The organism is Bradyrhizobium sp. Leaf396 (assembly GCF_001424605.1).
Taxonomy (GTDB): domain Bacteria; phylum Pseudomonadota; class Alphaproteobacteria; order Rhizobiales; family Xanthobacteraceae; genus Bradyrhizobium; species Bradyrhizobium japonicum_C.
This window is the reverse complement of the sequence record NZ_LMQJ01000023.1, coordinates 294801-408201: the sequence shown is the minus strand read 5'-3', so window position 1 is coordinate 408201 and position 113401 is coordinate 294801. Positions and strand designations below refer to the sequence as shown.

General features: G+C 63.9%; 107 protein-coding genes (2 of these 107 only partly in view). 55 read left to right on the top strand and 52 right to left on the bottom strand.

Features of this window, described 5'->3' with window-relative positions:
- A protein-coding gene (locus ASG57_RS22065; RefSeq protein ID WP_029673927.1) for a GNAT family N-acetyltransferase crosses the window boundary here: on the top strand, positions 1-419 show its 3' portion. 22 nt of this gene lie to the left of the window's left edge; 419 of the gene's 441 nt are visible here — the last part of the coding sequence; its start codon lies beyond the left edge, outside the window; its stop codon occupies positions 417-419.
- Positions 420-443: 24 nt separating this feature from the next.
- Here the strand turns inward: ASG57_RS22065 and ASG57_RS22060 are convergent, their stop codons facing one another.
- On the bottom strand, positions 444-2294 hold the full coding sequence (locus tag ASG57_RS22060; protein ID WP_024337553.1) for an ABC transporter ATP-binding protein/permease: 1851 nt from the start codon (positions 2292-2294) through the stop codon (positions 444-446).
- Positions 2295-2493: 199 nt separating this feature from the next.
- Here ASG57_RS22060 and rpmE point away from each other — a divergent pair, with 199 nt between their 5' ends.
- The gene (gene rpmE, locus ASG57_RS22055; RefSeq protein WP_024337552.1) at positions 2494-2721 is read left to right on the top strand and encodes a 50S ribosomal protein L31; all 228 of its coding nucleotides are present in this window, start codon (positions 2494-2496) and stop codon (positions 2719-2721) included.
- Between the two features lie 199 nt (positions 2722-2920).
- On the opposite strand, the gene rcdA is transcribed toward rpmE, so the two are convergent.
- Together rcdA and ASG57_RS22045 are read right to left on the bottom strand one after the other, a co-directional pair.
- Complete coding sequence (gene rcdA / locus ASG57_RS22050) at positions 2921-3430, bottom strand: protease adaptor protein RcdA (protein ID WP_024337551.1); 510 nt, start codon at positions 3428-3430, stop codon at positions 2921-2923.
- Between the two features lie 541 nt (positions 3431-3971).
- Positions 3972-4163, bottom strand: a complete 192-nt coding sequence (locus tag ASG57_RS22045; RefSeq protein WP_024337550.1) for a DUF1192 domain-containing protein — start codon at positions 4161-4163, stop codon at positions 3972-3974.
- A 113-nt stretch (positions 4164-4276) separates the two neighbouring features.
- On the opposite strand from ASG57_RS22045, the gene ASG57_RS22040 reads away from it, so the two are divergent.
- Both ASG57_RS22040 and ASG57_RS22035 read left to right on the top strand, forming a co-directional pair.
- Positions 4277-5275: an NAD(P)H-quinone oxidoreductase gene (locus tag ASG57_RS22040; RefSeq protein ID WP_057197441.1), complete on the top strand. Its 999-nt coding sequence runs from the start codon at positions 4277-4279 to the stop codon at positions 5273-5275.
- A 154-nt stretch (positions 5276-5429) separates the two neighbouring features.
- On the top strand, positions 5430-8306 hold the full coding sequence (locus ASG57_RS22035; RefSeq protein WP_024337548.1) for an EAL domain-containing protein: 2877 nt from the start codon (positions 5430-5432) through the stop codon (positions 8304-8306).
- Here the strand turns inward: ASG57_RS22035 and ASG57_RS22030 are convergent.
- Together ASG57_RS22030 and ASG57_RS22025 are read right to left on the bottom strand one after the other, a co-directional pair.
- The gene (locus ASG57_RS22030) at positions 8303-8551 is read right to left on the bottom strand and encodes a hypothetical protein (protein WP_057197439.1); all 249 of its coding nucleotides are present in this window, start codon (positions 8549-8551) and stop codon (positions 8303-8305) included. The genes ASG57_RS22035 and ASG57_RS22030 overlap by 4 nt on opposite strands.
- Positions 8552-8562: 11 nt before the next feature.
- Positions 8563-8823: a DUF7662 domain-containing protein gene (locus tag ASG57_RS22025; RefSeq protein WP_024337546.1), complete on the bottom strand. Its 261-nt coding sequence runs from the start codon at positions 8821-8823 to the stop codon at positions 8563-8565.
- Between the two features lie 132 nt (positions 8824-8955).
- Here ASG57_RS22025 and ASG57_RS22020 point away from each other — a divergent pair, with 132 nt between their 5' ends.
- The gene (locus tag ASG57_RS22020; RefSeq protein ID WP_024337545.1) at positions 8956-10452 is read left to right on the top strand and encodes a sensor domain-containing diguanylate cyclase; all 1497 of its coding nucleotides are present in this window, start codon (positions 8956-8958) and stop codon (positions 10450-10452) included.
- A gap of 121 nt (positions 10453-10573) precedes the next feature.
- Here the strand turns inward: ASG57_RS22020 and ASG57_RS22015 are convergent, their stop codons facing one another.
- The gene (locus ASG57_RS22015; RefSeq protein ID WP_024337544.1) at positions 10574-11449 is read right to left on the bottom strand and encodes a UTP--glucose-1-phosphate uridylyltransferase; all 876 of its coding nucleotides are present in this window, start codon (positions 11447-11449) and stop codon (positions 10574-10576) included.
- 203 nt (positions 11450-11652) lie between these two features.
- Here ASG57_RS22015 and ASG57_RS22010 point away from each other — a divergent pair, with 203 nt between their 5' ends.
- Together ASG57_RS22010 and ASG57_RS22005 are read left to right on the top strand one after the other, a co-directional pair.
- A complete protein-coding gene (locus ASG57_RS22010) occupies positions 11653-13041 on the top strand; it encodes a lytic murein transglycosylase (RefSeq protein WP_200948577.1) in 1389 nt (462 codons plus the stop codon).
- A 171-nt stretch (positions 13042-13212) separates the two neighbouring features.
- Positions 13213-14940 carry an SGNH/GDSL hydrolase family protein gene (locus tag ASG57_RS22005; RefSeq protein ID WP_057197437.1) on the top strand — a complete coding sequence of 576 codons (1728 nt, stop codon included), beginning with the start codon at positions 13213-13215 and terminating at the stop codon, positions 14938-14940.
- 160 nt (positions 14941-15100) lie between these two features.
- On the opposite strand, the gene ASG57_RS22000 is transcribed toward ASG57_RS22005, so the two are convergent.
- Entirely contained in the window at positions 15101-15469 is a 369-nt protein-coding gene (locus tag ASG57_RS22000) for a CsbD family protein (protein ID WP_024337541.1), read from the bottom strand.
- Between the two features lie 150 nt (positions 15470-15619).
- Entirely contained in the window at positions 15620-16399 is a 780-nt protein-coding gene (locus ASG57_RS21995) for an SDR family NAD(P)-dependent oxidoreductase (protein ID WP_057197435.1), read from the bottom strand.
- A 96-nt stretch (positions 16400-16495) separates the two neighbouring features.
- On the opposite strand from ASG57_RS21995, the gene ASG57_RS21990 reads away from it, so the two are divergent.
- Positions 16496-17233, top strand: coding sequence for an SDR family NAD(P)-dependent oxidoreductase (locus ASG57_RS21990; protein WP_057197498.1), 738 nt, complete (start codon positions 16496-16498; stop codon positions 17231-17233).
- 57 nt (positions 17234-17290) lie between these two features.
- Here ASG57_RS21990 and ASG57_RS21985 read toward each other — a convergent pair whose 3' ends face one another.
- On the bottom strand, positions 17291-18088 hold the full coding sequence (locus ASG57_RS21985; protein ID WP_057197496.1) for a dienelactone hydrolase family protein: 798 nt from the start codon (positions 18086-18088) through the stop codon (positions 17291-17293).
- A gap of 215 nt (positions 18089-18303) precedes the next feature.
- Between ASG57_RS21985 and ASG57_RS21980 the strand changes: the two genes are divergently transcribed.
- Positions 18304-18528 carry a DUF2093 domain-containing protein gene (locus ASG57_RS21980; RefSeq protein WP_024337537.1) on the top strand — a complete coding sequence of 75 codons (225 nt, stop codon included), beginning with the start codon at positions 18304-18306 and terminating at the stop codon, positions 18526-18528.
- A 218-nt stretch (positions 18529-18746) separates the two neighbouring features.
- Here the strand turns inward: ASG57_RS21980 and lpxK are convergent, their stop codons facing one another.
- The 6 genes from lpxK to ASG57_RS21950 form a co-directional block, all read right to left on the bottom strand.
- A complete protein-coding gene (lpxK, locus tag ASG57_RS21975) occupies positions 18747-19763 on the bottom strand; it encodes a tetraacyldisaccharide 4'-kinase (RefSeq protein WP_024337536.1) in 1017 nt (338 codons plus the stop codon).
- On the bottom strand, positions 19756-21072 hold the full coding sequence (locus tag ASG57_RS21970) for a 3-deoxy-D-manno-octulosonic acid transferase (RefSeq protein ID WP_057197433.1): 1317 nt from the start codon (positions 21070-21072) through the stop codon (positions 19756-19758). Before ASG57_RS21970 ends, lpxK begins: the two co-directional genes overlap by 8 nt.
- The gene (locus ASG57_RS21965) at positions 21065-21784 is read right to left on the bottom strand and encodes a lysophospholipid acyltransferase family protein (RefSeq protein ID WP_057197431.1); all 720 of its coding nucleotides are present in this window, start codon (positions 21782-21784) and stop codon (positions 21065-21067) included. The genes ASG57_RS21970 and ASG57_RS21965 overlap by 8 nt, the downstream gene beginning before the upstream one ends.
- Positions 21781-22023: a DUF4170 domain-containing protein gene (locus ASG57_RS21960; RefSeq protein ID WP_024337533.1), complete on the bottom strand. Its 243-nt coding sequence runs from the start codon at positions 22021-22023 to the stop codon at positions 21781-21783. Before ASG57_RS21960 ends, ASG57_RS21965 begins: the two co-directional genes overlap by 4 nt.
- Before the next feature lie 61 nt (positions 22024-22084).
- Complete coding sequence (locus tag ASG57_RS21955; RefSeq protein WP_057197429.1) at positions 22085-22903, bottom strand: 3'(2'),5'-bisphosphate nucleotidase CysQ; 819 nt, start codon at positions 22901-22903, stop codon at positions 22085-22087.
- Positions 22890-24293 carry a TldD/PmbA family protein gene (locus ASG57_RS21950; protein ID WP_057197427.1) on the bottom strand — a complete coding sequence of 468 codons (1404 nt, stop codon included), beginning with the start codon at positions 24291-24293 and terminating at the stop codon, positions 22890-22892. The genes ASG57_RS21955 and ASG57_RS21950 overlap by 14 nt, the downstream gene beginning before the upstream one ends.
- Before the next feature lie 263 nt (positions 24294-24556).
- On the opposite strand from ASG57_RS21950, the gene ASG57_RS21945 reads away from it, so the two are divergent.
- Positions 24557-25075 carry a DUF6101 family protein gene (locus tag ASG57_RS21945; RefSeq protein ID WP_024337530.1) on the top strand — a complete coding sequence of 173 codons (519 nt, stop codon included), beginning with the start codon at positions 24557-24559 and terminating at the stop codon, positions 25073-25075.
- A 106-nt stretch (positions 25076-25181) separates the two neighbouring features.
- Here the strand turns inward: ASG57_RS21945 and ubiA are convergent, their stop codons facing one another.
- Both ubiA and ASG57_RS21935 read right to left on the bottom strand, forming a co-directional pair.
- Positions 25182-26114, bottom strand: coding sequence for a 4-hydroxybenzoate octaprenyltransferase (ubiA, locus tag ASG57_RS21940; protein WP_057197425.1), 933 nt, complete (start codon positions 26112-26114; stop codon positions 25182-25184).
- Positions 26111-26773, bottom strand: a complete 663-nt coding sequence (locus ASG57_RS21935; RefSeq protein WP_024337528.1) for a hypothetical protein — start codon at positions 26771-26773, stop codon at positions 26111-26113. The genes ubiA and ASG57_RS21935 overlap by 4 nt, the downstream gene beginning before the upstream one ends.
- A gap of 210 nt (positions 26774-26983) precedes the next feature.
- Between ASG57_RS21935 and ASG57_RS21930 the strand changes: the two genes are divergently transcribed.
- Positions 26984-27739, top strand: coding sequence for a 16S rRNA (uracil(1498)-N(3))-methyltransferase (locus ASG57_RS21930; protein WP_057197424.1), 756 nt, complete (start codon positions 26984-26986; stop codon positions 27737-27739).
- On the opposite strand, the gene ASG57_RS21925 is transcribed toward ASG57_RS21930, so the two are convergent.
- Positions 27736-28584 (bottom strand): helix-turn-helix domain-containing protein, encoded by an 849-nt coding sequence (locus tag ASG57_RS21925; RefSeq protein WP_230646526.1) that lies wholly within the window; start codon positions 28582-28584, stop codon positions 27736-27738. The genes ASG57_RS21930 and ASG57_RS21925 overlap by 4 nt on opposite strands.
- 172 nt (positions 28585-28756) lie before the next feature.
- On the bottom strand, positions 28757-29209 hold the full coding sequence (locus ASG57_RS21920) for a hypothetical protein (RefSeq protein WP_230646527.1): 453 nt from the start codon (positions 29207-29209) through the stop codon (positions 28757-28759).
- Positions 29210-29335: 126 nt separating this feature from the next.
- Here ASG57_RS21920 and ASG57_RS39290 point away from each other — a divergent pair, with 126 nt between their 5' ends.
- The 6 genes from ASG57_RS39290 to ASG57_RS21890 all read left to right on the top strand — a co-directional run bounded on the left by ASG57_RS39290 (position 29336) and on the right by ASG57_RS21890 (position 35054).
- Positions 29336-29767, top strand: a complete 432-nt coding sequence (locus tag ASG57_RS39290; RefSeq protein WP_230646528.1) for a hypothetical protein — start codon at positions 29336-29338, stop codon at positions 29765-29767.
- 247 nt (positions 29768-30014) lie between these two features.
- A complete protein-coding gene (locus ASG57_RS21910) occupies positions 30015-31163 on the top strand; it encodes an ATP phosphoribosyltransferase regulatory subunit (RefSeq protein WP_057197419.1) in 1149 nt (382 codons plus the stop codon).
- A gap of 3 nt (positions 31164-31166) precedes the next feature.
- Complete coding sequence (gene hisG, locus ASG57_RS21905; RefSeq protein WP_024337522.1) at positions 31167-32144, top strand: ATP phosphoribosyltransferase; 978 nt, start codon at positions 31167-31169, stop codon at positions 32142-32144.
- A gap of 83 nt (positions 32145-32227) precedes the next feature.
- Positions 32228-33289, top strand: a complete 1062-nt coding sequence (locus ASG57_RS21900) for a glycosyltransferase family 2 protein (RefSeq protein ID WP_024337521.1) — start codon at positions 32228-32230, stop codon at positions 33287-33289.
- Entirely contained in the window at positions 33286-34131 is an 846-nt protein-coding gene (locus tag ASG57_RS21895; RefSeq protein ID WP_024337520.1) for a ChbG/HpnK family deacetylase, read from the top strand. Before ASG57_RS21900 ends, ASG57_RS21895 begins: the two co-directional genes overlap by 4 nt.
- A gap of 113 nt (positions 34132-34244) precedes the next feature.
- Positions 34245-35054, top strand: a complete 810-nt coding sequence (locus ASG57_RS21890) for a DUF2076 domain-containing protein (protein WP_024337519.1) — start codon at positions 34245-34247, stop codon at positions 35052-35054.
- 72 nt (positions 35055-35126) lie between these two features.
- On the opposite strand, the gene ASG57_RS21885 is transcribed toward ASG57_RS21890, so the two are convergent.
- Positions 35127-35954 (bottom strand): L,D-transpeptidase, encoded by an 828-nt coding sequence (locus ASG57_RS21885; RefSeq protein WP_024337518.1) that lies wholly within the window; start codon positions 35952-35954, stop codon positions 35127-35129.
- A gap of 314 nt (positions 35955-36268) precedes the next feature.
- Here ASG57_RS21885 and ASG57_RS21880 point away from each other — a divergent pair, with 314 nt between their 5' ends.
- On the top strand, positions 36269-37054 hold the full coding sequence (locus ASG57_RS21880) for a protein phosphatase CheZ (RefSeq protein ID WP_024337517.1): 786 nt from the start codon (positions 36269-36271) through the stop codon (positions 37052-37054).
- 101 nt (positions 37055-37155) lie between these two features.
- On the opposite strand, the gene ASG57_RS21875 is transcribed toward ASG57_RS21880, so the two are convergent.
- Positions 37156-37677 (bottom strand): hypothetical protein, encoded by a 522-nt coding sequence (locus ASG57_RS21875; RefSeq protein WP_024337516.1) that lies wholly within the window; start codon positions 37675-37677, stop codon positions 37156-37158.
- 316 nt (positions 37678-37993) lie between these two features.
- Between ASG57_RS21875 and ASG57_RS21870 the strand changes: the two genes are divergently transcribed.
- The 3 genes from ASG57_RS21870 (at position 37994) to ASG57_RS21860 (ending at position 41455) form a co-directional block, all read left to right on the top strand.
- Entirely contained in the window at positions 37994-38290 is a 297-nt protein-coding gene (locus ASG57_RS21870) for a co-chaperone GroES (RefSeq protein ID WP_008544107.1), read from the top strand.
- Between the two features lie 177 nt (positions 38291-38467).
- On the top strand, positions 38468-40099 hold the full coding sequence (gene groL / locus ASG57_RS21865; RefSeq protein ID WP_057197417.1) for a chaperonin GroEL: 1632 nt from the start codon (positions 38468-38470) through the stop codon (positions 40097-40099).
- Between the two features lie 144 nt (positions 40100-40243).
- Complete coding sequence (locus ASG57_RS21860) at positions 40244-41455, top strand: hypothetical protein (RefSeq protein WP_024337514.1); 1212 nt, start codon at positions 40244-40246, stop codon at positions 41453-41455.
- Between the two features lie 54 nt (positions 41456-41509).
- On the opposite strand, the gene ASG57_RS21855 is transcribed toward ASG57_RS21860, so the two are convergent.
- Together ASG57_RS21855 and ASG57_RS21850 are read right to left on the bottom strand one after the other, a co-directional pair.
- Entirely contained in the window at positions 41510-41908 is a 399-nt protein-coding gene (locus ASG57_RS21855; protein WP_057197415.1) for an META domain-containing protein, read from the bottom strand.
- Positions 41909-42039: 131 nt separating this feature from the next.
- Entirely contained in the window at positions 42040-43704 is a 1665-nt protein-coding gene (locus ASG57_RS21850) for an L-lactate permease (protein ID WP_024337512.1), read from the bottom strand.
- A 313-nt stretch (positions 43705-44017) separates the two neighbouring features.
- On the opposite strand from ASG57_RS21850, the gene ASG57_RS21845 reads away from it, so the two are divergent.
- Positions 44018-45775 (top strand): ABC transporter ATP-binding protein/permease, encoded by a 1758-nt coding sequence (locus ASG57_RS21845; protein WP_057197413.1) that lies wholly within the window; start codon positions 44018-44020, stop codon positions 45773-45775.
- Between the two features lie 261 nt (positions 45776-46036).
- Here the strand turns inward: ASG57_RS21845 and ASG57_RS21840 are convergent, their stop codons facing one another.
- The 5 genes from ASG57_RS21840 to ASG57_RS21820 all read right to left on the bottom strand — a co-directional run bounded on the left by ASG57_RS21840 (position 46037) and on the right by ASG57_RS21820 (position 52010).
- Positions 46037-47053: a TorF family putative porin gene (locus ASG57_RS21840; RefSeq protein ID WP_057197493.1), complete on the bottom strand. Its 1017-nt coding sequence runs from the start codon at positions 47051-47053 to the stop codon at positions 46037-46039.
- Positions 47054-47444: 391 nt separating this feature from the next.
- Positions 47445-47849 carry a hypothetical protein gene (locus ASG57_RS21835; RefSeq protein ID WP_200948576.1) on the bottom strand — a complete coding sequence of 135 codons (405 nt, stop codon included), beginning with the start codon at positions 47847-47849 and terminating at the stop codon, positions 47445-47447.
- Positions 47850-47906: 57 nt separating this feature from the next.
- Entirely contained in the window at positions 47907-49229 is a 1323-nt protein-coding gene (glcF, locus tag ASG57_RS21830; RefSeq protein ID WP_057197411.1) for a glycolate oxidase subunit GlcF, read from the bottom strand.
- Positions 49226-50464 (bottom strand): FAD-binding protein, encoded by a 1239-nt coding sequence (locus ASG57_RS21825; RefSeq protein ID WP_057197409.1) that lies wholly within the window; start codon positions 50462-50464, stop codon positions 49226-49228. The genes glcF and ASG57_RS21825 overlap by 4 nt, the downstream gene beginning before the upstream one ends.
- 52 nt (positions 50465-50516) lie before the next feature.
- Positions 50517-52010, bottom strand: a complete 1494-nt coding sequence (locus tag ASG57_RS21820) for an FAD-linked oxidase C-terminal domain-containing protein (RefSeq protein WP_057197407.1) — start codon at positions 52008-52010, stop codon at positions 50517-50519.
- A 274-nt stretch (positions 52011-52284) separates the two neighbouring features.
- Here ASG57_RS21820 and cycA point away from each other — a divergent pair, with 274 nt between their 5' ends.
- Positions 52285-52680: a cytochrome c-550 CycA gene (cycA, locus tag ASG57_RS21815; protein ID WP_024337505.1), complete on the top strand. Its 396-nt coding sequence runs from the start codon at positions 52285-52287 to the stop codon at positions 52678-52680.
- Between the two features lie 40 nt (positions 52681-52720).
- Here the strand turns inward: cycA and ASG57_RS21810 are convergent, their stop codons facing one another.
- Positions 52721-53677 carry an alpha/beta fold hydrolase gene (locus ASG57_RS21810; RefSeq protein ID WP_024337504.1) on the bottom strand — a complete coding sequence of 319 codons (957 nt, stop codon included), beginning with the start codon at positions 53675-53677 and terminating at the stop codon, positions 52721-52723.
- Between the two features lie 325 nt (positions 53678-54002).
- Between ASG57_RS21810 and ASG57_RS21805 the strand changes: the two genes are divergently transcribed.
- Positions 54003-54185, top strand: coding sequence for a hypothetical protein (locus tag ASG57_RS21805; RefSeq protein WP_024337503.1), 183 nt, complete (start codon positions 54003-54005; stop codon positions 54183-54185).
- A 93-nt stretch (positions 54186-54278) separates the two neighbouring features.
- Here the strand turns inward: ASG57_RS21805 and ASG57_RS21800 are convergent, their stop codons facing one another.
- The 3 genes from ASG57_RS21800 to ykgO form a co-directional block, all read right to left on the bottom strand.
- The gene (locus tag ASG57_RS21800) at positions 54279-54539 is read right to left on the bottom strand and encodes a hypothetical protein (protein ID WP_024337502.1); all 261 of its coding nucleotides are present in this window, start codon (positions 54537-54539) and stop codon (positions 54279-54281) included.
- Positions 54540-54663: 124 nt separating this feature from the next.
- Positions 54664-55296 carry a tetratricopeptide repeat protein gene (locus tag ASG57_RS21795; RefSeq protein WP_057197405.1) on the bottom strand — a complete coding sequence of 211 codons (633 nt, stop codon included), beginning with the start codon at positions 55294-55296 and terminating at the stop codon, positions 54664-54666.
- Positions 55297-55419: 123 nt separating this feature from the next.
- Positions 55420-55545: a type B 50S ribosomal protein L36 gene (ykgO, locus tag ASG57_RS21790; protein WP_006611362.1), complete on the bottom strand. Its 126-nt coding sequence runs from the start codon at positions 55543-55545 to the stop codon at positions 55420-55422.
- A 310-nt stretch (positions 55546-55855) separates the two neighbouring features.
- Here ykgO and ASG57_RS21785 point away from each other — a divergent pair, with 310 nt between their 5' ends.
- The gene (locus ASG57_RS21785) at positions 55856-56740 is read left to right on the top strand and encodes an amidohydrolase family protein (protein WP_024337500.1); all 885 of its coding nucleotides are present in this window, start codon (positions 55856-55858) and stop codon (positions 56738-56740) included.
- A gap of 133 nt (positions 56741-56873) precedes the next feature.
- Here ASG57_RS21785 and ASG57_RS21780 read toward each other — a convergent pair whose 3' ends face one another.
- Positions 56874-57854, bottom strand: coding sequence for a sensor histidine kinase (locus ASG57_RS21780; RefSeq protein ID WP_156402768.1), 981 nt, complete (start codon positions 57852-57854; stop codon positions 56874-56876).
- Positions 57855-58492: 638 nt separating this feature from the next.
- Positions 58493-58705, bottom strand: coding sequence for a DUF2934 domain-containing protein (locus tag ASG57_RS36960; protein ID WP_082529022.1), 213 nt, complete (start codon positions 58703-58705; stop codon positions 58493-58495).
- A gap of 415 nt (positions 58706-59120) precedes the next feature.
- On the opposite strand from ASG57_RS36960, the gene ASG57_RS21775 reads away from it, so the two are divergent.
- On the top strand, positions 59121-59378 hold the full coding sequence (locus ASG57_RS21775) for a hypothetical protein (RefSeq protein WP_024337498.1): 258 nt from the start codon (positions 59121-59123) through the stop codon (positions 59376-59378).
- Positions 59379-59507: 129 nt separating this feature from the next.
- Here the strand turns inward: ASG57_RS21775 and ASG57_RS21770 are convergent, their stop codons facing one another.
- Positions 59508-60512 (bottom strand): alpha/beta fold hydrolase, encoded by a 1005-nt coding sequence (locus tag ASG57_RS21770; RefSeq protein WP_057197401.1) that lies wholly within the window; start codon positions 60510-60512, stop codon positions 59508-59510.
- Positions 60513-60783: 271 nt separating this feature from the next.
- On the opposite strand from ASG57_RS21770, the gene ASG57_RS21765 reads away from it, so the two are divergent.
- The 5 genes from ASG57_RS21765 to ASG57_RS21750 all read left to right on the top strand — a co-directional run bounded on the left by ASG57_RS21765 (position 60784) and on the right by ASG57_RS21750 (position 64244).
- Complete coding sequence (locus ASG57_RS21765; protein WP_057197399.1) at positions 60784-61647, top strand: transglutaminase family protein; 864 nt, start codon at positions 60784-60786, stop codon at positions 61645-61647.
- A 214-nt stretch (positions 61648-61861) separates the two neighbouring features.
- A complete protein-coding gene (locus ASG57_RS36260; RefSeq protein WP_063997013.1) occupies positions 61862-62131 on the top strand; it encodes a DUF1488 family protein in 270 nt (89 codons plus the stop codon).
- Positions 62132-62182: 51 nt separating this feature from the next.
- The gene (locus tag ASG57_RS21760) at positions 62183-62473 is read left to right on the top strand and encodes a hypothetical protein (protein ID WP_024337495.1); all 291 of its coding nucleotides are present in this window, start codon (positions 62183-62185) and stop codon (positions 62471-62473) included.
- 546 nt (positions 62474-63019) lie between these two features.
- Entirely contained in the window at positions 63020-63751 is a 732-nt protein-coding gene (locus ASG57_RS21755; RefSeq protein ID WP_024337494.1) for a haloacid dehalogenase type II, read from the top strand.
- 25 nt (positions 63752-63776) lie between these two features.
- On the top strand, positions 63777-64244 hold the full coding sequence (locus tag ASG57_RS21750; protein WP_024337493.1) for a YbaK/EbsC family protein: 468 nt from the start codon (positions 63777-63779) through the stop codon (positions 64242-64244).
- Between the two features lie 6 nt (positions 64245-64250).
- Here the strand turns inward: ASG57_RS21750 and ASG57_RS21745 are convergent, their stop codons facing one another.
- A complete protein-coding gene (locus ASG57_RS21745) occupies positions 64251-64595 on the bottom strand; it encodes a hypothetical protein (protein WP_057197491.1) in 345 nt (114 codons plus the stop codon).
- A 479-nt stretch (positions 64596-65074) separates the two neighbouring features.
- On the opposite strand from ASG57_RS21745, the gene ASG57_RS37995 reads away from it, so the two are divergent.
- The gene (locus tag ASG57_RS37995) at positions 65075-65224 is read left to right on the top strand and encodes a hypothetical protein (RefSeq protein ID WP_156402767.1); all 150 of its coding nucleotides are present in this window, start codon (positions 65075-65077) and stop codon (positions 65222-65224) included.
- 148 nt (positions 65225-65372) lie between these two features.
- On the top strand, positions 65373-65630 hold the full coding sequence (locus tag ASG57_RS21740; protein ID WP_024337491.1) for a hypothetical protein: 258 nt from the start codon (positions 65373-65375) through the stop codon (positions 65628-65630).
- A 40-nt stretch (positions 65631-65670) separates the two neighbouring features.
- Here the strand turns inward: ASG57_RS21740 and ASG57_RS21735 are convergent, their stop codons facing one another.
- Positions 65671-66606, bottom strand: coding sequence for a LysR family transcriptional regulator (locus tag ASG57_RS21735; protein ID WP_057197397.1), 936 nt, complete (start codon positions 66604-66606; stop codon positions 65671-65673).
- A gap of 132 nt (positions 66607-66738) precedes the next feature.
- Between ASG57_RS21735 and ASG57_RS21730 the strand changes: the two genes are divergently transcribed.
- Positions 66739-67437 (top strand): pirin family protein, encoded by a 699-nt coding sequence (locus ASG57_RS21730; RefSeq protein ID WP_024337489.1) that lies wholly within the window; start codon positions 66739-66741, stop codon positions 67435-67437.
- A gap of 154 nt (positions 67438-67591) precedes the next feature.
- Positions 67592-68191, top strand: a complete 600-nt coding sequence (wrbA, locus tag ASG57_RS21725; RefSeq protein ID WP_024337488.1) for an NAD(P)H:quinone oxidoreductase — start codon at positions 67592-67594, stop codon at positions 68189-68191.
- Between the two features lie 46 nt (positions 68192-68237).
- Here wrbA and ASG57_RS38405 read toward each other — a convergent pair whose 3' ends face one another.
- The 3 genes from ASG57_RS38405 to ASG57_RS21710 all read right to left on the bottom strand — a co-directional run bounded on the left by ASG57_RS38405 (position 68238) and on the right by ASG57_RS21710 (position 71947).
- The gene (locus ASG57_RS38405; protein ID WP_024337487.1) at positions 68238-69383 is read right to left on the bottom strand and encodes a GNAT family N-acetyltransferase; all 1146 of its coding nucleotides are present in this window, start codon (positions 69381-69383) and stop codon (positions 68238-68240) included.
- 104 nt (positions 69384-69487) lie between these two features.
- A complete protein-coding gene (locus ASG57_RS21715) occupies positions 69488-70840 on the bottom strand; it encodes an O-antigen ligase family protein (protein ID WP_057197395.1) in 1353 nt (450 codons plus the stop codon).
- Positions 70841-70843: 3 nt separating this feature from the next.
- Positions 70844-71947: a glycosyltransferase gene (locus ASG57_RS21710; RefSeq protein ID WP_024337485.1), complete on the bottom strand. Its 1104-nt coding sequence runs from the start codon at positions 71945-71947 to the stop codon at positions 70844-70846.
- A 242-nt stretch (positions 71948-72189) separates the two neighbouring features.
- Between ASG57_RS21710 and ASG57_RS21705 the strand changes: the two genes are divergently transcribed.
- Positions 72190-73176: a glycosyltransferase gene (locus tag ASG57_RS21705; RefSeq protein ID WP_057197393.1), complete on the top strand. Its 987-nt coding sequence runs from the start codon at positions 72190-72192 to the stop codon at positions 73174-73176.
- A gap of 12 nt (positions 73177-73188) precedes the next feature.
- Here ASG57_RS21705 and ASG57_RS21700 read toward each other — a convergent pair whose 3' ends face one another.
- Entirely contained in the window at positions 73189-74217 is a 1029-nt protein-coding gene (locus tag ASG57_RS21700; RefSeq protein WP_024337483.1) for a glycosyltransferase family 2 protein, read from the bottom strand.
- 382 nt (positions 74218-74599) lie between these two features.
- Here ASG57_RS21700 and ASG57_RS21695 point away from each other — a divergent pair, with 382 nt between their 5' ends.
- The 5 genes from ASG57_RS21695 (at position 74600) to ASG57_RS21675 (ending at position 80425) form a co-directional block, all read left to right on the top strand.
- Positions 74600-75400, top strand: a complete 801-nt coding sequence (locus ASG57_RS21695) for a class I SAM-dependent methyltransferase (RefSeq protein WP_057197391.1) — start codon at positions 74600-74602, stop codon at positions 75398-75400.
- A gap of 279 nt (positions 75401-75679) precedes the next feature.
- Entirely contained in the window at positions 75680-78052 is a 2373-nt protein-coding gene (locus ASG57_RS21690; RefSeq protein ID WP_057197389.1) for a Wzz/FepE/Etk N-terminal domain-containing protein, read from the top strand.
- Complete coding sequence (locus tag ASG57_RS21685) at positions 78045-78848, top strand: WecB/TagA/CpsF family glycosyltransferase (RefSeq protein ID WP_057197387.1); 804 nt, start codon at positions 78045-78047, stop codon at positions 78846-78848. The genes ASG57_RS21690 and ASG57_RS21685 overlap by 8 nt, the downstream gene beginning before the upstream one ends.
- A 19-nt stretch (positions 78849-78867) precedes the next feature.
- Positions 78868-79860, top strand: coding sequence for a UDP-glucose 4-epimerase GalE (gene galE / locus ASG57_RS21680; protein WP_057197385.1), 993 nt, complete (start codon positions 78868-78870; stop codon positions 79858-79860).
- 223 nt (positions 79861-80083) lie between these two features.
- Positions 80084-80425: a hypothetical protein gene (locus tag ASG57_RS21675; protein WP_057197383.1), complete on the top strand. Its 342-nt coding sequence runs from the start codon at positions 80084-80086 to the stop codon at positions 80423-80425.
- Here ASG57_RS21675 and ASG57_RS21670 read toward each other — a convergent pair.
- Positions 80399-84505: a bifunctional diguanylate cyclase/phosphodiesterase gene (locus ASG57_RS21670; protein WP_024337477.1), complete on the bottom strand. Its 4107-nt coding sequence runs from the start codon at positions 84503-84505 to the stop codon at positions 80399-80401. The two genes, ASG57_RS21675 and ASG57_RS21670, sit on opposite strands and share 27 nt — an antisense overlap.
- Positions 84506-84797: 292 nt before the next feature.
- Between ASG57_RS21670 and ASG57_RS21665 the strand changes: the two genes are divergently transcribed.
- Genes ASG57_RS21665 through ASG57_RS21655 form a run of 3 tightly spaced genes read left to right on the top strand, consistent with a single transcriptional unit; the run spans position 84798 to position 88040 of the window.
- Entirely contained in the window at positions 84798-85850 is a 1053-nt protein-coding gene (locus ASG57_RS21665) for an Ldh family oxidoreductase (RefSeq protein WP_057197382.1), read from the top strand.
- A gap of 21 nt (positions 85851-85871) precedes the next feature.
- A complete protein-coding gene (locus ASG57_RS21660; RefSeq protein ID WP_057197380.1) occupies positions 85872-87239 on the top strand; it encodes an LLM class flavin-dependent oxidoreductase in 1368 nt (455 codons plus the stop codon).
- Positions 87240-87254: 15 nt separating this feature from the next.
- Positions 87255-88040, top strand: a complete 786-nt coding sequence (locus tag ASG57_RS21655) for a fumarylacetoacetate hydrolase family protein (RefSeq protein ID WP_057197378.1) — start codon at positions 87255-87257, stop codon at positions 88038-88040.
- A 3-nt stretch (positions 88041-88043) separates the two neighbouring features.
- Here ASG57_RS21655 and ASG57_RS21650 read toward each other — a convergent pair whose 3' ends face one another.
- Entirely contained in the window at positions 88044-88991 is a 948-nt protein-coding gene (locus ASG57_RS21650) for a response regulator transcription factor (RefSeq protein ID WP_230646529.1), read from the bottom strand.
- Between the two features lie 137 nt (positions 88992-89128).
- Positions 89129-89590, bottom strand: coding sequence for a hypothetical protein (locus ASG57_RS21645; RefSeq protein ID WP_156402766.1), 462 nt, complete (start codon positions 89588-89590; stop codon positions 89129-89131).
- 201 nt (positions 89591-89791) lie between these two features.
- Here ASG57_RS21645 and ASG57_RS21640 point away from each other — a divergent pair, with 201 nt between their 5' ends.
- The 6 genes from ASG57_RS21640 (at position 89792) to ASG57_RS21615 (ending at position 98858) form a co-directional block, all read left to right on the top strand.
- Positions 89792-90361 (top strand): hypothetical protein, encoded by a 570-nt coding sequence (locus ASG57_RS21640; protein WP_024337471.1) that lies wholly within the window; start codon positions 89792-89794, stop codon positions 90359-90361.
- Positions 90362-90811: 450 nt separating this feature from the next.
- The gene (locus ASG57_RS21635; protein WP_024337470.1) at positions 90812-91594 is read left to right on the top strand and encodes a hypothetical protein; all 783 of its coding nucleotides are present in this window, start codon (positions 90812-90814) and stop codon (positions 91592-91594) included.
- A 137-nt stretch (positions 91595-91731) separates the two neighbouring features.
- Positions 91732-93669, top strand: a complete 1938-nt coding sequence (locus tag ASG57_RS21630; RefSeq protein WP_057197375.1) for a hypothetical protein — start codon at positions 91732-91734, stop codon at positions 93667-93669.
- 239 nt (positions 93670-93908) lie between these two features.
- Positions 93909-95879, top strand: a complete 1971-nt coding sequence (locus tag ASG57_RS21625; protein WP_082529025.1) for a type I secretion system permease/ATPase — start codon at positions 93909-93911, stop codon at positions 95877-95879.
- Positions 95880-95898: 19 nt separating this feature from the next.
- Positions 95899-97257, top strand: coding sequence for an HlyD family type I secretion periplasmic adaptor subunit (locus ASG57_RS21620; protein WP_063997012.1), 1359 nt, complete (start codon positions 95899-95901; stop codon positions 97255-97257).
- Between the two features lie 50 nt (positions 97258-97307).
- Positions 97308-98858, top strand: coding sequence for a GNAT family N-acetyltransferase (locus ASG57_RS21615; RefSeq protein WP_024337466.1), 1551 nt, complete (start codon positions 97308-97310; stop codon positions 98856-98858).
- Positions 98859-98877: 19 nt separating this feature from the next.
- On the opposite strand, the gene ASG57_RS21610 is transcribed toward ASG57_RS21615, so the two are convergent.
- Positions 98878-99333: an Lrp/AsnC family transcriptional regulator gene (locus ASG57_RS21610; RefSeq protein ID WP_024337465.1), complete on the bottom strand. Its 456-nt coding sequence runs from the start codon at positions 99331-99333 to the stop codon at positions 98878-98880.
- A 156-nt stretch (positions 99334-99489) separates the two neighbouring features.
- Here ASG57_RS21610 and ASG57_RS21605 point away from each other — a divergent pair, with 156 nt between their 5' ends.
- A complete protein-coding gene (locus ASG57_RS21605; RefSeq protein WP_057197370.1) occupies positions 99490-102939 on the top strand; it encodes an indolepyruvate ferredoxin oxidoreductase family protein in 3450 nt (1149 codons plus the stop codon).
- Positions 102940-103016: 77 nt separating this feature from the next.
- On the top strand, positions 103017-104441 hold the full coding sequence (gene iaaH / locus ASG57_RS21600; RefSeq protein ID WP_057197368.1) for an indoleacetamide hydrolase: 1425 nt from the start codon (positions 103017-103019) through the stop codon (positions 104439-104441).
- Here iaaH and ASG57_RS21595 read toward each other — a convergent pair.
- Complete coding sequence (locus ASG57_RS21595; RefSeq protein WP_024337462.1) at positions 104436-105347, bottom strand: LysR family transcriptional regulator; 912 nt, start codon at positions 105345-105347, stop codon at positions 104436-104438. The two genes, iaaH and ASG57_RS21595, sit on opposite strands and share 6 nt — an antisense overlap.
- 141 nt (positions 105348-105488) lie before the next feature.
- Here ASG57_RS21595 and ASG57_RS21590 point away from each other — a divergent pair, with 141 nt between their 5' ends.
- Genes ASG57_RS21590 through ASG57_RS21580 form a run of 3 tightly spaced genes read left to right on the top strand, consistent with a single transcriptional unit; the run spans position 105489 to position 108761 of the window.
- Positions 105489-106637 (top strand): HlyD family secretion protein, encoded by a 1149-nt coding sequence (locus tag ASG57_RS21590; RefSeq protein WP_057197366.1) that lies wholly within the window; start codon positions 105489-105491, stop codon positions 106635-106637.
- Between the two features lies 1 nt (position 106638).
- On the top strand, positions 106639-108249 hold the full coding sequence (locus tag ASG57_RS21585) for an MDR family MFS transporter (RefSeq protein ID WP_024337460.1): 1611 nt from the start codon (positions 106639-106641) through the stop codon (positions 108247-108249).
- Positions 108250-108275: 26 nt separating this feature from the next.
- A complete protein-coding gene (locus ASG57_RS21580) occupies positions 108276-108761 on the top strand; it encodes a carboxymuconolactone decarboxylase family protein (RefSeq protein WP_024337459.1) in 486 nt (161 codons plus the stop codon).
- A gap of 87 nt (positions 108762-108848) precedes the next feature.
- Here the strand turns inward: ASG57_RS21580 and ASG57_RS21575 are convergent, their stop codons facing one another.
- The 6 genes from ASG57_RS21575 to ASG57_RS21550 form a co-directional block, all read right to left on the bottom strand.
- Entirely contained in the window at positions 108849-109709 is an 861-nt protein-coding gene (locus tag ASG57_RS21575) for a D-amino-acid transaminase (RefSeq protein WP_024337458.1), read from the bottom strand.
- Positions 109710-109894: 185 nt separating this feature from the next.
- Positions 109895-110626, bottom strand: coding sequence for an amino acid ABC transporter ATP-binding protein (locus ASG57_RS21570; protein ID WP_024337457.1), 732 nt, complete (start codon positions 110624-110626; stop codon positions 109895-109897).
- 12 nt (positions 110627-110638) lie between these two features.
- Positions 110639-111331 carry an amino acid ABC transporter permease gene (locus ASG57_RS21565; RefSeq protein WP_024337456.1) on the bottom strand — a complete coding sequence of 231 codons (693 nt, stop codon included), beginning with the start codon at positions 111329-111331 and terminating at the stop codon, positions 110639-110641.
- A gap of 4 nt (positions 111332-111335) precedes the next feature.
- Positions 111336-112067 (bottom strand): amino acid ABC transporter permease, encoded by a 732-nt coding sequence (locus ASG57_RS21560; protein ID WP_024337455.1) that lies wholly within the window; start codon positions 112065-112067, stop codon positions 111336-111338.
- A gap of 113 nt (positions 112068-112180) precedes the next feature.
- Positions 112181-113092, bottom strand: coding sequence for an amino acid ABC transporter substrate-binding protein (locus ASG57_RS21555; protein ID WP_024337454.1), 912 nt, complete (start codon positions 113090-113092; stop codon positions 112181-112183).
- 87 nt (positions 113093-113179) lie between these two features.
- Positions 113180-113401, bottom strand: partial view of a M20 family metallopeptidase gene (locus ASG57_RS21550; RefSeq protein WP_057197364.1) — the 3' end only. 1188 nt of this gene lie beyond the right edge of the window; 222 of the gene's 1410 nt are visible here — the last part of the coding sequence; its start codon lies off the right edge, out of view — the gene reads right to left on this strand; its stop codon occupies positions 113180-113182.

The following is a 113401-nucleotide window of genomic DNA, read 5'->3' as shown; positions in this document are numbered from 1 at the left end:
GCTCTGAGGACGAGGCCGCCGCAATCGACCTTTGGCATCGCACCTGGCAGCAGGCCTACCCGCAGATCGACTTTGCGGCGCGGCTCGAATGGTGGCGCGGGCGCTGGCGCAAAGACCTGGTGCCGAAGGCCGCGATCGTGGTGGCAGAGCTTGACGGCGCGTTGATCGGTTTCGTCACCATCGATGGCGAAGGCTATCTCGACCAGCTCGTGGTTGATCCCGTCCATTGGGGAACAGACGCGGCAAGGCTGCTGGTGGACGAGGCCAAGCGGCTGTCAGCTTCAGGGGTCACGCTTCTCGTCAACAAGGACAATGCCCGCGCCATCCGCTTCTACGAGCGCAACGGCTTTGCCCATGCAGGCGACGATGTGAACCCGACCTCGGGCCGGCCGGTGCTGAAGATGGAATGGAAGCCGTAGGCTCCCTCTCCAACGCTGCCCGCCTCACGCCCCCTCGAACTGCAGCCTCGCCAGCCTCGCATAAAGCCCGTTCGCAGCGACGAGCTCGGCATGCGTGCCCTGCTCGACGATCTTGCCCTGGTCCATCACCAGGATGCGGTCGCAGGACAGCACGGTTGCAAGGCGATGCGCGATGACGAGCGTGGTACGGTGGCGCATCAGCTCTTCCAGAGCGGTCTGCACCAGCGTCTCGCTTTCGGCGTCCAGGGCGGAGGTGGCTTCATCAAGCAGCAGGAGCGGCGCATCGCGCAGGATGGCGCGGGCGATGGCGATGCGCTGACGCTGGCCGCCGGACAGCGTCACGCCGCGCTCGCCGAGCGCCGTCTCGAAACCTTCCGGCAGGCGGCGGATGAACTCGGCGGCGTGCGCGAGCTCGGCGGCGCGCTCGACCTCCGCATCGGTCGCATCGGGCCGGCCGAAGCGAATGTTCTCGCGGGCACTTGCCGCGAACACCACGGATTCCTGCGGCACCAGCGCGATGCGGGCGCGGAAATCGCGCGGATCGGCGGATTTGACCGGTACGCCGTCGAGCGAGATCGTTCCGCTGCGCGGATCGTAGAAGCGCAGCAAGAGATGAAAGATCGTGCTTTTGCCGGCGCCCGAGGGACCAACGATCGCGACCTTCTCGCCGGGGCGCACGGTGAACGACACGGCATCGAGCACCTTGACGTCGCGCCGCGCCGGATAGGCGAAGCTGACCTGCTCGAAACCGACCTCGCCGCGCGCCGGCACCGGCAGCGCAAGCGGCGCCGCGGGCGCGGTGATCTCGGGCTTCACGTGCAGGATCTCGAACAGGCGCTCGGCCGCGCCCGATGCCGCCGAGACCTCGCCCCAGACCTCGCTGAGCTGGCCGAGGCCGGCCGCGGCGAACACCGCGTAAAGCACGAACTGACCGAGCCGGCCCGGCGTGATCGCGCCGGAGAGCACGTCATGCGAGCCGATCCAGAGGATCGCGACCACGCTCGCGAACACGATGAAGATGATGATGGCCGTGAGCACGGCGCGGGCCTGGGTCGAGGTGCGCGCGGCCTCATAGGCCTGTTCCACCTCGCCACCGAAACGCTTCTGGGCAAATTGCTCGCTGGTATAGGCCTGCACGGTTCGGATCGCGCCGACCAGTTCGCCGGCATAGGCGGAGGCGTCGGCGAGGGTGTCCTGCGCATTGCGCGAGAGGCGGCGTACCCAGCGCCCGAAGGCGACCAGCGGCAGCACGATGAGAGGAATGGCCAGCAGCACGAAACCAGAAAGTTTCGGGCTCGTGATCACCATCATCGCGGCGGCGCCCAAAAACATCATGAGGTTGCGCAGCGCGATCGACACGGAGGCGCCGACCGCCGATTTGAGCTGGGTGGTGTCGGCAGTGAGCCGCGAGATCAGCTCGCCGCTGCGCGCCGAATCGAAGAAGGCGGGCGACAGCGACAGCAGATGGCCGAAGACGTCGCGCCTGAGGTCGGCGACGATGCGCTCGCCGATCGTCATCACGAGGTAGTAGCGCGCCGCGCTCGCGAGCGCGAGCACGGCGACCACCGCCAGCATCACCGAAAAATAGCTGTTGATCAGCTCGATGCCCTCGGGCGTCAGGCCGAAATCGATCATGCGGCGCACCGCGATCGGCACCAGCAGCGTGGTCAGCGCGGCAACCGTGAGCGCGACGAAGGCCAGCGCCGCCCGGCCGCGATAGCGGCTCACATAGGGCGCGAGCGCCAGCAACGGCCGGAGCTTTGCGCGTCCCTTCGCCGGCTGCTCGATCAGCTCATCCTCGATCGATGGCGTGTCCGCGACGTTCATTTCGGGCCGATCGACATATTGGTCATCAAGCCGTTCCACTGCGCTCATGAGATTCGACCCGTTGCATGCGTTCGCTCCCAATTAGGCCGGTGCGCGGGTAGTGGCAAATCCGGGATGTCCCTTAGGGGCAAACCCCGCTTCAACAGGCCGGCACAGCTTGTTTTGCCTGATTTCGTGAGGTATAGAGCCGCCCAAATCCGTCATTCGCTAGCCACCCAAGAAGGCGCCGGAGCGCCGAGGAATTGCCATGAAAGCCGAGATTCATCCAGATTATCATACGATTAAAGTCGTCATGACCGACGGAACCGAGTACCTGACCCGCTCGACCTGGGGCAAGGAAGGCGACACGCTGAACCTCGATATCGACCCGAAGTCGCACCCGGCCTGGACCGGCGGCTCCGCGCAGATCATGGACCGCGGCGGCCGCGTCTCGCGCTTCCAGAAGAAGTTTTCGGGCTTTCTCAAAAAGGACTGAGCCGGCCGCAAGGCTGGAGACGAAAAACGCCCCTGAGGAAATCAGGGGCGTTTTTGTTTTGGGGCCAGCGTCATCGCGAGGAGCTCGCGACAAACTAAATTGCGGAGCAATTTGCGCTGATGCGGCGAAGCAATCCACACTTCCTCCGCAGAGGGATTTCCGGATTGCTTCGCGCGCTCGCAATGGCGACGGACAGACGCTACCGCTCGAACGCGGCCTTCAGCGCGTTGAGTTGCGGCACCAGAGGGTTGCCGATCGCTGCATGCTCGGTCGGCGGGGTGTGGATCGTGCTGTCGAGGCGGCGCACGCGGGTCTGCAGGCTCATCGAGCGATGGATCAGGTCCTGGAGCTGGGAGGGCAGCTTCTCGATGGTGTCGGCGGGACCGGGATCGGCGGCGGTGAGCTTGACCTTGGTCTTCTCGCGGTTGGCCTGGCTCAGCGTCATCTCGCCCTCCTTCACGGCGCGATGCAGCAGCAGCCACGAGGCGAGTTGCATCAGACGCGTGGTGAGGCGCATGCTCTCTGTCGCGTAGGTCAGGCTGACGGCGCGATCGAGCGCCTTGGCTTCGATGCGGCCGGCGCCGTCGAGATAGGCAGCGGTTTCCTCGACGAGGTCCATGCCCTCACGGAACAGGTTGCCGAAGGCTGCAGAGTTGGTGAACCGCTCGCTGAGTTGAACGAGAGCGCCGTCGGCCTGCAAACGTTCCATGGTTAACGCCTCTTACGCAACTGTTTGACTGTCCGGCTTTGGCGCCGGCTTATGATAAACAAATCATTGCGCGAGCGGGACGCGGAGTCCAGTGACAAGCGCAGATATGGTTTCCGCGGGTCGCTCCCCGGGAATTCAACCGCAACGAGATGCAAAAACGCAAAAAAGAGCCGCCGGAAGACCGGCGGCTTTGAAAGTTGATAACAGGGAGGCGTCAAACAGAGTGGACAGGAGCCACTCGGTGTCCAAACGAGGACAGTTCCAGTCATAAACCCGAAAGCTTAATTCGAAGTAAACGAGCAAATTTTTTGAGACTTCGTTAGCCATGTCGGCCAGTGGCCGAGCCGAGGTCTTGCGCTCCAACGCAGTGCGGCACGAACGCTATCACTGTCATTCCGGGGCGCGACGACGTCGCGAGCCCGGAATCCATAATCACGAGTGGATGCAGCGGCCCGCCTTGTCAGGTGCCCGTTTCGATTTCCTGGGGTGATGGATTCCGGGCTCGGCGCCGACGCGCCGCCCCGGAATGACGGCGAAGAGATTACGACTTGAAAATACTGTTCGCCGCATCGCGTGAGGCGCGCTTCTTTGCGGCCGCTTCTTCCAGTCGTGCGATCTCGGTCTTGAGCAGCATGACGCGTTCGGTCAGTTCCTCGACTGACAACAGCGAGAGATCTTGACCGATTTCATGGCTGATCTTCTTGCGCGGGCGGTCGTCGTCTTCGATCGGCATCCTCGTTCCTCCTGCGTTCGCGCCGGACCATGACCGAGGCGGTTGCCAGCTTGGATGGCGCTGGCTAAGCAAGGGCCTCGCTTTCATCCCGCACCTTTGCCCAAGGACACATCATGGACAAGCTGCCCGCGCAAATGACCGTGGTCGCCATCTCCAAGCCCGGCGGACCGGAGGTGCTGGTGCCGGAACAACGGGCGCTGCCGCAGCCCGGTCCCGACGAAATCCTGGTCAAGGTCGAGGCTGCCGGCGTCAACCGGCCCGACGTGGCGCAGCGCTCCGGTGCCTATCCGCCGCCGCCCGGCGCCAGCGACTTGCCAGGCCTGGAGATTGCGGGCGAAGTGGTCGCGGTCGGCAGCAATGCCAAGCGGCACAAGATCGGCGACAAGGTGATGTCGCTGGTCGCCGGCGGCGGCTATGCGCAGTACTGCATCGCCCAGGATGCCCAGGCGATGAGCGTGCCGCCGGCACTGTCCATCAAGGAGGCCGGCGCGCTGCCGGAAACCCTGATGACGGTCTGGCACAACGTGTTCGAGCGCGGCGGCCTCAAGGCCGGCGAGACGCTGCTGATCCATGGCGGCTCCTCCGGCATCGGCACCATGGCGATCCAGCTTGCCAAGGCATTCGGCGCGAAGGTGTTCGTCACGGTGGGATCGCAGGACAAGATCGACGCCTGCCTCAAGCTGGGTGCCGACCGCGCCATCAATTACAAGACCGAGGATTTCGTCGCCGTGGTCAAGGCTGAGACCAACAACGTTGGTGTCAACCTGATCCTCGACATGGTCGCCGGCGACTATGTCGATCGCAACTATGATGCTGCGGCGGTCGACGGCCGCATCGTCCAGATCGCGACCCTCAACGGCCCGAAGGTCAGCGTCAACATCGCCAAGGTGATGGTCAAGCGCCTGACCCATACCGGCTCGACTCTGCGCCCCCGTAGTAATGCGGACAAGGCGGCGATGGTGGCTGCGATCGAAGAGAAAGTGATGCCGCTTTTGCGCGAAGGCCGCATCAAGCCGGTCATGGACAGCACTTTCCCGCTGGAAAAGGCGGCGGATGCTCACCGGCGCATGGAGACGAGCGCACATATTGGCAAAATTGTGTTGGAGGTCTAGGCCATCGGCCCAGCGGGCAGGGTGGAAACCCTTTGATTTCCCTCGCTTTCGTGGCATCTATCGCGACGCACCGGACCACTTCCGTCCCGGTCCGATATCGCCTTTTAGATTCGCCTTGCACTGAAGAGTTTGCGTCGAACGCGGAGAACTGGCCTTGCGTCTGATCAGGTGCCTCGCGCCCATCGCGCTGGGCCTCATGATTCTTGTCGCCGCGTATCCCGCGCGCGCGCTCGACGCCGTCAGCGTCCGTAGCGACGCGCCCGCGATCGACCTCACCGGCGTGCTCGAGCATCAGCGCAGCGATGCCGACCGCATCCAGGTCTCCACCGCGCCCGGCACCGACGGCATCGTCCGCCGCATCGAGGTGCGCGCGCGCGAAGGCGGGCAGAACTGGGTGGTGTTCGCGCTCGCCAACAACACCGACGACCAGCTCGACCGCCTGATCGTCGCACCGCACTATCGCATCGTCTCCTCCGGGCTGCTGTGGCCCGACCTCGGCCTGTCGCGCATCGCGACCATCACGCCCTCGATCGGCGATCGGCCGGAACGTCAGGAAAGCGCCACCGCGGACGTGTTCCGCATCACGCTCGACCCCGGCGCCGTCGTCACCTTCGTCGCGGAGCTGCGCACCGACAAGCTGCCACAGCTTTATCTGTGGGAGCCGGAAGCCTACAAGGACAAGGTCAACTCGTTCACGCTCTACCAGGGCATCGTGATCGGCATCTCTGGCTTGCTCGCGCTGGTGCTGACCATCCTGTTCGTGGTGAAGGGCAGCATCATGTTCCCGGCCGCCGCAGCGCTGGCCTGGGCGGTGCTGGTCTATATCGGCGTCGATTTCGGCTTCTGGGGCAAAGTGCTCGACATGTCGAACAACGCCGAGCGCATCTGGCGCGCGGCGGGCGAAGCGATCCTGGCGGCAACGCTGCTCGTGTTCCTGTTCGCATATCTCAATCTCAGCCGCTGGCACGTGCGCTATTCGCACATCACGATCGGCTGGCTCGCCTTTCTCGGCTCGCTGGTGGCGCTCGCGCTGTTCGATCCGGCGGTGGCCTCCGGCATCGCGCGTATTTCGCTGGTGCTAATCGCCTTCGCCGGCTTCGCGCTGATCGTCTATCTCTCCACCCACGGCTTCGACCGTGCGGTGCTCTTGATCCCGACCTGGTTCCTCCTGGTGGTCTGGGTGGCCGCCGCCGGCATGACGGTGGCCGGCTCCGTCACCAACGACATCGTCGGCCCGGCCCTGCTCGGCGGCCTCGTGCTGATCGTGATGCTGATCGGATTCACCGTGATGCAGCACGCTTTCGCCGGCGGCGGCGCCACCACCGGCATCGTCTCCGACATCGAGCGCCGGGCGCTGGCGCTGGCCGGCTCCGGCGATCTGATCTGGGACTGGGACGTGTCTGCCGATAAGGTCTTCACCAGCCCCGAGACCGAAGCCCTGCTTGGACTGAAGCGCGGCACGCTCGAAGGTCCTGCAGCCTCATGGCTCGAGGTGCTGCATCCGCTCGACCAGGACCGTTTCCGCGCCGCGCTCGACAGCGTGCTCGACCAGCGCCGCGGCCGGCTGGTGCAGGATTTCCGCCTGCGCACGCCGGACGGTCATTTCATGTGGTTCGCACTGAAGGCCCGGCCCGTGGTCGGCTCGGACGGCGAGGTCTCGCGCGTCGTCGGCACGCTCACCGACGTCACGGAATTGCGCAACGCCGAGGAGCGCCTGCTGCACGATTCCGTGCACGACAACCTCACCGGCCTGCCCAACCGCAAGCTGTTCATGGACCGGTTGGGTGCCGTCGCCAACTTCGCCAAGACCATGCCGACGCTGCGGCCGACGCTGATGGTGATCGACCTCGACCGTTTCAAGCAGGTCAACGATTCCGTCGGCATTGCGGTCGGCGATTCCATTCTGCTGACGCTGGCCCGCCGCCTCACCCGCATCCTGAAGCCGCAGGACACGCTGGCCCGGATGGCCGGCGACCAGTTCGGCCTGATCCTGCTCTCGGAGCAGGACCCGGCGCGCATCACCGCCTTCGCCGAGACCATCCGCAAGACCATCCGCGCGCCGATCGCCTTCAACGACCGGGAGATCTTCCTCACCGCCTCGATCGGCCTCGCGCTCTCCGATCCCCAGGTTCAGCTGACGGACGAGATCATCAAGGACGCCGAGCTGGCGATGTATCATTCCAAGCGGATCGGCGGCGACCGCATCGACGTCTACAAGCCCGCGATGCGCGCGCGGAAGACCGATCGCCTGACCCTGGAGAGCGAGCTGCGCCGGGCCATCGAGCGGCAGGAGATCACCATCCTGTACCAGCCGATCGTGCGGCTGGAGGATCGCTCGATCGCCGGCTTCGAGGCCCTGGCGCGCTGGGATCATCCGAAGCTCGGGCGCATGGCACCGTCGGAATTCATCACCATCGCCGAAGAGACCGGCCTGATCGTCGACCTCGGCATGTTCGTGCTCGACCAGACCGCCAAGCAGCTCTCGATCTGGCAACGCGCGATGCGCTCGCGCGACCCGATCTTCGCCTCGGTCAACGTCTCTTCGCGGCAATTGCTGCGCCACGACCTGATCCACGACATCCGTACCGTGCTGTCGCGCTCCTCGGTTGCGCGCGGCACGCTGAAGCTCGAATTGACGGAATCGCTGGTGATGGAGAATCCGGAGCACGCCGCGCAGATGCTGACGCGAATCCGCGAGCTCGGCACGGGGCTGTCGCTCGACGATTTCGGCACCGGCCATTCCTCGCTGGCCTATCTGCAGCGCTTCCCGTTCGACACCATCAAGATCGACCAGTCCTTCGTGCGCACCACCAGCCGCGGCACCCGCCCGGTGATCCTGAAATCGATCATCGCGCTCGCGCACGATCTTGGAATGGACGTGGTGGCGGAAGGCGCCGAGACCGATTCCGACGCCGTCGAGCTCTACCAGATGGGCTGCGAATACGCGCAAGGTTTCGCTTTTGGCGAGCCGATGGACGCCGATGCCGCGATGCGCCTGCTGACGGAAGTGCGGCTCGAAGCGGCGAGCTAGCTCTGTCTGCGCCGCAGACTCATCAGCAGTCCAAGCCCCAGCAGCAGCGAGACCACCGCAAGACCGCCCCACACCAACCCCGCTTGCTCGAGGTAGACGTCCTGCGAGACCGGGTCGTAGCACCGGCCGAGTTCGTTGAAGCAGTCGCGCCAACGCCAATAGCGGAATTCGAAGGCGAGCGCTGACAGCATGCCCAACCCGATCAGCGCTGCGCCAAGGATCCCACCAAGCCAGCGCAGGATCATGCGGCGCGGCCTCACCGCTTCTTCGACTTCTGCTTCCTGAACCTCACGCTCTCGCCATCGGGCATGCGCGTCGCCACGAAGCCCGCGGCAAGGCACGCTTCGCGTTGCGGCATCTGGATGTCGGGGCTGCGCAGGCTGTCCCACCAGGAGGCGCGCTGCGCCGCGCGCGGCAGCGCCGCGCCGATGATCTCCTCGATCTGCTCGAAGCTCAGCACAAACTCCTCCTGCTTCTGCCGCAGCAGATAGTCGCGCAACGCGAGATAGTCGTTCACGATTGTCCTCTCACATCAGCTGCTCAAAACCGTGCGTCGCATAAACCGATTCTTAACTCATTGCGGCAGCGCCGTCCTACCTTAAACACTACTCAAGCTTTCGGGCGCATCCACTATGTCCGGGAGCAAACGATGCTGTCTGGATGGCGCGACGTCATGGCCCGCCAGCCGTGGCGGATTTCAGCGAAACTGCTGATCATATCGTCCGTGGTGACGGTGATCGGCTTTTCCGCCATTTGCGTCAACGTCATGCTCGACATGCGCCGGGGCGAGGAGGCGCTCGCCCGCCAGACGCTGGAGAACCTCGCGACCACCATCGAATCCGACGTGAACCGGAACGTCGAGATCTACGACCTGTCGCTGAAGGCGGTCGCCAGCAACATGCTGCTGCCCGAGCTCGCGACTGTTTCCAAGACGATCCGCCACCTGATCCTGTTCGACCATGCGACGACGGCCAAGCATTTCGGTGCCATTCAGGTCTTCGATGCCGAGGGCCGGCTGACCATCGACGCGTCCACGCTCGATCCCCTCGCCGAGAATCGGAGCGAGGAGGACTATTTCAGGGTGCATCGCGACAATCCGGGCGCCGGGCTCTTCATCAGCCGCCCGATGCTGTTTCGCGGTGCCTACTCGATCGTGCTGAGCCGCCGCATCAGCGATACCGACGGCGGCTTTCTCGGCGTCGTCGCCGGCTCGATCCGCTTCAGCTACTTCCACGAATTGTTCGAGCGTCTGAACCTCGACCCTGAAGACACCATCACGGTGCTCAAGCGCGATCGCACCATCATGATGCGGCGGCCGTTCGATCTCGACATCATCGGCACGAACCTGAACGACCGCCGAACCTGGAGAGCGGACAATCTCCGGGCCGGCGACTCCTATTCGGGACAGGGCCCGGTCGATCCGACGCCGCGGCTCTACGTCCGCAGCGGCGGCAGCGGACCGCTGTTCGTGGTGGCGGGCAAGCCTCTGGCCGCAGTATTCGAACTCTGGCAGAAAGAAGCCTACCGCATCGGCGCAGTTGTGCTGGCGCTCGCGCTGTTCGTGCTGGCATCGACGCTCGTGCTCGCGCGCGAGATCGGCAGGCGCGCCGAGGCCGAGCGAAAGCTCGAGGAGATGGCGACGACGGACGCACTCACCGGCCTGAAGAACCGCCGCAAGTTCGATTCCGTCATCGACACTGAATGGCGGCGCGCGATGCGCCAGAAGGTTCCGATCGCGCTGCTGATGATCGATGCCGATCACTTCAAGGCCTACAACGACACGTTCGGCCACCAGGCCGGCGACCAGGTGCTGGTCGGCATCGCCATCTGCATTTCCGATTCGGTGAGCCGCGCCGGCGACTGCGCCGCGCGCTACGGCGGCGAGGAATTCGCCGTACTGCTGCCGAACATGTCGGCCACCAACGCCTTCAAGGTCGCCGAGACCATCCGTCTCAAGGTGCAGGGCTGGTCCGACGATCAGGCAATGTCGACCGTCTCCTGCGGTATCGCAAGCCTCGTTCCCGATGCGGGTATGGATTGGCCGGTCCTGGTTGCCGCCGCCGACAAGGCGCTCTATGCCGCCAAGGCGGGCGGGCGTAATCAGTCGGTGGTGGCGAGCCTGCCGCAGCTGTCGCTGGTGGCGTGAAGAACTCTCTCGCCCTCGTCATTGCGAGCCAAGCGAAACAATCCAGATCGTCTCCGCGGAGGTAGCCTGGATTGCTTCGTCGCTTCGCTCCTCGCAATGACGAGTGGAGAGATAACGCTCGCTACTGCCCTAGATATTTCTTCATCTCCGCGATCAGCCCGTCGCGCAATTCCGGGCGCTTCATGCCGTAGGCGATGTTGGCGCGCAGGAAGCCGGGCTTGGAACCGCAATCGTGGCGCTCGCCTTCGAACTCGACCCCGTAGAACTTCTGCGACTTGGCAAGCCCGATCATCGCGTCGGTCAATTGGATCTCGCCGCCGGCGCCGCGCTCCTGGGTCTCCAGGATCTTGAAGATCTCCGGCTGCAGGATGTAGCGGCCGGTGATCGAGAGATTGGAAGGCGCGGTGCCCTTGGCCGGCTTCTCGACCATGCCGTCGACCTCGAACATCTTCCCGTTGCGCTTGCCGACGCCGCAGATGCCATATTGATGGGTCAGGTGATCGGGCACCGCCTCGACCGCGACCAGATTGGATTTCTCGCCGAGCGAGGCCGCCATCTCGATCATCTGCTTCAGGCAGCCGGGCGTGTTGAGCACGAGCTCGTCCGGCAGCACGACGGCGAACGGCTCGTTGCCGACGATGTCGCGCGCGCACCAGACCGCGTGGCCGAGGCCGAGCGGCGCCTGCTGGCGGGTGAAGCTGACGGCGCCGGCTTCGGGCTGGTTCTGGGCCAGGATGTCCTGCTCCGCCTTTTTGCCGCGCGCGGCCAGCGTCGTGTCGAGCTCGAACATCCGGTCGAAATGGTCCTCGATGACGTTCTTGTTACGGCCCGTGACGAAGACGAAATGCTCGATGCCGGCCTCCCTCGCCTCATCATAGACGTATTGGATCAGCGGCTTGTCGACGATGGTCAGCATTTCCTTCGGCATTGCCTTGGTGGCGGGCAGGACGCGGGTGCCGAGGCCGGCGACTGGGAATACGGCTTTGCGAATCTTCATGTGATTGATCGAATACCTGGGAGCACATGGGAACGGAGCAATGCACCTTGCTAGCCTGTTTGCAGCCGCCAACAAAGGCGGATGTGGGGCCTCGCCCCGACAGACTTAAGAAAAAGGCCGTCACCAAAATTTCACCTTTGTTAAGTTATTGGCAACGCTAACCAGGCCTCCTGTGGCGGATTTCTCGGGCCGACGGGTGGGACATGATGCAATCAGTGGCAGCGCGGGCAGGCTTTGTGGCCGGAGCAACGATGATCGCGGCGGCCTTGCTGCTGCCGGCCAGCGCGCACGCCCAGGCGCAGAACGGCCTGTCCAATCTGTTCGGCGGCATCTTCTCGGGGCCCAACCCCGCTCCGTCACAAGCAGCGCCGAGCCCCGGCGGCTCACAGACCGGACCGTTGCCTTGGAGCGGCGAGGATGGCGCCTCCGGCCACCCGCTGATGACGGCCGCCGCGATCCGCGAGGCAGCCGGCAATTTCAGCAATTGCGTCGCGGCGATGTGGCCCGATGCTGCACGGCGTGGCATCACGCAGGACAACTTTCAGCGCTTCACCGCGGGGCTCTCGCCTGACCTGCGCATCATGGACCTCATGGACTCGCAGCCGGAGTTCACCAAGTCGATCTGGAACTATCTCGACATTCTCGTGAACGACAACCGTCTCGCCAAGGGCCGCGAGATCCTCGCCACGTACAAGGCGCAGTTCGACGCGACCGAAAGGGCCACCGGCGTCGACCGCTACATCATCGCCTCGATCTGGGGAATCGAGTCCAATTATTCGACGCAGATGGGTGATCGCAGCGTGCTGCAATCGACCGCGACACTCGCCTGCGTCGGCCGGCGCCAAGCCTATTTCAAGGACGAGTTCCTGTCCGCGCTGGAGATCCTCAATCGCGGCGATCTCAGGCCGGAGCAGCTGCGCGGCTCCTGGGCCGGCGCCTTCGGCCCGACGCAGTTCATGCCGACCGCCTTCAAGCGGTTCGCGGTGGATGGGGATGGCGACGGCAGGCGCGACGTCGTCGACAATCCCGCCGACCTGATTGCATCGACCGCCAACAATCTCAAGAAGGACGGCTGGCAGTCGGGCCAAACCTGGGGCTACGAGGTCGTGGTGCCCCGGGGCTTCAACTACATGCTGGCCGACCGCTCCAAGGCGATGCCGATCGCGCACTGGGAAAAGCTCGGGCTCAAGCGGGCGACAGGCCAGCCCTTCCCACATCCCTCGCAGAAGGCTTACCTGCTGGCGCCGGCCGGCGCCCAAGGGCCGGGCTTCCTGATGCTGCAGAACTACCGCGTCATCATGAAGTACAACCCGGCCGAGGCCTATGCGCTGGCGATCGGCCATTTCGCCGACCGCTTGCGCGGCGGGCAACCCTTCGTGCAGCCTTGGCCCCGCCAGGAGCGGGAGCTGTCGCGCACCGAGCGGCTGGAACTGCAGCAGCTCCTGGCGCAGCGCGGCTTCTACAAGGGCACCCCGGACGGGCAGTTCGGCGGCCAGACCCGTGAGGCGTTGCGCCACTTCCAGGCCTCGATCGGGGCGCCCGCGGACGGATTCGCTTCATCCGACATGCTGGACCGGCTCCGCGGGCGGTAAAATCGCGCGGAAAGTAACCCTGAACCGGATTTTCGGCAGGCCGGCTTGACGCCGCCAGCCGTTCTCCGGTGCATGGCAGAAGAATCCGCAAGAGAATCTGCCCGCTTGGCGCCTGATTCCGTTATTATATCGAGCTAAATTCGATCCCCCATTGCGCGTGCCCGAGATCGCATGTCGAAGAAGTCCCTGTTCAAGGCGCTGACCGAGACCGGCCCGTTGATCGCGCTGGGGACGGCGCTTGCGATCCTGGTCTCGATCGCAGCGCCAGCCTCTGCGCAATTCTTCAACTTCCCGGGCTTCGGCGGACCGCCGCAGCGCGCGGCGCCACCGCCGCCGAGGGGCGGCGGAGGTGGTGGCGGCTGGTTCGGCGGAGATTTCTTCGCACCGTTCCAACAGCCGCCGCCGCAAGCACCGCGCCAGGACTTTTCGCGCGCGCCGGCGCCGGCCAAGCGGGACACCATTCCTGAGAAGAACGTGCTGGTGATCGGCGACGCCATGGCCGACTGGCTCGCCTATGGCCTGGAAGACGCCTACGTCGAGCAGCCCGACATGGGCGTGATCCGCAAGCACAGGACGAATTCGGGCCTGATCAAGTACCAGCCAAGGGGTGAACCCTCCGACTGGGCGGCCGCGGCGAAGGGTATCCTCGAGACCGAAAGGCCTGATGTCATTGTCGTCATGCTCGGGCTCAACGACCGCGCCGCAATCCGCGAGCCCGCAGCCGACAAACCGGACAAGGCCACGGAAAAGGATAAAGAGAAGGACAAGAAGCACGACAGAGCGGCGCGCGCCAAGCAGCCGGCCAAACCCGGCGAGACGAAGCCGGGCGCCGAGAGTGCCGCCAAGCCGGACGACAAGCCTGCCGATGCCGATCTGCCGCAGGACGACGCCGACAATGCCGATACGCCGGCCGCAGCGCCGGAGAAGACGGCGCGCAACCCCAACGGGCTCTACGAATTCCGCGACGACCGCTGGGTCGAACTCTACGGCAAGAAGATCGAGGAGCTCGCCAACATCCTCAAGTCGAAAGGCGTGCCGGTGCTCTGGGTCGGCCTGCCTGCAGTTCGCGGCCCCAAGGGCACCGCGGACACGCTGTTCCTGAATTCGCTCTATCGCGAAGGCGCGGCCAAGGCCGGGATCACCTATGTCGACGTGTGGGACGGCTTTGTCGACGAAGCGGGGCGCTTCCTTCAGAAGGGCCCGGACTTCGAGGGTCAGATCCGTCAGCTCCGTAGCTCGGACGGCGTCTATTTCACCAAGGCCGGCGCGCGCAAGCTCGCGCACTTTGTCGAGCGTGAGATTACGCGCCTGCTCGCGGGCCGCTCCGGCCCGATCGCGCTGCCGAGCGAGCCAGCCACTCCCGATACCAGCGCCGAGCCGGGCAAGCCCGCGCCCCGGCCGCTGGCCGGGCCGATCGTGCCGCTGGTCGCAGCCTCGATCTCGACCGATCAATTGCTTGGCGGTCCCGGGACGCGTCCCGCTGCCGTCGATGCGCTCGCTGCGAAGACCATGGTGAAGGGTGAGCCGCTTGCGGCGCCTGCCGGCCGCGCTGACGATTACGCCTGGCCGCGCCGGGAAGTCGGCCGGGAGCAGGCCAAGGGCGATGCGCCCATGGCCGCAACGACGCCGGAGGGCGGCCCAGCTCAGGGTCCGCCGGGAGCGGCCGCCGCGGTCGCGCCGCCGAAGCTCGCGCCGAAAAAGCCGCCGATGCCGCCGCAGCAGCCCCAGCAGCAGCCTGCACAGGCCTCACCGTCATTTCGGGATTTCTTCGGCTTCGGTTCTCCGCAACCTCCCCCGCGTCAATTCGCGCCGCCGCCGGGACTGCGCAATCCAGCGCAAAGCCCTCCGATCCCGCGTCCGCCTGGCAACGTCGGGCGATCGGCGGAGATGTTCCGGTAATCGATCTCGTTCCCGGCGCGTCGCGAGACTCTTTGCGATATGCCGCAGAGCTGGGCTCCGCCGCCTTCCGGTTCAGCAAAGAATCGGCCCCGGGTGAACAGCGCATCACTGGGTGCTGCGCTGCTTCCGGGGCACGAGCAGGTGAGCTTTCCGGTCCGCCTTAATAGCGCCAGCGCTGTGGCGGGCGGCGGGCGGGCCGCGACATCAGGAGCGCCAGCGCGAAGCCGATGCCGCCGGCAACCAGCAGCGCGCCGAGCGGATTGTCCTGCACCTTCTGCGCGATAGCCTTCGAGCCGTCGCGGAAGGTATCGCCGCTGTTCTCGTAAGCGTCCTTGGCGTAGCTCGCCGCGGTGTCCGTGGCATCACGCACGGCATCCTTGGCCTGGCCGTAGAGATTCTGCACCGTGCCCGCGGCTTCCCGCGCCTTGCCCGACGCCTGTGTCTTCGCATCGCCTGCCATGTCTCCGACCGCGCCTTCGGCGCGCCCGGCGAATTCCTTGGCCGACCCAACAATCCGATCCGTGTCCATGATGATCCTCCTCGATGGTCAGCCGGGGTAACCGATCAGAAGCAGCCCAGTTCCACGTCGTTACGAAAGTGTAGGAGGCGTGCCCGGATAGAGCGAAAGCGCAGGCGGGGAACGGTCCTGCGCGAGGCGAGAGGCCGAGATCGATGGCTCTCACGCATTCCGCGCCATCAGCCCACCGTCGACCGGTATCACCGCGCCGGTGAGGAAGGACGCGGCCGGCAGGCACAGGTTCAGCGTCATATGCGCGACTTCCTCGGGATCGCCGTAACGGCCGAGCGCGGTGCGGCGCTTGGCGTAGATGGTCTTGTGCTCCTCCGAGATGCGGTCAGTGATCGCCGTGCGGATCGGGCCTGGACAAATGCAGTTGACCGTGATGCCCTCGCGGCCAAGCTCCACGGCGAGCGAGCGCGTGAGGCTCGCGACGCCGCCCTTCGCTGCCGAATACGGGCTGTGCAGCGCGGTGGCCCCGAGAGCCTCGGTCGAGGCAATGTTGACGATGCGCGGGCTTTTCGACTTGCGCAAGTGGGGCAGTGCAGCGCGGATGATGCGCGGATGCGCCGTCAGCATGACGGCAATGCTCCTGGCCCAGGCGTCCTCATAGGCCTCGTCGTCGATCGCGACACGCACGGAAATGCCGGCATTGTTGACGATGATATCGAGTGCGCCGAAATGCGCGGCGATATCGCCGACCACCTTCTTGATCTCGCCGCCGTCGGCGACATCGAGCTTCCACGCCCTGGCAGACGCACCGCTCGCCGCGATTTCCCTGGCGAGCGCATGCGCGCCTTGCTCGTCGTAATCGGTGACGGCGACGTTCGCGCCCTCGGCGGCGAACACGCGCGCGGTTGCGCGCCCCATGCCGCTGGCTGCGCCGGTGACGAGTACGGTCAGGCCCTTCACAGACCGGCTGAGTTCTTTGAAGTCGGACATGGGTCTCCTCGCGAGGTGCTTGTTCTTGTTATGATTGACAAGGCTGGCATCGATCCGCAGACAGGTCAAACAAGCAAGACAAAAGGGGAGGCCACGATGGCAAACGAGCTCGATTTCTCAGGCAAGCAGGTGCTGGTCATCGGCGGTTCCAGCGGCATCGGCAACGGCATCGCGCAGGCCTTTCGCGCGAGGGGCGCGCAGGTCGCGGTCTGCGGGACGCGCGCTCGCGCAACGGAATATTCTGCGGAGGAGGGCTCCGATCTCACGGGCCTTGCCTATGACCAGCTCGACGTCAGCAATGCCGGCGCGATCGAGACGTTCAGGCCGCCCTTCGATAAGCTCGATGTGCTCGTGCTCGCGCAGGGCGCGGTGCTCTATCGCCGCGGCGAGTTCGAGATGGCCGGCTTTCGCAAGGTGGTCGAGGTCAACCTGATGAGCCTGATGGCCTGCGCCACTCGTTTCCATTCCATGTTGCGGGATTCCAAGGGTTCGCTGATCATCGTGTCCTCGACCGCGGCCTATCATTCCACCATGGGCAATCCCGCCTACAACGCCTCCAAGACCGGTGCGGTCGGATTGACGCGGACGTTGGGCGAAGCCTGGGCCGAAGACGGCATCCGCGTCAACGGCATCGCCCCGGGGCTCGTCGACACCAAGATGACGAAGGTGACGACCGACAATCCGAAGCGGCTCGAAGGTGCGCTCGCGCGCATCCCGCTGCGGCGATTGGGCACGCCGGCCGACATGGCGGGCGCGGCACTGTTTCTGGCTTCGCCGCTGTCATCCTACATCATCGGCCAGACGCTGGTCGTCGATGGCGGGCTCATCTTGTAACGTGCCGGCCTTGTAGCGGGGATTGCGCGTCGCATCAGCCCGGTTGCGGCGCCGCGCTCACCGCGCCAGCCATTGCGCGACGTCCTTCTGCGAAGCTGCGCGCGCCTTGGCATCCATGCCGAGATGACCGCGCTCGGGCGCGGCGGCATCGCTGCTGCCGGCGTGAAGCGGCATGCTGGCGCGGTCGAAATCGTGATCGGCGCCGGGATAGACCACGATGCGCGCGAGGGCGCTGCGGCCGCGCGCGCCATCCACCATCTGACGGCAGGCCGGCGGCGGCGACACGTCGTCTGCGGCCCCGATCAGCACAAGCGTCGGCACCCGCGTGCTCCATCCCAAACCCGCCGAGATCCGGCAATCCGGATAGAACGCAACCGCGGCGCGGAAATCCGGACTGAGATCGCGCGCCGCGCTCTGCGGACGCACGGCCCAGAGCAGCGCGTTTGCCCCGTTCGCCCATCCGATCAGGCTGACGCGGTCGCGCGCCACCCAGCTCTGCTTCATCAGCCAGGCACGTGAGGCTGCGATGTCGGTGACGCGGTCGCGCCGCGCCTTGACGTGCATTTCCTTGACGCGACATTGCGGCCCGAGCTCGCGCGAGCCGTAACTGTCGGGCAGCAGCACGGCATTGCCGACCTTGAGCAGACGCTCGGCCCACGCCCGGTAGCGCGGCAACACGGGATCGGAGTGGCCGCCGAGGCCGCCGCAACCATGCAGCGCGATCACGGTCGGAAACGGCCCTGCGCCCTCGGGCTTGTAAAGCTGCGCATGGAGAATCCCGGACGCAATCGGAATGTCCACCGGCTGCGGTGCCGGCGCGGCCCACGCGGCCGACATCAGCAGCGCCAGGAACATGGCGGCCGGCGGCAGGCGCCGCGGACCCTGACGAAGCAGGCCCCGGAACCGGCCCCCCTTCACCCGAGGTATTATCAAGCGGAAACGATGGCAAGACATCATGAACCGGCGGATTTGACGGGCGGACAATCCACCCTATCTATGCTACATCCCGTCAACATCGTGCCCCTCCAAGGCCTTACGTGGAGAGAGGCCTTCCGCGGAGACTTTCGACCGTGCTGAACAAGTTCGGCCCCTCGGGCCATGGCGAAGCGCAGGTGCAGTATCTCGACGGCGATTTCCGCGTGATCTCGCCGGGGACGTTCGTGCGCTGCGCGATCACCGGGACGCGAATCCCGCTCGACGAGCTGAAGTACTGGAGCGTTGATTTGCAGGAGGCCTACGCTACGCCCGCCGCGGTGCTGCAGCGGCACTTTCCCGGGGCGCAGAAACAGTCGTGATGTCGTAGATTGGGCAAAGGCGCAACGCGCCATGCCCGCTCTCACGCGAAGACCAACACGAACAAGGGGGGCACGCTTCGCTTTGCCCGCTGTATGAGATCGAGGCCCCGGCATCGTTCAATTTCATCGAATCCTTCGGTCGTATGGAATCCATAGGATCGCTGCGATGAATGTGGTCTGAATGGCGAACGATGGATGGCGAGCCAAGCCGTCCGAAATCAGGGCCTCGAGAACCTTCGTTCGCGCGCCTTGTAGAGATGATCGCTGATCAATCTCCGGAGCGCGGCCGGATCATCGAAGTCGAGCCGGACGGCGAATGGCACGATGTCATCGGGCACTCCCGCGCCGCCGCGCAAGCGCGCCAGATCCTTCTCCGTCGTGACAAGTGTGAGCTGCTCGCGCCGCGCCTCCGCCGCGAGCGCAGCGAGCTCGTCGATCGAGAACATGTGGTGGTCGGCGAATGCGCGCGTATGGGCGACATCGATGCCGCTGGCGCGAAGGGTGCGGAAGAAGCGATCGGGATCGCCGATGCCGGCGAAGGCGAAGACCCGCTTGCCGATCAGCTGCGCGAGCGAAGTCGCATCGGGCTTCAGGCGGGCGCGCAGCTCGGGCTTGTTGCGCTTCGCAACCTCCGCGGCGACCTCGTTGGCGGCATTGCCGCCGCCGATCAGCACCAGCGCATCGGTGCGCGAAAGCTGGGCCTTCAGCGGCGCACGCAAGGGACCGGCGGGAAACACCTCGCCGTTACCGAGGCCGCGCTCGCTATCGATCACGATCAGCGAGACGTCCTTGAGCAGGCGCGGGTTCTGAAAACCGTCGTCCATCAGGATCACGGTGGCGCCTCGCGATTTCGCCAGCGCGACGCCATCGAGACGATCGCGCGCCACGACAACCGCGACGTCGCGCGCCATCATCAGGGGCTCGTCGCCGACCTCGGCCGCGGTATGTCGTGCACCATCGACCATCACCGGGCCCTCCAGGCGCCCGCCATAGCCGCGGCTGAGCACCACGGGCGTCTCGCCGAGCTCGCGAAGCAGCTTCGTCAGCGCAAGCACCGTCGGCGTCTTGCCGGCGCCTCCGACATGGTAGTTGCCGACGCAGATCACGGGAATGCCGGCGTCCACGCCTTGGCGCAGCATGCGCCATGCGGTGATGGCACCGTAGAGCGCGCCCAGGGGACGGAGGACAAGCGATAGCGGGGAACGTGGCCGGTACCAAAAGGCCGGCTCACGCATTGGCCGCCCCCATCTCGATCCGCAATTGCAGGAGATACGGCTCAAGCGCGATCATGGTGCGATCGAGCGCACCGCCGAGCTGCTCGACCACGTTGCCACCTGCGCGCTGCACCTTTTCGCGCACCGTCGGCTCGCCCAGCAGCAGGCCAAGCTGCTTGACCAGGGCCTCCTGCGTGTCGGCCTGCCGCGCCCCGCCACTGCTGTCGAGCGCTTCATATACGTCGCTGAAGTTGAAGACGTGCGGACCATGCACGACCGCGGCGCCAAGCTTGATCGCCTCGATCGGATTCTGGCCGCCATGGCGGACCAGCGATCCGCCCATGAACACGACTCCCGAGAGTCGATAGAACAGGCCGAGCTCGCCCATCGTGTCGGCAACATAGATGTCGGTCGTGGCCGTCGGCAGCTCCTCGCGCGATCGCAGGCTGGGCTTCAGGCCCGAGGCCGTGATCAGGCCTGCAATCGAGGAGCCGCGGTCCGGATGCCGCGGCACGATCACGGTGAGAAGTTGCGGGAAGAAACCGGAGAGGCTGCGATGCGCGGCGACCAGCATCTCGTCCTCGCCCGGATGGGTCGAGGCAGCGACGATGATCGGCCGCCCGCGCGTCATCGCCGCCAAGCGTTCGAGCTTGGCGGGATCGGCCGGGGGCGCCGGCACATCGAGCTTCAGATTGCCCGTGGTGACGACGTCGCGGCCGCCGAGCGCGGCAAAGCGCTCGGCATCGGTCTTCGACTGCGCAAGGCAAATGTCGAACCGCGACAGCAGTGCCGAGATGGTGCCGTGCATGCGCCGCCAGCGTGGGAAGGATCGCGGCGACATCCGTCCGTTGATCAGCACCATAGGCACCCGGCGCGCCGCGCCCGCGAGGATCAGGTTCGGCCACAGGTCGGATTCGATGAACAGCGCCAGGGAGGGTTTCCAGTGGTCGAGGAAACGCGCGACATAGCGCGGCGAATCGTACGGCACGTATTGATGGATGACGTCGGGCGGAAAGCGCTTTGCCACCACCGCCGCCGAGGTGACCGTGCCCGAGGTGAGCAGGATGCGCAGATTGAGATCGCGCAGTCGCTCGATCAGCGCCGCCGCGGCCAGAACCTCGCCGACGCTCGCGCCGTGGATCCAGACCAGCGGACCATGCGGCCGCACGTCCCGGGAAAGCCCCCGCCGTTCGCCGACGCGCGCGGGATCCTCCTTGCCCTGCTTCAGCCGCCGCTTGATCAGCGCAGGCGCGAGCGGGACCAGGCCGGTTGCCAGGCGCCGATACATCCGCAGCGTCATCGGCAGCGCAATGGGAAGCGACTTAGGCATCTTCCGGTCCCGGGCGGCCGAGCTGCGCGTAGGCGCGCCGGGTCGCCTCGTTCAGCGTGTCCTCCAGCTCCTGCCGCAACGCTTCCATCGTGGCGGCATCGGCATCCGGTGGAACATGGATTTCCTTGATGCCGACCAATGCGCCCCGCCCGAACGGCAAATTGATGGTGGTGCGATCCCAGTTCTTCAGCCGGACGAAGCGGCTGGTCGCCATCGCGAAAGGCATGATCGGCCGCCCCGATTCCCTTGCCAGCATAATAATGCCGAGCCCCGCCACGCGCGAGCGCTTGGGGACATCGGCGGTCAGCGCGACATTACAACCGGCCTGAAGCGTCCGCACCATTTCCTTGAAGGCGCCCACACCACCCTTGCGATGGAACGCCCCGCCATGGTCGCCGGAGCCGCGGATGGTGCCGATGCCGAGCCGTTCGGCGGCGATCGCATTGAACTCGCCGTCGCGATGGCGGGAGATCAGGACCTTGGCCCGATAGGAGGCCTTGTCCTGGTTCTTGATGAAGGGCGTGAGGAAATGCTGGCCGTGCCAGAACGCGAAAATGGCGGGGAGCTGCGGCTCGACGCGTCCATAGACATCAGCCGGATCGATCGTGAACTTGTTGGTCCGCCAGACCAGACGCAGATACTCGGCCGCCAGGACCCCGACGGCACGCTGAAACCAGCTGCTTCGCAGCGTATTGCGAAGCAGTTTTTTCAACGCGCCGGTTCTTGATTCGGGTCGAGCAGCCGATGCAGGTGGACGATGAAGTAGCGCATCTGCGCGTTGTCGACCGTGCTCTGCGCCTTGGCGCGCCAGGCCGCATGGGCGGCGGCATAGTTCGGATAGAGGCCGACGATATCGACGTCATCCAGATTCTTGAAGGTGTTGTGCTCGAGATCGACGAGCTCGCCGCCGATGACGAGATGAAGCAATTGTTGCGGGGCGCTATCTGGCATGGCTTCTGTTCCTAACGGGCTGCCCGGCAAAGCAGTGTTCGACAAGCACGACGGAAGCGCTTCAGGCCAAGGGACGGTTGCGAAAATGCGCGACAATGCCCGCATGACGATCGCGTCCCGCTGCCACCAGCACCCCGTGCGCCACTTCCCGGCGGTTATAGAGGATGGGTTCTCCGGAGAGGTCGCTCATTCTACCATCCGCTTCCTGCACGATCAAATCGGCCGCCGCAAGGTCCCAATCATGGCTGTTGCCCCCCGCAAAGGCCGCATCCAGCGCGCCATGGGCGACCCGACACAGACGTAGCGCGAGCGAGCCGATTCGCCGATGCAGCTTGATGTCGCCGAGTGACGGCTTCAGCCGCTCGACCAGCGGCTTCGGGCCAGCGACGCGGGCGAAGTCGAGTTCGGATCCGGCCGTCGCGCTGACCGGCTCGTCGTTGAGCGTCGTGCCCTGGCCGCGCACTGCAAAGAAGAATTCGTCGCTGGCCGGTGCGAACACCGCGGCAAGCACCGGCGAGGCGTCCTCCACCAGCGCGACGCTGACGCACCATTCGTCATGGCCCCCCAGATAATTGCGCGTGCCGTCGATGGGATCGACGATCCATGTCAGCCGCCGCGACAGCCGCGCAGCGTCGTCAGCGCTCTCTTCGGACAGCCAGCCATAGTCGGGAGTGGCCGTGCGAAGGCGCGCTTCGAGCAGGTCGTTGACGGCGATGTCGGCCTCCGACACCGGCGAGGATGCGCCCTTGGTCCACCTCCTCAGCTCGGTGCGGAACATCGAGTGCGCGAGCGCGCCCGCTTCCCTCACCGTGTCCTTCAGCAGCGCCGCATCGCGCGTCAGGATCTTCGGGTCCAGTACGTGCGCGTCAACGTCCGCCAAGCGTCAAACCCTCGATGCGCACCGTCGGCGCATTGATGCCGTACCGGAACTCGAGATTGTTCGCGGGCTGCATCGACTTGAAGATCTCGAACAAATGGCCGGCGATCGTCACCTCGCTGACGGGATAGGTGATCTCGCCGTTTTTGATCCAGAAGCCGGAGGCGCCCCGGCTGTAGTCGCCGGTGACGCCGTTGACGCCTGAACCGATCAGGTCGGTGACGTAGAAGCCCTGCTTGATGTCGGAGATCAGCTCGGCCGGCGTCGGCGTGCCAGGCTCGAGATGCAGATTGTACGGACCGGGCGAGGGCGAGGAGGAAACGCCGCGATGGGCGTGACCGGTGGTGGTGAGACCGAGTTCGCGTGCGGTGGCGCAATCGAGCAGCCAGGTCGTCAGCACGCCCTCGTCGACCAGCGCCGCCCTCTTCACTGCGACGCCTTCGGCATCGAAGGTCTGCGAGCGCAGGCCCCGCCGGCGCAGCGGATCATCGACGATGCGGATGTTCTTCGCGAACAACTGCTGGCCGAGCTTGTCCTTCAAGAAGCTCGTCTTGCGCGCGATCGAAGCGCCGTTGATGGCGCCGACCAGATGACCGACCAGCGAGCCTGCGACGCGCGGATCGAACACCACGGGCACCTTGCAGGTCTCGACCTTGCGCGGATTGTAGCGCGCCACGGTGCGCTCGCCGGCGGAACGGCCGACCACCTCCGGGGACAGCAGATCGGCGCCGTGCGGCGCCGAGGTGAAGTCGTAGTCGCGCTCCATGCTGGTGCCCTCGCCTGATATGGCGGTGGCCGAGATGCCCTGGCTGGAGCGCAGATAGGAGCCGTGGAAGCCGGTGGAGGTGACGAGCACCATGCCCCCGATGCCGGCGGATGCGGAAGCGCCGCCAGACTTGGTTACGCCCTTTACGCCGAGCGCCGCCGCTTCGGCCGCGAGCGCGCGACGCTCGAGCTCGGCGGTCGTGGGCAGATCGGGATCGAGCAGGTCGAGGTCAGGGAAGTCGCGCGCGAGCAGCGCGGGATCGGCGAGGCCGACATACTTGTCGTCGGGCGCGACACGCGCCATCGCGACCGCACGCTCGGCGAGCTTGGTCACGGCATCGCCGCTGACGTCGTTGGTGGAGACCACCGCCTGGCGCTGGCCGACCAGCACGCGCAGACCGACATCGTCACCCTCGGATCGCTCCGATTCCTCGACCCGGCCGTCGCGAACCTCGACGCCCTGCGAGACGCCCCGCACCGCGACCGCATCGGCCGCATCCGCACCGGCGCGCCTGGCCGCCTCGACCAGCCGCTGCGCGAGATCGGAAAGTGCGGACTGATCGAACAGGTCGCGATTGGCCTGCGACGTTTTTTGGGTCGAAGGCGTCGAGCTTGGTGAAGAGTTCACGAACGAAATCCTGTTGGGGCGGGGTTCGGGACCGGAACCCACAGATGTGCCCTGATCGCGTGGACTTCAAGCATTTTCAGCCCGCCAAAAGCTCAGATTCGCGACTTCGGCGCAACGTCTCGTCAATCATGCGCGCCAAGGTCTTGTCAATCATGAGTAGCAGTGACGGTAGGTTAACCAGCCTTTTTAAGCGGTTTCGGAAAGCGGCGCGATAAGGTCCTCGCATCGACCGGGAACATAATCCCGGCGGGGAGAACCAAGCCGTGAGGCGTCAAACAGCAACATGCGGGATCGCTCCCGCCGGGTCGAGCCGCTTCCTGCGGCTCGACCCTCTTTCCCTTCCGGTCCGCTTCGATGCGCATGATCCGCGCGCCGACGGATACACCAGGCAAATCGAGCTTCATCGCGAGCGTGTCGTGCTGCGCCGTGCCGTTCGCGGCATGCAGATGGCGATCAACGTGCGCGTCGCCGACTTCACCGGCGTCGCATTGCGTGGCAATGACGAAGCGCGGACGCTCGTGCTCGTGCATCGCGATCCCTCACTGTCCATCCCGCTGCTGGTCGGCGCCGATGCTGACGAGATCGCCGAGGCCTGGGCGATCTGGAGCGAGCTCTTCGCGCTGCCCCAGCTCGACGAAGGCGCTCGCAAGCCCGCAGCGCGCCGCCGCCGCGCCAACGCGATCCGCGCCCGGCGCCCGAAATTCTTGATGCGCCGGCGTGCCGGCATCGCCCGCGAGCTGTCCGTTCATCGCGGCGAGCGCGAGATCATCGCGCGGAATTGAGTTTGGTCTTGCAGGGTGGGTAGCCAAAGGCGTAACCCGCCTCTTCTGCTTCCGTCGATGGAAACAGTGGTGGATTGCGCTTGGCCAATCCGCCCTGCGCAATGCGCTACGCGGCCTGCATGACCGCATCCGCCAGCAATCCCGCGAACAGCAGCAGACCTGCATCGCGGTTCGACTTGAACAGGCGCAGGCACAGTTCGGGATCGTCGATCCTCAAGCGCATGATCTGCGATGCCAGATGTACGGCGAAGGCGGCAAGCCCGAGCCAGGCCGGCCAGCCTGCATCTCCAGAGGCCAGCGCGACACCGATCAGCATCACCGCGAGACCATAGAACAGGATCAGCGCCTGATGCGTATGCGCGCCGAAAAGGCGCGCGGTCGACTTGATGCCGATCAGCGAATCGTCCTCGGCGTCCTGATGTGCGTAGATCGTGTCGTAGCCGATTACCCAGGAAATGGCGCCGGCATAGAGCACGAGCGCGGTCAGGTCGATGCGTCCGAAGGTGACCGCGAACCCCATCAGGGCGCCCCAGGAAAAGGCGAGGCCAAGCACGATCTGCGGCCACCAGGTGATCCGCTTCATGAAGGGGTAGATCGCGACGATCAAAAGCGAGGCGATGCCGGTCAGAATCGCAAAGCGGTTGAACTGCAGCAACACCACGAGGCCGATCAGGGCTTGGGCGACCATGAAGACCAGCGCCTGTCTCGTGGTCACCTGCCCCGACGGCAGCGGTCGCGAGCGCGTGCGCTCGACCTTGTCGTCGAGATCGCGGTCGGTGATGTCGTTCCACGTGCAGCCCGCCCCGCGCATGACGAAGGCGCCGATGAAGAACAGCAAGATGGTGAGAGGCAGGTCGCGAACGTCGTGCGCCATGCCGGCGGCGAGCGCCGCCGACCACCAGCATGGCATCAAGAGAAGCCAGGAGCCGATCGGACGGTCGAAGCGGGACAAGCGCAGATAGGGCCGCGACCAGTGCGGCGCGATAGTATCGACCCAGTTGCCGGTGGAATCGGCAACGCGGGCGGATGAGTCGCTCATCGGGTCAGGACGTTTCCGTTGAGCGTATCGAAGGTGCTGCCGCCCTTCCTGCTGGCATTGGCTTCCGGCGCGGAGCCCGAGCCCAGCACCTCGCTCAGCGAGGGCCCGGCAGGACGCGCCTGTTGCTGCTGCATCTGCTGCGCAACGTTGCAGACCTTGGTCGCCATGGCCTCGGTGTTCTTGTGGCCGTCCTTCATCTGCGCGCCGATCTGCGGCGGGATTCCGCACTTCGCGGCGTTGGCCTCGATGTATTTGATCATCTTCACTTCAGCCTGGCTGAAGTTGCGGATCAGCTTGCAGGCCTCGTCGGGCGGTGCGCGGCGGTCGCTCGCAGCCTTGATCAGCTTGCCGCGCTTCTCGGCTTCCTCGCGCAGAGGAGCGAAGGCCTTCATGCAGTCATCGCCGGGACCAGCCTGCGTCGGCGGAGCCGCGCTGAAGGCGCCGGGGCCGCCGATTGGGGCGGCGCCGTTCACGGGAAAGGACGATTGCGGCGCCGCGCCGACTGAAGCGGTCGGTGCCGAACCGTTGACGGGGGGAAACGGGGAATTGGCGGCGGCCTGATTGGGCAGCGGCGCCGGGAACGCGCTTTGCGCATAAGCGCCGGAGGCCCCCACGGAGACCAGGGCAGCGATGATCGGAACCATCAGATGACGGATCATGAAGACAGTCTCTCCGGCAGGAGCTTACGGGACTCGGCGTCTTTCCAATTGAAGCGCAACCAGCGTGTTCGCGTTTTTACGATTCCCGCCGGGCCTTAACAACCCGTTGAATAGGGCAAGAGCGCGGCGCGGGGACGCATCAATTCGGCGATATTTACCCCCAGAAGCCCCGATTTCGGTTAAGAACGGCGCCAAGTCGGACCTTTGACGATGCCCTCCCACGATTTTCGCGCCCCCCGCCTGTTCGTCGACGCCCCCCTCGTGCAGGACGCCCGGGTGCCGCTCGACCGCGACCAGAGCAATTATCTGGGCAACGTGCTGCGGCTTGCCGCCGGAGCCGCGGTCCTGGCCTTCAACGGCCGCGACGGCGAATGGCAGGCCGCCATCGAGGGCCGCAAGCGGCCGGATGCCCTGGTGATCCTTCAGCAGACCCGGCCCCAGGACCGACTCGCCGACCTCACCTATGTCTTTGCCCCACTCAAGCATGCCCGACTGGACTACATGGTGCAGAAGGCCATCGAGATGGGGGCCGCCGCCCTGCGACCAGTCCTGACCCGGTTTACCCAGGCCTCCCGCGTCAATACCGAGCGCATGCGCGCCAATGTCGTCGAGGCCGCCGAGCAATGCGGGATCCTCAGCATCGCCGCCGTTGCCGAGCCGGTCCCGCTGGAGCGCTTCCTAAGCCAGCGCCCGGCGGGTCGCTTGCTGATCTTCTGCGATGAGGCGGCGGAGGTCCAAGATCCCGTTCAGAGCCTGCAAGGCGCCCGCGACGCCGCCGAAGGTATCGACGTGCTGATCGGCCCCGAAGGCGGCTTTGCCGAGGAAGAGCGGGCCCTGCTGCTGCGGCAGCCCAAGATCCTGCGGCTGGCGCTGGGCCCGCGGATCATGCGGGCCGACACCGCCGCAGTGGCCGCCCTGGCGCTGGTGCAGGCGGTGCTGGGCGATTGGCGCGGTGGTAGCGGCTAGATCGTTTCCCGCATCGCGCGGTGCAGGGTCTCGGACGGCAGTTCCCCGAAGGCTGCCCTGTAGCTCGCCGCAAACTCGCTCAGATGCCGGAAGCCATGTGCAATCGCGCAGGCCTTCACACTGCGCCGCGCCGGACCGCTGCGCAGTTGCTTGCGCACCGACCAGAGTCGCAGGATTCGGCTATAGCGGTGCGGGCTCATGCCGCAGATGGCCCGTGTCGCGCTCTGGAGAGTGCGAACGGACACGCCGACCTGGTTGGCGAGTTCGGTCGTCTTGTGCCAGACCGTCAGATCTTGCCGGATCAGCCTTTCCATCTCCCCGACGATCCGCCGATAGCCCTCCGTCGCGGACGACACAGGTCCGCCGCTTACGCCGGTGCAAAGCGCAGCTTCCATCGTGCCGAGCAGGGACTGCTCGACGGCCGTCAACGACATCGGCTGGTTCAGGAAGTCCGGGTCATGAGCCGCGATTTCCAGCGTGACAGAGATCAGACGGCGCAGCGAGACGAGTACTTCCGATGCCGGATTCACCAGATGATAGCCATCAGTCAGTTGCGCCCAGGGCTCGCGCTGGGGCGGAGCGAAATACACGACAGCCATCAGGCGGCCCTCAGGCTCATACACCACGCAATCAGAGGTACCCTTCAGAATGACGATAGAACTGCCCATCGGTTGGCCGTTGATGCGGGCCGAGGTCACGTTATCCATCGGCACGACGAAGGCGGCGGCACTGGTCAATTGATAGCCGCGAATGATCCGCGGAAAGGTTCTTACCAGAGACAGGGTCAGGCTCGGCAAGCTGAGCCGGGCCCGCATGATGGCCGTCGTCCCGACCGACAGCGGCATGCTGGACGCGCCGGCATATCTCTCGGTCTCGCCGAAATGGTCGATGTCATACGCCCTGAGCTCGAGGGACGACGAAGGCTTGAGTCCCTGGAAGGACATCAATAGGTCCGTGGCCAGATTTTGCGCTCCGTGGCGCGCAGTATCGAGATGGCCTTGATCCATGCCGTGCCGCTTACTTTGCCTTCTTTGCCGATGTGGCGCTCTTGGAGGCACGCAGATCATCCGGCCCGTTGATGCCGGCACGCTTGAGGTCGCGAAGCAGCTTCATCAGCAGCAGCATGTTGGTCTTCTGCAGTTCGTGGTTGTTTCCAAACCTGAATGCGTTCTGCTCGGTCACGATCAGCCCGGCTTTGGTCTCTTCAAGAATCTTCCGCCTCTTCAGGCCCGTCACGCGACGGCGAACCGTCTCGAGCGGAAGGCTGAGAAAGCGGGAGAGTGCCGCACGCGAGACCCCCTGCTTGATCACATCCGGCTCGACGGCATGAATGCTGGAGAATTTCTCGTCCAAGACGGGATCGTTCATTACATGGATGACATTCGCGTTCAGAACCGCATGAACGATAAGAAGATCCAGCGGATCAAACTCGTCGTAATGCCGGAACAACTCGCTCATCGAGAACAGCATATAGGCCAGCGTATGCCGCGAGACCGTCCGGATGATGTCTGAAGCATTGCGCATGAATCGGAACCAACATTGATGTTGTAAACGATGGCTATGGCGAACGGATCACCGGCCATACCCAAAATGAGTATGCGACGACTTGCCAGCGGTCTTCGATTTCTCATTGTGACGCTCGGCCTTGGGCGCAATCAGCCCTCGTTTGCCGACGCGTTCGCGAGGTGTGAATGCTGGATGTTCGGCGTCTCTGTCGAACCGATTGCCGCCATGACTTTGGTGCGCGAGCACGCATCCAAGCGTTTCGGCAGTGCGATCGGCCTCAAGGTGGCGATGAAAGAGATGGCTATGAACGAAGATGTTCTGTTGAGCGCGAGGCAGTTCGAGGCGCTGCGGCTCATCAAAACGTTTCTCCGACTCACAACCCCCCGCAGGAGGCAGAGGGTACTCGAACTCGCCGAGCACCTTGCGGAAGAAGCCGAATCCACCGCAACAGGGTCGGCGTTTGCCGCGACTGATGCATCATCCGCGGACCCGGCCAGAGACGTTCCCGTCCCGACCGAATGAAAAGCCGATCCTCTCTTCCGCCTCGCCTCGCAGCGAAACTCGACGCGAGGCAAGGTATCAAAATACCAGGAACGGAAGTCCAAACAGTGCCTATTTCATGCGCGGTCGGCAGTCCGGCGGCGCTCCCGACTTGTTAAGCGATTGATCCTTTGGAGGTCGAAACCGCTTCCGGGCCATGCTAAGGGGCTGCGCGAACCCGCTTGCCTGCCTTGCCCTGCCCGGTTCGCCGGGCCGATGGACCCGAGAGATGACCGCGACTGCCACCTCAAATGCTGCCGGCTCCGCCTGGGCGGAAACGCTGCTCTTGTCGTTCGCGCAGGCCGGCTATGTCAGGGCCGAGCCGGCGATCCTGCAACCGGCCGAGCTGTTCCTGGACCTCTCCGGCGAGGACATCCGCAAGAGCCTTTATCTCACCACCGACCTCTCCGGCGCAGAGCTCTGCCTGCGCCCGGACCTCACCATCCCGGTTGCGCGCGACTATCTCGCCTCTGGCCGTGCCGGCCAGCCGGCCGGGTTCAGCTATCTCGGCCCGGTGTTTCGCTACCGTAGCGGCCAGCCCTCCGAGTTCCTGCACGCCGGCATCGAATCGTTCGCCCGCCAGGACCGCGCCGCGGCCGATGCCGAGATGCTTGCGCTGGCGCTGGAGGCGACCGCCGCCTTCGGCGTCCGCGATGTGGAGATCCGCACCGGCGACGTCGCGCTGTTCAATGCGCTGCTCGACGCGCTCGACCTGTATCCGGTCTGGCGCCGCCGCCTGGTCAAGGATTTCAACCGCAAGGTCAGCCTGGAGCAGGATCTGGAGCGGCTGGCGGCCGCGACCACGGCGACCCGCAGCGAATACCAGGGCGTGCTGGCGGCGCTCGCCGGCTCCGACCGCAAGGCGGCACTCGCCTTCGTCACCGATCTGATGTCGATCGCCGGCACCACCAATGTTGGCGGCCGCACCACGGCCGAGATCGCCGATCGCTTCCTCGAGCAATCCACGCTGAAGGGCGGCGCCCTGCCGCGCGAGGCGATCGTCGTGCTCAAGCGCTTCTTGGGCGTTTCAGGCAATCCCGACGACGCGATCGCCGAGTTGCGCGCGCTGACCGCGGATGCAAAGCTCGATCTCGATGCTGCGATCGACCAGTTCGAGAGCCGCGTCGGCTTCATGGCCGCGCGTGGCATCGACGTGAAGCAAACGCGCTTTTCGACGGCGTTCGGGCGCGGCCTCGATTATTACACCGGCTTCGAGTTCGAGCTTCATCACAGGGGCAACGGCGCCGAGCCGCTCATCGCCGGCGGCCGCTATGACGGGCTGATGACCCAGCTCGGCTCCGCCGAGCCGATTCCCGCCGTCGGCTTCTCGGTCTGGGTTGACGCGCTGACGAAGATCGGCCGCAAGGTGGGAGCTTAAGTCATGAGCGCGCCATTCGTTCTGGCCGTTCCTTCCAAGGGCCGTTTGCAGGAGAACGCCGAGGCCTTTTTCGCCCGTGCGGGACTCAAGCTGTCGAAGGCCGGCGGCGCCCGCGACTACCGCGGCACGATTGCGGGCCTCGACAATGTCGAGGTCGCCTATCTCTCCGCGAGCGAAATCGCATCGCAATTGTCGCGCGGCTTCGCGCATCTCGGGGTCACCGGCGAGGATCTGGTGCGCGAGACCATCGCCGATGCCGACAGGCGCGTGTCGCTGATCGAGGGGCTCGGCTTCGGCTATGCCGACGTGGTCGTCGCGGTGCCGCAGGCCTGGATCGACGTCCGCACCATGGCCGACCTCGATGACGTCACCACCGGCTTCCGCGAGCAGCATCACATGCGGATGCGGGTCGCGACCAAGTTCGTCAATCTGACCCGTACGTTCTTCCAGACCCACGGCATCACCGATTACCGCATCGTCGAAAGCGCGGGCGCGACCGAAGGCGCACCGGCGGCTGGCAGCGCCGAGCTGATCGTCGATATCACCACGACCGGCGCGACGCTCGCCGCCAACGGCTTGCGGGTGCTCGACGACGGCGTGATCCTGCGCAGCCAGGCCAATCTCGTGGCGTCGAAGGATGCCGACTGGTCGCCGCAGGCGCGAGAGACAGCCCGTGTCATCCTCGATCACATCGCAGCGCGGGCGCGGGCCAACAAGTACCGCGAGGTCCGGACCCGCTTCCGGCAGTGCGATGCCGCCCTGCTGGGCGAGGCCCACAGCCGGTTCGGCGTCGAAGCTCCTTTTGGCGGACCGACTTCGTCAGGGATGCTGACGCTGCACTGCCCACCAGGGCAGCTTTATGCGCTGGCGACCTTCCTGCGGGAGCATGGCGCCGAGACCGTCTCGGTGGGATCGCTCGACTACGTGTTCGACCGGGAGAACCCGCTGTTCGCGAAGCTCGAGGCGTTTCTGGGACGTTGAGCCAGGTTCGTTCAGCATAGCGACAGCAAACGGCAGCTACCATATGCTGTTGAGAAGATCTAACACCTCTGGAACCTTGATCGATGACGCTGGGCTCTGACGTTTCCGGCATGACGACCACCGCAGCGAGCGCCGCAGCGAAGGGGCTGTCGATCGTCATCCCCGTCTACAACGAGGCGGCGGGTCTATCGGCCTTGCATCAGCGCATCTGCGATCTCGCCAAGACCCTGCGGCAACGCTATCGCCTCTCCTGCGAGGTCGTCTATGTCGACGATGGCAGCAAGGATGCGACGCTGGCGATCGCGCGATCGTTGCCCGCGGACGCGATCGATGTCCAGGTGGTGTCGCTGTCGCGCAATTTCGGCAAGGAGGCCGCGCTGATGGCGGGCCTCGACCATGCCCGGCTCGGTGCCGTCATGTTCATGGACGGTGACGGCCAGCACCCGCCGGCACTGGTCGAGCAGCTGGTGCGGCACTGGATCGACGACGGCTATGACGTCGTCTACACCGCCAAGGCGCATCGCGACAACGAGCCTTTCTTGCGGCGGGTCGCGGTGCACGGCTTCTACGCGCTGATCAATTGGGGTGCTCGCCAGAAGATTCCCGAGGACGCCGGCGATTTCCGCCTGCTGTCGCCGCGCGCGGTCGCTGCGCTCAGGCAGCTGCCGGAGCGCAACCGTTTCTTCAAGGGCCTCGCCAGCTGGATCGGCTTCCGCCAGATCCGCGTAGACTATGAACCCGCGGCGCGCGCCCATGGCGTCACCACCTTCAACGCCGCAAGCCTGCTCGGCCTCTCGATCGAGGGCCTGACCTCGTTCTCGGTGGCACCGCTGCGCTTCGCCAGCCTGTTCGGCGTCATTCTCGCCGGAGGTGCCTTCCTGTTCGGCCTTTCGATCCTCTGGGAGGTGCTCACGACCGGCAAGCAGGTGCCCGGCTATCCCTCGCTCGTGATCGGCCTGATGACCATCGGCGGCGTGCAGCTCATCATGATCGGCATCGTCGGCGAATATATCGGCAAGATCCTCTCCGAGCTGAAGGCGCGGCCGATCTACTTCGTCGCCGAACACAGCGAAAAGCACTCCGAGGCCGACAAGGCCCAGGACGCCTCAAGCCGGGACGCGGCGAGCAGGACGGCGGCCGAATGAGCGCGGCCGCGGACCTGCGGCGGATCTGGCTCTGCGCGGACGATTACGGCATCAGCCCGGGCGTCAATCGCGGCATCCGTGACCTGATCGAACGCGGCCGCCTCAACGCAACCTCGGTGATGATGGTGGGGCCGGCGATCGCACGCAGCGACGTCGAAGCGCTTCAATCCGCGGCCGAGACCAGCCCGCGCTGTGCGATCGGGTTGCATGTGACGCTGTCGGCGCCGTTCCGGCCATTGACGATGCACTTCCGTCCGCTCGACGGCGACATGTTCATGCCGTTCCCGAAGCTGCTGCGCGCGGGCCTCCTGCGGCGGCTCGACCGCGAATTCGTCCGCAACGAGGTCAAGTCGCAGCTGGCAGCCTTCATGGACGCGTTCGGGCGCGCACCCGATTTCGTCGACGGTCACCAGCACGTGCAGCTCTACCCGCAGGTGCGCGACGGCTTTGTCGATGCGGTCGTTGAGGCTGTGCCGAACGCCTGGGTGCGTCAGGGCGGCCGCGATCTACCGCTCAGGCAGCGGCTGGCGTCCCCCAAGGCTCTGGTGCTCGACAGTCTCAGCGCGCAATTCCGCCGCCGCGCCGGCAACGCAGGCCTCAGCTTCAATCCCGGCTTCGCCGGCGCCTATGATTTTACGCGCGCCGCCGATTTCGGCGCGCTGATGCGGCAGTTCCTGGAAGGCCTCCCCGACGGCGGTCTCGTGATGTGCCATCCCGGGTTCGTCGATGACGTCCTCGCCAGCCTCGACCCGATGACGGACGTGCGTGAACGCGAACATGCCTATCTCGCCGGCGACGCCTTCCCGCGCCTGCTGGCGGACAGCAAGGTGACATTGGGATGAGCCGGCGCAACGACAGCTTGTCGCATACGGAAATTTAATCCGGGCGACACTGTTGGGGCCATAATGGAACCCTACATCTCCTGCGCGCTTGGTTTGCGCGAAGGAGAGAGATCATGACGCCGCAGGAACGCCAGCTCGTCGACGACCTTTTTGACCGGCTTTCAAAGCTGGAAAATGCACCGCGCGATCCCGATGCGGTCGCCGCGATCTCCGATGGCCTGCGCAAGGCTCCCGGCGCCGTCTATGCGCTGGTGCAGACCACGCTGCTGCAGGACGAAGCGCTCAAGCGCGCGCATAATCGCATCCAGGAGCTCGAATCCGCTCAGGCGCCGGACCCTGCCCAGTCCGGCGGCTTCCTCGACACCATGCGCGATACGCTGTTCGGCGGGGCACCCTCACGTGGCTCGGTGCCGAACGTGCCGCCGCGCGAGCAGCGCCCGACATGGAATAGCGGCCAGGCGATGCAGCAGGCCCAGCCGGGCTACGGCGCGCCTTATGGCCAAGGTCCGGGACAAGGTTTTGGCGCCCCGCCCGCGGGCGGTGGCGGCGGCTCGTTCCTAGGTACGGCGGCGGCGGCCGCGGCCGGCGTCGTCGGCGGCTCGCTGCTGCTCTCCAGCATCCGCGGCATGATGGGTGGATCGCATCAACAGGGCTTTGGCGACAGCAATGCTCTCGGCGACCGCAGCGCTGGTGGGAGCCCCTGGGGCGGCGGCGGCGACCAGTCCGGCGGATCGCTGGCGCGCGATGCCGGCCTCAATGACATCGGCTCGAACCGCGATTCCCGCCAGGGCTTGTTCGATCAGGCGTCGAACGACGATCGGCACAACGACAACAACCAGAGCTACGACGATCACGACGACAACATGGACATGGCCGACGACGGCGATTTCGGCGACGACGACGGCGGCAGCGATTACGCGTGACGTCGCCCGATAGTGGCGCAAGCAAAGACGGCCGCCCAAGTGGCGGCCGTTTTCATTTCGAACCTCGCGCGATCACAACACCACGACCTTGGTGCCGACACTGACGCGGCCGTAGAGGTCGATGACGTCCTCGTTGCGCATGCGGATGCAGCCGGAGGAGACGTTGGTGCCGATGGTCCAGGGCTCGTTGGAGCCGTGAATGCGATAGAGCGTCGAGCCGAGATACATCGCGCGGGCGCCGAGCGGATTGTCCGGGCCGCCTTCCATGTGCCTGGGCAGATCGGGCCGGCGCGCGAGCATTTCGGCCGGCGGCGTCCATGCCGGCCATTCGCGCTTGGCCGTAATCGATTTCACGCCGGACCAGGTGAAGCCAGGACGGCCGACGCCGATGCCGTAGCGCATCGCCCTGCCGTTGCCCTCGACGAGGTAGAGGAACTTGTTCGGCGTGTCGACCACGATCGTGCCGGGACTTTCCTTGCCGTTATAGTCAACAAGTTGTTTCTCGAATTTCGGATCGAACGGACGCTGCCGCGGGTCGACGGCGTCCTGCTGCAGCGCGCCTTGCTGAATTGCGCCTTGCTGATATTCACCCTGCATCTGCGGCTCGCCCATCGGCGGCAGGCGGCGCTGATCGTAGTAAGCCGGCTGCTGCTGATATACCGGTCGCTCGGGCGCGTAAGCCGGACCGCGTCCGGGGCCGTCGCCGAACAGAAACTCGATGAAGCCGCCGCCCAGGTTCGAATTTGAAGCGACGCGCACCGGCGCTGGCGGCACCCGCGGCGCGTAGAGCACCGCAGGCGGATCGTTCGGCACGCTGTTGTCGAAGGCGCCGGCTTCGTTCACGCCGGCAATGAAGGTACAAGCGCTGCCGAGCAGCGCGACAGACATTTTTTTGAACATCGACGTACTCTGTACTGTTTCGTCTAGATCACACACCCCGTAGACGGTGCCTGGCTGATCGGCGCCCGCGACGTGGTCAATAAAAGGCAAAAGCCGTTTTGTTTGGTAAACGGAACGAGCGTTTGGATTCACCACGTCGCGAGCGACGGCGCAATTTGGCAATCAGCGTTTATTTTCCATGAACGTCGCGCGTCCATGGTTAATCGCCGCTTGCGCAGCGTCGCGCGAAGCCGCCGAGCGGTTCCGGCTGTGAACTTCGTGTTAAATCGCTTCTGCCTACAAAGACGCGTGAGTGAGGTGGGGGGAGTATCCTGATGGCTGTTCACCGCAAGCGTTTTCGTGTCGAGGATATCGTTGCTGGCGAGATGCCCGTTCTAGACGTGACTGAAGAGGTACTCCCGATGCATAGCGAGATCATGGCCGAGCTGCGTGCGATCCGCGCACAGATGGCGAAGGGCCTCGCCGCGGCTCCGCTGTCCGGCAGCGCAGCCATGGCGGCGATCGACGCCTCGACGGCTCACGAGCTCGCCGAAGCGCGTGCCATGCTCGACACCTACCGAGCGCAGATCGAGCAGTGCGAGAAGCTGAAGGTCGAGCTCGACCTCATCCACGACGCCATCGATCGCACCAAGCGCGAAATCGCAACGTTGCACGGCAAGAGCTTCGACGGCGGGGAGATGGCCAAGGTCAATGGCGAGCTCGGCGCGGTGGTCGGCGGCACCGAGCAGGCGACCCAGCAGATCCTCGAGGCCGCGGAATCGATCGACCAGGCCGCCAGCGCGATGTCCAAGGTCGACTCGGCCGATCAGCAGAAGCGGCTCGCCGACGACATCCAGGAACGCGTCATCTCGATCTTCGAAGCCTGCAACTTCCAGGACCTGACCGGCCAGCGCATCAGCAAGGTCATGAACACCATGAAGTTCATCGAGCAGCACATCAATGCGATGATGGACATCTGGGGCGGCGTCGACGCGATCAAGGCCCATGTGCCTGCGCAGGTCGACAACCGCAGCGACGACGAGAAGCTGCTCAATGGCCCGAAGCTCGCCGGCGACGTCGGCCACGCCTCGCAGGACGACATCGACGCGCTGTTCGACTGAGCGGTCGCGGATACGGAATGACGAGAAACAAAAACGCCGGTCCCAGGACCGGCGTTTTGCTTTGAGCGAAGCAATGACGAGGGGTTAGGCCGGAGGCCACCTCACGCCCGGGGCGCGCAGCGGACGTAGACCATGTTGCCGTAGCGGGTGGCGGCGTCCTTGTCGATGAAGCGGGTGATCAGGACGCGGCCGTCGAAGGAGATGATCTCGCGGTCCTGGTCGCCGGGGGTCGGACCGGCGGGACCGATGTAGTTCTTGCCGCTCGGAGAGCCCTTGAGCCGCAGTTCCTGCGGCGTCGCCTGGTCGGCGAGATGCATGATGACGCCGCCGGAGGAGCCGGCGGTGATCACGTAGGGGTTCTTGCATTGGGCGCGCGCGGCGGCTTCTGTGCGAGCACGGTCGGCGGGGTTCTGGAACGAGGCGAGGCCCCAGCGGCCGACGATCTCGTCGGCGCGGATGGTGGCGGGCATTTCCGGAGCCACGCCGGGCTCGGCTTCGGGCGGCGGCGGGGAGGACGTCAAGGACGGCAGGTTGAAGCCGCCGCCGCAGGCTCCCAGCAGCAGCGCCAGACAAGAGGCGGCGGCCAGATTGGCAACCGTGCGCGCGTGAGCCGAACTGATCATGGCATTCCCCCCGAACAAGACCATGGCCGCACCCCTCCCGCAGCCAAGCGCAAAACTGCTGCCGGAGCAATGACGTCCTTCTGTACGCCGACACCCCGAACGAGTTTCCAATGCCACCATCCTATATCCGCCTCAACAACCGCTTAACCACCTTTGCTTGACAGGATCGCGGCCAAGCCATATTTCCGGGCCCACTATTAGCACTCGGAAAGCCCGATTGCTAAGCGCGCCGTTCGATTCTCGATGAGAGGGTGGACGGAAGCGCCGCCCCACCGACTTCCACTATTTCCTAAGCGAGCCTCCAAAGGGAAACGTCATGGCTAAATCCAAATTTCGTCCGCTGCATGACCGTGTCGTGGTCAAACGTATCGACGCCGAGGAAAAGACCAAGGGCGGCATCATCATTCCCGACACTGCCAAGGAAAAGCCCTCCCAGGGCGAAATCGTCGCCGTCGGCCCCGGCGGCCGGGACGAGACTGGCAAGCTGATCCCGATCGACCTCAAGGTCGGCGACCGCGTGCTGTTCGGCAAGTGGTCGGGCACCGAGGTCAAGATCGACAACGAAGAGCTCCTGATCATGAAGGAGTCGGACATCATGGGCGTGCTGGCCTAGGGCCATTCGCCTGAACGGCCGCTGAATATCGTCTCGTCATGCCCGGGCAGAAGCGCGTCTTCGCGCTAGACGACCCGGGCGTCCAGCACGTTTCGCAACATGATGGATTGCCGGGTCAAGCCCGGCAATGACGAAGAAGAAGCGGCAAGACACATCACGAACACGAGGGATTGAGAGATGGCTGCCAAAGACGTCAAATTCTCCGGAGACGCGCGCGATCGCATGCTGCGCGGCGTCGACATTCTCGCCAACGCCGTCAAGGTGACGCTCGGCCCGAAGGGCCGCAACGTCGTCATCGAGAAGTCGTTCGGCGCGCCCCGCATCACCAAGGACGGCGTCACCGTCGCCAAGGAAATCGAGCTCGAGGACAAGTTCGAGAACATGGGCGCCCAGATGGTGCGTGAGGTCGCCTCCAAGACCAACGACCTCGCCGGCGACGGCACCACCACCGCGACCGTGCTGGCCCAGGCCATCGTGCGGGAGGGCGCCAAGGCAGTTGCGGCCGGCATGAACCCGATGGACCTCAAGCGCGGCATCGACTCCGCCGTCGCCGCCGTGATCAAGGACATCGAGAAGCGCGCCAAGCCGGTCGCCTCCTCTTCCGAGGTCGCCCAGGTCGGCACCATTTCGGCCAACGGCGATGCCGCCATCGGCAAGATGATCGCCCAGGCCATGCAGAAGGTCGGCAACGAGGGCGTCATCACCGTCGAGGAGAACAAGTCGCTCGAGACCGAGGTGGACATCGTCGAGGGCATGAAGTTCGACCGCGGCTATCTCTCACCCTACTTCGTCACCAACCCCGAGAAGATGACCGCCGAGTTCGAGGACGCCTACATCCTCCTGCATGAGAAGAAGCTCTCGGGCCTCCAGGCCATGCTGCCCGTGCTCGAAGCGGTGGTGCAGTCGGGCAAGCCGCTCGTCATCATCGCCGAGGACGTCGAGGGCGAGGCGCTGGCCACCCTGGTCGTCAACCGCCTGCGTGGCGGCCTCAAGGTCGCCGCCGTCAAGGCGCCGGGCTTCGGCGACCGCCGCAAGGCCATGCTGGAGGACATCGCGATCCTCACCGGCGGCCAGCTGATCTCCGAGGAGCTCGGCATCAAGCTCGAGAACGTCACGGTGAAGATGCTCGGCCGCGCCAAGAAGGTGGTGATCGACAAGGAGAACACCACGATCGTCAACGGCGCCGGCAAGAAGCCCGACATCGAGGCCCGGGTCGGCCAGATCAAGGCCCAGATCGAGGAGACCACCTCGGACTACGACCGCGAGAAGCTCCAGGAGCGCCTCGCCAAGCTCGCCGGCGGCGTCGCGGTGATCCGCGTCGGCGGCGCCACCGAGATCGAGGTCAAGGAGAAGAAGGACCGCGTCGAGGACGCGCTCAACGCCACCCGCGCCGCGGTGCAGGAAGGCATCGTCCCCGGCGGCGGCGTCGCGCTGCTCCGCGCCAAGAAGGCCGTGGGCCGTCTCACCAACGCCAATGACGACGTCCAGGCCGGCATCAACATCGTGCTGAAGGCGCTGGAAGCCCCGATCCGCCAGATCTCCGAGAACGCCGGCGTGGAGGGCTCGATCGTCGTCGGCAAGATCCTGGAGAACAAGTCCGAGACTTTCGGCTTCGACGCCCAGAACGAGGACTATGTCGACATGGTCGAGAAGGGCATCATCGATCCCGCCAAGGTGGTTCGCACCGCGCTGCAGGACGCCTCCTCCGTGGCCGGCCTCTTGGTGACCACCGAAGCCATGGTCGCCGAAACGCCGAAGAAGGACGCGCCGCCCGCCATGCCCGCCGGCGGCGGGATGGGTGGCTTCTAAGCCTCCACCCCACGACATTGATTGCGAAGGCCGCCTCCGGGCGGCCTTCTTTTTTGCCGACCTTCCCCTTTCGCTTTCCGATTCAACCAGCGGCCAAAACCCACTACGGTGGCGCGCCGATTCGATTGCGCGAGGATTTCATCGATGCGTGCGCTTCTGGTTTGTTCGACGGCCGTCGTGGCGGCCCTGCTCGCCGTTTGGCCGGATCGGGCCCCTGCCCAGATGAAGCTGTCGCCGAAGGCGACAGCACCGGGCGGAACCGAGACGCGCTATTTCACCTCGATCGACGGACTGATGGACGGCAATGCCGACGTGATCCTGAAAGAGACGCGCCAGGGCAAGAATGTCACCGCGGCGGTGCTCGATGTCTGTTACCCGATCGCCAGGAATTCCGACCGCAAGGACCGCTTCGTCGTCAATCTCCAGGTCGCGGGGCAGACGTTGACCGGAACGACGCAGAGCCTTGGCGAGAAGTCGCCGGTCAGCGTCAAGCTGACGCGCAAGCAGTCCGGCGACACGTTTGAATTCCGCGGCCAGATCTCGATCGGCCAGGCCGTGACCGAGGTCACATCGCCCGACAATTCCGACCTCAGCGAAAGGGAATTCCTGGACAACCAGACCTCCGACGACGGCATCACCTCCCAGCCGAAGGACTTCACGGACGTTTCTCCGGAAGCGATTGCGGTCAGGGTCAAGCTCGACGCTGCGACGGACTTCCTGAAGAGCCTGAAGGGCCAGGAGGTCGAGGTGACGCTGGCGAGCCTCAGCGTCGGCTGCGATGCACTGCGCGCGGGCGAGCAGACCATCAACATGTCGGTCGATCCAGAGCGTGCGGGCGCGCTGCTGGCCAAGTTCAAGGCGATGCCGGGCGTCACGGCGGCAGGTTGGACCGCGGGCATGACCGAGATGGACCGGACCATCCGCTTCCCCGCGGCGGACTGGCGCGAGGGCGACAAGATCAACAAAGCCAGGCTTGCGACTGCGGTGGCCAACGTGCTGAGCAGGACACTCGCCGCAAAGCCGGTCTCGCAGGACTTCGATCCCGCAACGGGCAAGCTCAAGCTGGTGTTCAAGCGGCCCAATCAGGATTTTCCGGCGCTCGAGCTCACCGACACGATCGAGGTCGCAGGGCTCGTATCGCCGGACAAGCCGGGCTCCACCGACAAGCTCATGCTCTGGATCGGCAGTCCCGCCACCACGACTGCCGACGAGAGCGGCGGCGCCAAACTCAATCTGTCCGACGACGCGAGCCTGGACGAAGAAGGCGATCTTCCCGAGGACAACGGGTCGATCGAGGCGCTTGCCCGGGAGCTGAAGGGCCAGCACTGGGACGCGGACAAGTCGGTGTGGAAGTGACGTAGTCTATTCCGGGGCGACGCCTCAGGCGTCGAACCCGGAAGGACCTGACGGTCAATTCCCCGTCGTGCGAAAACGCAGCGGTTTCGGGCCGATCAGCGTGAGCACGTCGCCTTGGCGCGTCCAGGTCTCGACGCTGCCGAGCGCTGCCAGGAGTTCGTCGTCGGCCCGGGCCCGGGCGGGCGGGCAGGAACGGTCCTGGATCTGCCCGGGAACGAAGATCACGGTGTTGCCGGCGACCGAGAACTGCCCCTTGCCGCCCTTGCACCAAAGCTCCAGCACAACCTCGCCGTGGTCGCCGATCTCGATGTTCGGTATCCGCTTCGAGCCGGCTTGCGGCAGCGCTTCCAGCGTCATTTCGGTACCGAACGGAAACCCCTCCTGGGCACGCGCGAATGTGGACATCGCGAGCATTGCAACCGCGGCACACATCAATCGTTTGAGCGAAACCATGAAACCCCTGGACCGACCTGATTCGCGGCACCTTCTATAAGACGGCCGCGTCCTTGAGAAGGTTCGCGCAGATGCAAAGATCCCCGCGAGGGGATCCTCGCGGGGATTTGCGTCGTCAGCGACATCGATCGCTACTTCAGCACCAGCTCCGTGAACGGCCAGACATAGGCCTGCAGCGTCACGAGCACGCCGACGAGGCACGCCAGCACGATCGAGTGCCAGAACACGAAGCGCAGGATAGTGCCCTCATGGCCGTACCAGTTGGTGGCGGTGGAGGCGACCACGATCGATTGCGCATCAATCATCTTGCCCATGACGCCGCCGGAGGAGTTCGCCGCCGCCATCAGCACCGGCGACAGGCCAAGCTGCTCGGAGGTGATCTTCTGCAGGTTTCCGAACAGCACGTTGGAGGCGGTGTCCGATCCCGTCAGCGCCACGCCGAGCCAGCCGAGCAGCGTGCCGAAGAAGGGATAGAGCACGCCGGTCGCCGCGAAGGCGAGGCCGAGCGTGGCGTCGACGCCGGACAGGCGCGTCAGCGTGCCTATCGCCAGCATCGCCGAGATCGTGATCAGCGAGATCGCGCACAGCCGGATGGTGCGGCCGTACTCGGCCGCCAGCTTGCCGGGACCGACCCCCATCAGGATGCCTGCGATGATCGCAGCGATCAGCATGCCCGTGCCGGTGAAGGACAAGTAGGTGAAGGCGAACACCGCACTCTCTTTCGTCGGGCCCGGCGCAACCGGCGGCATCTTGTTGATCATCTGGTGCAGCTCGGGCACGGGGTAGTTCCAGACGAAGATCGAGTTCGCCCACGCCTTGAAGCCACCGTTGCCCCAGATCAGCATCACGATGCAGACGATGATCCAAGGCAGCAGCGCGCTGAACAGCTCGCTCTGCGTCAGCGGCGTCTTGTCGAGCGGCCTTGCCGCCGCCATGGTGGCGGCCGATTCATCATTGCCGCGCAACGCCGGCGACAGCCAGAGCTGCTTCGGCTGCCACACCTTCAGGAACAGGATCAGTGCGCCCATCGAGATCAGCGACGCGCCGATGTCGACGATCCAGGGATTGATGTAGTTCGAGATCACGAATTGCGGGACGGCAAACGATATGCCGGTAACGAAGATCGCCGGCCAGACGTCCTTCATGCCCTTCCAGCCCGCGAATGCCCACACCACCCAGAACGGCACGATCAGCGAGAAGACCGGCAATTGCCGGCCGACCATCGCACCGAGGATGTAAGGATCGATCCCGGTGACGGAGGAGAGGCCCTGGATCGGCGTACCCAGAGCGCCATAGGCGACCGGGGCGGTGTTGGCGATCAGCGACAGGCCGGAAGCTGCGAGTGGCGAGAAGCCGAGACCGATCAGGACCGCGCCGGTGATCGCGACCGGCGTGCCGAAGCCCGAGGCGCCCTCGAAAAATGCGCCGAACGAGAAGGCGATCAGCAATAATTGCAGCCGCCGGTCCTCGGTGACACCACCGACCGCGCGCTTCAAAAGCTCGAAGCGCCCGGTGGCCACCGTCACCTGGTAGAGAAAGATGACGTTGAGAACGATCCAGCCGATGGGAAAGAAACCGGTCACGACGCCCAGCACCGAGGCGCGGATCGACATGTTCGCAGGCATGGTGAAGACGAAGATCGTGATCAGGTTGGCCACGATCACGGCAATAATGGCCGCGATATGCGCCTGGACGCGCCCGCTCGCGATCAGCACCAGCAACGTGACGACGGGCACCGCCGCCGCGATCGTCGACAGCACCGGGCTGTTCAGCGGATCATAGACTTGATTCCACATGGTCTTTCTCCCCACGCATGTTTGTGGCAGGCGGCCCGCGTGGAGAGCCGGTCCTGCTTGAAGCTGAAGCGATAAAGCCTGAGCTGGACGCAAATTCCTCGCGAACGCGGCGGTTCCCGCCCGCTCACAAGCTCGCGAAAATCCCTGAGCATCCACCCGCGCCGTCGAGCCCCATGCTAGGGTCGCCGGGTGCGACAATCCACCGCAAATTGTAGAGCTTGCGACTTTGGTCTAACCGCGCCCGTTTCCAACATTGCCTCAAGTCTTTGGCCCTGGGCCGCTATACACGCATTCCCCGAGGAGACCCTGCTCTGTGAAGAACATCAGCGCCACGCTCGCGATCGTCTGGCGAATCGCCGCCCCCTATTTCCGATCCGAGGACAAATGGGCCGGGCGCGGCCTGCTCGCCGCGGTGGTCGCGATGGAACTGGCACTGGTCGCGATCGATGTGCTGGTGAACCAGTGGCAGAACCGGTTCTACAGCGCGCTCCAGACCAGCGACTGGGACACCTTCGTGCGGGAGATCTGGATCTTTATCGCGCTCGCGTTCACCTATATCGCGCTCGCGGTCTACAAGCTTTACCTCAACCAGTGGCTCCAGATTCGCTGGCGGCAATGGCTCACGCGGCACTATCTCGGCGAATGGCTGCAGAATGCCACGCATTACCGCATGCAGCTCAAGGGCGATGCGGCCGACAACCCGGACCAGCGCATCACCGAGGACGTCAAGAACTTCGTCGAGCAGACGCTGAGCATCGGGCTCGGCCTGCTCTCGTCGATCGTGACGCTGTTCTCCTTCGTGATCATCCTCTGGGGCCTTTCAAACGCGGCACCGCTGCGCCTGTTCGGCACCGATGTCATGATTCCCGGCTATCTGTGCTGGGGCGCGTTGATCTACGCGATCTTCGGCACCGCGCTGACGCATTGGATCGGCGCACCGCTGGTCAACCTCAACTTCGAACAGCAACGCTATGAGGCTGACTTCCGCTTCAATCTCGTCCGCGTCCGCGAGAATTCCGAGCAGATCGCGCTGCTCAACGGCGAAGGCGCCGAACGTGCCCGCCTGCTCGATCGTTTCGGCTTCGTGATCGCCAACTGGTACGCCATCATGAGCCGGACCAAACGCCTCACCGCGTTCACGGCCAGCTATCAGCAGGCCGCCGTGATCTTTCCCTACGTGCTGGTGGCCCCGGCCTTCTTCGCCAAGAAGATCCAGCTTGGCGACATGATGCAGACCGCATCCGCCTTTTCCAGCGTACAGGGCGCCTTGTCGTTCTTCGTCACGGCTTACCGGTCGCTGGCGGAGTGGCGGTCGATCGTTGCGCGCCTCGATGGCTTTGAAATGTCGGTCGATTCGGCCGCGAACCTGCCGCTCCATGAGCCTGCGATCGCGCTGGAAGTCGCCGGCAGCAGCGGCCATATCGAGCTTGAGCAGCTCTGCGTGAACCTGCCCAACGGCACGCCGCTGGTCGCCGCCAAGGGCTTCGCCATTCAGACGTCGGAGCGCGTGTTGGTGACCGGACCGTCGGGCTCCGGCAAGTCGACGTTGTTCCGGGCCATCGCCGGAGTTTGGCCGTTCGGCACAGGCACGGTCGTCATCCCGGAAAAGGCAAAGCTGATGATGCTGCCGCAGCGGCCCTATTTTCCAGTCGGCATGTTGCGCGACGCCGTGGTCTATCCGGCAGCACCCGGCGCGTTCGCCCCAGCGCAAGTGCGCGACGCGTTGGTCGCGGTCGGGCTGCCGGGCCTCGCAGAGCGGCTTGAAGAGGAGGGTCACTGGAATCGGATGCTGTCGCTCGGCGAGCAGCAGCGCCTTGGGCTTGCGCGCGCGCTGCTGCACATGCCGGACTATCTGTTCCTGGATGAGGCGACCGCCTCGCTGGACGAGCCCTCCGAGGCGCGGCTTTACCGGCTGCTGGCGGAGAAGCTGCCGCAGGCCACCATCGTCTCGATCGGCCACCGCTCGACGCTCGACGCCTTCCACACGCGCAAGGTAGCGCTGGTGAAAGATGGCACAATCCATGTCCTCGGCGGTGAACGGGCTGCAGCGGAGCCGAGCGCGGCGCGCTGAGGCGGAGCGCAAGCCGCATCTGTTCTCCTCCGAATTGAAGCCAAGTCCCTCCCGGCGAGAAGGCGCTCGGTGGCTGTTCGCTGCCGCTGCTGCTTCGCCATGGCCGGCCTCGTCCCGGCCATCTGCGCGCTCGTTGTGCGGCGCTGCCAAGGACGTGGATGCCCGGGCCAAGCCCGGGCATGACTTTCGTGAAGAGACCGCAGCCAAAGCAAAAGGGCGGCAGGTTGCCCTGCCGCCCTCGCCAAGTCGCTTGGAAGAAACTTACTTCAGGTTGGTCATCGCCGTCAGATCGAACGAGAGCTTGGCGATGCCGGTCGCGCCGCACCACTTGGAGCCGGCTCCGCCGGGGTTGATCGGGGTCGCATTGGTCGTTCCGCCGGCGGTATAGTCGCTGGTGAAGGCATTGCAATCACCCCTGCTCAGGTCGGTGTCGGAGTAACGGAGATCCAACGTCATGACCTTGTAGGTGAAGCCGACACCGATATTCCAGGTGTTGTAGTCGGCATATTTGATGCCGTTCGGGAACGGGCCGCCACCCAGCGGGCTGGCAATGCCCGTGCCATAGAACGAATCGGAGGTGCCGAACCACTGACGGCCGAACTCGCCGGACACGTACATCCCGACGCCGCTCGCGCCGAAGGTGGTGCTCGGCGCTATCCATTTGGCCGTGACCGAAGTGTAGTTGCCCCAAGCCCCGGTGTTGAGGAAGTTCGGCGAATAGAACTCGCTGATGCCGAATGCCCAATTGTCATTCACCGTGTAGGTCATCTTGCCGTAGACTTCGAAGAAGCTGACGTCCCTCTTCATGACGTTGCCGTTGAGCAGGGCGTTGGCGGCACACTCGGCGCTGAGCGGATTGCCGGCGGTGTCGGTTGCTGCGCCGTAATAGCAGGTCCCACCCGGATACAGGTAACCCCAGACGCCGATGTCGAAGGCGAACGCACCGAAGGTCGGGCGAATACCGCCGTAGACATCGATCTCGGCCGCCGCGCGGTTCGGGAAGGAGATGCTCTCACCGGCGAGGCCGATATAGAGCTGGAGATCCTTGGTGACGTTGTAGCGCGGCTCGAAATAGGCGGCGACCGACGGTTTGTGGTTCGACTGGGTGATGCCGCGGAAGACGTAGTTGCTCATGATCGCGCCGCCGAAGGCGATATCCCAAGGGTCGAAGGCCGGGGGCGGCGGGGCCTTCAGCGCCTTCACACGCAAATCCGCCGCGAAAGCCGAACCCGTCGTCACCATTGCCAGCGCCGTTGCCAACAAAGCCACTTTTTTCATTTCGATCCCCATCGCCAGTTCTTACTCGGTCGGATCCCGGAAGCCCCCCGGGGGCATACGACCCATCTGCAAAATTGCGTGACTGCGACAATTTGAATTGAGGGGCGTGAACCGAGAAGCAAAAAGGGCGGGCATCTGCCGACTTTTTGGGCGTTTTGACGGTTTCACGAAAGGTTGTCCGCCTGTGTGGCTTCTTGATCACATTATTTGCATTCCAAAGTGCAGAGGAGCCCCGTGTTAGTCCGGACGTCGTTGGCCGGCGTGATCCCAGGGCCACGAATCAGATCGCGCGGAGGAACGCGGCGGTCCACCCTGCTTGCAACGATGCAAAAAGGCCGCAGCGCCCGGCGCTGCGGCCTTCTGTTCTTCCAAGGGGATGGAAAGTCCGACCCTACCCCTGACCCTCGGCAGCCGCCGCCGGCTCCGCAGAAGGCGAAGGCATCGCCCAGCTAGTCTCGGCGGCAGGCTCGGCAGCCGGAGCTTCCGCCGGTGCTGACGGCTTCGGAGCAGGAGCTGCCTTCGCCTTCTTCGGTGCCGCTTTCCTTGCGGCTTTCTTGGGTGCGGCCTTCCTGGCCGACTTTGCCGCGCCCTTCTTGGCGGCTTTCTTCGGGGCGGCCTTCTTGGCAGATTTCTTTGCAGTCTTCTTCGTGGCTTTCTTAGCCGACCTTTTCGCGGACTTCTTGGCTGCTTTCTTGGTTGCTTTCTTGGCCGCTACAGCCTTCTTGGCCTTTCTGGCCTTCTTGCTTTTCTTCTTCTTCGCTTTCGCCATCGTGGTCCTCCTGTTGCCGCCGAACAATGGTCGATCGGGCGTCTTCAGTCGTCACCTCGGGAGGAAGGCTCAGGCTCTGAAAGCTCAAACCTGCGCGTTCAGTGCCGGCCGCGACCCGCCCGTAGCCCAATCGAGAAGCTCAATCGTGTGTACGACCGGAACTGACGTGCCACTGGCAATCTGCACCATGCAGCCGATATTGCCCGCGGCAATCATATCCGGCTTGACGCTCACGATGTTGGCGACCTTGCGATCGCGCAACCGACCCGCAAGCTCAGGCTGGAGAATGTTGTAGGTCCCCGCCGAACCGCAACACAAATGGCTCTCCGGCACATCTTTCACCACGAATCCATTCTTGGAAAGCAATTCTTTCGGAAGGCTCGTGATTTTCTGCCCGTGCTGCAACGAACACGCCGAGTGATAAGCGACGACGATGTTCTCCTGCCGCGCGGCGGTCGAGAGTTCGAGGCCGGCGACGTATTCGGTGATGTCCTTGGCGAGCGACGACACCTTGGCCGCATCGGCCGCGAAGGCGGCCTCCTCGCGCAGGAGATAGCCATAATCCTTGATGACCGTGCCGCAGCCTGAGGTCGTCACGAGGATGGCATCGAGCCCCTCGCCGGCCGCTTCCTTCCGCCATGCCGCGACATTGGCGCGAGCTCGCGCCAAGGCATCCTGGTCGTCGCCGAGGTGATGGGTCAGCGCGCCGCAGCACTGCTCGTCCCTGACAAGGACAACCTCGATGCCGTGGCGCGTCAGCAGATTGATGGCGGCCTGATTGATGCGCGGCGCCAGCACCTGCTGGGCGCAACCCTGGAGCAGCGCCACACGTCCGCGCTTCTTGCCGAGCGCTGCGAACACGCTGCCTGCAGCAGGCCCTGCCGGTGGCAGCCGATTCGGCGCCAGCGCCAGCATCGCCTTGATGCGGTGGATCAATCCGGGTGTGGCCGAAGGCCGGGGCGTCGGCAACAAGACGCCCAGCGGACGGGCGAGCCGCGCCAGCCACATGCTGAGGCGGAAGCGCTGCGGATCCGGGAGCACGAAGGCCAGCACGCGGCGCAGCAGCCGCTCGGTCAAGGGCCGCTGATAGCGCTGCTCGATGCGGACCCTGGCCTGGTCGACGAGATGCATGTAGTTCACGCCCGAGGGGCAGGTCGTCATGCAGGCAAGGCACGACAGGCAGCGGTCGATGTGCTTGACCACCTCGGCCGTCGGCGCCTGGTCCTTTTCCAGCATCTCCTTGATCAGGTAGATGCGGCCGCGGGGGCTATCGAGCTCGTCCCCGAGCAACACATAGGTCGGACAGGTCGCGGTGCAGAAGCCGCAATGGACGCAAGCACGCAGGATCTTGTCGGCTTCCGCGATCTCGGGGTCGGCGAGCTGCGCCAGTGAGAATTCGGTCTTCATGCCGTAGCGCCCCGGCTCAAGCGTCCCCGGTTGAGAATGGCCTTCGGATCGAAGCTGGCGCGCACCCTCTCGCTCAGCGCGGCGATGCCCGGCTCTTGCGGATGAAATACATCGACGTCGCGCCTGACCTCCTCTTCCGCCCGGATCAGCGTGGCATGTCCTCCGGCCGCACTCACGCGTGCGCGCACGACCGGGGCATGGGCATCCGACTTCGGCGGCAATGCCGCCCAGATCAGCCCGCCGCCCCAATCGTAGATCAAATCGCCCCCCGTCTCGCGGGCCAGTTGGGTGCCGAGTGCCGCGCCCGAGGCCGGCGGGCAGACGATCCGCCACACCGGCCAGGCGCCGAGCGCGCCGGTCGCCGCGAACGGCAGCACATCGCGGATCGTGGTCCACAGCGCCGCAGATGCGCCATCCTCGACCAGGGTCGCGGTCCCGAACGACACCAGCAGTTCGCGCAGCGATCCGGCGCGGTGCGCGACAGACGCCATGATCCCTTCGAGCCGCAGCACGGTCAGCGGCTCGCCCTCACCCGCGACGTCGCCTAGCCCCTCGACCTTGGCCCGGAGTTCCGATTTCGGCAGATGCGCGGCACCGGAGACGTCGAAGGGCGAGCCCAGCGCCACGGTCATGGCCTTGTTGGCGGCGGCATCATCCATCCCACGCAGCAGCAGCGTCCGCTCGGCTTCCGGCTTCGGCATCACCTTGAGCGTAACCTCCGTCATCACCGACAGCGTGCCCCAGGAACCGGCGAGAAGCTTGCAGAGGTCGTAGCCGGTGACGTTCTTCACCACCTTGCCGCCAGTCTTGAAGCTGTCGCCAAAGCCGGAGACGGCGTGCGCCCCGAGCAGGTGATCGCGCGCGCCCCCGGCCCTGATCCGCCGTGGACCGGCAAGCCCGGCCGCGATCATGCCGCCGATAGTGCCTGACATGGGCGTGCCGAGCAGCGGAGCGGTGTTCATCGGCTCAAAGGCGAATTGCTGGTTCTTGGCATCGATCAGCGACTGCACGTCGCCCAGCGGCGCACCGGCTTGGAGCGTGACGATCAGCTCATTTGGCTCGTAGGACGTGACGGCATTCAAGGCCGAGACGTCGAGCACGGCATTGGTCGCCATCGCGTGGCCGATGCTGCGCTTACTGCCATGGCCTATGATCTCGAGCGGCTGCTCGTTCGCAATCGCCGCGCGTACCACCTCTTCAACGTCTTTGGCGTCTCTGACTCTGAGCGTATCCACGGGAAAAGCCGGTAGCGAAGTTTGCGAGGGAAAGCAATTCGTTCAGCGCAGACTAGAACCGCGGAATGTCCGGGAACGCCAGCTTGCCCGCGTGCACATGCATGCGACCGAGCTCGGCGCAGCGGTGCAGGGTCGGGAACACCTTTCCGGGATTGAGCAGGCCCTGTGAGTCGAAGGCGCATTTCAGCCGCTGCTGCTGGTTTAGGTCGATCTCGCTGAACATGTCGGGCATGAGGTCGCGTTTCTCGATGCCGACGCCGTGTTCGCCCGTGAGCACGCCGCCGAACTCGACGCAGGCGCGCAGGATGTCGGCGCCGAAGGCTTCAGCGCGCTCGATCTCGCCGGGCTTGTTGGCGTCGTAGAGGATGAGAGGGTGCAGATTGCCGTCGCCGGCGTGGAACACGTTGGCGCAGCCGAGCTGGTATTTTTCCGAGAGCTCGCGGATGCGCGCCAGCGCCTTGGGCAGCGCGCCGCGGGGAATCGTGCCGTCCATGCAGAGATAATCGGGCGAGATGCGGCCCACGGCCGGGAATGCGGCCTTGCGGCCCGCCCAGAACAGGTTGCGTTCGGCCTCCGACGTCGAAATCCGGCAGGTGGTGGAGCCGCACGCATTGGCGATGGCCTCGACGCGCGCGATCAGCTCGTCGACCTCGATCTTGGGGCCGTCGAGTTCAATGATGAGGAGCGCTTCGACGTCGAGCGGATAGCCGGCATGCACGAAGGCCTCCGCGGCGTGGATCGCCGGCTTGTCCATCATTTCCATGCCGCCCGGAATGATGCCGGCGCCGATGATGCGCGCCACGCATTCGCCGGCGGCCTCGACCTCGGCGAAGCCGACCATCAATGCGCGTGCCGTCTCGGGCTTCTGCAGGATGCGCACCGTGATCTCTGTGATGACGCCGAGCAGACCTTCGGAGCCCGTGATGACACCCATCAGGTCGTAGCCGGGGTTCTCGGCCGACTTGCCGCCGATGCGCAGGATCTCGCCGCTCATCAGCACAATCTCGCAGCCCAGCACGTTGTTGGTGGTCATGCCGTATTTCAGGCAATGCACGCCGCCGGAATTCTCCGCGACATTGCCGCCGATCGAGCAGGCGATCTGGGAGGACGGATCGGGCGCATAATAGAAGCCGGCATGAGCGACGGCTTGGCTGATCGCCAGATTGGTGACGCCGGGCTCGGTGACGACGACGCGGTTGTCGAAATCGATCTCGCGGATGCGCTTGAACTTGCCAAGCCCCAACAGCACGCCGTCCTCGAGCGGCAGCGCGCCGCCCGAGAGCGAGGTGCCGGAGCCGCGCGGCACCACCTTGATGCTCTGCTCTGCACAATATTTCAGGACGAGCGAGACCTGCTCCGTCGTATCCGGCAGCACCACGACCATCGGCGGCTGCCGGTAGGCGGTCAGCCCGTCGGACTCGTAGGCCCGCATCTCGGCAGCACTGTCGATCACGCCTTCCCCGGGCACGATCGCACGCAACGCAGCAATGATTTCCGCGCGCCGCGCGAGCACGGCCTGGTCGCTGGCAGGCATCATGATGGCCATATCAAGTCCTTCATGGCATATCGTTCCGGCTGACGCCGTACGATCGATTTGTCGCGACAAATCAATCACGTCCGCGCCCGTTTGGGTAGGCCATCCGAAAGTCGCAGCGACGATGTTCCGCGAGTTCGCTCTGGGACAAGTAGGAAATCGTGAAACCTGTCATGGTTTGGTGGCTTGTCCAAGCCGAGCAGGCCTGCCAAAAGCGGCAGGTCGGCGATTGTCGATCAGGCAAGAGACTGACCAGAGCCACCAGGGAAGAGACGAAGAGCACCCGATGACAAAACTGACTTTTGGCGCACTGACGATCCTCACCGCGATTGCCACCGCTCCCGCCGCGATGGCGCAGGATGTCGCGGCCGGCAAGACATCGTTCAACAAGTGCCTGGCCTGCCACGCGATCGGCGAAGGCGCCAAGAACAAGGTCGGCCCCGAGCTCAATGGCCTCAAGGGCCGCAAGTCGGGCACCGTTGAGGGCTACAACTACACGGACGCGAACAAGAATTCCGGCATCACCTGGGACGAGGCGACGTTCAAGGAATACATCAAGGACCCCAAGGCCAAGATCCCCGGCACAAAGATGGCGTTCGCCGGCATCAAGAACGAGACCGAGATCGCCAATCTCTGGGCCTTCATCGCCCAGTACGACAAGGACGGGAAGATCAAGCAGTAAGCGCGCAAAACGCGGCCGCTGACATCGCTTGATAACGGGTTCAGTCGGCGGCCGCCTGCGCCGGAACGATCTTGCCGATCATGGTCTCGATCTCCGCCTTCACAAGATCCGGCACGGCGTTCTGCACCATGTGGCCGAGACCGGGACGTACGATCAGCTTCGCATTCGGCACCATGGCCGCGAACGGGCGCGCATGGATGTTGGTCGATACCGTCTTGTCGGGCTCGCCGGCGATGATCGTCACCGGCGCGGAAATCTCGCCATAGCGCGCGACTTGCGCGGCGACGGCCTCCTTCAGCGTCACCAGATCATGGGCGTTGGCGATGAATTCGCGGGGGCGCAGCAGCAGCGGCGTCGCGGAGTCCTTGACGAAGCCATCCGGCATGGTTTGCGGCAGGAAGACATTGCGCGCGCCGGATTCAGCGAGAACATAGCCGAGCGGCAGCGTGATGGTGTAGGCGAGCAGCGGACCGATCACGGGCGTTGCGATGATCTCGTTGTAGCGGCCGACGCCGCCGCGCCAGGGATGAGTGACGGGCGCGAGCATCACAAGACCGGCAACGCGGTGCGGATGATCGAGCGCGATCCGCGCGCCGAGAGCACCGCTCCAGGAATGCACCACGAAGACCGCGCGATCGATCCCGAGCTTATGAAGCGCCTCGTCGATCATCCGCGCCTGGATCTGCGGTGTCGAATCCTGCCGGCGCGCCCGCGAGCTCCAGCCATGGCCGGGGCGGTCGATCAGAACAACGCGCCGGTCCTCCGCGAGGATATCGCCGAGCGGCCGCCGCATCGCTTCGAGATTGGAACTCGCGCCGTGCAGCATCACGACCGGCAGGCCGGCCTCACGCGGGCCGAGATCGACGACGTGCAGCGTCGCGCCGTCGACTTCGATCATCCGGCCCTGCGGCGGAAAGGCGCGTTGCACGGCGACGATTCCCACCTGCGTGACCAGGGCCAGCAGAACCAGCGCCGTCACGGCTGACATCACGATCATCGAGCGAATCCGGGTGATCCTGGGCACAGGGCAGTTACGAGAGCGATCGGACGGCAGTTTCGCCGCCGGCCTTTTTCGCTTCCACTGTAAATGCCGGGGCTGTGGATATGTGCATAATTCAAAACGAAAAAACTCAACGAAATCAGCGGCTCTCCCAACGCGCGCGCCGGCCCGGGATAGCTTCATGCAGTCGTCATCGCGGCGTCCATATAATCGCCACGGTCGGTTCCGCCATCTACGCGCGGATGGGCGCCGATCCGCCTCGCAACCTCAGAGATGCGGGAAAGACCGGCAGGATTTGTCCTGGTTGAACCGGAGAACCTCAATGAGCTTCAGATCAAGCGACACTGCGATCGACGAAATCGTCGCGAGTTGCAATGGCGACCTGCGCGGTGCGGTGCGGGCGCTGCTCCTGATCAACGAGCATCTCGAGACCGAGCTTGCAAGGGCTTACGCCGCAGCGGCCGATCGCGGCCTTGTCGAGCGCGGCGGCAACGTCCTGCATTGAAGTGCGATCGATCGCACTTCAGGCTCTCTCTTGAGCGTGATCTCGTCGAAAGAGACCGCCGCACACGTTTCCGGATCATGCTCGGCGCGCGGGCTAGTTCGTCCCGTCTTCCTCCTTTTCGTCCTCGGGCGTGACTGCGGGACAGACGCGGATCGTCGAGCGGGCAAGCTTGGCATCCGCCCTTGACTTGTAGGGACCGTCGCCGAAGAAGATGTCGCCGGCGATGACCGGATTGCTGGTCACGATATTGCATTTTCCGGTGGCGCGGTTGCCGACCACCCAGAACAGTCCGTCGGCGAAGCTCACCGTTCCCGACCCGAGCAGCAAGACAGCTGCGACCATCAAACGTTTCATGGCTTTCGCTCCTGCCGTGGACGTAGGCCTGCAAAGCGCCGCGCAACAGCCCCGCTGCGCGACGGCTGCGATCGTGGTTAATCGGCGACGGCTGCAATCGCTCAAGAAATGATCGAGTTGTAGGCTAGATGTCGCGGCCCTCGACCTTCTCGGTCAGCGCCTTGACCTGATCGGGTATCTTTTCGAGGTGGGGATTGACGGCGAGCGCCTTGCGATAGGCATCAAGTGCGCGCTTCTCGTTGCCGACCTCCTGCATGATCATGCCGAGACCAGCGAGCGCGCCGAAATGGCGCGGCTCCCGGATCAGCACTTGCTGGATGTCCGAAAGAGAGCGGCCATAGTCGTTCTGCATGTAATAGAGCGTCGCACGCCGGTTCCATGCCTCGATGTAATCCGGCCTGAGCTTGATGACCGAATCCAAGAGCTTGATCGCAACCTCGATCTTCTTCGCGTCGACCGCGGTCTTGGCCCGCGCCATCAGAAGCGCCGCAGTGTCGCTCGGTGTCTGCAGCCAGACCGCCCAGATCCGCGCCTCGACGTGCTTGGCGCTGGTCTCGTCGGGGGCCGCCTTCAACGCGCCGAACAGGAAGTCGAGATTCTTGCTGCGATCGACCTTGGGCAGCTTGGCAGGCGCTTCCGGGAGCTTCTTCTGTTTGCCGGGCGGCTCAACCTGCTGCGCCAGGGCTGGAGCCACGCCGGCGGTTCCCAGCACAAGGGCCAGACACAGCGCGCGGACGAAGGGGAATCTGATTGTCATCGTGAAAGTCTAAACGCGCAAAGCCGCCCTTGCCAAGCAAGGGCGGCGTCAAACTCGTGTGAGAGCGTAGTCTTGCGGAGCGCCTGACGGCGCCCGGCAGGGCAAGATCAGCCTTAGGGCGGATCAGCCCTGGCGAGCCTTGAAGCGGCGCTGCACCTTGTTGATCACATAGACCCGGCCCTTGCGGCGGACCAGGCGGTTGGCGCGATGGCGACCGCGCAGTGATTTCAGCGAGTTACGGACCTTCATGGCAGAATCCTGAACGTTCGAAAGGCCGTTTTCGGCACTACCGTTTCGGCACGCGCGAATGTGGCAAAATGGGATCTTTCCCGCCGGCGGACCGACCGCCCGGGACGGGGCGGTTCTTAAGGCATGGCGGGAGGTGATGTCAATGTTAACTGGCCGCGCCGGACCGGCAATCCGTGAAAACAACCCCATGCACTGTAGAAGCGGCCGGATCGGCCGGACTTTCTGGCAATGACTTCAAAGGCCTCCCGCGACGCCTTGCCAAATTCGTTATATACTATAATCAATTCGGCAACACGTCGGGAGGACACCCATGCCGAAGCTGAAGCTGCCAAACATCGACGATGTCGTCGCCATCGACATCCACACCCATGCCGAGGAGCCCTGCGGCACGCATCCCGACGACGGCTACGACGATTTCCAGGCGCAGATGGCGGAGTATTTCAAGTCGCCGCACAAGCATCCGCCGACGGTGCCGGAGACCGCGGCCTACTACCGCTCGAAGAACATCGCCGCCGTGATCTTCCCTGTCGATGCCGAGCGCGAGACCGGTTTCCGCCGCTACAAGAACGAGGAGATGCTGGAGATCGCCTCCGAGCATCTGGACGTCCTCATCCCCTTCGTCTCGATCGACCCGCACAAGGGAAAGCTGGGCGCGCGCGAGGCGCGCAAGCTGATCGAGGAATACGGCGTGCGCGGCTTCAAATTCCACCCGACCATGCAGGGCTTCTATGCCAACGACCGCATGGCCTATCCACTCTATGAAGAGATCAACAATGGCGGCGCGATCGCGCTGTTCCACACCGGCCAGACCGGCGTCGGCTCCGGCATGCCGGGCGGCATGGGCATGCGGCTGAAATATTCCAACCCCATGTACATGGACGACGTCGCGGCCGACTTCCCCGATCTCAAGATCATCCTCGCACACCCCTCCTTCCCCTGGCAGGAAGAGGCGCTGTCGGTCGCGACCCACAAGCCGAACGTCTACATCGACCTCTCCGGCTGGTCGCCAAAGTATTTTCCGCCGATCCTGGTGCGCTACATCAACTCGATTCTGCAGGACAAGATGCTGTTCGGCTCGGACTGGCCGGTGATCACGCCGGACCGCTGGCTGTCGGACTTCGCCAAGATCGACATCCGCGACGAGATCCGGCCGAAGGTGCTGAAGGCCAACGCGCGCAAGCTGTTGGGGATCTAGTGGCGGCATGAGTTTGGGTTGAACCTGTTTGCTTTGCGCTTGGGCTCGACGTCGGCCTGAAGCGTGGCTCACTATTCCAATTCGCCCGCGGCCAGGCACCGGCTGTAATAAGCGGGCGCAGGATTGCAGCGGTTCAATCGGCGAGACTGTGTTTGCTCATTCGCAAGGCGACAACCACACCCTCGTCTGACCACTCGAAAGCTATGGTGCCGCCGAGCTGTGAAGCCATGCTCCGGTGCACCATCTTGCTTCCGAAGCCGTGCAGCTTTGTTGGCGCGACCACCGGAGGGCCGCCGCGTTCGGTCCACATGACCACAACTTCGTCTTCATGGGCGTTGCAAGAAACGTCCAAGGTGCCACTCGAAACAGACAATGCGCCGTATTTCGCAGAGTTTGTCGCCAGTTCGTGGATCACGAGGGCTAGTGCCGTGCTCGAGCTCTCTCCCACGGTCATCTTGGGGACCGAAACGCGAATACGAACACTAGCTCCCTTCTCATCGTACGGTGCGAGCAGGACAGAGATGAGATCGCCGAGAAGCGTGGCCCCGGTCTTCTGACCGGGTATTCGACGAATGAGGTCTTGAGCACGGCCTAGGGCGATCAGGCGACTGGTCAGTTCCTGTGCCATCTCTTCTTTTGTTTCGGCCGAGCGGGATGTGATTTGGGTAAGGGCCGTCGCAATCGTCAAAAGATTCTTCACCCGATGGCTCATCTCCCCCGCCAGCAGTTCATTTGCTTCCTCGGCCTGCTTGCGTTGGGTGACATCAAGGAAGATACCGAACATAACTCGTTCTGCGATGTCAGCATCGTCCCCTTGGCCCCGGGCGGAGATCCAGCGAACATCGCCTCCAGATAAGATACGAAAATCGATCTCATAAGCGCCCACTACCGCTCGCGTTGCCGAAAAGGCCGACCTGACCCTTTCGAGATCGGCAGGATGAATATTCCTGGACAGTATTTCGAAGGTAATTGTCCGTTCTTCCTTCGAAACATCCCAAAGATCATATGCGGCCTCGTCCATCGTGATCGCGTCAGTGTCGACGTTCCAAGACCACAATGCGACGCCGGCGGCGCGCGTCGCGGCCCGGAGGTGCTTTTCGTGCCATACGGGCATGCTCACGTCTCGAGGAGACATTGGTTTAGTTTTCCCGCTGATTCAGGTAAGGCGCGTCCTCATCCGAAGTGAAGGCGCCATGATGTGCCGGTGATGGATTCACTAGGCGCTGGTTCCCTCAAGATAGATACAGAATTCCACAGCAAAGCAGCCGTAGTGACGCTGCAACCGCAACTCGTCCCCTGCACTGACGGGCGGTTCCGATGTAGCCGGGTGACCGCTTTGAGAATAAGCCAAAGGGCGGCTTACTTTCACGACTCAATGCTGATGAAGCAGTTTGCGGGCTTCGTCCTCACCCCGAGGCTCCATTCTTCGTCCGGCCGGGACTTGCCAACGACGTCCTGAACGGAGCGCCTGCGAAAGGTCGTCGCCGCCCGCCATGCCGCCTTGTCATCCGGCAATCCCCCGTCATGGCTTGGGCACCTTGTGGACGTGGAGGAAGTGTCTGGGCATTCTCAAGTATGCCGCTGCGGCGGACAGACGGCTCCAGATACGGGAACGAAATCGGGCCACTTCTAAGTCAACTTAGGCCGGTAGCGCGGGCGACGCGCGCGCTCCCGCGATGAGCGCACCTCAGTCAAGCATTGCTCAACTTCGCTGATGGGCAATTGTGGACATTCCCGCAACGGACTTCCCTATCAGGTCCTGTGCCCCCGGGACGCAGATGGCGGATATGCCGCCTGCGCATCGGATTGCAATTGCTCCTCAGCCCGATGCCAATATTCTTCGTCCCTTCCTTCCTGTCGGCCCTCCAATTCCCAAAGATGGTGGGCCCGCTCACGGATCCGTCCTTCAAGAGCGGTGCCATCCTCTCCTCCGTCTCCGAGACTTGTAACGCCTTGGTCGGACATGCATTCATCCCTTTGAGTGTTCGGCTACGAGGTCACGCGATAAGAACGTGTCGCGCTAGCTATGGAAGAGTGCCGCTGCACAACGAGAAGCAGCAGGAACACGGGAACCACGATTGGCGGAACGATCCATTCCGAGGTCCAACAATGCCAAATCGCACGCTCCTGCGCGAGCACGACGTGGTCGTGCTTCAATGACCGGTTCTCGGCGAGAGCGCACGTGACTCTCAGTCACCGGTCGAAGCCGTAGCGGAAGATACGGTGGTGGATACGACCCTACGCTTGCATCACGCCAATAGCGAGGACTAAACGCCGCGCGCCCCGATGGCTCGATAGTGCTGGCTATTGCCACGCACAAAGCCCAAGGTCCTGATCGCCGGTGCCGGTCGGGGACGCTCTCACAAGAAGGCAGGCGCGCATGACCATCCGTTCGCGGCGGGAAACCGTCACATTCAAGCATCCGTTCCACATCCGCGGCATTGCGCGCGAGTTGCCGGCAGGCCGCTATGAGGTCGTCACCGACGAGGAGATGATCGATGGACTTTCGTTCGCGGCTTGGCGCCGTGTCGCCACCATGATCACGGTGCCGTCCAAAGACGTGCAGGGCGCGACGGAGATACGCGCGATCAGTTCGGTCGACCTCGCGGACGCTCAGCGCACCGACGTGAACCGCTGATGACCGACATCCCCGTCGAGTTCGACAAGCACCGCTGCAAGGCGGCGCAGTAGGCAACAGATCTTCGCCGTGCGCTGGCCGAGATCGAGAACAATGCCAGGGACCTGCGCGAGCGCGAGTCCAATCTGCCTAATGCACCGTCTGTGCAGCAGCTTCGTCGATGGCCGCCATGACGTCTGGCATTGCAGACTGGTGAATCATATGACCCACTCCGGCGATGCGGTGCAGTTTACTTTGCTTGACCTCTCCATGAAGCTTGGCCGATTGCTCATTGATGTCAATCAAGCGATCCCCTTCACCCGCAATGATGATCGTAGGCATCCCAAGTTCGCTGTAGGTCTTTTCAGCCGAGAACGCACCGGGGACCATCAAGGCTGCTTCTGCGGCGCCGGCACGCATCTGCCCCGGTCGCAGTGCCATGTCTCTGGGAAAACCGGCAAACTTCCCAGGAGCCGGCTGCGGGCCGAACAGCTTCTTCAACATCGCAGGCCACATCAGGCGACCGAGGAGCGGCGAGGCGGTGTAGCTGATGATGTCCCCTAGTCCCGGCGTCGCAGGCAACAGGGAGGTCGCTGAATCGCTCCGAGCGGTGGGGAAATAGTAGCCCGACGCAAGCACCAAGGCTTCGACCGAGGACGGGTGCCGGATCGCGAGCGCTACCGCGACAGACGCTCCCCACGAATGCCCGAGCACGATCGCGCGGTCGACATTCAACTGATCAAGTGCAACCTTGAACAGATCCGCTTGCGCTTCCGGGGTCCAGACGACGTTGCGGGGCCGGAGGCTATGTCCGAAGCCGGGCCGGTCGAACACGATCACCCGGTAGGTTTCAGCCGCGCGATCGATCAAGCCACTCGATTGGAAATCCTGAATCATGCTCCCGTTCCCGTGGAAGAGAACGAGAGGCCGACCGTTGCCGCGTTCAACATAGTGCAGCCGGACGCCGTTGACCTCGATGAATCGCCCTTGTGGAGGATTGTCGCGTTGCGCCTTCTTCGCAAACTTCCGGTTGATGAGCGCGGCGCCCGCCATGAGAGTGGCCGCGCCAGCAACGGTGGCAAGCGCAGGGTGACGCTGGAATGCGACGAGACACTTGGACAGGATTCTTGGAAAACGAACATGCGGGACAGTCATTGGCACCACCTCTCCGGGTCTGCACGATGCCTCAGGCATTGAGAAATGTTGCAGGTGAAATGAACGGACGGGCCGCCGCTTCGTTCCTCGGTCAAGGCAGACGTGACTGCAAGCAGTCGATCGCTCGGAACCAGCGCCGACTAGTTGAAGGCGGCTCTCTGGCGCTTCTTCCTCGCAGCCATATATAGCAGCTATCAGCGTCGTTCCCGGCGGTTCGCATCTTCGGAGTAGGCCGACTTGGAGCCAGCGCGGCTGCCGGCGGGAGTTGCCGTTGATCACCCTGGACATTCAGCATACGACGACCTATCGCTTCGACGAGCCGGTAGGCCTTCTTCCTCATCGCCTTATGCTTCGCCCGCGCGAAAGCCGAGATGTTCGGCTGCTGTCCAGCCGGATCTCGGCGTCGCCCGATGCGGTCCTGAGCTGGGCCAGCGATGTGTTCGGGAATACAGTCACGACGGCAACGTTTGCCACGAAGGCGAGCACTCTGGTGATCTCCAGCGTTGCCAAGCTTCAGCTCGCTTCGGTCGAGTGGCCGATTTTCGACATCGCCGTCTCTGCAACATCCTACCCCTTCTTCTATTCCGATCATGATTGGGCCGATCTTGGCGCCTTGGCCAGTCCGCAGTTCGCGGACCCCGAAGGAACGTTGCGAAACTGGGCACGAATGTTTGTTCGCGGAAGCCAGACCGACACATTGGCGCTGCTCAAGGACCTAAGCGTTGGGACTTCGGAAGCTGTCCGATATCAGAGCCGTGACGAGGAAGGCACCCAAACGCCGCTGGAGACCTTGAGCCGTGGCTGGGGTTCATGCCGGGATCTGGCGGTGTTGTTCACCGAAGCGGCCCGCGTACTGGGTTTCGGAGCGAGGATCGTTTCCGGCTATCTGTACAGCCCGAGCCAGCAAAGTGCGGGCTCCGGCGGAGCAGGGTCAACGCATGCGTGGGCCGAGATCTTCGTACCGGGAGCGGGCTGGATCACCTTTGACCCAACAAACCGCAGCTTAGGCGGCTTCAACTTGGTTCCCATCGCGGTAGCTCGCGACATCCGCCAGATTGCCCCTGTATCCGGCAGCTACATCGGCAGCACCCATGCCTTCGCCGGCATGTCAGTGGAGGTTCTGGTCACCTCATAGCTCGCGACCGAGCAACTTCTTCGTCGCAAGCCGATTGTATTGGAGTAGCTGAGAGCTGCTCATCGCGGCGGATCAATCAATTTCCGATTGCCTTGCACCGCATCAAGCGCCGGCTTAGCCAGTCTCTTGAGAGCATGTGGTGACGGCAGACGGGCAGCTACCTTCTTCGAACATCGCACGACGAGACGCCTGCTAACCTGAATTGGACCGCCGTATGATCGAGTTTCCAAATCAAAGCCGCTCGTATGACCGGACGAGACGTGCGGTGCATTTCTGGGGATCAGACAGCGCGATTGAGGCATCATTCTTCATTGAGGAAGACGCCTTGAAACGACTTCAGCCGGGTGCCTGTCACGAAGCTGATTTCCTGAATGCATTTGACCGCAATCGGGGCGTGATCTGCGCCACAGCCGCAAAGGTTTATGTGCGCGGCAGCAGGGGCTCTTATGATCTTGTCGCCAACCAATTCTCAAAAGGGGCCTGATGAACAATAAACCCGATTTGCTTTCGGCCCATGCTTCCGCAGGTTGAATGAATGAGCAACTTCAAGATCACACTCGCACGCATTGAGATGATCTCGCCGAATGAGCGAGGTGAGGATATGGGTCTAACGTTTCGATTTGAGCGCGATCAAACCAGTTTTACCTTGCCGATCTTCCTCAACTCTCGCGAATTTGACGACACGGAGATGGTAAAGGTCGCCCGGAGCAAGCTACACGACGTTTTCGAACAGCTCTTCACTCAATGCGAGGATTGGCAATTGTCCGATGCCGAGCGCCGTGAGCTCGCAAGGCTCAACGTGCGGCCGGAAGCGCCGATCCCATGAGCGATGCGCTCCCAATATGATGTGCTTCCATATCGAGATGCAAAATGGAGGGCTCTCTTGGCTGCTTCTCTCAGGGCCGAGTCACTCCACCCCTACCGGCAGGTCCCCGGGTTGAGAGAAATAGAAGCGCATCCCTAGCGAAAGCGCTCAAAAGGAGGGAGGGTTCCTGGCCAAGTGCAAATGGCTGTCATCGAAGCCCGACGCCTCAACAACCCTCTCATAGTCCTCGATCGTCACAAAGTTCTTTTGAAGGTCAGGAACCCGCTCGGTGCGGGCTGCGGGGGGGAACGAGAACCGGCCCGTCGCCAAACGCGCGTCTGACGACGGGTCGTCCCGGGTGGATGCCGTGTCTAGATCACGGCACAGACCGACCTTTCAATCCTTTCGCTCGCGGAGTCGTTCCTACCTGCTTGAAACGTGGTTCGCATTGTCACAGCCTACGTCCGTTTCGGTCACAAGCCGCCGACCGTACTTGCAGTCACAAGCTTCCGCTTTTCTTTGGTAAGCTGCCGAGCTTGTAACGACAACCACACGGAAGGACAGCCGATGAGCTTGAAAGCCGTCGTCTTCGACGCCTACGGGACGCTCTACGACATCCAGTCGGTCGCTGAGATCACCGAGGATGCGTTTCCGGGCTATGGCGAGATCATCACCCAGGTCTGGCGCATCAAGCAGCTCGAATACACCTGGCTGCGCTCTCTGATGCGGCGCTATCTGGACTTTGCTGCCATCACCCGCGACTCGCTTGCCTATACGCTGCGTGTGCTCGGCTTGGCCTACGAGAGCGAGGTGTTCGAGCGCGTGATCGAGAAATATCTGCACCTTGATCTCTATCCGGATGCGACTGCAACGCTTGCGGCCCTGAGACCGCGCAAGCTCGCCATCCTCTCCAACGGCAGCCCGGACATGCTCGATGCGCTCGTGCGCAATTCGGGCCTGGAGGCTCTGCTCGATGCGACCATCAGCGTCGACGCGAAGAAGATCTTCAAGCCGAGCCCGCAAGCCTATGAGCTGATCGGCGAGGTGCTCGGCACCGCGCCGAACGAGGTCCTGTTCGTCTCTTCCAATCCCTGGGACGCCGCCGGAGCGAAATCGTTCGGATTGAACGTCGCCTGGATCGATCGGGTGACGCCCGAAGCCATGGCGCTGGCTTGCGTCGAGAACGAAGCCGTGGCACCGCTGACGATGTTCAAGGCGATCCGCACCCAGATGGACGAGCTCGGCTTTGCGCCGGACCATCGGATCCGCTCGCTCTCCGAACTGCCGAGAATCGCCTAAGTGTCGTCGCGCCCATGAGATTGGAATGAGCCTGGAATCCGTTCGCGCTTTTTTCGCCGAGAATGCCCCCGACATCTCAGTCATCGAATCCCCGATCAGCTCCGCGACGGTGGCACTGGCGGCCGAAGCTTATGGCGTCGAGCCCGGCCGCATCGCCAAGACGCTGTCGTTGCGCATCGGCGAGCGCGTGATCCTGATCGTCGCCAGCGGCACCTCGCGCATGGACAACAAGAAGGTCAAGGCGCAGTTCGGCGGCAAGCCGAAGATGCTGGGGCTGGAGGAGGTCGCCGACATCACCGGCCACGAGGTCGGCGGCGTCTGCCCGTTCGGACTGAAGTCGCCGCTGCCGGTCTATTGCGACGTCTCCCTGAAGGCGTTCGACGTCGTGGTGCCGGCCGCAGGCTCGACCCACAGCGCGGTGCGCATCACGCCGGAGCGGATGGCGGAGCTGACCGCGGCTGAATGGGTCGATGTCTGCGAGCATAGACCCTAGAGGAAGTTATTCATCCTCATCGTAAGGCTGCGATTGAGTGGGCGGAGGCGCAGCATTGTAGCGTGGCGGGGGCGTGACGCGATTGCGCGGCGTCGGCTGCTGCGGCTGCACCTGATTGTTGGACTGGAACACGCCACGGCAGCCGCTGGAGAGCTGCGGCGTGTTCTGCTGCAGGCACGCGACGATGCGGTTCACGTCCGGGATCTGATCGCTGCACAGCCGCCACACGTCCGGTGTGCAGGCCATCTGCTGTTCCATCGTGCCGCGATATTCCTGCGCGGACGCAGCGCTCTGCGCTCCGATGCCCCCGATAGCAAGCACCACACCCAGCAAGGCCAGCTCCGTTCGCATCCTGCAATCCTTCCCGATCATGTGAAGCCTGCCTAATCAATGAAGCGGGCAAAGGTTCTGGCTCAACAAATAAACGTGAAGACGCAATCGGAACTCGCCGGCGTCGGCTTCCTTGGGGCGCAAACCGGACGCAAATCGCCTGAGGGGCAGGACGTTTATCAGCGGCGGCCCGTTTCCGTCTGCGCCATCTCGCGTCCGCAGGCGTCACTCCAAAGCGCCGGCGAAGGGGTTCGACGGAAAACAGGAACGTCGTTGAAGCCCGAGGGCGAAGGTGGCGCGCAAAGCCATGCGGATTTCGCTTCGATCCATTTGTCACGACACCAGGCCGCTTCCCCGCGCGGCCATCCGTGGCCTCATCGCAACAGCTCCGGCGCAAACCGGCGCCCTGCGCCTTCGACCACAGCCCGTTTCGCCTGACGCCAAGAAACGATCGCCGCATTCTCGCCAGCACTTGCGGGAGTGCAATGAGGGAATCAGCGATGCCGACTACAAGGCCAGCCCACGCACGGACCGGCGTTGTCGGCATCCTGCACAACAGGCTGCTCGTCACAACCGCGCTGGCGCCGCTCGCTCATGCCGCTGCAGCTGATGCCGAGGCCGGCGCTGGCGGCGTTCGCAGCGAATCTTGAATCTGCCCTGTTCACTTTGCATTTTGCCGGGCATCGACCACCACGCGCGCGATCGGCACGAACACGATGTTTACCAGGCGTTAACCACGTTCGGCCGAGCCGGGAACGCATGGCTGAGGCGACCGTTGCCCTTCCCAGGGAGTGCGCCATGGGAAAACTCGCAACCGTTGACGTCGCCTTGGACGAGATGCTGGTCAACCTTGCCGCGATCATTCTGCGGCTCGCGAAGCCCGAATTGACGCAAACGCCGGAGGCGCGGCGCGCGCTGGCGCAGTCCGTCCATCAATATGCGGTTTGCGCGAAGCGTTCGAGCGATCCGCGCGTTCACGAGCTGAAGTCGCAACTGGAGCAGACGCTGAAGCCGAGCCTGCGCATTGTCGCGATCGACGGCGAGAAAGTGGCTTAGCCCAACACCTCATTGCGGGCGCCCGCGGAAGCGGCCCACTCTATGCCGTCTTCGCCTTTCCGCGCGTCCGCCGCTTGCACATGCCCGGCAGATTCGCCGCGAGGAAATCGCCGAGCGCCTCGACGCGAGCGGGACGCGGGCCGCCGGGAGGCGTCACCAGGTGCACGGCGCCTTCGGCCTGCTTCCAGTCCTTCAGGATGACTTCGACCTCGCCGGAGGAAATGGCCTCGCCGACGATGAATTCAGGCAGCTCGGCGATGCCGAGCCCTGCGATGAGCGCCGGCATCACGGCTTCGCCATTGTTGACGCGAAGCTGGCCACCCGGACGCACGCTGGCCTGCTCACCGGCCGAATTGGTGTAGTGCCAGACATTGGGCGTCGACAGATAGGCATAGCTGAAGCACTTGTGCTCGGCGAGATGCATCGGATGCGTCGGCCGTCCGTGGCGCTTGAGATAGGACGGCGCGGCGACGGTGTAACGGGGCATGGTGAAGAGCCGCCGCGCGATCAGCGAGGAGTCCGGCAGCCGCGCGATCCGCACCGCCATGTCAAAGCCCTCCCCGATCAGATCGACGGTCGCATCGCTCAGATGCAGATCGACCGAGACTTCCGGATAGGTCGCAAAGAACTCCGGCAGCAGCGGCGCCACGGCCTTGATGCCGAACGTCATCGGCACCGCGAGCCGCACCAGGCCGCGTGGTGCGATCGATTGCGCGAGCGCCTCGTTCTCGGCAGCCTCGCCGTCGGCCAACAGGCGCGTCGCGCGTTCGGCCAGCTTATGGCCGGCATCAGTCAGCGCGAGCCGGCGCGAGGTGCGGTTGAACAGACGAGCGCCGAGCCGCTCCTCCAACCGGGTCACCGCCTTGGATACCGTCGCCTTGGACATCGCGAGCTCGCTCGCAGCACCCGCAAAGGAACGCAATTCCACGACCTTGGCGAAAATCGCGAGCGCCTCGAAATCCGGGAGTTTGGCCATGGGCAGATCCAGTCTGGATATTTTTGGAAACAATGCGTTTCAATAGTTTCTATTTCTACACCATGAGCGAGAGCTTATCCAAGGGGTCAATCGCAGTCGAACTGCTCATTCGTTCACCTAGGACCCACGCAGATGATCGAACTCAGACCCTTCGCAAAGCTCGGCGGCGCCGACCACGGCTGGCTCAAGGCCAAGCATCATTTCTCCTTCGCGAGCCACTACGACCCGAACAATATGGGCCACGGGGCACTGCGGGTTTGGAATGACGACGAGATCGCGCCGAACACCGGCTTTCCCGCTCATCCCCACGCCAACATGGAGATCATCACCTATGTGCGCGAGGGCGCGATCACGCATCAGGACAGCCTCGGCAACGAGGGCCGGACTGAAGCCGGCGACGTGCAGGTGATGAGCGCCGGCAGCGGCATCCGTCACTCCGAGTACAATCTCGAGCCGACCAGGACACGGATCTTCCAGATCTGGATCGAGCCGACCGAGCGCGGGGGACAGCCGACCTGGGGCTCGAAGCCGTTTCCGAAGGCGGATCGCTCCGGCAAGCTCGTCACCATCGCCAGCGGCTTTGCGGACGATACCGACGCGCTGCCGATCCGCGCAGACGCTCGCGTGCTCGCGACCACGCTGAGGGCAGGCGAAAGCGCGGAGTACGAGCCGCAGACCTCGCGGCATCTCTATCTGGTTCCGGCGCTGGGCGCGGTCGAGATCAACGGTGTGCGCGTCAATGCCCGCGACGGCGCCGCGATCCGCGACGAAGCCAGGCTGAAGATCACGGCCCTGGAAGATTCCGAGCTCGTGCTCGTCGACGCGGCGTAAGCTTTACCTGCACCCCAACCCGTCATGCCCAGCCTCGAGCCGGGCATCCAACCCTTTCGCAAGGAGCTTTTCCAAACTTGATGGATTGCCGGATCAAGCCCGGCAATGACGCCAACATACAGCAACTCGCATCGTCACCCCAACGGAGACCACCATGACCAAAGTACTCGTCCTCTATTACTCCGCCTACGGCCACATCGAAGCGATGGCCAACGCCGTCGCCGAGGGCGCGCGGGAGGCCGGCGCCATTGTCGACATCAAGCGCGTACCCGAACTGGTGCCGGCCGACGTCGCCAAAGCGTCCCACTACAAGCTCGACCAGGCCGCGCCGATCGCCAAGATCGAGGACCTCGCCAGCTATGACGCGATCATCGTCGGCACCGGCACCCGCTTCGGCCGCATGGCCTCGCAAATGGCGAACTTCCTCGACCAGGCGGGCGGGCTCTGGGCCAAGGGCTCGCTGCACGGCAAGGTCGGCGGCGCCTTCACCTCGACCGCCACGCAGCACGGCGGCCAGGAGACCACGCTGTTCTCGATCATCACCAACCTCCTGCATTTCGGTATGGTCGTGGTCGGCATGAACTACGGCTTCGCCGGCCAGATGAAGCTCGACGAGGTCACGGGCGGCGCGCCCTACGGCGCCACCACGATCACCGGCGGCGACGGCAGCCGCCAGCCCAGCGCCAACGAGCTGGCCGGCGCACGCTATCAGGGCCGCCAGATCGCGGAGACGGCCAAGAAGCTGCATGGGTGAGGCTGCACGGCTGACGATCGCGGCATTCCCGTTCGGGAATGCCGCTTCAGCGCTTTCCCTTGCCCATCGCCCGCGCCGCGAGGGCGGCAAGCCTGGGATGACGGCGCAGGCCTTGCGCGCCATGATCGCGCCATGCGTAGGGCAGACCGCGCCAGGACAGCGCGACGCTGACATCGGTCAGCGGCACCCGTTCGGCACCGAAGCGTCGCTTGTAGTCCTGGTTGCCGATGCTGAGATCGAAGCGACGAACGCCCCTTGCATGCAGCGCCGCCATGGTGCGCTCGATGACGAGCAGGCCGGGCGAGCAGCTCGACCAGGGATCGCCGGCGTGACTGATGCGCAGCAGATAATAGGTCGCGCCTTGCCTGACGCCGAACGATGTGCCGATGACACCTGCGTCGCAGACCAGCGCCGAGACGACGGCATAGCCTTCCGCAAGGCCCCGGCGCGCCACCTCGCGATAGAACCGCGCATGGGACTCGTCGTTGAGGACGAAGCGCGAGCCGAGCTTCTGCATGCGCGCCTGCTGCTGCCCATCCATTACGTCCAGCAATTCATGCGCGCGCGCGACATCCGTGGCGATCTCGAACCGCGCGCCCTCGTGCCGGCTGAAGACGCGCCAGCAACGCGGCATTTGCATGCGCTTGATCGAAGCCTGGTAGGCGCCGTAGTCATCGCCCATCAGCACGAGATTGCCGTTGAGCGAGGAGGATCCGAGCCGGCCGAGCGCCACGAACGGGTTCGGCTCGCCCTCGATCCAGGCCGGCATCTTCCTCATGCGGAGCAGATCGAGACGGTCAGGCAGCGCGCGCAACGCATCGATCAGCGCCGCGTTGATCGCATCCGTCGCCCCTGCATCCAAGGCGGCATCGCACGCCAGGATCGGTGCGTTGTTGTCGGAGACGCCGAGGTCCGCGAATTCGACAATGCGAATGCCGCGCCTGACATGGCTGATCATCGGCAGGATCGCGATGTCCTTGCCGGTGGCGACATCGGAGATCACCGCGATCAGCGGGGCTACATCCTGGAACGCTTCGTACCACGCACCGAGCCAGTCGCCATGCTGGAACGCGGTGCGGTGCCCGGCGTTCAGGCGCGATGCGGCCTGCCGCCAGTCACGCATGAAATCGACCGCGACCCCGGACGCGCTGGAGATCCGGCCTTCTGACTGCTCGATACTAGGGAACGTCATCCACGCGACATGCGACTGCTGAGTGTGTCCGCATAGATTATGTTTCGTGGCAGACCACAAGCAGCGTCGCTGCATATCGTTAAGCGTGTGACACCAACCGTGTCTCAGCGCTCCATTTCCGCCTGCTCGACACATTGGAACCTCGCCAGAAAGTGCAGGCCAGCGACGGCAAGAGCGAACAAGAACCAGACGGGATTCTGCCGGTCGAGCAGGAAGGTCTCGGTAGCCCCATAGTACAGGCCGAACAACCACACGGTCAGGAACAACTTGGCCAGCGCACCACTGCGGCTGTGCGCCTGGGCCGTCTGGAAGTTACCGAGCGGGGCGAGCACGAAGACCAGGATCACGAGCATCAGCCCGGGCAGACCAATCGTGACCGCGAGGTCGAGGTAGCTGTTGTGGCTGTGCGCTGCGGACGTTGCCCATTCTGCACCCTGAGCGGTCTGCCGCGAAGTCACGTCGTCCCAGAATGCCGCATAGCCGTGACCGATGATCGGCTTCTCGGCGACGGCTGCCAGAGCGAACTCCCAGATCGCGGAGCGGCCGGTGAAGGTGGGATCGAGCGGAAGCAGCCGCGTCATCGCCGCGAGTGCCGGGCTGAGGGCGCTGCCGACGGTCAACAGGTTCATCGCGACCAGAGGCACGAAGCAGATGATCCGCTTCATCCAAAGGCTTGGCGTGACATAGACCAGGGAGGCGAGAACGTAGATCGCAAGGCACAGCACCGACGACGTCTTTCCGCCGGTGAAGATCAGGAAGATGCCGGCCAGAGCGGCGATCGCCGGTCCCATCACGAATGAGCCCACGGCGGACAAATAAATGCCGACATAGACCAGGATGGTCATCACGGGCGAGGCGACGTTCTTGTGGCCAAAACTGCCCCGCCAGTCGCCGGCAAGCTGCGGCTCGGTGACGTCGAGCGCGGTATGCATCGAATATTGCGGCGCGAGGAGGACGCCGAGATAGCAGAGCGCGAGCAGCACCAACGCTGTAGCACCCAGACAAAGATTGAAACTGCGCTGCGTCGGCGGCAGCAATGGCAACAGGACGGCGATCGACGTCACGCTGGCCGCGAGCACGAACCGCTGCATCGAGACGCCGCGGCTCTCGGAGAAGACGATGTTGATCACCAGCCAGCCCAGGAGGCAGAGATGAAGCGGTGTCGCCAGGGTCTTCAGCGCGGGCGCGTCGGTGGCGGCGACAAGCAGGACCGCGACCCCGGCCAGGAGGCCCCAGGAGACATAGGTCAGAGCCATTCGTCCGCCGACGATGGTGGTGACGTCTGGATTGCGCAGGTCCGGAAACGGATCGAGCGTCACCAGCACCAGCAGCAGAGCTGCGGCGGCGACAAGGCAGCGCGCGGCCTGCACGGCATCGAGCCCTGCAAGCGCCTCACGCAGCATATGGCCGGATGATCGAGTCTGGGCGGCAGTCATGTCGGCGGCGCTGCGGTCCATGGCTCAGGACATCTGGTGATGCCGGAGAAGCTCCAGGCCCTGGCTCGCCCCTGCCGAGCACCCGTCGACGGCGCCGCCCGAGGCCTTCGCCACCGCGGGCCGCCGCATGATGCCGCACGCGATCTCGTAGTATTGGAGCGCGCGTTGCTCCAGGGTCAGGTTGTCCAGGATGTAGCCGCGCGGATCGAAGGTGCCGGCAGCGCACCCGGCCCAGAAATTGTCCCAACCCGCCTCGAAGCCCGTGATGTCGGTGAACTTTGCACCGCAGCGTTCGTCCCAGTATGGCACCGACGACACCGGCTCAAACCTCACACGGTGCGGATAGTAATCGGGGTCGCGCCAAGGCCCGCCCGGATCCCAGGCAAACACCGGCACGCCGCAGGACAAGGCCTGCTGGTAGGCGATGCCCTGGCTCTCGCTCTGGCACAGAAAGATCATCGCGCGCGAACGCGCCAGCGCGGCCCGATAATCTGCCTCCTTGTAGCTGCCATAGCGCAGCTCCGTGAACGAGCGCCCCTCCTTCAGCAGCCGGGCGCGAAGGGGCTCGATCAACGCCGGCACGTAGCGCTCACGGTCCCAATAAACCTTGTCGTAGATCAGGACATCGATCGTCTTCTGCGATGACTCCGACGGCGCCCAGAAATCCGTGTCGATGCCGACCGGCCAAGCCTCCGTCTCGGGCCAATACGGCCGGTACATGTCGACGTACCAGCGGCCGGGCACCACCACCTTCTTCACGGGCAGACGCCTGAACAGATCGGGGTCATCCAGCGGATGATTGTGGGCGGCAACGCCGAGCAGGATCGGGTTCTTCCACGCGAACTTGTCGAGCAGGAAGGTACGGCCGATGATACAGGCGAGTTCCTCGGGATGCCGGGCGACATGACCGTAATCGTTGACGCGGTAGCGAATGCCGAGCCGGTCGAGCCCGGCACAGAGGTTGAGGAACACGCGAAGCTGGCCGCTCATGCGCGGCTCGCCCAGCAGCAACCGCCGCGCCATGCGCCGCAGATGCCGGTCGCCGGGAAACCAGCGATCGTCCTTGTCCTCATAGAAGAGGTTCAGGATCATCGCGTCGGGGTCGTGTTCGAAGGTCTTTGCGGGCACTGGATCCATCCGCGACAGTCTGATGCGCATTCTCGCATGGCACCGACCGTCGCACTCGTCCGAATTTGCCACAGGCTTAATGCCAGCGGCTTAACGCTATTTTACGAAACCGGCGACGCACCGGCCTTCGCAGCGCCGCTTTGAGCGCAGTGCGAGTATGATCGATCCGAACTTGTGGTCGCCAGCGTTGCCGGCGCGACGGACAAGTCCTGGTTAACGGATCATTAAAGACGAGCCGCAGCTTGATCACCGCCGAAGACGTTCTCGAACTGCCAGCCGCCCCCCGTGCGACGGCGCCGGCGCGCCTCCCGCTTCAGGTCGACTCGGCCACATCAGTGTCGGTCGTCATTCCCGCCAAGAACGTGGCCGCCTATATCGGCGAAACCCTCGTGAGTGCTCTGGCGCAGCGCGAGGTGACCGAGGTGATCGTCGTGGACGACGGCTCCACCGACGAGACGGTTGCGATCGTCCGGGCCGTGCGCGACTCGCGGCTGCGCTTGATCCACAACGACTCGGCCGGTGTCTCGGCGGCGCGCAATTTCGGCGCCCGGCATGCGAGCGGCGCGTGGCTGCTGTTCCTCGATGCCGACGACCGCCTGCGCCCCGGCGCGGTGGCAGCGCTCCTGTCGGCAGCGCGCGGTGCACCGCGCGCGGTTCTGATCTACGGCGACTACAACACGATCGATGCCGAAGGACGGCAGATCGGCCGGCGCGAGTTGCTGAAGGGACGCCGCAAACCGTCCGGCGACGTGCTGTCGCGGCTGGCCGCCGGCAATTTCATCGTCAATGGCGGCATCGTTCTCACCCGTGCGGACGCTTTCCGCGCCATCGGCGGTTTCGACGTATCGCTCAGATATTGCGAGGACTGGCATTGCTGGTGCCGCCTCGCGTCGATCGGCGAGTTCGAATTCGTGCCGAAGCTTCTGCTCGATTATCGCCTGCACACGGCCAACACGATGAACGCAGCGGTGCGAACCCCGCAGGATTTCTTGCCGGCGGTTGCGCGGATTTTCGATGACGGGTTGATCCTGGCGAGACTTCCCGAGGACGCGGCGAGCGGATTGCGCCGAGCCGCCGAGATTCACCTCGTCACCTATTCGGCGATGCAGGCAGTCCGCTTCGGCAGATATCGCGACGCCTTTGCCTATCTCGCGATGATCGGCCGTCGGTCGCCAAGATCCCTGCCACGCGCGGCGATCCGCGTCGCACTCGCCCGCTTCGGCATCTAGTCCGCCGTCGCGTCAAGAAACGATCTTCGAGGCCTCATAAGGCTTCTGCTCCAAGCCGACGGCCGCCAAGGCGGCGCCAAGCGCAACCATCACGGGATGCATCGCAACGACGGCTTTCGACGACGTCAGCAAGGCTGCGGCGCGAGCCAGCGACAGCGGCACCCGTCCGAGCATCTGCACAAACACCCTGGCCCGCGCCGCCCTGCTTCGGGCAGCCTTGTACTGCACGCGATAATTGATCGCACCGATGCGCAGGCCGCGCTTTGCGATCCAGCCCAGACTGGTGCGGTTCCGCGGCACCGTCTCGGTGATGACCGCCTCCGCCGTCCAGTGGAACAGCAGGCCGGCATCACGGCACCGCACGAAGAAATCGCAATCGCCGCCGCCGAGGAAATTGAAGCGAAGATCGAACGCGGGACGGTCGAACCGCTCGAAGGCGGCACGCGTGATCAGGCAATTGCCGCAACCATAGATCAGCGGCACCGCGCCGCTGTAGTCGTAGGTCGGACAGAAGGCGGGATGGCGCGCAAGCCAGGGCTTGCTGTCGTCGTCGAAGACCGGCAACACCGGCCCGCCGACCACATCGGCGCCGGTCGCCTCCGCGGTGCGGACCATCAGCTCGAGCCAGTCGGGCGAAGCAATCTCGTCGTCATCGATCATCAGGAAGCGGGTCGCGGCGGGAAACAGCGTCTGCGCCGTTTCGAACGCTGCGTTGATCGCGTGACAATTGCCCTGCCGCTTCTCGACGAGGCAGACACCCTGGAGCCTGCCGTCAGCCAGAAACTCTGCGGCGACCGGCGCGCTCTCGCGCCGCGCGGCGTCGTTCTCGACCATGACAACGGCAAAGGAACGCGGCGTACGCTGGTTCGCAAGCGATTCCAGCGTCAGCCGCAGGTGCTGCGGGCGGCGGAAGCACGGGATGCAGACGACGATGCCGACCGACAGATCAATGATGCGGGAGCTCGCCGCGATTTCTCGGTTGGAATCGCACACGGCATCCGAGAGGCGCGCGGCGGACAGGTCTGTCGGGATCAATGTCATGACGTTCTAGATGTCCGAGATATGTTGAGAAAGCCCTGCTTCGATCGCGCAAGCCGGTACGTCCCGCAACGGCACATCGCCGCAGAACGGATTCGTTCCAAAAATGAACAGCACACGCCGGCGAACTGAGCCATCTCCGCGCAACACCATGCACTTAACCGTTTTCGCGCGTTTCTGCCGCAGAACGCTGCACGCGTGCTAGTGCAATTCACGGTCCAGCGCGCCGACGACACCCAACATGGACAATGCCGTAGTTAACGGCCATGCGCATTAACCCGGTTGTAAGCACTGCGAGCAGTGAGGCGGCGCGGCATCGGATTTGCTCTTCGGGCGATCGAGTTTTTTCCTGTAATTTGAATAGAACAAGCGCGGTCAGAAAATCATGAACAAGCCAGCGACGATCGATTTTGCGACGGCCACGGCCATCAACGTCCCCACCGCGGCTCCACCCACCCAGGCGTTGCACGATCTGGTCCCCGGCGAAGCCCGCGACAGCCTGCTCGCTGTCCATGACGTTCTGCGCCGCGAGCTGCCGCGTGACCAGCTCGCCATCTATGAAGCGGGCGGCGGCTCGTGCAGCGTTCTGCCCCCCGAATTGCTGAACCGCAGCAAAGTCACCGTCGTGGACATCGACGAGGATCAGGTCCGCAACAACACCTACGCCGACGAGGCGATCCTGGGCGACATCCAGACCTACCGCTTCGGGCGCGAGACCTTCGATCTCGTGATCTGCTACAACGTGATCGAGCATCTGCCGAACGTCGACACGGCGCTCCTGAACTTCCGCGACGCGCTCAAGCGCGGCGGGATGATCCTGATCGGCGCACCCAATCCGCGTTCGCTTTCCGGTGTCGTCACCAAATATTCGCCGCACTGGTTTCACGTCTGGTTCTACCGGCACATCCGCGGCATCAAGGATGCCGGCCTGCCCGGCGAACCGCCGTTCCCGACGTTCTTTCATCCGCTGGTGACGCTGCCCCGGCTCGAAGCATTCGCGGCCGCCAACGGCCTGGAGATGATCTATCGCCGCGAGGTCGAAAGCCCGCGCTATCCCGAGATGCGCCGGCGCAAGCCGCTGTTCGCGGCCCTCGTCGACGCCGGCGCCGCGGTGCTGAACGCCGTGCTCCCGAGCGGCACCGACGTCCGACGCGGTGACTATCACGTCATCCTGCGGAAGAGCTGAAAGCGATGCACGCGCGGCCGATCGCCCGACCCGCGACGCTTCGCGGGCACGCTGCGGGCAGCAACGAACCGTTAATCTCCCGGGGAACTCGGCGTCTCGGCGACGCTTCGAACAGCGGCATGCGCTTAAACGCTTTGTTTGCCATTTCGGTGAATAGTCCCCAGATGAGTATGGTTAATTTTCCCTGTTGCGTTGATTGGGCACCCATATCCCGGGTGCGTGGCGTAAAGCGAAGAATAACCCCTCAGCCCGCGGCAATTGGAATGAAAGCTGGGGATCATGCTTGACTATAGCCAGCCGATCGATCGGGCCGCACCGGAGGCCACGCAGCGGAAGCCTCAGGCCGGCTTCAACGTGCTGGAGCTTGCCAATCTGCTGTGGCGGCGAAAGGTGGCGATCACAGCGGCCGCCCTGCTCGGAGCGACACTTGCAGTCACCATCGGCAAGAGCATAACGCCCCGCTACACTGCCACCGCCCAGCTCTATGTCGATCCGCGCGAGCTTCAGCTGGTCGATCGCGAGCTTACGCCTCGCGCCCAGGACGTCTCCGGCATGTCCATGGTGGTGGAGAGCCAGGCCCGCCTGATCACCTCCAACAGCGTGTTGCTCCAGGTGATCCAGCAGGCCGGCCTCGAGAAGGATCCGGAATTCGGCGGCGGCGAGGGCACGAGCCTGACGTCGTCGCTGCTCGGCCTGATCGGCCTGCACCCTCGCGCACCTTCCGCCGCGCAGAAGAAGGAGGTGCAGCTCGCCGCACTCGACGCGTTGAACAAGCACATCACGGTCCGCAAGACCGAGAAGAGCTTCATCGTCGATGTCGAGGTCTGGTCGACGGACCCCGCCAAAGCGGCGATGCTCGCCAACACGCTGACCAGCGCCTACCTCGCGGAATCCCGCAACTCGCAGGCTTCGGCCGCACGGCGCGCCACCAACGATCTCTCCAGCCGCCTGAAGGAGCTGCGCGACCGGCTGCGCAACGCAGAGACTGCGCTCGCCACCTACAAGGCCCAGAACAATTTCGTCGGCACCCAGGATGCGCTGATCAGCGATCAGCAGCTCTCCGCCAGCAACCAGCGGCTCTCCGCGGCCCGTGCGGCAACCATGGATGCGCAAGCACGGCTCGACCAGATCGAGGCGAGCCGGCGCACGGCCGCCGATGCAGGTGCGATCCCCGAGGCGCTGCAATCGCCGACGATAGCGAATCTGCGCGCGCAATATGCCGATGCGCGCAAGAAATATGCGGAGCAGGCCAGCGAGCTCGGGCCGCGCCATCCGGCGCTGCGCCAGACCGAGAAGCAGGTCGAAGACCTCAAGCGCACCATCAACGAAGAGATCGACCGCTTCACCCAGGCCGCCAAGAACGATTTGACGCGCGCCCGCGATTTCGAAGCCTCGCTCAATCGGGCGCTGGAAGCGCAGAAGCGGCAGAGCGTCCAGCTCAGCCAGGCCGCCGTGCGCCTGCGCGAGCTCGAACGCGAGGTCGATGCCAGCCGCGACGTCTATCAATCCTTTCTCAAGCGCTCCCGCGAGACGGAGGAGCAGGAGAGCCTGAACACTTCGGCAGCCCGCGTCATCGGCGAGGCGACGGTGCCGCAGCGGCGCTCGTTCCCGCCGGCAATGAGCTTGTTCGCCATGATCGGCTTCATCTTCGGCGCGATCGCAGCGTCAGGCTGGTTCGCTGCAGCCGAGCTCCTGCTCGTCGGCGCCACCACACCGGCGCCCTCACCGGCCCGCCGCGAGCGCACGCCCGCCCCGCAGCCCCCGACGGCTGCAGAGCCTCCACGGACCGCCGAGCTCACCCAGCCGCAGCCGATTTCGCGCGCCCCGGAAGTTGCGCAGGCTCCGCCGGAACTTGCCGCGCCTCCGCTGCAGCCTTCGATGTTCGAGAGGCCCGTGATCGAAAAACCGCTGATCGCACGCTTCCAGGAGGCCGACGTCATCCACACGCTCGGCGCAATACTCGCAACGGGCCAGTCCGTCGATCTCACGCGCTTGGGTTGGCCGACGCTCCGTCCCGGCTTTGCCCTGACCGCGCTGCTCAACGCCTGGCGGGACATGCGCGAAGCTGCGTCCCGGCGCGCCGGCGGCAAGGCGATGCCGGTGATCGCGCTCGTCAGTCCCGGCGAGAGCAGCGGGCGGAGCGTGATCGCACTGAATTTCGCCCTGGCAGCTGCTCGCGACGGTGCCCGCGTGCTGATGATCGATGCCGACCATCAGGCCCGATCCCTCTCGAACAAGGTGATCCGTTTGGGCAGGACCGAACCGAGCAAGCTCGGCTGGCTCTCGATCGGCAGCAAGGCCGCACGCGAGATCAAAACGGTCAACGGTGTCTCGGTGCTGCCGGCCGCGGAAGCCGACGCCGGAAAGGCGGCTGCGGCGATCCGCAAGGCGATCACGCAGGCTCGCTCTGCGGCCGGGTATGATCTCGTGATCCTCGACGGCCCGGCGATGCCGCTCTCGGCCGGCGGCCGCAAGCTCCTCGACGACACGGACTCGCTGGTGGCCGTGCTGCCGACCGATCTCGACATCAACGACAGCCTCGAGGAGATCCTCGCCGCGCTCGGTCCCGCCGAGCGCAAGCTCGTTGGGGTCGTGCTCGACGAGCTCGCCCCTGAAATCCAAACGCGCCAGCGAGGCAAACAATATGCTTGAGCGCCGCGTCAACCTCGACGGACGGGCAGCAACTGCCGACGTGCCGAGGATCACCCTCGGCGGGCTTCGCTTGGCAGCGCTCGACCTGGAAGCCACCGCCGATTTCATGATCGAGGCAACCGACCCTGAAAATCGCATCGGCCGTCCGCTGTTTCTGACCTCAGCCAACGGGGAGGTGCTGGCGCGCTGTTCGACCGAGCCGCAGACCGAGTACCTGTTCCGCGCCGCCGACCTGATCAACGCCGACGGTCAGCCACTGGTCGCGGCCTCGAAGCTGCAATCCTGGTTCCCGCTGCCGGAGCGCGTTGCGACCACCGACCTGTTCCACGTCGTCGCGCGCAAGGCAGAAGCGGTCGGCCGCACATTCTATATGTTCGGTGCAAGCGAGGCCGAGAACGCCGCGGCGGTCGAGAACGTCCAGAAAATGTATCCGCGCCTCAAGATCGTCGGGCGCAGCCACGGCTATCTGCGAGGCGAAGCGTTGCGTGCGAAGATCGAGGAGATCAACGCCCTGGCGCCGGACTATCTGTGGGTCGCGCTCGGCGTGCCCAACGAGCAGGCATTCGTGAAGGAGTTCACGCCGCACCTGAGCAATGTTGGCGTCATCAAGACATCCGGCGGTCTGTTCAACTTCTTGTCCGGAAGCCGTTCCCGCGCGCCGCAATGGATGCAGAAGATCGGACTCGAATGGGCCTGGCGCACCTTGCTCGAGCCGCGCCGCCTGTTCTGGCGCTATTTGACCACCAACCCCCGCGCGCTCTATCTTCTCTTCAGCCGCAACCGCCCCCTCCGCTAAGAGAAGAGCAGAAGACGACATGACCGACCGACCGACCGTCCTCGTCACCGGGGGCGCAGGCTACATTGGCTCGCATGCGTGCCGCGCATTGACCGCCGCCGGCTATCAGCCCGTCGTTTACGACAATCTTTCGACAGGTCATCGCAGCTTCGTAGACGGCCCGCTTGTGGCGGGCGACCTGCTCGACGGCGCGATGCTGGCGCGCGCCTTCGCCGACCACAGGATCACGGCGGTCATGCATTTCGCGGCGGCGAGTCTCGTCGGGGAGTCCATGACCGACCCGCAGAAGTACTACATCAACAACGTCCAGGGCACACTCTCGCTGTTGCAGGCGATGCGCAACGCCGGTTGCCATCGCATCGTGTTCTCCTCGACCGGCGCCGTCTACGGCAATGCCGATTCCAAGGAACTGCCGGAGGACTTCCCCTGCACGCCGATCAATCCGTATGGCGCATCGAAGCTGATGATCGAGCGCATGCTCGCCGACTACCGCACGGCTTATGGCTTCGGCGCGTTCTGCCTGCGCTATTTCAATGCCAGCGGCGCCGATCCGGGCGGCGGCATCGGCGAATTGCGCGACAATGAAACCCACCTCATTCCGCGGGCGATGATGGCGCTTCAGGGGCATGTCGACTTCGCCGTGTTCGGCGACGACTACGACACGCCCGACGGCACCGCGATCCGCGACTACATCCACGTCACCGACCTCGCGGCGGCACATGTCGCGGCGCTGAAGCTTCTGGAGCAAGGACATGCCGGCGCCAGCTTCAATCTCGGCACCGGTTCCGGCTTTTCGGTACGCGAGATCCTCGACGCCATCAGGCAGGAGACCGGGCGCGAGGTGCCGCACACCGTCAAGCCCCGACGCGCGGGCGATCCCACCTATCTGGTCGCAGATCCCTCCGCCGCCAGAAAGGTGCTGAACTTCGTGCCGCGCCACTCCGACCTGCCGACGATCATCCGGACCGCCTGGGCCTGGCACCAGAAGGCGCATCCGTTCAGATCGCGTTAGGCAACCGCATTGGACCTTGCCGGCGGAGACGTTAAGCCGCTAAAGAGAACGAAGAGACGATAGAAACCCGCGTCGCCGCTTGTCCGGCCACCGGGTGATGGTGATATGGCCGCCGATGGAGCGGCATACGTGGCTGCGCGACGCGCCGTTCTTCAGAGCTTCGAGATCACGACCGAGTGCGCGCATCGGCCTGCTTTCAGGCGCGACAAGGAGCACGGAGCGAATGCACCAGGCCGCAAGCCTGCAATTCGAGCGCGTGGTGAACGAGTTCGCCCGCTGGCTCGCCGTGCCCGACAACGAACGGTCGCCGGCACCGGCCTGGTGGTGGGGACCCGCGATCGCAGTACGCGACGCGCACCAGCCGATGCCAAGGGCATGGTCGCGCACGCTCGGCCTCGACGACGGATCGACCTTTGCAGGCGGGGCGTCCCTACTTCTTGCGCTGTTCGAGAAACAGACCTCGCTACCGTGGCCGGACGACTTTCCGCGCAAGGTGGAGAGCGAGGCTGCAGAGTCTCGTGAGCTGCACCCGCAGCCGTCAGACGACAGCGCGTTTCAGCCGTGACGCTGCGCCTTCGTCGGCAGACTCCGGCTGGAGCGGGGGCGCGACCGGCAGCACCATCGGCCGGAGCAGCTCGGCCATCTGCCGCGCCGGCAGCGGCTTGGAGACGAGGAAGCCCTGCATCTCGTCGCAGCCATGGGTCCGCAGGAACGTCTCCTGCTCGGCATTCTCGACGCCTTCGGCGACGACGGTCATGCCAAGTGCCTTACCCATGCTGATGATCGCCTGCGCGATCGCCTGGTCCTCCGAATCCTGCGGCAGATCGCGCACGAAGGAGCGGTCGATCTTGATGGTGTCGATCGGAAAGTGCTTCATCAGCGACATCGACGAATAGCCGGTGCCGAAATCGTCAATGGCAAGACGGATGCCGCGGCTCTGGATGGAGTCGAGCACCTTGAGCGCGCGCCCGACATTGCGCATCATCATGCTCTCGGTGACCTCCAGCTGGAGCAGGACCGGCGACATCCCGGAGGCGGCCAGCGCCTCATCGACGTCCTGCAACAGATGCTCGTCCGCGAACTGCCGCGGCGACAGGTTGACGGCCATGGACAGCGGCAGCAGGCCGCGGCGCTGCCAGGCCATGGCCTGCGCGCAGGCCTCATTCAGCACCCAGCGGCCGATCGGCACGATCAGCCCGGTTTCCTCCGCAAGCGGAATGAACTGGGCGGGCGAGATGCTGCCGAGATCCGGATGGGTCCAGCGCAGCAGCGCTTCGACGCCGGTGATCTGACCCGTCTCCATGTCCACCTTGGGCTGGTAATTCAGCGAGAACTGCTCGCGCTCGAGCGCGCGCCGCAGCGCGCTCTCGAGCGACAGCCGCTCGATCGACTGCGTCTTCACTTCATTGGAGAAGAATCGATAGCCGTTCTTGCCGTCCTCCTTGGCGAGGTACATCGCCATGTCGGCATTCTTGGTCAGCGTCTGCGCGTCGGAGCCGTTCGCCGGATACATGGCGATGCCGATCGAGGCCGTGGTGTGGCACTCGTGACCCGCCAGTTCCATGGGCTCGGCAAGCACGGCGAGCAGCTCGGTCGCGATGCGCTGAACGGCGTCGATCTCCCCGCACTGGTCGAGAATCACGACGAACTCATCGCCGCCGAGCCGCGCCACCACGTCACTGGTCCGCAGCGCACCACGCAAGCGGTTCGCCACTTCGAGCAGGAGCAGGTCGCCGGCCTCGTGACCCAGGGAATCGTTGATGACCTTGAACCGGTCGAGATCGATGAAGAGCACCGCGAAGCGGTGATCGCGGCGCTGCGCCGCATCGATCGCGTCACGCAACAGCCCGTTGAAGGTCTCGCGGTTCGGCAGGTCGGTCAGGCTGTCATGCGATGCGAGGTACTCGATCCGCTCGTCGGCATCCTTCTTCGCGTCGGCGCGGTCGAAATTCTCCATGGCGAAGGAGACGTTTTCCGCAAGGCGCTGCAACAGCTCGACGAACTCAGGCGTGAAGGTGGCCGGTTCGGTCGACATGTAGATCATCACGCCGACGGCCTGATCGTGCACGATGAGCGGGAAGGCGGCGCCCGACCGCGCTCCGTCTCCACGGACGATGGCATGGAAGACACGGACGCGGTCGTCGTTGAGATAATCGTTGCTGATGCAGGGCTGCCGCGTGCGGAACGCCGTTCCGCTCATCCCGCGCCCTTCCGGCCGCTCGGGATCGATGGAGAGACGGACGTTGCGCGTGGTGTCGGCGGACGGACCGGCGGTGGCGACGATCTCGAGCTGATCCGTGCCGGCCCTGGCCAGCGCAATCGTGGTCGAGGTGAACTTGGCGCCGTTGGATGCTGCAAGGCAGACGAGGTCGAACAGCTCGGCGCGCGACTTCGCCCGCATGATCGCCTCGTTGGTCGCACTCAAAGACGCGAACATGCGCGTCAGGCGTTCCTTCTGCGCTTCGGTGCGGGCCTTCTCCTCGGCGCGCTCGAAGTTGTCGAGTGCGAAGGAGACGTTTTCCGCCAATCGCCCGAGCAGCGCGACCAGATCGGGCGTGAACGTGTTCTCTTCCAGCGCGAGGAAGAGCAGAATGCCGACCGGTTCCTGTCCTCCCCTGAGCAGCGGGAAGCTCGCCGCAGCCCGCGTTCCATCCTCGACGGCCTTTGTGCGCCAGTGCGCGGAGCTCGGCTCGTTCAGATAGTCGTTCATGACACTGGGTTGGCGCGTCCGCAGCGAGGTGCCGATGATGCCTTCGCCCTCGGGATGGCCGGCGGAAATGCTGCAGGTACGTCCGATCATGCGCTCCTGCAGGCGCCCCTTGACGGCGACGACGCGAACGACCTGAAGTTCGTCATCGATGATGCCGATCGTCGCCGAGGCGAAGAGGTCGCCGAGCACAGCCGCCTGGCAGGCGGCCTCGAACAATTCCTCGCGCGTCTTGGCGCGCATGATGGCTTCATTGGTTGCGCTCAGCGCCTCGAACATGCCGCTCAGACGATTGCGCTGCTTGTCCGCTCGCGCCTTCTCGTCGGCGCGGTCGAAACTCTCGAGCGCGAAGGCGACATTGGCCTGGAGCTTGCGCAGCAGCTCGACGAGCTCGGGCGTGAAGGTGCCGCGCTCCGGAGAGTTGAACAGGAAGACGCCCTCCACGCGGTCGCCGTTGAGCAGCGGCAGTGCCGCGGAGGACGCGATGCCGTTGCGGTGGGCGCTGGCCTGCCACGGCGCCATGCGGTCATCGGCGAGCACGTCGTTGCTGACGGCGGGCTGCCGGCTGCGGAACGCGGTGCCCGTCAGCCCGCGCCCTTCGGGAACCCGGTCGGAGGTGGAGAACGTGAAGTTGCGGACCTGATCCGCATTCGGCCCGTAGGAAGCAACGACGCGAAGCAGCTCAGCGTGATGGTCGGCGAGCGCGATGGTGGCGGAGGTGAACTTGGCTCCCTTGGCCGTCGCCTCGCACACGAGATCGAACAGCTCGGTCCGCGACCCAGCGCGCAGGATCGCCTCGTTGGTGGCGCTGAGTGCCGCATACATTCGCGCCAGGCGTTCTTCTCCCGCAGCGATGCTGGCTTTCTCGGCCTCGCGGCCGAAATTCTCGATCGCGAAAGAGACGTTCTCCGCCATGCGCAGCAATAGCGCGACGATCTCCTCGTCCTTGACCCAGGAGCGGCTGACGAAGAACTGCAGGACGCCGACGCTTGCGCCGCGTTTGATCAGCGGCGCAATCACGCAGGCGGCAACGCCGGTGTTGACCTTGGCCTGCTCCCACGGCGTGCCCCTGGTGCGGCTTGCGAGATCCTCCTCGACGATGGCCTTCTGGGTCCGAAACACCTCGCCGGAGATGCCCTTGCCGTAGGGATTGTCCGGGTCGACCGAATAGCGCGCCTGGGTGACCAGCTCGAGGTTCTGCCCCGTGGCCGCGACCGGAACCATCCAGTGTGAATCCGGCTCACGTAGCAGCACGATGGTCGCCAGCGACTTGCCGCTGTGGACGGAGGCGTCGCACACGAGCTGATACAGCTCCTGCTCGGTCTTCGCGCGGAGGATGGCCTCGTTGGTGGCGCTGATGGCGCCGAACATGCGGTTGAGCCGCCGTGTCGCCTGCTCGCTGACCTGCCGCGCGGTCTCGCGCGCAAAATTGTCCAGCGCATAGGAAATGTTCGCCGACATGCGCTCGAACAGCGACACCATCTGCTCGTTCAGCGAATTGGCCTCTCCGCTCGTCACGTACAATACGCCGACGCTCTTGCCGTCGCAAAGCAGCGGCAGCGCCGCAGCCGCACCGATGTGGGCCTTGGCGGCGCTCTCGCGCCACGCCAGCGAGCGCGGATCGCTCAGATAGTCGTTGGAGACGCATAGCTTCTGCTCGCGAAAGGCCTCACCGCCGACGCCCGAGCCTTCAGGGGTACCGGCTTCCGTCGTGATCCCGATGGAGCGCAGCCGTTCAACGTCGTCGCCGCAGCCCGCCGCAAAATGCAGCCGGCGGCCGTCCGGTCCCACCAGGAACACGGCGACGCCCAAGAAGTCCCCACTCGAAAACCCGGCGTCGCAGACCTTCTGGTACAGCTCGTCGGGCGATTTCGCATAGAGGATCGCTTCGTTAATGGCGCTCAACGCCGCAAAGGTGCGCGCGAGTGTCGTCGGCACGATCTCAGCTCCCGGGCATTCTGCCTATTTCTCCCGGTGCCTTTATCAACGGTGATCGCCTAAGTGGTCGTTATTGCGCGCTGCAAACCATCCATCAAAGTGAATGAGCTACGAATGAGGGGCGCCAAACTGTCGAAAATGCCGCCATGCGGGACGAATCTTCGACAAAGGGTGCGTCCTCTCCACGAAATTGCAGCCCTGTATTGGTTTACGGGAGATTGATATCGCGGCGGCGCTTTGAGACGATGCGACCAACGAGCAGCCTGTTAGGGGCCAAATCCGAGGGAACGCCATGCCGATCGTCAAAGCCGATCGCCTGAGGCGCATCAGCGCCGCGCTGCTCCGCGCCGCCGGCGCTTCGGAGGAGGAAGCCGACGCCGTCGCCATCGGCTGCGTCAACGCCAATCTCGCCGGCCATGATTCCCACGGGGTGATCGCCGTTCCCACCTATATCGACCGCATCAAGGCCGGCCACATCGTTCCCGGCGCCAAGTGGACCATCGTTCAGGAATCCCCGACCACGACCGTGATCGACGGCCATTGGGGTTTTGGCTTCCATGTCAACGCCAGGGCGATGGCGCTGACGATCGAGAAGGCGAAGACGGCCAACGTCGCCGCTTGCACCGTGTTCCGACAGAGCCATGTCGGGCGCCTGGCGGCCTACCCGCTGATGGCGATGCGCGAGGGCATGATCGGGATTGCGACGGCGGACTCCGGCCGTTCGCCGAAGCACGTGGCGCCGTTCGGCGGCAAGGAGGCGCGGCTCGGCACCAATCCGATTTCGATCGCGGTGCCGTCCGATCTCGATACGCCGTTCTGTCTGGACATGGCGACCTCGGCGGTGGCTGCCGGCAAGATCCAGCTCGCGGTCGCCCGTGGCCAGGAAATCCCCACCGGATGGATCATCGACGCCGAGGGGCGGCACACCACCGATCCCACGCAATACCGCAAGGGCGGCGCGCTGCTGCCGCTCGGCGGTACCGAGGGCTACAAGGGCAGCGGGCTTGCAGCCATGGTCGAGGTGCTCTGCGGCCTGCTCACCGGTCTCGGCTTCGGGGTCGAGCCGACGGGGCGACACAACGACGGATGCTTCATGGCGGTCTTCAATGTCGCAGCATTCAGACCGCTGAAGGAGTTCAAGCGCGAGGTCGCGGAATTCGCACGTTATCTGAAATCGACGCCGCCGTCCGAAGACAGCAACGGCGTGTTCTACCCCGGTGAGATCGAAGGGCTGCGCCAGCAGCAGCGCCTGCGCGACGGCATTGAGATCGAGGATGCCACCTGGGAAAGGCTGCGCGCGCTGGCGTGCGAATACAGGCTCGACACCGTCCTCGATCTGGCCTGACGTCATCAGGAGAGCAGCAGCATGAATCGGCAGATGGTCCTCGTCGGCTTCCTTCAGGCGCAGAACTGCACGAACCTGCCGAGTTCCTGGCGACATCCCGACTCCCGCAACGACTCGATGTCGGCGGACTATTATCAGGAGATCGCCAGAATTCTCGAAGCCGGCAAGTTCCACATGGCCTTCTTCGACGATCGCCTGGCGATGCCGGACCGCTACGGCAACGACCACGCCCACACCGTCGAATACGGCATCCGCTGCGTGAAGATGGACCCGCTGATCGTGCTGACCACGATGGGCATGGTCACCGAGAAGCTCGGCTTGGGTGCCACCTGCTCGACCACCTATTACGAGCCCTTCGACGTGGCCCGGCGCTTTGCAACGCTCGACCTGATGTCGGGTGGACGCGCCGGATGGAATGTCGTCACTTCGCTGAACGACGGCGAAGCCCTCAACATGGGCCGGGATTCCCATCCCGAACATGATTCCCGCTACGACCGCGCCGATGAGTTCATGGAAGTCGTGCTCGGCCATTGGGACACCTGGGAAGACGGCGCGCTGATCATGGACAAGACAAGCGGCCGCTTCGCCGATCCCGCCAAGGTGAAGCGGCTCGACCACAGGGGACAGGCCTTCAAGTCGCGCGGACCGTTCACCGTCCCGCGTTCGCAGCAGGGCCATCCTGTAATCATCCAGGCCGGCGCTTCCGGCCGCGGTCAGCGCTTCGCCGGGCGATGGGGCGAGGTGATCTTCACGGCCGCGCGTAATCTCACCGCCGCCAAGGAAGGCTATGCGTCCGTGCGCAACGAAGCCGCAAAGGCCGGACGCGATCCCGACCAGATGTTCCTCTGCAACTTGACGACGCCGGTCTGCGCCGCGACAAAGGCTGAAGCCGAGGACAAGATGGCGTTGATCAACAAGCTGCCGCTCGAGATCGACGCGCTGTCGCTGCTCGCCGAAGCGCTCAACTATGACTTCGCCTCCAAGGGTCTCGACGAGCCGCTGACGACGGAAGAACTGAAGAGCATGCAGGGCATTCTGGGTATCCGCGACGGCGTGCTGAAGAGTTCGGGCAAGAGCAATCCGAGCGCACGCGACTTCGTCACCTTCTCCGGCCGCGGCCAGGTCCAGGACGCCATGGTCGGCGGCCCAAGGGAGATCGCGGACAGGCTGGAGGAGATGTTCGTCGAGCGCGGCTGCGATGGCTTTGTCATTGCCGCAACCCATGTGCCCGGCTCCTACGCGGACTTCGTGCGACACGTCGTGCCGGAACTGCAACGGCGCGGGCTGTTCCAAGAGGACTATCGCGGCAGGACGCTGCGCGAGAATCTCGGGCTCAGGCGCCCGGCCGCCGGCGCCTGGAAGGTGCAGCCGCCCGAAGCGGCGGAATGACCGGGAGTACAGAGCATGCGCTGGTTGAAGTTCACCGCCTCGGGCAGGACCTCCTGGGGAATTATCGAAGGCGAGCAGGTCGTCGCTGTTGACGGTGATCCCTTCGGCGAATGGCGGCGCACGTCGCGCATCCTTCCGCTGTCCCAGGTGAAGATCGAGCTGCCACTGATCCCGCGAACCTTCTATTGCGTCGGGCTGAATTACCTCAGGCACCTGAAGGAGGCCGCGGACAAGCGCGGCGAGGTGCCGGCAGTCCCCGACCGTCCCGAGATCGGCTATCGCGCACAGAACGCGCTGATCGCCCATGGCGAGGACGTCGTGATCCCCTCCTTCGCGACGGACAAGATCCACTATGAAGGCGAGCTTGTCGTGGTGATCGGCAAGAAGGTCAAGCATCTCACCGAAGCGAATGCGATGGATTGCGTGTTCGGCTACACCATCGGCAACGACGTCAGCGAACGCAACTGGCAGAAGGCGGATCGCGGCCTGTGGCGCTCGAAGAACGCCGATACGTTCAAGCCGATGGGCCCGTGGATCGAGACGGACGCCGATCTCGACAAGATGGAGACCATCGTCCGGGTCAACGGCCGCGAGACCAACCGCTTCCACACCAACGACATGATCTTCGGCGTGGTGCCCTTCCTGGTCGAGCTGACCAAGTACTTTACGCTCTGGCCCGGCGATGTGATCTGGATGGGTACCGACGGCGCCTCGCCGGATATCAAGCACGGCGACGTCGTGGAGGTCGAGATCACAGGCGTTGGCACGCTGCGGAACAGGTTCGTGCGGGAGGGGCGGTAGGCGCTAGTCCTTCGACGAAATGAGGCTCTTGGGCAAGATGGCTGCCTCGGTCCGGTTACGGACCTTCAGCTTCCGCATGATATGGCGGAGGTGGACCTTGACCGTATGCTCGCTCATGTTGAGCTCATAGGCAATCTGCTTATTGGCTTTGCCATGACGGATTGCCTCGAGAACGGCGGTCTGTCGTTCTGTAAGCGTTACTTGCGGCTTGACCGGGGCAGGCGGTGGCTCACGATCAACGAAGCTGCTCGCGGGAACGAAGATCCCTCCGGCCTCGACCAGCCGCACCGCTTCCACGGCGACATTGAACGGGAGATTGCTGGGGATGTATCCACGCGCTCCACGCTTCAAGGTTCGAACAATGTGATCGACATCATCTACGTCCGACACGACAACAAAGGACGTTTTGCCGGTCGCGCTATCCAGACTCTGGAGATCATTCAAGCTCGATGCGTCTCCGGACTCAACCACGATGATGACGACTGCCGGCGCCGAAGCCAGCGGCTCCGTAGAACCACGCCAGTCCTCTACGCTCGCAAACGAATAGACGTGATGATCCTGGTATGAAACCTCGAGGCAGCGGGCGAAACAATCTCGAAATACGGCACGTGGATGAATCACCACGATCGTAGGCTTCAGCTTCGAGGCAATCGTGGCTTCCGGCTGCTCGAAGTCGAATCCATTGGGAGCGCCGCGCTCAACCGCTTCCGGCGACTCGTCCGAGAACGGATCGCCACCACGCACCCTTTTCGAGCCCCGAATGAGCTGCCGCGAGCTCGACGCAGGAGAGAGCGGAATCTCAATCGGCGCAGAGAAGCATACCTCCTCCGCAAAGTGACCGACGGCATCATCATCATCGGCTCCGCCATCGCCTGACGGTGGCGCAATCAAATGGCTTTCTGAAAGTGACCGCAGGGAAGGCTGCGAACTCAAATGCAACAAATTACGCACGATGCTACCCTCTTGTAATGATTACCCCGCCTGATCTAAAATTTTCTTGGTAGCTTTGAATGAAATAATGTTTGCATTTATCATATCTGCCCACCATGCACAACTCACAGTTATTCAAAGTCAGCAGCGGCCCGACGTCACAGCTGATCGCGACAGCCGACCGGGTCATTCGCGCGCGCACAAATATAGGCATCGAAGCATTGCGACCATGCCTCTCGAACATCCTCCCGTTGCGCCACCGGACTATCAAGCAAAGTATCGACGAGCGGCACACCCGCTCCTTCCAGCATTTCTTTCGTACTGAACAAAACGAGAGCGAACGCCGCCGCATTGTGACAGCCTAGCTCGAAGTCACGATCGCGGCCCTTGTTCAACAGCATGAAACGCTCCGCAATCCCGCTATCTCGAACGGACGTAATATCGTGCCAAGCTCCGTGTTGAATACGGAAGAGCGCACGTTCAGAGAACTCTCCACCCTCGACCCTTGCGACGACGCTAATAAGCATAACGACAAGACCAGTGATGTAGGGATCCGACCAGACGGCCTCGCTGATCCCGCCAAGACGCGCGCGGCTTTGCTCGACGATCGGCACGAGCATATCGGCCGCAGCCTTGCGGGCTCTTCGGACCCGAACCGTGTCCCGCACCCAATGCCACATCTTCAACCCCGCTGCTTGTTGCAGCGCGAAGACCTCTACCGATCTCGCCAGCGTCTTGCCCGTTCGCAGACCCTCTCGTATATTTCGATCGCATTCATTCTGAGCGCGCTGTACGTGTTGCGTAGGAGCGAGCCCTGAACCATGCCGTCCGGTCGACTTCCATCCAAACCCGATTTCGACGCGATCGCAGCCGCAGCTCCCGCCTCGGCCGATCGGCGCACGCTGATCCTGGCGCTGATCGGAAACCTGGTCTCCAGCTGGTCGAACAATGAGAGCCTGTTCATCTATGTGCTCATGATCCTGCTGCGGACCGATCAGGCCTCCGCTGCACTGACCTTCGCAACTCTCAACACCACGCGAGCCCGGCTCGACCTCATACAGAGGCTTGCGAAGATCACGATAAAGGACAAGCAGCTCAACGTCGCCCTCACGAAGGTGATCGAGCGGTTCAATGAAACTACTCAAATCCGCAACGAATTCAACCATTGTATGTACATCGTGGATTCTACCGGACAGATCACCTCTACTCAGTCGATGCGCATCTCGCAGAGCAAGAATGGCCTGCAGTTCGGAGAAAGAAAGCCGATGGATGACGCTCGGCTCAAGAGCATGGTCAACGCCACGAAGGACATGACCCGCATTAACCGGGAGATCTGGGATCTGCTGCCCCGGCTTGAAAGCCATATCCGTTCGACGGATGCCGCGCGTTGATCTTCCGGCCGCCCCAGCTGAACCGGTCGCCTTTCACGACTATGCCGACCTCTGCCGCAGACCGCGCCGACGTTGCTGCTGCAACGCTTACGTGCGGCCCCACTCGACCGATCGAGTGATGCAGTAACGGGCTCTCTACTCCTTTGGGTCATGCCCCTCCCCCAAAAGGGTTAGCGACACGCGTGTGACGACCTACATCAATAGACAGGGCAGACGCATACGAACAGCTTGTTGCGACGCCTTCTTCGCGGCCGTGCGATAGCACGAATGTGCAACTAGCCAATCAATCCGACCCGAGCAACGTTGAGCCTGCGAAGTCTCGTGAATGATCGCGGGAGGGTCGCAGCCGGAACATCCGGCTTCAATCGCATCGTAGTCTTGGTCGTCGCAGACGCAGAAGATCAGCGATCTCCAGAACGACGATGCTCCTTAATCCAGCAGGAGTTCGTCATGAGCTATCCCAAGAAGAAGTACGATCCGGATCAGGACCAGGATCAAGAGCAGGACCAGAAGCAAGCCAACCTGCAAGGCCAGCTGCAAGGTCAGCTTCAGGGCCAAGGTCAGGGGCAGGCGCAAGGTCAAGCCCAGCTTGCCGTTCAGTCGCTCGACTCCAAGAGTGAGAACGAGAACGAGAACGACAACGACAACAGCAACGAGAACAAGAACGAGAACGAGAACTCGATCGACAACAAGGTCGACAACAAGCTGGCCAACAGTGTCGACAATGACGTCGACAACGAGATCGAGAACAAGGTCGAGAATACCGTCGACACCAAGGTCAACGTCGAGGTTGACGTCGATATCGATCTCGATCTCAAGGCCGACGGCCTGAGCAGCCCCGTGATCGACCTGTCGTGCCTGAGCGACGTCAAGGGCTCGGTCATCATGCCCGACGTGGTTGACCAGAAGCTGGACGGCAATGGCAACCAGTTCAATATCGACCAGGTCAACAACCTGATCGACAACGACTGGAACCGCTCGTCGGTCGACTACGACGGCAAGGGCGGCGAGTTCAGGATGGACGCCAAGGCCGAGGGCGGCGACGTCAAGATGCATTCCGACATCGAGGACGTGATCGGCGATTCGGCAAGTGGCGTCACTGCGTCTGCCGACGCTGCCATCAGCCAGGAAGCCTTCAACCAGACCATCACGCAGGGTGCGAACATCCAGTTCAACAGCATCACGATGAGTGTGGCAGGCAACGACCTCCAGGACAGCCACGATCTCGGCTGACACGTGACGCGACCCGCGCGGCGCCTGCCGCGCGGGACTTTTTGGCCGGCATATTTGCAACGACCGTGATTCATTTAAGCTCCGCGCTTCCCTTGCGCGAGATTTTTTGGCTCGTGGGCCTGTGACGGGAGGCTCTCATGGTTCCTGGCGGAATCACCGAACTGGTTTGGCATTTCATCGCCCACCTGCGCATCACCGACGATATTGCACGCGATCGCACGGCCTACGAAGGGCCTGCCCTTCCGAAGCCGCTGGACGACTACAAGACGCCGCGGCCGGATTTCGATCGCGACCACGATCTCGATGCATTCGATACGACGCCGATCGGTCCTCCCGTCATCCGACTCCTTGACGATCACATCCTTTCCAAGCTGCCGCAGGTGAGATCGCAGGGTATCCCAATCGACGATGATCTCGATCTGCCGACGAGGCTGCCTGCAACGCCGATATTCCGCCCCGGCGCCGGCGGTGGCGGCGGCGGCTCGGACCATGAGATCAAGGTGATCCACGAGCCCGGCGGCGAACAGGGCCAAATCCAGATACGTCAGCTCAACGGAATGCTGGACAATGACATATCCCTCCAAGGCAGCTTCGGGAGCGGCGACACGGGAGTGCTCTCTGCCCAGGCCGCGCAAATCAGCGCGCAGGCGGCTTCACTCCTGCAACATATGGCGGATGACGCCAATGGGCAGATCCCGAGCCAATGGTGGATTCCCCAGAACGGTGCAGGAGTGACCGCCTTCGTCCAGGATTTCGACAACGGCCAAGTCGCGCACGATGGCACCGTCAACGCCAATTCCGTTGTGCCCGGATACTATCTCAATGGCGAACTTCAGACGCCCGCCCCAGAGCCCCCCTCTCCAGAGCTCGGCAGGCCCGCCGATCCAGACACAGGAAACGGCCTTGGCCTTTGGGCCGAGGCAGGCGGCAACGTCAGCTTCAACGGCGCCATGATCGTTGATCTCAGCGAGTCCGGCCGATCCATGATCGTGAAGGGGGACTATTTCCATACCAACGCGATCTTCCAGACCAACTCGTTGATGGACGAGGACCAAATCGCAGCTTCGCAAGCCGAAGACGGATCGATGACCGCGGGAGACGACATCACCGACAACATTGCCGACTTCATCCAGCACCCCGGCGTCTACAGCCTGATGCCGGCGACCTATGCGGGACCGAACTGGCATGTCGATGTCGTCAACGGCGACTACTACAACGTTCAGACCCTCGTGCAGATGAACTATCTGCTCGACAATGACGTAATCGTCCAGACGGGCGGCAGCAATCACTATGACCTGATCTCTGGAGAGAACGAACAGGGGAATCTCGCACAGATCTTCAATGGCAGCTTCCATTACGATCTGATCATCGTTGCCGGCGCCTATCACGGCATGAACGTGATCTTCCAGAACAACATTCTCCTGGACAATGACGCCGTCACCCAGCTCGCCAAAGGCGACGAGCAGACGCAATCACTCGCTGCGGGCCAGAACGAGCTCCTGAACGCGGCCACCATCGAGACGTTCGGTAACGACAATTTCCTGCCGCTCACCCCGGGCTTGGAGAGCCTCGTTGCCGCACTCGCAAACGGCATACCCGGACTGGATCCGGAAACCGGAACGTTGCTCCCGGGGACGGGTGGGACCTTCGAGGTCCTCTACATTACCGGCGACTACTACGACATCAATGCGGTCTGGCAGACCAACGTGGTCTCGGACGTCGATGTGCTGCTTCAGCTTCTCGAGCGTCCGTCGGACGCCGCGCAACAACTTCATCCCGGCGACGATGGCGCTCAGGTCGCCAGCACGGGCGCGAACATGCTGACCAACGACGCAGCCATCGTCGATGTCGGACCGACAGACGCCTATGTCGGCGGCCAGGTCTATGGCGACACGATTCTGGTCCAGGCAAACCTGCTGCCGACCGACGCCGACCCCGCTCTCGCCAGGGATACCCAAACATTGGTGTCCGAGCTCGTGGCATTCGTGACCGACGCGCAGGACGAGGAGCAGCAGGCGCCACCAGCGCCGCCCCCACCGCCCTGCGACGACGCCATCTCCAACGTCATGCACTAGAACGCAGGCGAACCAGAAGCATCGGTTGAATGGCGGATACAGGAGGGCGGTCAATGGGTTGGGGCAGCGAGGAGAAGCGCGATCTCGCGCGCGACATCGAAGACAGCACCTCTGCCGACGGAGATACCGCCAGAGTTCTCACGTTTCCCGGCCGTCCCCACGGCCGAGAAAGCCGCAGCGACGCATCGATCGTTTCTCCGTTGCCCGGAGAGCGACCGCAGCCCCCAAGCCCGGACGCAATGCCCCCTACCCCCACGTCCGGAACCGTGTCCGCTGCGACACCCACGCCCGCCTCCGCCGCAAGACTGGAGCAGCCAGCCGTTCAACAACCCCGAGGAACGCCTGCGCGCAGCGACGCGCGCGGGACGACCGATAAGGCGTCGATCGGCAACGGCTCGGCCAGCCCAGCTCCGCCCGGCGGAGGCGGCGGCGGAGCCGCAAGCGGCGGCGGACGCGGCAATGGCGGCGGCTCACAGCCCTTACACAAACGATCCGGGGACAACGAGTTCCGTGACGTGCTCGGCAAGGGGCTCTCCGGCGCGCGGCGCAATCTCGTCACCGTCGGAATCTTCTCGGTAATGGTCAATCTGCTCGTACTCGCGATCCCCGTCTATCTCTTCAACATGTCGGACCGGGTGCTGACCAGCCGCAGCACAGACACTCTTGTGATGCTGACCATGATCGTCGTCGCCGCGATCGCCGCTCACGTGCTGATGGACGTGCTTCGCCGCATCATCCTGATGCGCGTCGCCGTGGACACGGAAGCGCGGCTCGGCGGCCCGGTGCTGAGTGCCGCAGCAAAGGCGGCGCAAACCGGATCAAGCCGTGAGTTCCAGACCCTTGCCGATCTCCAGCACCTGCGTTCGTTCATCACCGGTCCGGTGTTGCTCACCATGTTCGATGCTCCCGTGACCCCGATCTACTTCGCCGTCGTCTTTCTTGTTCACCCCCATCTCGGGCTGATCGTGCTGTCCTCGGGCGTGCTGTTGATGGGTGTCGCCTTGCTCAATCAGAGAATCACGGCGATGCCATTCACGCGGGCCAACGCCTACGGAACGCGGGCAAATCTGCAGGCCGAGGCCATGGCGCGCAACGCCCAGGTCATCAACGCGATGGGGATGATCCCGGAGGGCGTTCTCGTCTGGGGACGCGAGACCGTCGAGTCACTGAAGGAACAGGTCATTGCACAGGATCTCAACATCCTGATGACCGGGATCTCCAAGTTCCTGCGACTTTGCACGCAGATCGCGATTCTTGGCTGGGGCGCCTGGCTTGCCCTCGAAGGCCAGCTGACCGGCGGCATGATCATCGCAGGCTCGATCGTCGCCAGTCGCGCCCTCGCTCCGCTCGAAGGCACGATCGAGGGTTGGCGCAACTTCGTTCAGGCGCGATCCGCTTACAGCCGGGTGAAAGCTCTGCTCCAGAGCTCTCCGCTCAATCTCGACCGGCTGCGCCTGCCGCGCCCACAGGGGCACCTCAGCGTCGAGCGAATTCTCTACGTTCCGCCGCCAACGAAGAAGGTCATCCTGAATGGCATCAGCTTCCAGCTCGAGCCGGGCGAGTCGCTGGCCATCGTCGGCGACTCCGGCGCCGGAAAGACCATGCTGGCCCGCATGCTCGTCGGCTCGATCATCCCGACCGCAGGCAATGTGCGACTGGACATGATGGACCTGCGCAACTGGGATCCGAGGCAATTCGGCGAGAGTTGCGGATATCTCCCGCAGGACGTTCAGCTCTTTCCGGCCTCGATCAAGGCCAACATCGCGCGGATGCGCGAGGATGCGATCGACGCCGACATCTTCGATGCAGCCGAGCTCGCCGACGTCCACGAAATGATCTCCAGCTTTGCACAGGGGTACGAGACCATCGTCGGGATGGACGGAAGTCCCCTGTCCGGCGGTCAGAGGCAGCGCATCGGGCTCGCCCGCGCGTTCTACGGCAATCCCCGCCTCATGGTGCTCGACGAGCCGAACTCAAATCTCGACGCCAGTGGTGAACGCGCTCTGGCCAAGGCTCTCCTGCGCGCCAAGGATCGCGGGATCACGGTGGTCACCGTGACGCAACGGGCCGCCCTCCTGAGAAGCGTCGACAAGATCATGATCCTGAGCAGCGGAGCCGTTCAGGCCTTCGGCACGAGGGACGAGATCATTCCACTCATCACCGGACGGAAGCCGAACGGCGGCGACGGTCCACCCTTGCTGAATTCCTAGAGCATGATCGGACTGTCCAATGTCGAAGGACCTTGTTCTCCGTCAACAACCGCCCGAAGCTGCCTGGTACGCGAATTTGCCCCGTTCGACGCGGCTTCCTACCATCGCGGGCATCATCGTGATGACAGTGATGCTATGCGGCTTTGGCGTCTGGGGCAATGTCGCTCCCATTGCCGGCGCCGTGGTCGCCTCCGGCGTGTTCGTCGCCACGGGCCAGAACAAGATCATTCAGCATCTCGAGGGTGGGGTGATCCGCACCATCCATGTGCGGGAGGGCGATCTGGTCGAGCAGAAGCAACTCCTCGTCGAACTCGATGACACCGTCCCTCGCGCGGAGCTGCGGCGTTTGTACCTGCGCAGCCTGCGCCTGAGCGCGATCGATGCCAGGCTCCAGGCGGAGATGCGCGAGGATGCAGAGATTCAATTTCCGGATTCGGTTCTCTCGGCCACAAGCGATCCGGAAATTTCGCAGATCATCGAAAGTCAGAAACTCACCTTCATCGCACGCAGGAACAATCTGAATAGCGACATTGCCGGCATCGAGGAGGGCATCAACGCCCTCAGCGAGCGTATTCAGGGCTCAAATGTGCAGCTCGATGGCGTGCGGCGTCAAATCGCTCTGCTGGACGACGAGATCGAGACCAAGCGGTACCTGCTGCAGACGGGCCTCGTTCGCAAGCCTGAACTGCTGGTTCTGCAGCGCACAAAGGCCAATCTCGAGGGCGAGATCGGTCGCATCCTCGGCGAAATCGGCGACGCCAAGGAGCGCATCGCGCGTTCCAAGGAGCAAATCAACGGCGTGCGCAAAACCGCGATCAAGGTCGCCGTGGAGCAGATGCACGAGGTGCGGGGAGAGCTTGCGGATGTACGCGAGCGCATGCTCGCCGCCCAAGGCGTATTGGACCGCATTCGGATCACCGCCCCCGTCAAGGGAGTCGTGGTCAAGCTGCGCTATCACACCCAGGGTGGCGTGGTCGAGCCCAGCAAGACCATCATGGAAATCCTGCCTCTTCAGGAAGAGCTGATCATCGAGGCTCGGGTTCGGCCGCAGGACATTGACACCATGAAGAACGGACAGCACGCGATGGTCCGCCTGACCGCGCTCAACCAGCGGATTACGCCGATGATCTCAGGCGACGTGATCTACTTGTCCGCGGACACGCTCGCCGACGAGCGCAAATCGCAGCAGGTCGGACCAACCGACATCTACATCGTGCGGGTGAAGCTCAACAGGAACGAAGCGATGGCAATCCCCGATTTCAGCCCGACACCGGGTATGCCGGTCGAGGTCTACATCAAGACCCACGAGCGGACTTTCTTCCAATACATCGCGAAGCCGATCCACGACAGCATGATGCGGGCATTCCGGGAGCGGTAACGACGGGAGTCCCAGGTCAATTCGTAGCCAACTGATAGAGTGAGGGCACTGTGCACATCGATCTGATAGAGACGTTCGATGACTTCGAGCGTATCGAGGACAACTGGAACGCGGTGTATGATGCGGACCCTGACGCGCAGCTCTTTCTGTCCTGGAAATGGTTGGCTGGATGGCTTCGGCAGATTGCGGGGCCTTGGCTGATCCTGGCCGCCCGCGAGAGCGACGACGACGGCGCTCCGTATGTCGCTTTTTGGCCGTTGCGGACCTACTTCAAGTCAACCGATGGGAAGTTCCGCAACGAGCTCAACATGGCCGGCAATTTCTCTGCTGATTATACCGGCATCCTGTGCGCGTCTCGCTTCGAAAGCCAGGCGATCCCGGCTTTCGCAAGACAGCTCAAGCGCATGAATTGGGCGCGCGTGAACCTCGACAATATTCGCCTGTCCGGGACACGTTATCGCCTGCTCATGGCGCATTTCCCGAAGGCGAAGTTTCAGCACGACGAGGTCAACCGGATCAACAAGGTCGACGGCATCGACAACAACGTATGCCCGTTCGCTTCGCTTCCGGCCGACTGGGACGCTTACCTCGCCGGCCTGAGCGCCAATACGAGGCAAAAGATCAGGCGCCTGCTCAAGCTGGTGGACGCTCCGGGAGAGTTTCGCATCACCGAGGCAACGGCCGAGACGATCGATCGCGATCTCAATACGCTTCTCCAGCTCTGGGAAACAAAATGGCGGCCGCGCAAGGGTGGTCTCGTCGACAAGCTCGTTCGTTCAAACCGCGCCATGCTGACCACGAGCTTCAGGTCCGGCCTGCTGTTCTTGCCGACATTGTGGCAGAATGATCGCCCACTTGCGGCCCTTGCCACCCTGATCGACCGGAGAAAACGCAGCTTCCTGTTCTACATGACGGGCCGTGACGAAAGCCATGACGGACCGCCGGCCGGAGTGATCCTGCATGCCTACAGCATTCGCCGGGCCATCGCCGACGGTTTCGCGGAGTATGACTTTCTGCGTGGAAATGAACCCTACAAGTATTCGTTCGGGGTCAAGGAACGGCGCATTCGCAGTGTCACCATCAGCACGAGAAACGGCCTCAATCTCGGTGGCCGGCTCGACCGGAGAACCCTCGGTGATGCCCTCGAAGAGGCGACCAGGCTACACCAGGCCGTCAAGCTCGCCGATGCGGAGCGCGGCTACCGGCAAATCCTCGACGTCGAGCCAGGAAATCCGGACGCGATCCACCGCCTCGGCCAGCTCTATGCCACGCGCGGAAATCACGTTGCGGCAAGGCGATTGTTCAAGCTGCTGACGGCGATCAAGCCCGAGACGCACAAGTCCTGGTTCTGTCTCGCGCAGTCCTGCGAGGCTCTCAACGAGCATATGGAAGCCGCCCGCAATTACCGGGAAGTCATCAGGCTGAAGCCTGATGCGCCCGACGCATTCAGCGCGCTCGGGAGAGTTCTGGTCAAGCTCGGGCTCGTTCGGGATTTCGACGAAGCGCTCGCCGTGGTTCTCGGCGAAGCCGAACAGCAATGCGACAGGCCGGAACGTGCGACGCGCATGCTGCCCACCAGAGACACAAGGGACGCGCGTTAGACGCCGACATCAGTCAGGTTCAAAACGGCAGCTCCACACTCGTCTTGATCTCCTTCAGGACCACGTTGCTGCGGACGTAGCGGATGCCGGGGATGCGGAACATGAACTCGTCAAGAAACCTGTTGTAGGCGGCCATGTCCTGCACGACGACACGCAGATGATAATCGGCATCGCCCGTCGTCGCAAAGCACTCCAGCACCTCGCGGCGCTTGGTGACCCTGGCCACGAACTCATCGACGAACTTCGCATCGTGCCGCTCCAATGACACGTGGAGGATGGCGGACATTGCAAAGCCCGCCTGCTCGCGAGCGACCAGCGCCGCATAGCCCTGGATGACGCCGCTGTCCTCAAGCGCTCGCACCCGGCGCCAGCAGGCCGAGGTGGACATGCCGACTTCATCAGCCAGCTGCTGGTTTGTGGCACGGCCGTCCTTCTGGAGATGCGCGAGAATCCGCGTGTCCTGCTCTTCGATCATGAAAGCCCCCAACCGACCTGGAAGAACCTACCACAATTAGGCCGTTGACGCAAAACTCTACCGAAATGACAGATCAAATCGGTGAGATAGGTAAGATCTACCGGCTGCGCGGGCGTAACCTTCCACCATCGGGCAGGATGCCGCGCGAGGTCCGTCATGGACGCAATTTCATCACTCGACACCTACGAGCTCTCCGACCGCTACGACCGTGAGGAGGGCCGCGTCTTTCTCACCGGCACGCAGGCCATCGTCCGCATCGCGCTCGATCAGGCACTCAGAGACCGTGCGGCCCGCCTCAACACGGCCGGATTCATCTCCGGCTATCGCGGTTCGCCGCTCGGCGGCATCGATCAAGAGCTCTGGCGCATCCAGGAACGGCTCAAGCGGGACCGCATCGAATTTCTTCCGGCCGTCAACGAAGACCTCGCGGCAACCGCAGTGCTCGGCTCGCAGCAGGTCGAAACGCAAGCCGACCGCGAGGTCGATGGCGTGTTCGGCCTCTGGTACGGCAAGGGCCCAGGGGTCGACCGCTCGGGCGATGCGCTCAAGCACGGCAACGCCTACGGCTCCTCGCCGCAGGGCGGCGTGCTGGTGGTCGCCGGTGACGACCATGGTTGCGTGTCCTCCTCGATGCCGCACCAGTCCGACGTCGCCTTCATGAGCTGGCTCATGCCGACGCTGCACCCCGCAAGCGTCGGCGAATATCTCGCTTTCGGCGAATATGGCTACGCGCTGAGCCGCTTTTCCGGCATGTGGGTCGGCTTCAAGGCGATCTCGGAGATCGTGGAGTCCGGCGCTTCCGTCGCCCTGCGCCCCCCGCGCGCTTTTCTCGTGCCCGACTTCACGCCACCGCCCGGCGGCCTGCACTATCGCTGGCCCGACCTGCCGGGCCCACAGATCGAGGAACGGCTGGAGGCGAAGAAGCATGCGGTCTACGCCTTCGCCAAGGCCAATCCGATCGACCGCCACATCTACGACATTCCGGGTGCGACCTATGGCATCGTCACGACGGGCAAGGCGCATCTCGACTTGATGGAAGCGCTGCGCCTGATGGGCCTCGATGAAGCGGCTTGCCGCAACATCGGAATCGACATCTACAAAGTCGGCATGGTCTGGCCGCTGGCACTCCATGATGCGATGGATTTCGTGAAGGGCAAGCGCGAGATCCTGGTCGTGGAGGAGAAGCGCGGCATCATCGAGAGCCAGTTCAAGGAATACTTCTACGACTATCCGGGCAGCAAGCCCGAGCGCATGGTCGGCAAGCACGACGAGCAAGGAGCACGTCTCATCTCCTGGATCGGCGAATTGTCGCCGCGGGCGCTGGCGTCTGTGCTGGCGCGCCGGCTTGACCCGATGTTCCCGGGCCTCAATCTCGCGGCACGCGCCGCCGCCCTGATGCCGGAAGCGGCGCGCACGATCAATGTCGGCGGCGCGACCCGCACGCCCTATTTCTGCTCGGGCTGCCCGCACAACACGTCTACGAAGGTCCCGGAGGGATCGAAGGCGCTCGCCGGCATCGGCTGCCACTTCATGGCGAGCTGGATGGACCGCGAGACCTCTTCGCTGATCCAGATGGGCGGCGAGGGCGTGAACTGGGCGGCCTCGTCGCGCTTCACCGGCCGCAAGCATGTGTTCCAGAATCTCGGCGAAGGCACCTACTACCATTCCGGCTCGATGGCGATCCGGCAGGCGATCGCAGCAGGCGCCAACATCACCTACAAGATCCTGTTCAACGATGCCGTCGCGATGACCGGCGGCCAGCCGGTCGACGGCCCCGTCAGCGTACAAGCCATCGCGCATAGCGTCCGCGCCGAAGGCGTTGAGCGCATCGCACTGGTATCGGATGATCCCGCGCACTTCAGCCCGGCCGAGCTTCCGGCCGGCGTCACCATCCATCCGCGAGAGGAGATGAATGTCGTTCAGCGTGAGCTGCGCGAGGTTTCCGGCGTCTCGGTGCTGATCTATCAGCAGACCTGCGCTACCGAGAAGCGGCGGCGGCGCAAGCGCGGGCAGATGGCCGATCCCAGACGCTTCGCCTACATCAACGACCTCGTCTGCGAGGGTTGCGGCGACTGCTCGGTCGAGTCCAACTGCCTCAGCGTCGAGCCGAAGGAGACGCCGTTTGGCCGCAAGCGGCAGATCAACCTATCCGCATGCAACAAGGACTTTTCTTGTCTTAACGGCTTCTGCCCAAGTTTCGTCACGGTCGAAGGCGCCACGCGCCGGAAGAAGTCCGCAAGCCAGATCGATGCGATCGGCCGCGCGGCCGCTCTCACCCTTCCTGCGACCGCAACTCTCGATCGGCCCTACGATCTGCTGGTGACGGGCGTCGGAGGCACCGGCGTGATCACGGTGGGTGCGCTGATCGGCATCGCCGCTCATCTCGAACGCCGTGGCGTCTCGGTCCTGGATTTTACCGGCTTTGCGCAAAAGTTCGGTCCCGTGCTGAGCTACATCCGGCTTACCGCTTCGCCCGAAGCGCTGCACCAGGTCCGCATCGACCAGGGCGCGGCCGATGCGCTGATCGGCTGCGACCTTGTCGTCAGCTCCTCGCCGAAGGCATCAGGCACCTATCGTCGCGGCACGCGCGCCGCGGTCAATACCGCGGAGATGCCGACCGGCGACGTGGTCCGCTTCCGCGACGCCGATCTCGCCTCCCATGCCCGCTTGCGCGCGATCGGCCGCGTCATCGGCGAAGGCAATCTCGATACGATCAATGCGAATGCGCTGGCCGAACGGCTGCTCGGCGATTCCGTCTATGCCAATATCATCATGCTTGGCTTTGCCTGGCAGCGCGGCCTCGTTCCTGTCTCGCTGCAGGCGCTGCTGCGCGCGATCGAGCTCAATGGCGTCACCGTCGAACGCAACAAGCAGGCGTTCGCCTGGGGACGGATTGCAGCGGCCGATCCGGGTCTTTTGCCGAGCACGGATGATGCGCCGAAAGCCGAGACGCTCGACCATCTCATCGCCCGGCGCGCCGAGTTCCTCACGGCCTATCAGAATGCCGCCTATGCAACCCGCTACCGGGCGTTCGTCGCAAGAGTCCGCAATGCCGAAGCCAACGTGAACAGCGAGGCGCTGACCGAGACAGTGGCGCGCGCGCTGTTCAAGCTGATGGCCTACAAGGACGAATACGAGGTGGCGCGGCTGCACATGCAAAGCGGCTTCATGGACGAACTGAAGAACGAATTCGAAGATGGCTTCAGGATCCAGTATCACCTCGCGCCGCCGTTCCTGCCGTCGCGGCGCGATGCCCGTGGACGTCCGCGCAAACGCGCCTTCGGCCAATGGATCCAAATGCCGCTGGCGATGCTTGCACGCCTGAAGGCGCTGCGCGGAACGCTGTTCGATCCGTTCGGCTACACCCCGGAACGGCGCGCCGAGCGCGAACTGATCGGCTGGTATGAGGCGCTGATCGAGCGGATGCTCGGCCGGCTCGACACGGCGCCTCTTACGGACCTCGTCGCGATTGCAGCGGCTCCCATGGAGATCCGCGGCTATGGCCCGGTCAAGGATGCCGCCATCGGGAAGGTGAAGTCCGAAATCGAGCGACTGCTCGCCGAACTTCCCGCGCCGTTGCCGGCCAGGATGCGCGCAAACGGTTGACGTGGCGCCAGCGAGGCTTCAGCCTCTGACCCTGGAGGGACGCCCTGATGGCGCTCCCGCGATCGGGCAATTGCATCATGGATTTCGACCAGCTCACACTGACCGAGGCCGCGGACGGCCTCCGCGCCGGGAAGGTTACGAGCACCGCGCTGACGCGGGAAGCCCTGGCTCGCGCCAAAGCCAACGCTGGCCTCAATGTCTTCGTCACGCTGGACGAGACCGGTGCCTTGGAGGCCGCCACCGCGTTCGACGCGGCAGGCGACAGAAGCAAGCCGCTCGGCGGCGTGCCGGTCGTGATCAAGGACAACATCGAGGTGGCCGGGCTGCCCTGCAGCGCCGGTACCCCGGCGCTGAAGGATTACATTCCAGCGATGGACGCGCCCGTCGTGGCAAAGCTGCGCGCCGCGGGAGCAATCATCATCGGCAAGACCAGCATGCACGAATTGGCCTTCGGCATCTCCGGCTACAACACCGCGTTCAAGACCGGCGCCGAGTTCGGCGTGCGCAATGCCTATGATCGCGCGCGGATCGCCGGTGGCTCCTCGTCCGGCACGGGCGCCGCGATCGGCGCACGGATCGTCGCGGGCGGGCTCGGCACCGACACCGGCGGATCAGTGCGCGTGCCCGCCGCCCTGAATGGGTGCGCCTCGCTGCGGCCGACGATCGGACGCTACCCGCAGAACGGCATCGCGCCCATCTCACATACCCGCGATACCGCGGGGCCCATGGCCGCAACCATGGCCGATGTCGCGCTGCTCGACCGCATCATCGCGGGCGGAGACGAGATTGCACCGGCTGATTTGAAGCAGGTGCGCATCGGCATCGTGACGTCTATGCTGGCCAATCTCGATTCCGACACCGCGGCCGCATTCGACACGGCGATCGGGAAGATGAAAGCCCGGCATATCACGATCCTGGAGATCGAAATGCCACGACTGGCCGAGCTCAACGGTCAGGTCGGGTTTCCGGTCGCGCTGTATGAAGCATACGACGACATGGTTGCGTATCTGAAGCACACCGGTACTGATCTCAGCGTCGAAGCGCTGGCGAAGGAGATCTCGAGCCCCGACGTGAAGGGCACCTATGATGGGCTCGTTATCCCGCGCAAACTGCCGGGCCCCAACGACACGCTGATCGATGCCAGGCCGATCTACGATGCCGCGATCAAGATCGCGCGCCCCGCGCTTCAGGCGCTGTACAGCGAAACGTTTTCGGGAAACAGGCTCGACGCCATCGCTTTCCCGACAACGCCGCGCGTCGCGATTGCCTCCAATCCCGATTCCAGCAGCCTCGAAAATTTCGGGCTCTTCATCCAGAACACCGATCCCGGGAGCAATGCCGGTATTCCCGGAATTCAGATCCCGATTGCGCTGGGCGACACCAGCCAACTGCCGATCGGGCTCGAGCTGGATGGCCCCGCAGGAAGCGACCGTCACCTGCTTGCTATCGGAATCGCGCTGGAGACACTATTCGGACGATTGCCGCCCCCGCGCCGATCATGAGTAGGGGTTGATCAGCTTCTGCTGCTCGGCGCTGTGGTGCACGAGCAGGTCGATGAAGGTCCTGACTTTAGCCGACAGATGATGGCGGTGCGGATAGACCGCATTCATGGACAGCTCGACCGTACGATATTCCGGCAAGAGACGCACGAGGCGGCCGGCTTCGAGATCGTCCTGAATGAGAAACCCGGCCATCAGGCACACGGCGGCGCCATCGAGCGCGACCTCGCGCAGCGCCTCCCCGCTGTTGGTGACGAAGCTGCCTGAGATCCGCACGGAGGCCGGCGTGCCCTTGCGGTCAAGGAAGCGCCATTCGTCGCCGAACGGATAGTTCAAGTGCCGCCCACAATTGTGCCCGGTGAGCTCGTCGAGCTTCTGCACGCGGCCGTGCTTGTCGATATAATCGTGCGAGCAGCACAGCACGTGGCGCCAAGTGGCGAGGCTTCGCACGACAAGGCTCGAATCCCGCGGTTGCGTCATGCGCAGGGCAACATCGTAGCCTTCCTCGATCAGGTCGACTTCGGCCTCCCCCATGCGCAGGTCGATCTTGAGCTCCGGACAGGTGGACAGAAGTCGCGCCACGACCGGCGCCACCAGTGGCACCATATGGGTAGCGACGTGAACGCGCAGCGTTCCACGAGGCACCGACTGCAATTCGCTCGCGATGTCGTCGGCCTGTTCGAGATCGGCGAGGATCTGCGTTGAGCGCTCGTAATAGGCTTTGCCGATCTCCGTAAGGCTGACCTTCCGCGTGGTGCGGTTGAGCAGCCGCACCCCAAGCCGGTCCTCCAGCGCCTGGACGTGGTTGCTCACCATCGTGGTGGACATGTTGAGCCGGCGGGCCGCGGCTGAGAAGCCGCCAGCGTCGACCACGCGGACGAAAGCAGTGAGGCTCGTAAAGCGGTCCATGTCGAACGCCCCGATTATCAATCTTCGCTGGATAATCATTCCAGTTTTTGACGGATTATCACAATGGGAGGGACGACGCATCTTACCCGCATCAACAACACGTCCCGACGCACCGGGACGTGCGGGAATTCCGAGGACACCATGTCGATCGCTTATGTTGCTGAAACCAATAAGAAAATCAGCCTCCGTCCATCCCGCCAAGCGATCCAGCGGGTGGCCTTGGGCCTGGCGTTGACGCTCGGGATCGCCGCGGCCGGGCGCTTCGGTTACGACTACATCACCACCGGCCGCTACCTGGAATCCACCGATGACGCCTATGTGAAGGCGGACTCGACGATCGTCGCGCCTAAGGTCTCCGGCTACATCGCGAAGGTGCTGGTCGGAGACAACGAGAAGGTGAAGGCGGGCCAGGTGCTTGCCAAGATCGACGACCGCGACTTCAAGGCGGCGCTCGATCAGGCCCGCGCCGATGTCGCCGCTGCCGAAGCGTCGGTGCGCAACATCGATGCCCAGTTAAAGCTGCAACAGCCGATCATCGAGCAAGGCACGGCTGATATTGCTGCTGCGGAGGCCAACCTGAAATTCGCGCAGGAGGAGCGCGCCCGGTACGACGATCTCATGAAGACGGGGTCGGGTACGGTCCAGCGCGCACAGCAGACCGATGCGGCGCTGCGCGCCAGCAGCGCCCAATTGCAGCACGCCAAGTTCGGCCTGCTGGCCGCGCAGCGAAAAATCGACGTTCTCACCACGCAGCGCGCCCAGGCCGCAGCGCAGCTCGAACGCGCCCGCGCCGTCGCGGAGCAGGCCGCGCTCAATCTGTCCTATACCACGATCACCGCTCCGGTCGAAGGCACGGTCGGTGCCCGCAGCTTGCGCGTCGGCCAGTACGTGCAAGCCGGCACACAGCTGATGGCGGTGGTGCCACTCGACGCCGTCTATGTCGTCGCCAATTTCAAGGAGACGCAACTCACGCATATGCGCCCCGGCCAGCCGGTCGAGCTGCACGTCGACAGCTTCCGCAACACCACCCTCCGCGGCCATGTTGACAGCCTGTCGCCCGCCAGCGGACTCGAATTCGCGCTGCTGCCCCCCGACAATGCCACCGGCAACTTCACGAAGATCGTGCAGCGCGTGCCGGTGAAGATCGTGCTCGATGACCACAGCCTGACCGGCCTCCTGCGGCCGGGCATGTCCGCGGTGCCGGTTGTCGACACCAAACAGACGGTGCTCGCCGAGCGGGGGACTGCCAAGCAGATCGCCGGCAAGACGGCTCGTTCGAGCGGGGGTTGACATGAGCACCCTCCAACCGACCTTCGACGCCGCTGCCGGCCGCCCCGCCCGCAGCGAGCCAACCGCACCCTCAGTATCCGCGAAGACCTGGATCGCGGTGATCGGCGCGACGCTTGGCGCCTTCATGGCGGTGCTGAACATCCAAATCGTCAACGCCTCGCTCGCCGACATCCAGGGCGCGATCGGCGCCGGCATCGACGACGGCGGCTGGATCTCGACCTCCTATCTGGTCGCCGAAATCGTGGTGATCCCGCTGTCCGGCTGGCTGGCACAGGTGTTCTCGATCCGCATCTATCTGCTCACCAACGCGATCCTGTTCCTGGCTCTCTCCGCGGCCTGCGCGCTGGCGCAGGACCTGTCGCAGATGATCGTGCTGCGCGCCATCCAGGGTTTCACCGGCGGCGTGCTGATTCCGCTGGCCTTCACGTTGATCATCACCTTGCTGCCGCGCGGCAAGCAGCCGGTGGGCCTCGCGCTGTTCGCACTCTCGGCGACGTTCGCGCCGGCGATCGGCCCGACCATCGGCGGCTATCTCACCGAGAATTTTGGCTGGCAGTACATCTTCTACGTCAACCTCGTGCCCGGCGCGATCATGGTCGGCATGCTCTGGTACGCGCTCGAGGCCAAGCCGATGAAGCTGTCGCTCCTGCGGGGAGGCGATTGGGCCGGCATTGTCACCATGGCAATCGGCCTATCCGCACTCCAGACCGTGCTGGAGGAAGGCAACAAGGACGACTGGTTCGGCTCGCCCTTCATCGTCAAGCTCAGCGTGATCGCGGCCATCGCACTGGTCTCGTTCCTGGTCATCGAGCTCACGGTAAAGAAGCCGCTGCTCAATCTGCGCCTGCTCGTCCGCCGCAATTTCGGATTCGGCATGCTCGCGAACTTTCTGCTGGGCATCGCGCTGTACGGCTCGGTGTTCATCCTGCCGCAATATCTGGCCCGCATCCAGGGCTACAATGCCGAGCAGATCGGCATGGTGCTGGCCTGGACCGGGCTGCCCCAACTCCTGCTGATTCCGCTGGTGCCGCGCCTGATGCAGCGCTTCGACGCGCGGATCATCATCGGCATCGGCTTCGTGCTGTTCGCGGCTTCAAACTTCATGAACATCCATATGACCAATGACTATGCCGCCGACCAGCTGCTCTGGCCCAATGTGGTGCGAGCGCTCGGTCAGGCGCTGGTGATGGCGCCGCTGTCGGCCGTGGCAACCGCAGGCATCGAACCGGAGAATGCAGGCTCGGCCTCCGGCCTGTTCAACATGATGCGCAATCTCGGCGGGGCCGTCGGCATCGCCCTACTTCAGACTGCCCTGACCAAGCGCGAGCAGTATCATTCCAACGTGCTGATGCAGTCGGTGTCGGCATTCGATCAGGCGACGCGCACGCGGCTGGAGCAGCTCACCCAGTACTTCGTCAATCACGGCATCCTCGACCATGCAGATGCCGTGCATCGCGCCTATGTCGCAATCGGCCGCATCGTGCAGAAGCAGGCCTATATCCTCGCGTTCAGCGACACTTTCTATCTGCTCGGCATGGCGCTGATCGTGGCGCTGCTCGCCGTCCTCTTCCTGAAGAAGCCCGGCCAGACTTCCGCTGGCGGCGCCCACTGACTCAAGTCCAACAGAGGAGAACGACGATGAAGCCTCGCATGAACTACTACCAGGCCGCACCCGATACCATCAAAGCGCTGATGGCGCTGGAGGCGCAGATCCAGTCGACGGGTCTGGAGAAATCACTGATCGAACTCGTCAAGATCCGGGCGTCGCAGATCAACGGCTGCGCGTTCTGCATCAACATGCACACCGAAGACGCGCGCAAGCGCGGCGAGACCGAGCAGCGCATCTATCTCCTCGATGCCTGGCGCGAATCCTCGCTCTATACCGAGCGCGAACGCGCCGCGCTGGCCTGGACCGAGGCGGTGACGCTGATCTCCGAGACGCATGCGCCCGACGACGCCTACGAGCAGGCCCGCGCGCAATTCTCCGCGGAGGAGGCGGTGAACCTGACCATGCTGATCGCGACGATCAACGCCTGGAATAGGATCGCGATCGCGTTCCGCGCCGTCCATCCGGTGAAGGTGAAGGCGTCGATGGCGCAGGCAACCACGTCGACACAAATATAGATCGTCATGCGCGGGCTTGACCCGCGCATCCATCAAAATGAACCTCTGACTCCTGATGGATTACTGGGTGAGGCCCGGCAATGACGATCAAACCGCCGTCGCCTTGGCGAACTCCACGTAAATCTCGCGAAGGCGCGTTGCCACCGGGCCGGGCTTACCGTCGCCGATCGTCTTGCCGTCAATGGCGACCACCGGCTGCACGAAGGAGGATGCGCTGGTGATGAACGCCTCCTTGGCGGCGAGCGCCTCTGCGACCGTGAACGAACGTTCCTCGACACGGAGCTGGCGTTCCTCGGCGAGTGCGATCACCGCTTTGCGGGTGCAGCCCGGCAGGATCGCGTTGGAATTCCTGCGCGTGACGATGACGTCGTCCTTGGTCAGGATGAACGCCGACGACGAGCCGCCCTCGGTGACGTATCCGTCTTCCAGCATCCAGGCCTCGCCCGCGCCGGCCTCCGCGGCGGCCTGCTTCGCCAAGACCTGCGCCAGCAGCGCCACGCTCTTGATGTCGCGTCGCTCCCAGCGGATGTCGGGCACAGTGATGACATTGATGCCGGTCTTCGCCGAGGCGGCGTTGACGATGTCCTTCTCGGACGTGAACATCACCAGGCTCGACTTGACGTCACCCTTGGGGAACGGGAAGTCGCGCCCCTTGTCGGCGCCGCGGGTGACCTGGAGGTAGACGAGGCCATTGTCGAGCTTGTTGCGCGCGATCAGTTCCTTCTGAAGCTCGGTGATGCGCTCGATCGTCTCCGGCAGCTTCAGCTTGATTTCGCCAACGGAACGCTCAAGCCGCGCCAGATGCGAGGCGTTGTCGACCAGCTTGCCGTCGAGCACGGCCGAGACTTCGTAGATGCCGTCCGCGAACAGAAAGCCGCGATCGAGCACCGAGATCTTGGCTTCCGAGAGCGGGACGAATGAGCCGTTGACGTAGGCGATCGGGTCCAAGGCGCGGGTCTCCTGGGGGGATGGGAAATTTGGCGCGCTTATACGCCAGTTAGGGGGACGGATCACCCCTCTATTCGCATTCCGGGGCAGCGCGAAGCGACGAGCCCGGAAACCATTTCGCCCCGCGTTACGCCGCCTGATGGATCCCGGGCTCGCGCTACGGGCGCCCCCGGGACGACCATCGGTTAGTGGGAGAGGATCTTCGACAAGAACTTCTGCGCGCGGTCGCTGCGGGGCTTGCCGAAGAAATCGTCCTTCGACGCGTCCTCGACGATCTCGCCTCGGTCCATGAAGATGACGCGGTTGGCGACCTTGCGGGCGAAGCCCATCTCGTGAGTAACCACCATCATAGTCATACCTTCACGGGCGAGATCGACCATCACATCGAGAACTTCGCTGACCATTTCAGGATCGAGCGCCGAGGTCGGCTCGTCGAACAGCATCACGATCGGGTCCATGGCGAGCGCGCGGGCGATGGCGACGCGCTGCTGCTGACCGCCGGAGAGCTGAGCCGGAAATTTCTGCGCCTGCTCCTTCAACCCGACGCGCTCCAGCAACTGCATGCCCTTGGTCTGCGCCTTGTCGCGCGGGCGGCCCAGCACCTTCTCCTGCGCCAGACAGAGATTGTCGATGATCTTGAGGTGCGGAAACAACTCGAAGTGCTGGAACACCATGCCGACGCGCGAGCGCAGCTTCGGCAGGTTGGTCTTGGGATCGTTGACCTTGGTGCCGTCGACCAGGATGTCGCCGCTCTGGAACGGCTCCAGCGCATTGACGCATTTGATCAGCGTCGACTTGCCCGAGCCGGAGGGGCCGCAGACCACGACGACCTCACCCTTGGTGACGCTGGTGGTGCAGTCGGTCAGCACCTGGAAACTCGGCGTGTACCATTTGTTGACGTGGCTGATTTCGATCATGAGCGCCTAGCCTCAGCGAATGATGGCGATGCGCGCCTGCAGGCGGCGGACGCCGTATGACGCGACACAGGAAATGGTGAAGTAGACGATCGCAGCGAACAGGTACATTTCAACGAGGCGTCCATCGCGCTGGGCCACCTTGCTGGCCGCTCCGAGAAAGTCCGTGATCGACAGGACGTAGACCAGCGAGGTGTCCTGGAACAGCACGATGGTCTGCGTGATCAGGACCGGCAGCATGTTGCGGAAGGCCTGCGGCAGCACGACGTAGCGCATGGACTGCGCGTAGGTCAGCCCCAGCGCGCTCGCGGCGGCCGGCTGTCCGCGCGAGATCGACTGGATGCCGGCGCGCATGATCTCGGAGAAGTAAGCGGCCTCAAACATGATGAAGGTGATGAGAGAGGACGCGAAGGCGCCGACGCTGATCGGCCGTGAGGCGCCGGTCACCCACTGCCCGATATAGGGCACCAGGAAGTAGAACCAGAAGATCACCAGCACCAGCGGCAGCGACCGCATGAAGTCGACATAGATGCCGGCGATCCGACCGAGGATCTTGAAGCCGGAGAGACGCATGAGGGCGAGCGCCGTGCCGAAGATGAGGCCGCCGAGTGCAGCGAGCCCCGTCAGCGTCAGCGTGAACGTCATGCCTTCATAGAACAGGTAGGGCAGCGCGCGGCGGATGACGTCGAAATCGAGATTGGCGAACATCGCGCTATTTCCCCGTGATGTAGCCGGGGATCGCGACCCAGCGCTCGAGGAAGCGCATCGCGGTCACGACCACCGCGTTGACGAGGAGGTAAAGGAGGGTCGCGGCCGTGAAGGCCTCAAACACCTGGAACGAGAATTCCTGCATCGAGCGCGCCTGTCCGGTCAGCTCGAGCAAGCCAATGGTGATCGCAACCGCGGTATTCTTGATGGTGTTGAGGAATTCGGAGGTCAGCGGCGGCAGGATGATGCGGAATGCCATGGGCAGCAGCACGTAGCGATAGGTCTGCACCGTGGTCAGACCCAGCGCGGTCGCCGCCATCTTCTGTCCGCGCGGCAGCGAACCGATGCCGGCCTGCAATTGCACGGCGACGCGGGCCGACATGAAGAAGCCGACGCCGATCGCGGCCGTCCAGAACGGCGCATTCGGCAGTTGCTTCAGCCACGTGCCGGCGCCTTTGGGGAGCAATTCCGGCAGCACGAAAAACCACAGGAACAACTGCACGAGCAGCGGCATGTTGCGAAAAAATTCGACATAGGCGAAGCCGAACCAGTTCGCGCCTTTCGACGGCAGCGTACGCATGACGCCGACGATCGAGCCGGTGATCAGCGCAATGACCCAGGCCAGCGCCGCGGTCTTGAGGGTCAGCGCAAGGCCCGACAGCAGCATATCGAGATAGGTGCCGGTCCCCATCGGATTCGGCTGGAAAAAGATTCCCCAGTTCCAGTTGTAGTTCACGTGTCCCCCGCGCGAACGCGCCATGGATGTCCTGGGCGCCTATGCAAATGTCCGGCCACTCTGGTGTCAAGAGTGGCCGGACATGATCCCGGTCGAAAGATCGAGGTTTTGTCTTACTTGTAGTCGTCCGGATTCGGCGAGTCCGTCGGCTTGGCGAACTCGTTCTTCAGCTGGGCCGAGATCGGCGTGTTGAGGTTCAGGCCCTTCGGCGGGATCTTCTGCATGAACCACTTGTCGTAGATCTTCTGGGCTTCACCGGAGGTGTAGAGCGCCGCCGTTGCCGCATCCACCACCTTCTTGAAGGCGGGGTCGTCCTTGCGCAGCATGATTCCGTAGGGCTCGGGCTTGGAGAACGCGTCCTTGGATATCTCATAGTCGCCGGGCGACTTCGAGCCGGCGACGAGGCTTGCGAGCAGGATGTCGTCCATGACGAAGGCGACCGCGCGATCGGTCTCGACCATCAGGAAGGCTTCGGCGTGGTCCTTGGCCGGGATGATGTTGGCGCCGAGGCCCTTCGCAGCGTTGGCTTCGGTGAGCTGCTTGATGTTGGTGGTGCCGGCAGTCGAGACCACCGTCTTGCCCTTGAGGTCGTCAATGGACTTCAGGCCGCTCGATTTCTTGAAGACGTAGCGGCTCGCCGTCAGGAAGTGGGTGTTGGTGAAGGCGACCTGCTTCTGGCGCTCGGCGTTGTTGGTGGTCGAGCCGCATTCGAGGTCGATGGTGCCGTTGGCCATCAGCGGGATACGCGTTGCCGACGTCACCGGGTTGAGCTTGACCTCAAGCTTGTCGAGCTTGAGCTCCTTCTTCACGGCATCGACGATCTTGTAGCAGATGTCCATCGCGAACCCGACGGGCTTCTGGTTGTCGTCGAGGTAGGAGAACGGGATCGAGGAGTCGCGGAAGCCCAGCGTGATGGCGCCGGTGTCCTTGATGTTCTTCAGCGTGCCGGTCAGCTGCTGGGCCCCGGCCTGGCTGACGACGAAGGTCGCGGCGAGCGCGAGCCCGATGCTACGGAAATGTTTCACTTTTCTCTTCCCCTTTCGGATGATGCGGCCCGGATGCAAGCACAAATCGGGCCGGATTAGAATGTAACTTTTGGCGGGATCGACGGCTCAGGTTAACGGGCCTGTTTGCGGTCCTGCTAGTGGTTTTGGCAATTCGCCGAGATCCCAGAACAGCCCGGCCATCACCGTCAAGGCCTCTTCGGTCAATGGCAGCAGGATGTGCTCATTGGGCGCATGCTGGGAGCAGCCGGGATAGGAGTGGGGCACCCAGATCGTCGGCAGGCCCAGGATTTCGGAGAATACGTCGTTGGGCAGCGATCCGCCAAAGTT

What these genes read in the sequence shown, in the direction of transcription:
- ASG57_RS22060 (WP_024337553.1), bottom strand. Translation starts at nt 2,294, where the DNA reads ATGAGCGCAGTGGAACGGCTTGATGACCAATATGTCGATCGGCCCGAA.
- rpmE (WP_024337552.1), top strand. Translation starts at nt 2,494, where the DNA reads ATGAAAGCCGAGATTCATCCAGATTATCATACGATTAAAGTCGTCATG.
- rcdA (WP_024337551.1), bottom strand. Translation starts at nt 3,430, where the DNA reads ATGGAACGTTTGCAGGCCGACGGCGCTCTCGTTCAACTCAGCGAGCGG.
- ASG57_RS22045 (WP_024337550.1), bottom strand. Translation starts at nt 4,163, where the DNA reads ATGCCGATCGAAGACGACGACCGCCCGCGCAAGAAGATCAGCCATGAA.
- ASG57_RS22040 (WP_057197441.1), top strand. Translation starts at nt 4,277, where the DNA reads ATGGACAAGCTGCCCGCGCAAATGACCGTGGTCGCCATCTCCAAGCCC.
- ASG57_RS22030 (WP_057197439.1), bottom strand. Translation starts at nt 8,551, where the DNA reads ATGATCCTGCGCTGGCTTGGTGGGATCCTTGGCGCAGCGCTGATCGGG.
- ASG57_RS22020 (WP_024337545.1), top strand. Translation starts at nt 8,956, where the DNA reads ATGCTGTCTGGATGGCGCGACGTCATGGCCCGCCAGCCGTGGCGGATT.
- ASG57_RS22015 (WP_024337544.1), bottom strand. Translation starts at nt 11,449, where the DNA reads ATGAAGATTCGCAAAGCCGTATTCCCAGTCGCCGGCCTCGGCACCCGC.
- ASG57_RS22010 (WP_200948577.1), top strand. Translation starts at nt 11,653, where the DNA reads ATGATGCAATCAGTGGCAGCGCGGGCAGGCTTTGTGGCCGGAGCAACG.
- ASG57_RS22005 (WP_057197437.1), top strand. Translation starts at nt 13,213, where the DNA reads ATGTCGAAGAAGTCCCTGTTCAAGGCGCTGACCGAGACCGGCCCGTTG.
- ASG57_RS22000 (WP_024337541.1), bottom strand. Translation starts at nt 15,469, where the DNA reads ATGGACACGGATCGGATTGTTGGGTCGGCCAAGGAATTCGCCGGGCGC.
- ASG57_RS21995 (WP_057197435.1), bottom strand. Translation starts at nt 16,399, where the DNA reads ATGTCCGACTTCAAAGAACTCAGCCGGTCTGTGAAGGGCCTGACCGTA.
- ASG57_RS21990 (WP_057197498.1), top strand. Translation starts at nt 16,496, where the DNA reads ATGGCAAACGAGCTCGATTTCTCAGGCAAGCAGGTGCTGGTCATCGGC.
- ASG57_RS21985 (WP_057197496.1), bottom strand. Translation starts at nt 18,088, where the DNA reads ATGTTCCTGGCGCTGCTGATGTCGGCCGCGTGGGCCGCGCCGGCACCG.
- lpxK (WP_024337536.1), bottom strand. Translation starts at nt 19,763, where the DNA reads ATGCGTGAGCCGGCCTTTTGGTACCGGCCACGTTCCCCGCTATCGCTT.
- ASG57_RS21970 (WP_057197433.1), bottom strand. Translation starts at nt 21,072, where the DNA reads ATGCCTAAGTCGCTTCCCATTGCGCTGCCGATGACGCTGCGGATGTAT.
- ASG57_RS21960 (WP_024337533.1), bottom strand. Translation starts at nt 22,023, where the DNA reads ATGCCAGATAGCGCCCCGCAACAATTGCTTCATCTCGTCATCGGCGGC.
- ubiA (WP_057197425.1), bottom strand. Translation starts at nt 26,114, where the DNA reads ATGAGCGACTCATCCGCCCGCGTTGCCGATTCCACCGGCAACTGGGTC.
- ASG57_RS21935 (WP_024337528.1), bottom strand. Translation starts at nt 26,773, where the DNA reads ATGATCCGTCATCTGATGGTTCCGATCATCGCTGCCCTGGTCTCCGTG.
- ASG57_RS21930 (WP_057197424.1), top strand. Translation starts at nt 26,984, where the DNA reads ATGCCCTCCCACGATTTTCGCGCCCCCCGCCTGTTCGTCGACGCCCCC.
- ASG57_RS21925 (WP_230646526.1), bottom strand. Translation starts at nt 28,584, where the DNA reads ATGCCGCTGTCGGTCGGGACGACGGCCATCATGCGGGCCCGGCTCAGC.
- ASG57_RS21920 (WP_230646527.1), bottom strand. Translation starts at nt 29,209, where the DNA reads ATGCTGTTCTCGATGAGCGAGTTGTTCCGGCATTACGACGAGTTTGAT.
- ASG57_RS39290 (WP_230646528.1), top strand. Translation starts at nt 29,336, where the DNA reads ATGCGACGACTTGCCAGCGGTCTTCGATTTCTCATTGTGACGCTCGGC.
- ASG57_RS21910 (WP_057197419.1), top strand. Translation starts at nt 30,015, where the DNA reads ATGACCGCGACTGCCACCTCAAATGCTGCCGGCTCCGCCTGGGCGGAA.
- hisG (WP_024337522.1), top strand. Translation starts at nt 31,167, where the DNA reads ATGAGCGCGCCATTCGTTCTGGCCGTTCCTTCCAAGGGCCGTTTGCAG.
- ASG57_RS21900 (WP_024337521.1), top strand. Translation starts at nt 32,228, where the DNA reads ATGACGCTGGGCTCTGACGTTTCCGGCATGACGACCACCGCAGCGAGC.
- ASG57_RS21895 (WP_024337520.1), top strand. Translation starts at nt 33,286, where the DNA reads ATGAGCGCGGCCGCGGACCTGCGGCGGATCTGGCTCTGCGCGGACGAT.
- ASG57_RS21890 (WP_024337519.1), top strand. Translation starts at nt 34,245, where the DNA reads ATGACGCCGCAGGAACGCCAGCTCGTCGACGACCTTTTTGACCGGCTT.
- ASG57_RS21885 (WP_024337518.1), bottom strand. Translation starts at nt 35,954, where the DNA reads ATGTTCAAAAAAATGTCTGTCGCGCTGCTCGGCAGCGCTTGTACCTTC.
- ASG57_RS21880 (WP_024337517.1), top strand. Translation starts at nt 36,269, where the DNA reads ATGGCTGTTCACCGCAAGCGTTTTCGTGTCGAGGATATCGTTGCTGGC.
- ASG57_RS21875 (WP_024337516.1), bottom strand. Translation starts at nt 37,677, where the DNA reads ATGATCAGTTCGGCTCACGCGCGCACGGTTGCCAATCTGGCCGCCGCC.
- ASG57_RS21870 (WP_008544107.1), top strand. Translation starts at nt 37,994, where the DNA reads ATGGCTAAATCCAAATTTCGTCCGCTGCATGACCGTGTCGTGGTCAAA.
- groL (WP_057197417.1), top strand. Translation starts at nt 38,468, where the DNA reads ATGGCTGCCAAAGACGTCAAATTCTCCGGAGACGCGCGCGATCGCATG.
- ASG57_RS21860 (WP_024337514.1), top strand. Translation starts at nt 40,244, where the DNA reads ATGCGTGCGCTTCTGGTTTGTTCGACGGCCGTCGTGGCGGCCCTGCTC.
- ASG57_RS21855 (WP_057197415.1), bottom strand. Translation starts at nt 41,908, where the DNA reads ATGGTTTCGCTCAAACGATTGATGTGTGCCGCGGTTGCAATGCTCGCG.
- ASG57_RS21850 (WP_024337512.1), bottom strand. Translation starts at nt 43,704, where the DNA reads ATGTGGAATCAAGTCTATGATCCGCTGAACAGCCCGGTGCTGTCGACG.
- ASG57_RS21840 (WP_057197493.1), bottom strand. Translation starts at nt 47,053, where the DNA reads ATGAAAAAAGTGGCTTTGTTGGCAACGGCGCTGGCAATGGTGACGACG.
- glcF (WP_057197411.1), bottom strand. Translation starts at nt 49,229, where the DNA reads ATGAAGACCGAATTCTCACTGGCGCAGCTCGCCGACCCCGAGATCGCG.
- ASG57_RS21820 (WP_057197407.1), bottom strand. Translation starts at nt 52,010, where the DNA reads ATGGCCATCATGATGCCTGCCAGCGACCAGGCCGTGCTCGCGCGGCGC.
- cycA (WP_024337505.1), top strand. Translation starts at nt 52,285, where the DNA reads ATGACAAAACTGACTTTTGGCGCACTGACGATCCTCACCGCGATTGCC.
- ASG57_RS21810 (WP_024337504.1), bottom strand. Translation starts at nt 53,677, where the DNA reads ATGATCGTGATGTCAGCCGTGACGGCGCTGGTTCTGCTGGCCCTGGTC.
- ASG57_RS21805 (WP_024337503.1), top strand. Translation starts at nt 54,003, where the DNA reads ATGAGCTTCAGATCAAGCGACACTGCGATCGACGAAATCGTCGCGAGT.
- ASG57_RS21800 (WP_024337502.1), bottom strand. Translation starts at nt 54,539, where the DNA reads ATGAAACGTTTGATGGTCGCAGCTGTCTTGCTGCTCGGGTCGGGAACG.
- ASG57_RS21795 (WP_057197405.1), bottom strand. Translation starts at nt 55,296, where the DNA reads ATGACAATCAGATTCCCCTTCGTCCGCGCGCTGTGTCTGGCCCTTGTG.
- ykgO (WP_006611362.1), bottom strand. Translation starts at nt 55,545, where the DNA reads ATGAAGGTCCGTAACTCGCTGAAATCACTGCGCGGTCGCCATCGCGCC.
- ASG57_RS21785 (WP_024337500.1), top strand. Translation starts at nt 55,856, where the DNA reads ATGCCGAAGCTGAAGCTGCCAAACATCGACGATGTCGTCGCCATCGAC.
- ASG57_RS21780 (WP_156402768.1), bottom strand. Translation starts at nt 57,854, where the DNA reads ATGCCCGTATGGCACGAAAAGCACCTCCGGGCCGCGACGCGCGCCGCC.
- ASG57_RS36960 (WP_082529022.1), bottom strand. Translation starts at nt 58,705, where the DNA reads ATGTCCGACCAAGGCGTTACAAGTCTCGGAGACGGAGGAGAGGATGGC.
- ASG57_RS21775 (WP_024337498.1), top strand. Translation starts at nt 59,121, where the DNA reads ATGACCATCCGTTCGCGGCGGGAAACCGTCACATTCAAGCATCCGTTC.
- ASG57_RS21770 (WP_057197401.1), bottom strand. Translation starts at nt 60,512, where the DNA reads ATGACTGTCCCGCATGTTCGTTTTCCAAGAATCCTGTCCAAGTGTCTC.
- ASG57_RS36260 (WP_063997013.1), top strand. Translation starts at nt 61,862, where the DNA reads ATGATCGAGTTTCCAAATCAAAGCCGCTCGTATGACCGGACGAGACGT.
- ASG57_RS21760 (WP_024337495.1), top strand. Translation starts at nt 62,183, where the DNA reads ATGAGCAACTTCAAGATCACACTCGCACGCATTGAGATGATCTCGCCG.
- ASG57_RS21755 (WP_024337494.1), top strand. Translation starts at nt 63,020, where the DNA reads ATGAGCTTGAAAGCCGTCGTCTTCGACGCCTACGGGACGCTCTACGAC.
- ASG57_RS21750 (WP_024337493.1), top strand. Translation starts at nt 63,777, where the DNA reads ATGAGCCTGGAATCCGTTCGCGCTTTTTTCGCCGAGAATGCCCCCGAC.
- ASG57_RS21745 (WP_057197491.1), bottom strand. Translation starts at nt 64,595, where the DNA reads ATGCGAACGGAGCTGGCCTTGCTGGGTGTGGTGCTTGCTATCGGGGGC.
- ASG57_RS37995 (WP_156402767.1), top strand. Translation starts at nt 65,075, where the DNA reads ATGCCGACTACAAGGCCAGCCCACGCACGGACCGGCGTTGTCGGCATC.
- ASG57_RS21740 (WP_024337491.1), top strand. Translation starts at nt 65,373, where the DNA reads ATGGGAAAACTCGCAACCGTTGACGTCGCCTTGGACGAGATGCTGGTC.
- ASG57_RS21735 (WP_057197397.1), bottom strand. Translation starts at nt 66,606, where the DNA reads ATGGCCAAACTCCCGGATTTCGAGGCGCTCGCGATTTTCGCCAAGGTC.
- ASG57_RS21730 (WP_024337489.1), top strand. Translation starts at nt 66,739, where the DNA reads ATGATCGAACTCAGACCCTTCGCAAAGCTCGGCGGCGCCGACCACGGC.
- wrbA (WP_024337488.1), top strand. Translation starts at nt 67,592, where the DNA reads ATGACCAAAGTACTCGTCCTCTATTACTCCGCCTACGGCCACATCGAA.
- ASG57_RS38405 (WP_024337487.1), bottom strand. Translation starts at nt 69,383, where the DNA reads ATGACGTTCCCTAGTATCGAGCAGTCAGAAGGCCGGATCTCCAGCGCG.
- ASG57_RS21715 (WP_057197395.1), bottom strand. Translation starts at nt 70,840, where the DNA reads ATGGACCGCAGCGCCGCCGACATGACTGCCGCCCAGACTCGATCATCC.
- ASG57_RS21700 (WP_024337483.1), bottom strand. Translation starts at nt 74,217, where the DNA reads ATGACATTGATCCCGACAGACCTGTCCGCCGCGCGCCTCTCGGATGCC.
- ASG57_RS21695 (WP_057197391.1), top strand. Translation starts at nt 74,600, where the DNA reads ATGAACAAGCCAGCGACGATCGATTTTGCGACGGCCACGGCCATCAAC.
- ASG57_RS21690 (WP_057197389.1), top strand. Translation starts at nt 75,680, where the DNA reads ATGCTTGACTATAGCCAGCCGATCGATCGGGCCGCACCGGAGGCCACG.
- ASG57_RS21685 (WP_057197387.1), top strand. Translation starts at nt 78,045, where the DNA reads ATGCTTGAGCGCCGCGTCAACCTCGACGGACGGGCAGCAACTGCCGAC.
- galE (WP_057197385.1), top strand. Translation starts at nt 78,868, where the DNA reads ATGACCGACCGACCGACCGTCCTCGTCACCGGGGGCGCAGGCTACATT.
- ASG57_RS21675 (WP_057197383.1), top strand. Translation starts at nt 80,084, where the DNA reads ATGCACCAGGCCGCAAGCCTGCAATTCGAGCGCGTGGTGAACGAGTTC.
- ASG57_RS21665 (WP_057197382.1), top strand. Translation starts at nt 84,798, where the DNA reads ATGCCGATCGTCAAAGCCGATCGCCTGAGGCGCATCAGCGCCGCGCTG.
- ASG57_RS21660 (WP_057197380.1), top strand. Translation starts at nt 85,872, where the DNA reads ATGAATCGGCAGATGGTCCTCGTCGGCTTCCTTCAGGCGCAGAACTGC.
- ASG57_RS21655 (WP_057197378.1), top strand. Translation starts at nt 87,255, where the DNA reads ATGCGCTGGTTGAAGTTCACCGCCTCGGGCAGGACCTCCTGGGGAATT.
- ASG57_RS21645 (WP_156402766.1), bottom strand. Translation starts at nt 89,590, where the DNA reads ATGCTCGTGCCGATCGTCGAGCAAAGCCGCGCGCGTCTTGGCGGGATC.
- ASG57_RS21640 (WP_024337471.1), top strand. Translation starts at nt 89,792, where the DNA reads ATGCCGTCCGGTCGACTTCCATCCAAACCCGATTTCGACGCGATCGCA.
- ASG57_RS21635 (WP_024337470.1), top strand. Translation starts at nt 90,812, where the DNA reads ATGAGCTATCCCAAGAAGAAGTACGATCCGGATCAGGACCAGGATCAA.
- ASG57_RS21630 (WP_057197375.1), top strand. Translation starts at nt 91,732, where the DNA reads ATGGTTCCTGGCGGAATCACCGAACTGGTTTGGCATTTCATCGCCCAC.
- ASG57_RS21625 (WP_082529025.1), top strand. Translation starts at nt 93,909, where the DNA reads ATGCCCCCTACCCCCACGTCCGGAACCGTGTCCGCTGCGACACCCACG.
- ASG57_RS21620 (WP_063997012.1), top strand. Translation starts at nt 95,899, where the DNA reads ATGTCGAAGGACCTTGTTCTCCGTCAACAACCGCCCGAAGCTGCCTGG.
- ASG57_RS21610 (WP_024337465.1), bottom strand. Translation starts at nt 99,333, where the DNA reads ATGATCGAAGAGCAGGACACGCGGATTCTCGCGCATCTCCAGAAGGAC.
- ASG57_RS21605 (WP_057197370.1), top strand. Translation starts at nt 99,490, where the DNA reads ATGGACGCAATTTCATCACTCGACACCTACGAGCTCTCCGACCGCTAC.
- iaaH (WP_057197368.1), top strand. Translation starts at nt 103,017, where the DNA reads ATGGATTTCGACCAGCTCACACTGACCGAGGCCGCGGACGGCCTCCGC.
- ASG57_RS21595 (WP_024337462.1), bottom strand. Translation starts at nt 105,347, where the DNA reads ATGGACCGCTTTACGAGCCTCACTGCTTTCGTCCGCGTGGTCGACGCT.
- ASG57_RS21590 (WP_057197366.1), top strand. Translation starts at nt 105,489, where the DNA reads ATGTCGATCGCTTATGTTGCTGAAACCAATAAGAAAATCAGCCTCCGT.
- ASG57_RS21585 (WP_024337460.1), top strand. Translation starts at nt 106,639, where the DNA reads ATGAGCACCCTCCAACCGACCTTCGACGCCGCTGCCGGCCGCCCCGCC.
- ASG57_RS21580 (WP_024337459.1), top strand. Translation starts at nt 108,276, where the DNA reads ATGAAGCCTCGCATGAACTACTACCAGGCCGCACCCGATACCATCAAA.
- ASG57_RS21570 (WP_024337457.1), bottom strand. Translation starts at nt 110,626, where the DNA reads ATGATCGAAATCAGCCACGTCAACAAATGGTACACGCCGAGTTTCCAG.
- ASG57_RS21565 (WP_024337456.1), bottom strand. Translation starts at nt 111,331, where the DNA reads ATGTTCGCCAATCTCGATTTCGACGTCATCCGCCGCGCGCTGCCCTAC.